Source organism: Rhodanobacter sp. OR92, from assembly GCF_000427545.1.
Classification (GTDB): domain Bacteria; phylum Pseudomonadota; class Gammaproteobacteria; order Xanthomonadales; family Rhodanobacteraceae; genus Rhodanobacter; species Rhodanobacter denitrificans.
In genome coordinates this window covers 204,112-317,543 of sequence record NZ_KE386558.1, presented here as the reverse complement: position 1 = coordinate 317,543, position 113,432 = coordinate 204,112, and the positions used below count along the sequence as shown (strand labels likewise).

At 68.6% G+C, this 113,432-nt stretch carries 95 protein-coding genes, 1 tRNA gene and 2 pseudogenes (2 of these 98 only partly in view); 56 read left to right on the top strand and 42 right to left on the bottom strand.

What is annotated here, in order from left to right; translation table 11 throughout:
• Positions 1-692, bottom strand: partial view of a nucleotidyltransferase family protein gene (locus RHOOR92_RS0117665; RefSeq protein ID WP_007515102.1) — the 5' portion only. The gene continues 529 nt to the left of window position 1, outside the view; the window shows 692 of its 1,221 coding nt (coding positions 1-692); the start codon lies at positions 690-692; the stop codon falls past the left edge of the window.
• Complete coding sequence (locus RHOOR92_RS0117660) at positions 667-2,169, bottom strand: radical SAM protein (RefSeq protein WP_027490845.1); 1,503 nt, start codon at positions 2,167-2,169, stop codon at positions 667-669. The genes RHOOR92_RS0117665 and RHOOR92_RS0117660 overlap by 26 nt, the downstream gene beginning before the upstream one ends.
• Positions 2,170-2,433: 264 nt before the next feature.
• Here RHOOR92_RS0117660 and RHOOR92_RS0117655 point away from each other — a divergent pair, with 264 nt between their 5' ends.
• From RHOOR92_RS0117655 to ligD, 4 genes and pseudogenes are all read left to right on the top strand, one after another.
• Entirely contained in the window at positions 2,434-3,483 is a 1,050-nt protein-coding gene (locus RHOOR92_RS0117655) for a serine kinase (RefSeq protein WP_051281246.1), read from the top strand.
• 122 nt (positions 3,484-3,605) lie between these two features.
• The gene (locus RHOOR92_RS0117650; RefSeq protein ID WP_027490843.1) at positions 3,606-4,217 is read left to right on the top strand and encodes a peroxiredoxin; all 612 of its coding nucleotides are present in this window, start codon (positions 3,606-3,608) and stop codon (positions 4,215-4,217) included.
• 227 nt (positions 4,218-4,444) lie between these two features.
• A complete protein-coding gene (locus tag RHOOR92_RS0117645; RefSeq protein ID WP_027490842.1) occupies positions 4,445-6,211 on the top strand; it encodes an ABC transporter ATP-binding protein in 1,767 nt (588 codons plus the stop codon).
• 267 nt (positions 6,212-6,478) lie between these two features.
• Positions 6,479-7,327, top strand: a pseudogene (ligD, locus tag RHOOR92_RS0117640) (non-homologous end-joining DNA ligase); the annotation flags it as partial.
• A 55-nt stretch (positions 7,328-7,382) separates the two neighbouring features.
• On the opposite strand, the gene RHOOR92_RS0117635 reads toward ligD, so the two are convergent.
• Genes RHOOR92_RS0117635 through fucP form a run of 4 tightly spaced genes read right to left on the bottom strand, consistent with a single transcriptional unit; the run spans position 7,383 to position 12,921 of the window.
• On the bottom strand, positions 7,383-9,353 hold the full coding sequence (locus tag RHOOR92_RS0117635) for a M1 family aminopeptidase (protein WP_027490840.1): 1,971 nt from the start codon (positions 9,351-9,353) through the stop codon (positions 7,383-7,385).
• Positions 9,354-9,378: 25 nt separating this feature from the next.
• On the bottom strand, positions 9,379-10,605 hold the full coding sequence (locus tag RHOOR92_RS0117630; protein ID WP_027490839.1) for an AGE family epimerase/isomerase: 1,227 nt from the start codon (positions 10,603-10,605) through the stop codon (positions 9,379-9,381).
• The gene (locus RHOOR92_RS0117625; RefSeq protein WP_007507376.1) at positions 10,602-11,582 is read right to left on the bottom strand and encodes a carbohydrate kinase; all 981 of its coding nucleotides are present in this window, start codon (positions 11,580-11,582) and stop codon (positions 10,602-10,604) included. The genes RHOOR92_RS0117630 and RHOOR92_RS0117625 overlap by 4 nt, the downstream gene beginning before the upstream one ends.
• 1 nt (position 11,583) lies before the next feature.
• Positions 11,584-12,921 (bottom strand): L-fucose:H+ symporter permease, encoded by a 1,338-nt coding sequence (gene fucP, locus RHOOR92_RS0117620; RefSeq protein WP_027490838.1) that lies wholly within the window; start codon positions 12,919-12,921, stop codon positions 11,584-11,586.
• Positions 12,922-13,102: 181 nt separating this feature from the next.
• On the opposite strand from fucP, the gene RHOOR92_RS0117615 reads away from it, so the two are divergent.
• The 6 genes from RHOOR92_RS0117615 (at position 13,103) to RHOOR92_RS0117590 (ending at position 21,991) form a co-directional block, all read left to right on the top strand.
• Complete coding sequence (locus tag RHOOR92_RS0117615; RefSeq protein ID WP_255326685.1) at positions 13,103-15,406, top strand: GH92 family glycosyl hydrolase; 2,304 nt, start codon at positions 13,103-13,105, stop codon at positions 15,404-15,406.
• A 103-nt stretch (positions 15,407-15,509) separates the two neighbouring features.
• Positions 15,510-17,273 (top strand): ATP-binding protein, encoded by a 1,764-nt coding sequence (locus tag RHOOR92_RS0117610; protein WP_155950269.1) that lies wholly within the window; start codon positions 15,510-15,512, stop codon positions 17,271-17,273.
• Between the two features lie 9 nt (positions 17,274-17,282).
• Complete coding sequence (locus RHOOR92_RS0117605) at positions 17,283-17,729, top strand: response regulator (protein WP_027490835.1); 447 nt, start codon at positions 17,283-17,285, stop codon at positions 17,727-17,729.
• A 97-nt stretch (positions 17,730-17,826) separates the two neighbouring features.
• The gene (locus tag RHOOR92_RS0117600) at positions 17,827-19,362 is read left to right on the top strand and encodes a response regulator (RefSeq protein WP_027490834.1); all 1,536 of its coding nucleotides are present in this window, start codon (positions 17,827-17,829) and stop codon (positions 19,360-19,362) included.
• A 35-nt stretch (positions 19,363-19,397) separates the two neighbouring features.
• The gene (locus RHOOR92_RS0117595) at positions 19,398-20,729 is read left to right on the top strand and encodes an FtsX-like permease family protein (RefSeq protein ID WP_027490833.1); all 1,332 of its coding nucleotides are present in this window, start codon (positions 19,398-19,400) and stop codon (positions 20,727-20,729) included.
• A complete protein-coding gene (locus RHOOR92_RS0117590) occupies positions 20,726-21,991 on the top strand; it encodes an FtsX-like permease family protein (protein WP_027490832.1) in 1,266 nt (421 codons plus the stop codon). Before RHOOR92_RS0117595 ends, RHOOR92_RS0117590 begins: the two co-directional genes overlap by 4 nt.
• 9 nt (positions 21,992-22,000) lie before the next feature.
• Here the strand turns inward: RHOOR92_RS0117590 and RHOOR92_RS0117585 are convergent, their stop codons facing one another.
• The 5 genes from RHOOR92_RS0117585 to pgmB all read right to left on the bottom strand — a co-directional run bounded on the left by RHOOR92_RS0117585 (position 22,001) and on the right by pgmB (position 32,817).
• Complete coding sequence (locus tag RHOOR92_RS0117585; RefSeq protein WP_027490831.1) at positions 22,001-23,389, bottom strand: sigma-54 dependent transcriptional regulator; 1,389 nt, start codon at positions 23,387-23,389, stop codon at positions 22,001-22,003.
• A gap of 169 nt (positions 23,390-23,558) precedes the next feature.
• The gene (locus RHOOR92_RS0117580) at positions 23,559-25,805 is read right to left on the bottom strand and encodes a glycosyl hydrolase family 65 protein (protein WP_027485332.1); all 2,247 of its coding nucleotides are present in this window, start codon (positions 25,803-25,805) and stop codon (positions 23,559-23,561) included.
• 19 nt (positions 25,806-25,824) lie between these two features.
• Positions 25,825-27,093, bottom strand: coding sequence for an MFS transporter (locus RHOOR92_RS0117575; protein ID WP_027485333.1), 1,269 nt, complete (start codon positions 27,091-27,093; stop codon positions 25,825-25,827).
• Positions 27,094-27,191: 98 nt separating this feature from the next.
• A complete protein-coding gene (locus RHOOR92_RS0117570; protein WP_007507353.1) occupies positions 27,192-29,732 on the bottom strand; it encodes a TonB-dependent receptor in 2,541 nt (846 codons plus the stop codon).
• A 76-nt stretch (positions 29,733-29,808) separates the two neighbouring features.
• A complete protein-coding gene (pgmB, locus tag RHOOR92_RS0117565) occupies positions 29,809-32,817 on the bottom strand; it encodes a beta-phosphoglucomutase (protein ID WP_155950268.1) in 3,009 nt (1,002 codons plus the stop codon).
• Positions 32,818-33,141: 324 nt separating this feature from the next.
• Between pgmB and RHOOR92_RS0117560 the strand changes: the two genes are divergently transcribed.
• Positions 33,142-34,146, top strand: a complete 1,005-nt coding sequence (locus tag RHOOR92_RS0117560; RefSeq protein ID WP_007507348.1) for a LacI family DNA-binding transcriptional regulator — start codon at positions 33,142-33,144, stop codon at positions 34,144-34,146.
• 13 nt (positions 34,147-34,159) lie between these two features.
• Here RHOOR92_RS0117560 and RHOOR92_RS0117555 read toward each other — a convergent pair whose 3' ends face one another.
• Positions 34,160-35,812 (bottom strand): HAMP domain-containing sensor histidine kinase, encoded by a 1,653-nt coding sequence (locus RHOOR92_RS0117555; RefSeq protein WP_007507346.1) that lies wholly within the window; start codon positions 35,810-35,812, stop codon positions 34,160-34,162.
• 185 nt (positions 35,813-35,997) lie between these two features.
• Here RHOOR92_RS0117555 and sucC point away from each other — a divergent pair, with 185 nt between their 5' ends.
• The 3 genes from sucC (at position 35,998) to RHOOR92_RS0117540 (ending at position 39,915) form a co-directional block, all read left to right on the top strand.
• A complete protein-coding gene (gene sucC / locus RHOOR92_RS0117550) occupies positions 35,998-37,293 on the top strand; it encodes an ADP-forming succinate--CoA ligase subunit beta (protein ID WP_338110210.1) in 1,296 nt (431 codons plus the stop codon).
• A 14-nt stretch (positions 37,294-37,307) separates the two neighbouring features.
• Positions 37,308-38,180: a succinate--CoA ligase subunit alpha gene (gene sucD, locus RHOOR92_RS0117545; RefSeq protein WP_007507344.1), complete on the top strand. Its 873-nt coding sequence runs from the start codon at positions 37,308-37,310 to the stop codon at positions 38,178-38,180.
• Between the two features lie 76 nt (positions 38,181-38,256).
• The gene (locus RHOOR92_RS0117540; RefSeq protein WP_007507341.1) at positions 38,257-39,915 is read left to right on the top strand and encodes an NAD+ synthase; all 1,659 of its coding nucleotides are present in this window, start codon (positions 38,257-38,259) and stop codon (positions 39,913-39,915) included.
• 196 nt (positions 39,916-40,111) lie between these two features.
• Here the strand turns inward: RHOOR92_RS0117540 and RHOOR92_RS0117535 are convergent, their stop codons facing one another.
• Entirely contained in the window at positions 40,112-40,945 is an 834-nt protein-coding gene (locus tag RHOOR92_RS0117535) for an outer membrane protein assembly factor BamD (RefSeq protein ID WP_037115710.1), read from the bottom strand.
• A 104-nt stretch (positions 40,946-41,049) separates the two neighbouring features.
• Here RHOOR92_RS0117535 and rluD point away from each other — a divergent pair, with 104 nt between their 5' ends.
• The 3 genes from rluD to clpB all read left to right on the top strand — a co-directional run bounded on the left by rluD (position 41,050) and on the right by clpB (position 45,590).
• Positions 41,050-42,024 carry a 23S rRNA pseudouridine(1911/1915/1917) synthase RluD gene (rluD, locus tag RHOOR92_RS0117530; RefSeq protein ID WP_027485338.1) on the top strand — a complete coding sequence of 325 codons (975 nt, stop codon included), beginning with the start codon at positions 41,050-41,052 and terminating at the stop codon, positions 42,022-42,024.
• Between the two features lie 93 nt (positions 42,025-42,117).
• A complete protein-coding gene (pgeF, locus tag RHOOR92_RS0117525; RefSeq protein ID WP_007507335.1) occupies positions 42,118-42,867 on the top strand; it encodes a peptidoglycan editing factor PgeF in 750 nt (249 codons plus the stop codon).
• Between the two features lie 131 nt (positions 42,868-42,998).
• A complete protein-coding gene (gene clpB / locus RHOOR92_RS0117520; RefSeq protein WP_027490830.1) occupies positions 42,999-45,590 on the top strand; it encodes an ATP-dependent chaperone ClpB in 2,592 nt (863 codons plus the stop codon).
• Between the two features lie 87 nt (positions 45,591-45,677).
• On the opposite strand, the gene RHOOR92_RS18915 is transcribed toward clpB, so the two are convergent.
• Positions 45,678-46,163: a CsgG/HfaB family protein gene (locus RHOOR92_RS18915; protein ID WP_231378426.1), complete on the bottom strand. Its 486-nt coding sequence runs from the start codon at positions 46,161-46,163 to the stop codon at positions 45,678-45,680.
• A gap of 340 nt (positions 46,164-46,503) precedes the next feature.
• Complete coding sequence (locus RHOOR92_RS0117510; RefSeq protein WP_015446891.1) at positions 46,504-48,876, bottom strand: TonB-dependent receptor; 2,373 nt, start codon at positions 48,874-48,876, stop codon at positions 46,504-46,506.
• Between the two features lie 291 nt (positions 48,877-49,167).
• Here RHOOR92_RS0117510 and RHOOR92_RS0117505 point away from each other — a divergent pair, with 291 nt between their 5' ends.
• The 19 genes from RHOOR92_RS0117505 (at position 49,168) to RHOOR92_RS0117415 (ending at position 65,072) form a co-directional block, all read left to right on the top strand.
• Entirely contained in the window at positions 49,168-49,464 is a 297-nt protein-coding gene (locus tag RHOOR92_RS0117505; RefSeq protein WP_007507329.1) for a zinc ribbon domain-containing protein, read from the top strand.
• Positions 49,465-49,566: 102 nt separating this feature from the next.
• Entirely contained in the window at positions 49,567-50,199 is a 633-nt protein-coding gene (locus RHOOR92_RS0117500) for a DUF3011 domain-containing protein (protein ID WP_027485340.1), read from the top strand.
• Positions 50,200-50,287: 88 nt separating this feature from the next.
• A complete protein-coding gene (gene aspS / locus RHOOR92_RS0117495) occupies positions 50,288-52,060 on the top strand; it encodes an aspartate--tRNA ligase (RefSeq protein WP_027485341.1) in 1,773 nt (590 codons plus the stop codon).
• A gap of 40 nt (positions 52,061-52,100) precedes the next feature.
• Positions 52,101-52,736: an alpha/beta fold hydrolase gene (locus RHOOR92_RS0117490; protein WP_007507324.1), complete on the top strand. Its 636-nt coding sequence runs from the start codon at positions 52,101-52,103 to the stop codon at positions 52,734-52,736.
• A 98-nt stretch (positions 52,737-52,834) separates the two neighbouring features.
• The gene (locus RHOOR92_RS0117485) at positions 52,835-53,563 is read left to right on the top strand and encodes a YebC/PmpR family DNA-binding transcriptional regulator (RefSeq protein ID WP_007507322.1); all 729 of its coding nucleotides are present in this window, start codon (positions 52,835-52,837) and stop codon (positions 53,561-53,563) included.
• 139 nt (positions 53,564-53,702) lie between these two features.
• Positions 53,703-54,221, top strand: coding sequence for a crossover junction endodeoxyribonuclease RuvC (ruvC, locus tag RHOOR92_RS0117480; protein WP_007507320.1), 519 nt, complete (start codon positions 53,703-53,705; stop codon positions 54,219-54,221).
• Positions 54,218-54,814, top strand: coding sequence for a Holliday junction branch migration protein RuvA (ruvA, locus tag RHOOR92_RS0117475; RefSeq protein ID WP_027485342.1), 597 nt, complete (start codon positions 54,218-54,220; stop codon positions 54,812-54,814). The genes ruvC and ruvA overlap by 4 nt, the downstream gene beginning before the upstream one ends.
• A 2-nt stretch (positions 54,815-54,816) precedes the next feature.
• Complete coding sequence (locus tag RHOOR92_RS0117470) at positions 54,817-56,718, top strand: potassium transporter Kup (protein ID WP_015446897.1); 1,902 nt, start codon at positions 54,817-54,819, stop codon at positions 56,716-56,718.
• 117 nt (positions 56,719-56,835) lie between these two features.
• Entirely contained in the window at positions 56,836-57,885 is a 1,050-nt protein-coding gene (gene ruvB, locus RHOOR92_RS0117465) for a Holliday junction branch migration DNA helicase RuvB (protein WP_007507315.1), read from the top strand.
• A complete protein-coding gene (ybgC, locus tag RHOOR92_RS0117460; RefSeq protein WP_007507313.1) occupies positions 57,878-58,315 on the top strand; it encodes a tol-pal system-associated acyl-CoA thioesterase in 438 nt (145 codons plus the stop codon). Before ruvB ends, ybgC begins: the two co-directional genes overlap by 8 nt.
• 18 nt (positions 58,316-58,333) lie before the next feature.
• A complete protein-coding gene (gene tolQ, locus RHOOR92_RS0117455) occupies positions 58,334-59,020 on the top strand; it encodes a protein TolQ (protein ID WP_007507311.1) in 687 nt (228 codons plus the stop codon).
• A gap of 13 nt (positions 59,021-59,033) precedes the next feature.
• Positions 59,034-59,498, top strand: a complete 465-nt coding sequence (tolR, locus tag RHOOR92_RS0117450) for a protein TolR (RefSeq protein ID WP_015446900.1) — start codon at positions 59,034-59,036, stop codon at positions 59,496-59,498.
• A complete protein-coding gene (locus tag RHOOR92_RS0117445) occupies positions 59,485-60,429 on the top strand; it encodes a cell envelope integrity protein TolA (protein ID WP_015446901.1) in 945 nt (314 codons plus the stop codon). The genes tolR and RHOOR92_RS0117445 overlap by 14 nt, the downstream gene beginning before the upstream one ends.
• An 8-nt stretch (positions 60,430-60,437) precedes the next feature.
• The gene (tolB, locus tag RHOOR92_RS0117440) at positions 60,438-61,757 is read left to right on the top strand and encodes a Tol-Pal system beta propeller repeat protein TolB (protein WP_007507306.1); all 1,320 of its coding nucleotides are present in this window, start codon (positions 60,438-60,440) and stop codon (positions 61,755-61,757) included.
• Between the two features lie 249 nt (positions 61,758-62,006).
• Positions 62,007-62,513 (top strand): peptidoglycan-associated lipoprotein Pal, encoded by a 507-nt coding sequence (gene pal, locus RHOOR92_RS0117435; RefSeq protein WP_007507303.1) that lies wholly within the window; start codon positions 62,007-62,009, stop codon positions 62,511-62,513.
• Positions 62,514-62,554: 41 nt separating this feature from the next.
• Positions 62,555-63,376 carry a tol-pal system protein YbgF gene (gene ybgF, locus RHOOR92_RS0117430; RefSeq protein WP_007507301.1) on the top strand — a complete coding sequence of 274 codons (822 nt, stop codon included), beginning with the start codon at positions 62,555-62,557 and terminating at the stop codon, positions 63,374-63,376.
• Positions 63,377-63,387: 11 nt separating this feature from the next.
• Positions 63,388-64,080 carry a 7-carboxy-7-deazaguanine synthase QueE gene (queE, locus tag RHOOR92_RS0117425; protein ID WP_007507299.1) on the top strand — a complete coding sequence of 231 codons (693 nt, stop codon included), beginning with the start codon at positions 63,388-63,390 and terminating at the stop codon, positions 64,078-64,080.
• 159 nt (positions 64,081-64,239) lie between these two features.
• The gene (gene queC, locus RHOOR92_RS0117420; protein ID WP_015446905.1) at positions 64,240-64,926 is read left to right on the top strand and encodes a 7-cyano-7-deazaguanine synthase QueC; all 687 of its coding nucleotides are present in this window, start codon (positions 64,240-64,242) and stop codon (positions 64,924-64,926) included.
• A 70-nt stretch (positions 64,927-64,996) separates the two neighbouring features.
• A tRNA-Lys gene (locus tag RHOOR92_RS0117415) sits at positions 64,997-65,072 on the top strand.
• A 57-nt stretch (positions 65,073-65,129) separates the two neighbouring features.
• Here RHOOR92_RS0117415 and RHOOR92_RS0117410 read toward each other — a convergent pair.
• The 10 genes from RHOOR92_RS0117410 to RHOOR92_RS0117365 all read right to left on the bottom strand — a co-directional run bounded on the left by RHOOR92_RS0117410 (position 65,130) and on the right by RHOOR92_RS0117365 (position 77,277).
• Positions 65,130-67,028 carry a hybrid sensor histidine kinase/response regulator gene (locus RHOOR92_RS0117410; RefSeq protein ID WP_231378425.1) on the bottom strand — a complete coding sequence of 633 codons (1,899 nt, stop codon included), beginning with the start codon at positions 67,026-67,028 and terminating at the stop codon, positions 65,130-65,132.
• Between the two features lie 344 nt (positions 67,029-67,372).
• Positions 67,373-70,687, bottom strand: a complete 3,315-nt coding sequence (locus tag RHOOR92_RS0117405; protein ID WP_007507293.1) for a PilC/PilY family type IV pilus protein — start codon at positions 70,685-70,687, stop codon at positions 67,373-67,375.
• A gap of 30 nt (positions 70,688-70,717) precedes the next feature.
• On the bottom strand, positions 70,718-71,275 hold the full coding sequence (locus RHOOR92_RS0117400; protein WP_007507291.1) for a pilus assembly PilX N-terminal domain-containing protein: 558 nt from the start codon (positions 71,273-71,275) through the stop codon (positions 70,718-70,720).
• Positions 71,275-72,357: a PilW family protein gene (locus RHOOR92_RS0117395; protein WP_007507289.1), complete on the bottom strand. Its 1,083-nt coding sequence runs from the start codon at positions 72,355-72,357 to the stop codon at positions 71,275-71,277. The genes RHOOR92_RS0117400 and RHOOR92_RS0117395 overlap by 1 nt, the downstream gene beginning before the upstream one ends.
• Before the next feature lie 26 nt (positions 72,358-72,383).
• Positions 72,384-72,935 carry a type IV pilus modification protein PilV gene (gene pilV / locus RHOOR92_RS0117390; RefSeq protein WP_007507288.1) on the bottom strand — a complete coding sequence of 184 codons (552 nt, stop codon included), beginning with the start codon at positions 72,933-72,935 and terminating at the stop codon, positions 72,384-72,386.
• Positions 72,932-73,402, bottom strand: a complete 471-nt coding sequence (locus tag RHOOR92_RS0117385) for a GspH/FimT family pseudopilin (RefSeq protein ID WP_007507286.1) — start codon at positions 73,400-73,402, stop codon at positions 72,932-72,934. Before RHOOR92_RS0117385 ends, pilV begins: the two co-directional genes overlap by 4 nt.
• A gap of 3 nt (positions 73,403-73,405) precedes the next feature.
• Complete coding sequence (locus tag RHOOR92_RS0117380; RefSeq protein ID WP_255325566.1) at positions 73,406-73,825, bottom strand: type IV pilin protein; 420 nt, start codon at positions 73,823-73,825, stop codon at positions 73,406-73,408.
• 367 nt (positions 73,826-74,192) lie between these two features.
• A complete protein-coding gene (locus RHOOR92_RS0117375; protein ID WP_007507283.1) occupies positions 74,193-74,915 on the bottom strand; it encodes a VTT domain-containing protein in 723 nt (240 codons plus the stop codon).
• Positions 74,912-75,472 carry a nucleoside deaminase gene (locus tag RHOOR92_RS0117370; RefSeq protein ID WP_027485347.1) on the bottom strand — a complete coding sequence of 187 codons (561 nt, stop codon included), beginning with the start codon at positions 75,470-75,472 and terminating at the stop codon, positions 74,912-74,914. Before RHOOR92_RS0117370 ends, RHOOR92_RS0117375 begins: the two co-directional genes overlap by 4 nt.
• A 29-nt stretch (positions 75,473-75,501) precedes the next feature.
• Entirely contained in the window at positions 75,502-77,277 is a 1,776-nt protein-coding gene (locus RHOOR92_RS0117365; protein WP_027490827.1) for a glutamine--tRNA ligase/YqeY domain fusion protein, read from the bottom strand.
• A gap of 105 nt (positions 77,278-77,382) precedes the next feature.
• Here RHOOR92_RS0117365 and RHOOR92_RS0117360 point away from each other — a divergent pair, with 105 nt between their 5' ends.
• A complete protein-coding gene (locus RHOOR92_RS0117360; RefSeq protein ID WP_027490826.1) occupies positions 77,383-77,655 on the top strand; it encodes a DUF2007 domain-containing protein in 273 nt (90 codons plus the stop codon).
• Between the two features lie 27 nt (positions 77,656-77,682).
• The gene (locus tag RHOOR92_RS0117355) at positions 77,683-78,201 is read left to right on the top strand and encodes an adenine phosphoribosyltransferase (RefSeq protein WP_027490825.1); all 519 of its coding nucleotides are present in this window, start codon (positions 77,683-77,685) and stop codon (positions 78,199-78,201) included.
• Positions 78,202-78,230: 29 nt separating this feature from the next.
• On the opposite strand, the gene RHOOR92_RS0117350 is transcribed toward RHOOR92_RS0117355, so the two are convergent.
• The 5 genes from RHOOR92_RS0117350 to RHOOR92_RS0117330 form a co-directional block, all read right to left on the bottom strand.
• A complete protein-coding gene (locus RHOOR92_RS0117350; RefSeq protein ID WP_027490824.1) occupies positions 78,231-78,830 on the bottom strand; it encodes a hypothetical protein in 600 nt (199 codons plus the stop codon).
• Between the two features lie 2 nt (positions 78,831-78,832).
• Positions 78,833-79,414 carry a DUF3501 family protein gene (locus RHOOR92_RS0117345; protein WP_027490823.1) on the bottom strand — a complete coding sequence of 194 codons (582 nt, stop codon included), beginning with the start codon at positions 79,412-79,414 and terminating at the stop codon, positions 78,833-78,835.
• A 2-nt stretch (positions 79,415-79,416) separates the two neighbouring features.
• On the bottom strand, positions 79,417-80,760 hold the full coding sequence (locus RHOOR92_RS0117340) for a heterodisulfide reductase-related iron-sulfur binding cluster (RefSeq protein ID WP_027490822.1): 1,344 nt from the start codon (positions 80,758-80,760) through the stop codon (positions 79,417-79,419).
• A 106-nt stretch (positions 80,761-80,866) separates the two neighbouring features.
• Positions 80,867-81,286: a rubrerythrin family protein gene (locus RHOOR92_RS0117335; RefSeq protein WP_007507266.1), complete on the bottom strand. Its 420-nt coding sequence runs from the start codon at positions 81,284-81,286 to the stop codon at positions 80,867-80,869.
• 128 nt (positions 81,287-81,414) lie between these two features.
• On the bottom strand, positions 81,415-82,386 hold the full coding sequence (locus RHOOR92_RS0117330; RefSeq protein WP_027490821.1) for a LysR substrate-binding domain-containing protein: 972 nt from the start codon (positions 82,384-82,386) through the stop codon (positions 81,415-81,417).
• 296 nt (positions 82,387-82,682) lie between these two features.
• Here RHOOR92_RS0117330 and RHOOR92_RS0117325 point away from each other — a divergent pair, with 296 nt between their 5' ends.
• Both RHOOR92_RS0117325 and RHOOR92_RS0117320 read left to right on the top strand, forming a co-directional pair.
• The gene (locus RHOOR92_RS0117325) at positions 82,683-85,385 is read left to right on the top strand and encodes a M1 family metallopeptidase (protein WP_027490820.1); all 2,703 of its coding nucleotides are present in this window, start codon (positions 82,683-82,685) and stop codon (positions 85,383-85,385) included.
• Positions 85,386-85,565: 180 nt separating this feature from the next.
• Entirely contained in the window at positions 85,566-86,651 is a 1,086-nt protein-coding gene (locus RHOOR92_RS0117320; protein ID WP_027485409.1) for a hypothetical protein, read from the top strand.
• A gap of 70 nt (positions 86,652-86,721) precedes the next feature.
• On the opposite strand, the gene phaZ is transcribed toward RHOOR92_RS0117320, so the two are convergent.
• From phaZ to RHOOR92_RS0117305, 3 genes are all read right to left on the bottom strand, one after another.
• Positions 86,722-87,975: a polyhydroxyalkanoate depolymerase gene (phaZ, locus tag RHOOR92_RS0117315; RefSeq protein ID WP_015446921.1), complete on the bottom strand. Its 1,254-nt coding sequence runs from the start codon at positions 87,973-87,975 to the stop codon at positions 86,722-86,724.
• Between the two features lie 89 nt (positions 87,976-88,064).
• Complete coding sequence (locus RHOOR92_RS0117310; protein ID WP_015446922.1) at positions 88,065-88,826, bottom strand: methyltransferase domain-containing protein; 762 nt, start codon at positions 88,824-88,826, stop codon at positions 88,065-88,067.
• 47 nt (positions 88,827-88,873) lie between these two features.
• Entirely contained in the window at positions 88,874-89,377 is a 504-nt protein-coding gene (locus RHOOR92_RS0117305; protein ID WP_015446923.1) for an RDD family protein, read from the bottom strand.
• A 51-nt stretch (positions 89,378-89,428) separates the two neighbouring features.
• Here RHOOR92_RS0117305 and xerD point away from each other — a divergent pair, with 51 nt between their 5' ends.
• Positions 89,429-90,346 carry a site-specific tyrosine recombinase XerD gene (xerD, locus tag RHOOR92_RS0117300; RefSeq protein WP_015446924.1) on the top strand — a complete coding sequence of 306 codons (918 nt, stop codon included), beginning with the start codon at positions 89,429-89,431 and terminating at the stop codon, positions 90,344-90,346.
• Positions 90,347-90,418: 72 nt separating this feature from the next.
• Here the strand turns inward: xerD and RHOOR92_RS0117295 are convergent, their stop codons facing one another.
• Positions 90,419-91,093 (bottom strand): Fe2+-dependent dioxygenase, encoded by a 675-nt coding sequence (locus tag RHOOR92_RS0117295; RefSeq protein WP_007507250.1) that lies wholly within the window; start codon positions 91,091-91,093, stop codon positions 90,419-90,421.
• A gap of 223 nt (positions 91,094-91,316) precedes the next feature.
• On the opposite strand from RHOOR92_RS0117295, the gene RHOOR92_RS0117290 reads away from it, so the two are divergent.
• The 5 genes from RHOOR92_RS0117290 (at position 91,317) to RHOOR92_RS0117270 (ending at position 98,783) form a co-directional block, all read left to right on the top strand.
• Positions 91,317-92,090: a DsbC family protein gene (locus RHOOR92_RS0117290; RefSeq protein ID WP_007507248.1), complete on the top strand. Its 774-nt coding sequence runs from the start codon at positions 91,317-91,319 to the stop codon at positions 92,088-92,090.
• A 101-nt stretch (positions 92,091-92,191) separates the two neighbouring features.
• On the top strand, positions 92,192-96,055 hold the full coding sequence (purL, locus tag RHOOR92_RS0117285; protein ID WP_027490819.1) for a phosphoribosylformylglycinamidine synthase: 3,864 nt from the start codon (positions 92,192-92,194) through the stop codon (positions 96,053-96,055).
• Positions 96,056-96,084: 29 nt separating this feature from the next.
• Positions 96,085-96,831, top strand: a complete 747-nt coding sequence (locus RHOOR92_RS0117280) for a hypothetical protein (RefSeq protein ID WP_015446926.1) — start codon at positions 96,085-96,087, stop codon at positions 96,829-96,831.
• A gap of 82 nt (positions 96,832-96,913) precedes the next feature.
• On the top strand, positions 96,914-97,798 hold the full coding sequence (locus tag RHOOR92_RS0117275; protein ID WP_007507241.1) for a glycosyltransferase family 2 protein: 885 nt from the start codon (positions 96,914-96,916) through the stop codon (positions 97,796-97,798).
• A 91-nt stretch (positions 97,799-97,889) separates the two neighbouring features.
• Positions 97,890-98,783, top strand: coding sequence for a DMT family transporter (locus RHOOR92_RS0117270; RefSeq protein WP_027490818.1), 894 nt, complete (start codon positions 97,890-97,892; stop codon positions 98,781-98,783).
• Here the strand turns inward: RHOOR92_RS0117270 and RHOOR92_RS0117265 are convergent.
• Entirely contained in the window at positions 98,771-99,295 is a 525-nt protein-coding gene (locus tag RHOOR92_RS0117265) for a DUF2127 domain-containing protein (RefSeq protein WP_007507237.1), read from the bottom strand. The genes RHOOR92_RS0117270 and RHOOR92_RS0117265 overlap by 13 nt on opposite strands.
• 241 nt (positions 99,296-99,536) lie before the next feature.
• On the opposite strand from RHOOR92_RS0117265, the gene RHOOR92_RS0117260 reads away from it, so the two are divergent.
• The gene (locus tag RHOOR92_RS0117260) at positions 99,537-100,346 is read left to right on the top strand and encodes a class I SAM-dependent methyltransferase (protein ID WP_027490817.1); all 810 of its coding nucleotides are present in this window, start codon (positions 99,537-99,539) and stop codon (positions 100,344-100,346) included.
• 68 nt (positions 100,347-100,414) lie between these two features.
• On the opposite strand, the gene RHOOR92_RS0117255 is transcribed toward RHOOR92_RS0117260, so the two are convergent.
• From RHOOR92_RS0117255 to RHOOR92_RS0117245, 3 genes are all read right to left on the bottom strand, one after another.
• Positions 100,415-100,609, bottom strand: a complete 195-nt coding sequence (locus tag RHOOR92_RS0117255) for a YbdD/YjiX family protein (protein WP_007507233.1) — start codon at positions 100,607-100,609, stop codon at positions 100,415-100,417.
• Between the two features lie 10 nt (positions 100,610-100,619).
• The gene (locus tag RHOOR92_RS0117250) at positions 100,620-100,793 is read right to left on the bottom strand and encodes a hypothetical protein (protein ID WP_007507232.1); all 174 of its coding nucleotides are present in this window, start codon (positions 100,791-100,793) and stop codon (positions 100,620-100,622) included.
• 98 nt (positions 100,794-100,891) lie between these two features.
• A complete protein-coding gene (locus RHOOR92_RS0117245) occupies positions 100,892-101,122 on the bottom strand; it encodes a hypothetical protein (RefSeq protein ID WP_155950266.1) in 231 nt (76 codons plus the stop codon).
• Between the two features lie 161 nt (positions 101,123-101,283).
• Between RHOOR92_RS0117245 and RHOOR92_RS0117240 the strand changes: the two genes are divergently transcribed.
• Positions 101,284-102,150, top strand: a complete 867-nt coding sequence (locus RHOOR92_RS0117240; RefSeq protein WP_027490815.1) for a nidogen-like domain-containing protein — start codon at positions 101,284-101,286, stop codon at positions 102,148-102,150.
• A 283-nt stretch (positions 102,151-102,433) separates the two neighbouring features.
• Here RHOOR92_RS0117240 and RHOOR92_RS19415 read toward each other — a convergent pair whose 3' ends face one another.
• Positions 102,434-102,628, bottom strand: coding sequence for a YbdD/YjiX family protein (locus RHOOR92_RS19415; protein WP_081660258.1), 195 nt, complete (start codon positions 102,626-102,628; stop codon positions 102,434-102,436).
• A gap of 10 nt (positions 102,629-102,638) precedes the next feature.
• The gene (locus RHOOR92_RS0117235; RefSeq protein ID WP_007507226.1) at positions 102,639-104,714 is read right to left on the bottom strand and encodes a carbon starvation CstA family protein; all 2,076 of its coding nucleotides are present in this window, start codon (positions 104,712-104,714) and stop codon (positions 102,639-102,641) included.
• Between the two features lie 171 nt (positions 104,715-104,885).
• Between RHOOR92_RS0117235 and RHOOR92_RS0117230 the strand changes: the two genes are divergently transcribed.
• From RHOOR92_RS0117230 to RHOOR92_RS0117210, 5 genes and pseudogenes are all read left to right on the top strand, one after another.
• Positions 104,886-105,683: a DUF4197 domain-containing protein gene (locus RHOOR92_RS0117230; RefSeq protein ID WP_007507224.1), complete on the top strand. Its 798-nt coding sequence runs from the start codon at positions 104,886-104,888 to the stop codon at positions 105,681-105,683.
• A gap of 136 nt (positions 105,684-105,819) precedes the next feature.
• Positions 105,820-106,359 carry a peptide deformylase gene (gene def / locus RHOOR92_RS0117225; RefSeq protein ID WP_007507222.1) on the top strand — a complete coding sequence of 180 codons (540 nt, stop codon included), beginning with the start codon at positions 105,820-105,822 and terminating at the stop codon, positions 106,357-106,359.
• Positions 106,251-106,628, top strand: a pseudogene (locus tag RHOOR92_RS18910) (DUF427 domain-containing protein). Before def ends, RHOOR92_RS18910 begins: the two are co-directional and overlap by 109 nt.
• A gap of 75 nt (positions 106,629-106,703) precedes the next feature.
• Positions 106,704-107,897, top strand: coding sequence for an acyltransferase (locus RHOOR92_RS0117215; protein ID WP_027490814.1), 1,194 nt, complete (start codon positions 106,704-106,706; stop codon positions 107,895-107,897).
• A 37-nt stretch (positions 107,898-107,934) separates the two neighbouring features.
• On the top strand, positions 107,935-108,192 hold the full coding sequence (locus tag RHOOR92_RS0117210; protein WP_015446934.1) for a hypothetical protein: 258 nt from the start codon (positions 107,935-107,937) through the stop codon (positions 108,190-108,192).
• Between the two features lie 24 nt (positions 108,193-108,216).
• Here RHOOR92_RS0117210 and pyrF read toward each other — a convergent pair whose 3' ends face one another.
• Together pyrF and ettA are read right to left on the bottom strand one after the other, a co-directional pair.
• Positions 108,217-109,035, bottom strand: coding sequence for an orotidine-5'-phosphate decarboxylase (gene pyrF, locus RHOOR92_RS0117205; protein WP_007507211.1), 819 nt, complete (start codon positions 109,033-109,035; stop codon positions 108,217-108,219).
• Between the two features lie 103 nt (positions 109,036-109,138).
• The gene (gene ettA / locus RHOOR92_RS0117200; protein ID WP_007507209.1) at positions 109,139-110,806 is read right to left on the bottom strand and encodes an energy-dependent translational throttle protein EttA; all 1,668 of its coding nucleotides are present in this window, start codon (positions 110,804-110,806) and stop codon (positions 109,139-109,141) included.
• A gap of 189 nt (positions 110,807-110,995) precedes the next feature.
• Between ettA and glyA the strand changes: the two genes are divergently transcribed.
• The 3 genes in view from glyA to nrdR are tightly spaced (at most 9 nt apart) and all read left to right on the top strand, a layout consistent with a single transcriptional unit that may run on beyond the window.
• Positions 110,996-112,249, top strand: coding sequence for a serine hydroxymethyltransferase (gene glyA / locus RHOOR92_RS0117195; RefSeq protein WP_027490813.1), 1,254 nt, complete (start codon positions 110,996-110,998; stop codon positions 112,247-112,249).
• A 9-nt stretch (positions 112,250-112,258) separates the two neighbouring features.
• Positions 112,259-112,957, top strand: coding sequence for a CTP synthase (locus tag RHOOR92_RS0117190; RefSeq protein WP_027490812.1), 699 nt, complete (start codon positions 112,259-112,261; stop codon positions 112,955-112,957).
• Between the two features lie 2 nt (positions 112,958-112,959).
• Positions 112,960-113,432: the 5' portion of a transcriptional regulator NrdR gene (gene nrdR, locus RHOOR92_RS0117185; RefSeq protein WP_007507202.1), read on the top strand. The gene runs 40 nt beyond the window's last position; only the first 473 of its 513 coding nucleotides appear in the window; its start codon is at positions 112,960-112,962; the stop codon falls past the right edge of the window.

The window sequence follows — 113,432 nt, the reverse complement described above, 5'->3', positions numbered from 1 at the left end:
CACAGGTTGCCGGCGGCATGCAGCAGCAGGTGGTTCATCAGCGCGCCGGGCGACGGGTAGGGGTTCAGTCCGGGCTGCGGCTGCGGCGGACGGATGCGCGCGGTGATGTCCACCGCGGTGACCGGTAGCCGCTCCTGGATGCGCGTGTGCAGCTCGATGTTGACCGGCGTGTCGCGGTGTTCGCCGAGGCCGGCGAAGGGCGCGCCGGCCGCCGGCCTGAACACCCGGTGCTTCCACGCGACGAACGACTCCACGTAGCCCAGTTCCTGCAGCAGCGCGATCGCCGGCGCGGCATCCTCGGCGCGGACCAGCAGGTCGATGTCGGCCATCGGCCGGTCGCCGGGCGCGTAGAGGCCGAGCGCGTGCAAGGCGGAGCCCTTCAGCGCGACGAGGGCGATGCCGCGGGCGCGGGCGCCGGCATCGATGCGCTGCAGCAGCGTGGCGATGCGCCGATGGCGATGCTCGACGTGTGCGCGCTGGTCGGCCAGGAACGATCGCCAGGATGGGTGCTGCCACGCACAGCGTCGGCACAGCAGCGGCGACACCCCGTGCACGGTGGCGGCCACCGCCGCCAGCTGCCATTCGAGCGCGCTCCATGGCGGCGTGGCGCCGCCCGGCCGCGCCAGCTCCGCGGCGAGCGCCTCGGTGGTGCGGCGCAGGCCGGCCCTAACGACTTTGAGCGGCGGCAGCATGAGGGAGCAGCCGGATATCGATTCGCTTCGTCGCCGCCGCATCGTCGCTGCGGTGCGCCCGTTCGGAGGCGACCAGCGCATCCCATTTGGCATCGAGTGCCGCGCCCGCCTGCCGGTGGCGCTGCGGCGGTTCGGCGGCCTTCGATTGCTGCAGCGTGACCTGCTCGTGCAGCAGGTCGCGCACGCAGCGGTAGAAGTCGGAGTCGTAGGCGCCGTGGAACATCATGGCCAGGTCGCCGCTGTCCTGCCAATGGGTCTTGTCGCCGAGCTGGGCCTTGACCTTGTCGTAGAACTTCGTTCCCGGCAGCGGATAGGCGACGCTCACGCCGATGTCGTCGGGCGCGGCCTGCGCCACCAGTTCGCGGGTGGCCAGCAGGTCGTCCAACTGCTCGCCGAGATAGCCGAGCTGGATGAAGAAGCCCACGCGGATGCCGCGCCGGCCCAGCCGCACCCGGGCCGCAATCAGGTCGGCGACCCGGGTGCCCTTGGCCATGCTGTCCAGCACGCGCTGGCTGCCGCTTTCGGCGCCCAGCCAGGCCTCGGCGCAGCCGGCCTGTTCGAGCGCGTCGGTCATGCGCTCGCTCATCAGGTCGGCGCGGGTCTGGATGGTGAACGGCACCGGTCCGCCGGCGCTGCGCAGGCGCGCCCCGAACTGCGCCACCCAGTCGACGTGGAAGCCGAAGATGTCGTCGGCCATCCAGATGTGATCGGGCCCGAACGCCTGTTTCAGGTAGGTCATCTCCGCCGCCACGTCCTCGGCGCTGCGCTGCTTGTAGTGGTTGCCCCAGATCGGCTTGGCGCACCAGTTGCAGCGAAACGGGCAACCCCGCGACGCCGCCATGTTGAGGCTGAAGTAGCCGTGCCGTTCGCGCCACAGGGTCCGGTAGCGCGCGATGTCCACCAGGTCCCAGGCGGGGGGACCGACCAGCCGGGGGTCCGGCGGCATGGCGCCCATGCGTCGCACCTGGGTCTGGCCGTCCACCTGCGTGGCGATGCCGGCGATGCCGTCGAGCCAGTGGCAGGCGGCGATGGCCGGGTCGCGCTCCAGCCGCGCGATCAGTTCCAGCAGCGCCGCAATCCCTTCGCCCAGCAGCACCGCGTCCGCGCCGGCGGCGAGGAAGGCGCCCGGCTGATCCGACGCGTCGGAGCCGGCCACGATCACGCGGGCGCCGCGCGCATGCGCCTGCGCGATCATCCGGCACGCCGCCTCGCGCATGCGACCGAGGCACATCTTGGTCAGGTAGTTGAAATTGTCCTCGTAGAAAACCACGACATCCGGCTGCGCGGCGCGCACGGCTGCTGCGTAGTCCTCGACGCCATCGGCAAGCATCGCGTCGAACAGGGCGACGTCGTGGCCCCGCTGGCGCAGCAGCGCGGCGATCTGGATCGTGGCCAGCGGGGGATAGGGCTTGCCGCGTTCCCATTGCTTGGGGTCGTACCTCAGGAAATAGGAGTGGCCGACCTGAATCTTCAGCATCGCGAAGGGGCCTCGATCTCGCCGCGGGGACGGCAGCGGCGGCGAGGGGAAACCGGCTTCCTCGTCGATGCTGTCGGGACGTGAGTGCCGGCGCGTGGCACTTCGGTTGCCTCGCGGGGCGGGCCGCGCGGGTTGTCGGTGCCGCGGGCGCCGTCGGCGGGGCGCCTGGACAACCTTTTCGCCGTGGCCGCGCACTCAAGGCCAGGCGACGCGCTGCGGATTCGCCGCATCGTGCAACCACCTCTGGGCCGGGCAACTCGATCGGTGACCACGGCATCGACTCCTCGCGGCGACATCCGGGACGCCAGTGCGGATCCTTTCCGCGAGCGATCCGGCTGCCGCCGTGCCCTGAGCCGGCAGATACTCGGCGCGCGCTTCCGTTTCGAAAGCGCGAGCGAGGCGCTGCTGCAGCAGGTCGAGGCCGCTTACGGCGGCCTGCCGCCGCACCAGTTGCCGACGGCGGTGCCGGAGTTCCGCGTCGAGTTGCGCTTGTCGCCGCCGCGGCTGTCGCCGGGCGGGGGCGAACCACCGCCGGTGCAGACGCAGGCGGGAGCCGGCTGGATCTGCGGCGTCATGGACGCGTCGAACTACGTGATGCTGGCGCCCGCGCAGCAGCGGGCCCTGGTGGTGGCCTCCGCCGACATGCTGGAGCGGCCCTACCATCTGCGCTACGAACTCATCGAGTTCGCCGTGTTCACCCTGGCGACGCGCGGGCAGGGCCTGGTTCCGCTGCACGGCGCCTGCGTGGGCCGGCGGGGCAGGGGCGTCCTGCTGCTGGGCGCCAGCGGTTCGGGCAAATCGACGCTGGCCTTGCTCGCGCTGCTGCAAGGCCTGGATTTTCTCGCCGAGGACGCGGTGTTCGTGCAGCCGCACGCCATGCTCGCCACCGGCGTGGCCAACTACCTGCACGTGCAGGCCGACGCGCTGCGCTTCGTTGACGCCGCCGGTGCCCGGCGCTGGATCGGCGAGGCGCCGGTGATCCGCCGCCGCAGCGGGATGGAGAAGTTCGAAGCCGACCTGAGGCGGGGACCCGGCCGGCTCGCCGCGGCGCCATTGGAACTGGTCGGCGCCGTGCTGGTTTCGGCCCGGCCTGCCGATGACTCCGCCGCCTTGCTGAGCGCGGTTAGGGCCGCTGACGTCGCCACGCGACTGTCCGCGGATCAGCCGTACGCGTCCGGCCAGCCCGGCTGGCCCTGCTTCGCACGGCGGATGATGGCGATGGGCGTCCACGAGTTGCGCCGCGGCAAGCATCCGCGGGATGGCGTGGCGGCGTTGCGGGAACTGCTGGGCGACGGGTGCTCGCGCCCGGGGTAACCGCCGGGGCGGCGGCAGCGAAGTAAGCTTGGGTTTTCCCGGGTTCACGTTTCACATCCAACGGGTACGACCGGTCGGGATGGACTCCGGCCGGGCGATGCCCCCTCACGAGGGTCACGGCAATGAAAAAGCGTTTTGCGGGATCGATGGCATTGGGTGCGTTGCTTGCGCTGGCTTCGGCGATGCCGGCTGTCGCCGCGCTCGCGCCCGGCGCCGTGGCGCCGACGTTCACCGCCCGGGCCAGCCAGGCCGGCAAGGAGTTCACCTTCTCGCTGGCCGATGCGCTCAGGAAAGGTCCGGTCGTGGTGTACTTCTACCCGTCGGCGTACACCGGGGGCTGCGACCTCGAAGCGCACACTTTTGCGGTCGAACGGGACAAGTTCGACGCGGCCGGTGCGACCATCATCGGCGTGTCGGCCGACAGCATCGAGCGGCTCGATGCCTTCTCGGCGGATCCGAAGTACTGCGCGGGCAAGTTCCCGGTCGCCTCGGACGCCGAGGTCAAGGTCGCGCTTGCCTATGGCCTGGAGGCGATGGCGGCGCGACCGGGCATGCACGACGTGCGCGGCGTGGCCATCGACCACGCGTTCATCCCCCGCACGACGTTCATCATCGCCGGCGACGGCAGGATCGTCGCCACGCTTTCTTCGGAGACCGACCATCTGCGCCCCGACGAGCACGTGAAACAGTCGCTGGCCATCGTGCAACGGCTGCAGGCCGGCAAGGCACCGTGATCCGGGCAGCGGCGCGCGGGAGCTGAGCGGCGCCCCGGCGGCGCCGGTTTCCGGCTGCCGCCGATCCTGCCGGACGCCGTTCCGGCTGGGCGATGCAACCCCGCGCTCGCCGGATGGCACTTACCGGCATCGCAGTCTGTGCCGTGCGCAGGCGCTGGCGTCGATCGCGACGAAGCGCTGCCGCCACCGCGGCGGATCTTGCCGGCCATCCATCCGGATCAGCAGTGATGCCTGACGAACCATCGCCGGCGCAGGGCCACACGCTCGACCTGCTGCGTTCGCTCGCGCGCACGCTCAGCAGCGGCGACCTGGCGGAAATCGCCGCCTATGTCGCGTTGTCGCTGGCGGCGGCGCTGGTCGGCAGCCTTGCCGCGGTGCTGCTGGTACCGCTGGTCCAGCCCGGGCACACGTTGCAGCTGGCCGGCGGGATGTTCGACGTGGGCGGCGGCGTAGAGATGCGGGCCGCCGTCTTCGTCGCGGCCACCGCGGCCTTCGCCGTGTTGCGCTGGCTGGTGGCATGGCTGGGTGCGCGCCTGACCAGCCGTTACGGCACGACCCGGCGGCGCCTGGTGCATGCGCGGCTGGTCGATGCGCCGCTCGCCTCGCTGGCCGACGCGACCTCGGCGGAGATCGCGAACGTCCTGACCTACAACGTCGAAACCCTCACCCAGGGCTTCGCCGCACTGTTGCAGCTGCTGGTTGCCGGCATCACCACGATCGTCAGCCTGGGCTTCGCGTTCTGGGTGTCGCCGCCGCTGATGCTCACGGCGCCGCTGCTTGCCGGTTTCGCGCTGGTCGCATCGCGCATCTTCGGCCGCGAACAGTCGCAGGTCGGTCGCCGTTATGTCGCCGACATGACGCAGCTGTTCTGGCTCAGCGAGGATTTTCCGCGGCGCCTGCGCCACATCCGTTCGTTCGGGCGGGGGGACGCGGAAAAGGAAAGTTACGGCGCCATTTCCGCGGCGCTGGGCCACGGCTACCGGCGCCAACTGGAGCTGGTGGCGGCCGGGCGGCTGGTGCTCGAACTGCTGGCGGCGGCCGCGATCGCCGCCGTGCTCGTGCTCGCCTATCGCTGGCACGGCGTCGATCAGTCGTCGCTGATCGCGGTGTGCCTGCTGCTCGGGCGCCTGCTGCCGTATCTGGTATCGACCCGGCAGAGCTTCCAGCAACTGCGTTCGGCCGTCCCGGCTTTCGGGCTCTGGCAGCGCTACATGGACCTCGACACGATCCGTTCGCCGGCGACGCCATCGCCCGCCGGGCCGGGGACGGATCGACCGGCGCTGCACATCGAGCGGATCCGGTTGGCGCCGCCGCTGGCCGGTCTCGACGTGCGCCAGGTGAGCCTGCGGCCCGGCGAGCTGACCCTGATCCGCGGCGACTCCGGCATCGGCAAGAGCAGCCTGGTCGACGTGCTGGCCGGCATGGGCGTGCCCGGGGTTTTCGCGGCGCGGGTCGGCGGACACGCCATCGGCTTCGGCGAATACCGGGAACTCGTGCGGCACGGCGCCTATGTCAGCCAGGGCGTGCGCCCCTGGCAGCACTCGGTGCGCGAGTGCCTGCGCTGGGCGGCGCCCGAAGCCGGCGCCGAGCTGATGCAGGCCGCGCTGCAGGACGTCGGCCTCGACAGGCGACTGGCCGGCTCGCTGCAGGGCCTGGACACCGCGCTGCACAGCACGGAGAGCCGGCTCTCCGGCGGCGAGCTGCAGCGGCTGCTGCTGGCCCAGGTGATCCTGCGCCGACCCTTCCTGGCCGTGCTGGACGAAGCGACCAGCGCGCTCGACGCCGCATCCGAGATCGAGGTGCTGGCCGCCATGAAACGCCGGTTGCCGCAGACGATACTCGTCGTGGTATCGCACCGGGCCAGCGTGGCAGCGGTCGCCGACCAGTGCCTGAGCATCGACGGCGACCTCGTGGCGACGATGGCCGCGAAGGTGGATCCGTGCCACGCCGCGGCGCTGAAGCATGGCGGGCGCCCGCACGACGGGGCGCGCTGAGCTTTCGATCCGGTGCGGACGTTCGGGTGCCCCGGGCCGGCCGGCAGCGGCTTCGCGGACGGCGGGATGACGTTCCAGGGCAGGCTGGTCGACGCGCCGGGGTGTCGGCGGAAAGCCGGCCTGTGCCCCATTGGCGCCGCGTGCACACGCGGCGTGCCTACCATCGGCGCCACGCGGTGGCAGGGTGGCAAGGTGAGCGATTCCGACTCGAACCTGGAAACGGCGGCGCGCGGGCGCGTTGGTGCCGTGACCGTGCCGCCGGCGGCGATCAGCCATGCCGCGCGCGTGGTCTACCCGGACCGCGGGATCAGCAAGGGCGAGGTGGCCGCGTACTACGCCGCGGTGGCGCGCTGGATGCTGCCGGAGCTGGCGAACCGGCCGCTGTCGCTGCTGCGCTGCCCGGACGGGGTGGGCAGCGCCTGCTTCTTCCAGAAGCACCACACGCAGGCGCTGGGCCGGCACGTGCAAGTGGTCGCGCTGCGCGAGAAGGGCGGCGGCGTCGACGACTACCTGTACGTGCGCGACCTGGCCGGCCTGCTCGAGCTGGTGCAGATGAACGCGCTGGAGTTCCATCCGTGGGGTGCGCAGGTGGACCGGCCCGATGCGCCGGACCGGCTGGTGTTCGACCTCGATCCGGCGCCGGGCGTGCCGTGGCCGGCGGTGGTGGCGGCGGCGCGCGATATCCGTGCGCGGCTGCACGGGTTCGGCTTGCGGAGTTTCGTGCGCACCAGCGGCGGCAAGGGCCTGCACGTGGTGCTGCCGATCCGGCGCGGGCCGGACTGGGCCGCGGCGAAGCGTTTCTGCGCGGCGTTGGCCCGCGCACTGGTGGCGCGGCGGCCGCAGCAGTACGTCGCCAGCGCGAGCAAGTCGCGGCGGCAGGGCCTGATTTTCATCGACTGGCTGCGCAACACGCGCGGCGCCACCAGCGTGTGCAACTGGTCGCTGCGCGCCCGCGCCGGCGCGCCGGTGGCGATGCCGCTGCGCTGGGAGGAACTGGGGCGGGTGCAGGGCGGGGCAGCGTTCGACCTGCCCAAGGCGCTGAAGGGGGCGGCGGCGTTGCAGCGCGACCCGTGGGAGGGCATCGCCACGTTGCAGCAGGTGTTGCCGGAACTCTGAGCGCAACCCCGCCCGACCCTCCCCTGCGGGCAGGGGAGGGCGCAAGGCCCGGGCTTTATTTCACCCGCAGCGTGTTGTTCGCGCGCTGTGCGTCCGGCAGCGCATGCGCCGGGTCGAGGGTGGCCGTAACCACCTTGCGCGTGCCGGCCACGCGCACCACGTAGCTGCGATGCTGCTGCCAGGTTTCCACCGGCACGCGGATGTCCTGCTTGCTGCCGTCGTCGTAGACCACCTGCAGCATGGCCGGCAGCACCAGCCGGTCGAGGTTGGCCACGGTGACTTCGGCGCCGTGGCTCCAGTTGCCGTCGATCGGCGCCACCTTCTGCACGGCCAGGTCGAGCTGCCAGTTGTGCTCGTACCAGCCGCGCCAGAACCAGCCCAGGTCTTCGCCGGTCTCGCTTTCCATGAAGCGGAAGAAGTCCGACGGGCTGGGGTGCTTGTACGCCCAGGTGGCGATGTAGCGGCGGAACGCGGGGTCGAAGCGCTCCGGCCCGATGATCTGCTCGCGCAGCAGCGCCAGGCCGAACGCGCCCTTGAAGTAGCTGATCGGGTGGCGGTACTTCTCGCTCGTCATGTCGGCGCCGTTGAGCAGGGCGGGCGCGGCGGGATCGGCCAGCACGGCGGCGATCTCGTCGGCCGGCTTGCCGCCGCCGGGCGCGTACTCGCTGTCGCGCTTCGGCGCGTATTCGCCGTGGTTGAAGGCGTCGTCCTCGTAGACGTCGATGAAGGTGTTGAAGCCCTCGTCCATCCACGCGTCGCGGCGCTCGTTGCTGCCCACGATCATCGGGAACCAGATGTGCCCGATCTCGTGCGCGATCACCATGTGCAGGTTCTTGCCCTTGGCCAGCTTGTGGTCGAAGGTGATGCCCGGGTATTCCATGCCGCCGGCGGTGCCGGCCTCGTTGATCGCCACCGGCCACGGGTACGGATACCACTGCTTCGAGAAGTATTCGGTGGACGCCTTGAGGTATTCGGTGGCGCGGCCCCACGCCGCATCGCCGCCGCTCTCGGCCGGATAGACCGACATCGCCAGCGCGGTTTTCCCTTCGGGCAGATTGATCCGCGCGGCGTCCCACACGAATGCCTTCGACGCGCCGAACGCCACGTCGCGGGTGTTGTGCATGCGGAAGTGCCAGCTCAGCGTGCCGCTCTGTTTCGGACGGCTGGACGGCTGGGTGACTTCCTCGGGCGTGCGGATCATCACGGTGGCGTCGCTGTGGCGGGCCCGCTCCAGCCGCTGCCGTTCGGCTTTCGTCAGCACCTCGTCAGGGTTCAGCAGCTCGCCGGAGCCGGCCACGATCATGTCCCACGGCACGGTGACGGCGTAGTCGAAATCGCCGTATTCCAGGTAGAACTCGCTGTTGAGGTAGGGCGCGGTGTCCCACCCGCGCAGGTCGTCGTAGACAGCCATGCGCGGGTACCACTGCGCGATCTCGAAGATCTCGCCGTGCTTGCTGGGGTTGACGTCGGTGCGCCCGCCGAATTCGCCGGGCACGGTGTAGCTCCAGGCGACGTGCAGGCGCAGGCTGCCGCCGTTGCCCTTCAGTGCCGCGGGCAGCTGCACCTGCATGCGCGTGTCGGAAACCAGCCACTGCACCGGCTGCCTGTCCCCGTGCGCGTCTTCCACTTCCACCGACGCGATCTGGTAGCCGTCGGTGAACTCGGTGGGGAACTTGCTGGTGAAGGCGCCGCGGGCGTCGCGGCGGTAGCGGTTCTGGTCCAGCTGCAGCCACAGCAGGTCGAGCGCGTCGGGGCTGTGGTTGGTGTAGCTGATCACCTCGCTGCCGCGCAGCTGCCGCGTGGCCGGGTCGAGCGTGGCCTCGATCCGATAGTCGGCGCGGTTCTGCCAGAACAGCGGGCCGGGCTTGCCGCTGGCCGAGCGGTAGGCGGTGGCCGGCTGCGGGTAGCTGTACGGGGCGAACGCCTGCAGCGGATCGAAGCGCGCGGCCGCGTCGGTGGCGGCGAATGCGGGTGCCGCCAGCAGCATGGCGGCGGTGATGGCGAGGAACAGCGCGGGTTGGTTCATGCGGTGCCTTGGGGAAGGTGGGGGATCACGGCCGGCCGCCGGCACGCAGCAGCGCCAGCACGTCGTGGCAGGCGCCCATGGTGTGGTAGTCGGTCTTGCCGGCCGGGCTTTTCTCGTCGCTGTACTTGCGATTGTCACGGGTGAGGATGCGGTACCAGGCGCCGTGGCGGTGGTCGACCAGATGCTGCCACGCGTAGGCCCACAGTTTCCCGTACCAGTCGTCATAGGCCGGCTCGCCGGTGTGCGCATGCAGCCGCGCGGCGGCGGCCAGCGATTCGGCCTGCACCCAGAAGTACTTGTCGTCGTCGCAGACGCTGCCGTCGGGCGCGAAGCCGTAGCAGAGGCCGCCGTACTCGCCGTCCCAGGCGCGCGCCAGCGCGGTGTCGAACAGCTGCCGCGCGGTGGGCAGCAGCCAGTCCTCGTCATCGCCGCGCGCGCGCAGCAGCGGATCCATGGTCAGCAGCAGCTTCGCCCACTCGGTCTGGTGGCCGCTCTGGAAGCCCCACGGGCGGAACAGGTGTTTGGGGTCGTCGCGATGGTAGTCCCAGTCGATGGCCCAGTCGCGGTCGTAGTGCTCCCACACCAGCCCGCCGGCCAGCGCGGCCTGGCGGCGGGTCATGTGGTCGGCGAGGGTGTAGGCGCGATCGAGATAACGCGGCTCGTGGCTGGCCTGCCAGGCGGCCAGCAGCGCCTCGCACAGGTGCATGTTCGCGTTCTGGCCGCGGTAGTCGCTGAAGTGCCAGTGCGCGTCCGCCTCGTCGCGGTACAGCCCGGCGTCGGCGTCCCAGTAGCGCTGCTCCAGCAGGCTCCAGGTCTCGTCCATCCACGCGGCGGCCTCGGCGATGCCGGCCTTCACCGCGCTGGCGTAGGCCAGCAGCACGAAGGCCACGCCGTAGGCATGGTTGGTGCGGTCTTCCGGCTGCTCGTCGCGGATCGTCCAGGCGTAGCCGCCGGTGTACGGGTCGCGATGCACCTCGCGCAGGTAGCGCAGGCCGTGGCGCGCGGCGTCGAGGTACTCGTCGCGCAGCGCCGTGTCGTCGCCGAATTCGATCGCCGCCATCGCGTAGTTGAAGACGAAGCGGGTGCTGCTGACCAGGTGCCGGTGGTTGCGCTCGTAAATCGTGCCGTCGTCGCGGAAGTAGTGGAAGAAGCCGCCTTCCGGGTCGATCGCACGCGGGTGGTAGAACGCCATGGTCTGCGCGATGTGCGCGCGCAGGAAAGCGGCGGAGCGGAAGTCGGGAGTGGCGTTCATGCCTGGCGTTCCATGAAGGCCAATACCTCTTCGCCGCGCGGCATCGCGACGAACGAGCCCTGGCGGGTGACGGTGAGTGCGCCGCAGGCGGCGGCGAAGCGCAGCATCGCGTGCAGCCGCGGCAGCGCGACGACCAGGCGGTCGAGCCGGTCCGGGGTGGCTTCCAGCTCGGCCAGGCAGCACAGCAGGCCGCCCATGAAGGCATCGCCGGCGGCGGTGGAGTCGACAGTCTCGACCGCGTAGCACGGCAGCTCGCCTTCGGCCTCGGGGTGGAACCAGCGCAGCGGCCGGGCGCCGTCGGTCACCACCACCAGGCGGGTGCGGCCCAGCCACAGCCGGTCCAGCGCGGCCTGTTCGCCGTCGATCGCCAGCCAGGCGAATTCCTCGGCGGAGAGCTTCACCACGTCGGCCAGGTGCAGCGCCGGCCACAGCAGCGGGTGCGGATCGGCATCGGCCGGCCACAGCGCAGGACGCAGGTTGAGATCGAAGCTGACCAGTGCGCCGGCGCCGTGCGCGCGCTGCATGCCTTCGCGGGTGGTCGCGGCCAGCGCCGGATCCGTCATGCTGTTGGAGCAGACGTGGAACACGGCGACGTCGCGGAAGCCGTCGGCGCGGAAGTGCGCCGGGCGGAACAGCAGGTCGGCGGTGTGGTCGCGGTAGAAGCCGAAGCTGCGCTCGCCGCGCGCATCCAGCGTGACGAAGGCCAGCGCGCTGTTCGCCGCCTCGGTGCGCACCACGTCGGCGGTGCCGACGCCGGCCTGCTGCAGGCTGTCGAGCAGGAAGTCGCCGAAGCGGTCGCGCGCGAGCATGCCGGCGAAGCGCGCGTGTCCGCCCAGCCGCGCGGCGGCGACCGCCACGTTGGCCGGCGCGCCGCCGGCGAACGGCACGAAGCGGGCGGCGAAGCCGCGCGGGTCGAGGCCGTCGGCATGCAGGTCGATCAGTGCCTCGCCGAAGCACAGGATGGGCCGCGGCGGCATCTCAATGGGTTCCGCTGGCGTCCGCTGCCGGCAGGCTGCGGATGCGCGAACCGCGCAGGCCGTAGAACACGATGTACAGGTAGCACAGCAGCGGCAGGAAGAACGCGTGCTGCAGGCCGATGTGGTCGGCGAACAGGCCCTGCAGCGGCGGCATGATCGCGCCGCCGACGATGGCCATGATCAGCAGGCTGGACGCCTTGCTGGTCATCGGCCCCAGCCGCTCGATGCCCAGCGCGAAGATGGTCGGGAACATGATCGAGTTGAACAGGCCGATCGCGATGATGCTGTACATCGCCAGCGCGCCGCTGCTGGACATGGTGGTCAGCACCAGCAGCGCGTTGATCGCGGCGAAGGCGGCCAGCAGCTTGCGCGGCGAGAACGCCGCCATCAGCGCCGAACCGGCGAAGCGGCCGACCATCGCGCCGCCCCAATACCAGGACACGTACTTCGCCGCCTGCTGTTCGCTCAGGTGGCCGATCTCCGGCATCGACAGGTAGTTGACCATGAAGCTGCCGATCGACACTTCCGCGCCGACGTAGAAGAAGATGCCGAGTACACCGAACAGCACGTGCGGGTGGCGCAGCACGTCGGCGAAGCCGTGGCGCGCGTGGTCGCCCTTGTCGGTGGCCTCGCTCAGCGCCGGCAGGCGGAACAGCCACACGAACACCGCCAGCAGGAACAGCACCACCGCCAGGCCGATGTACGGCCCCTGCACCGCCTGCGCCTGCTGGGTGTCGTAGAGCAGGCGCTGCGCCGGTTCCAGCGCGGCCAGCTCGGTCGGACTCTTCACCACGTTGGACAGGATCAGCAATCCGCCGAACCACGGCGCCAGGAAGGTGCCGAACGAGTTCAGCGCCTGCGCCAGGGTCAGCCGGCTGGAGCTGGTCTTCTCCGGGCCGAGCAGGGCCACGTAGGGGTTGGCCGCCACCTGCAGCACGGTGATGCCGGTGGCCAGCACGAACAGCGCGCCGAGGAAGGCCGGGTACAGGTGCAGTCCGGCGGCTGGCCAGAAGCCCAGCGCGCCGACGCCGGCAATCGCCAGCCCGGCCACGATGCCCTTCTTGTAGCCCAGCGCGGCGACCAGTCGGCCGGCCGGCAGCGCCATCAGGAAGTACGCGCCGAAGAAGGTGAACTGCACCAGCATCACCTGCGCGTAGTTGAGCTGGAAGATCGACTTCAGGTGCGGGATCAGGATGTCGTTGAGGCAGGTCAGGAAGCCCCACATGAAGAAGATGGTGGTGAGCACGCCCAGCGCCATCGGGTGGCTGGTGTAAGGCTCGTGGCCGGCGTGCTCCGGCGTGGGCGCGGGCGTGGAAGACGGTGCAGCGGCAAAGGCCATGGCGGTATTCCGGTACGGGGTTGGTCGAGGGGTTGGGCGGAATCGGGCGCGGGACACGCCGCGGCGTCAATGTAACCGTTTTCACCGGCATGCCGATCGCGCGCCGCAACATGCCGCGCGGTGCTATTTTCAGCGCCTTGCCCACGGCCGACCGAGGTAGCCCATGTCCCGCACCATCGCGATGATGCTCGCCCTGCTGGGGTTCATGGCCAGTGCGCCGGCGCTGGCCGCGCACGGACATGCGGCCGACGTCGACCCGCGCATCGGTACCGGCGGCGATGGCCATACCTTTCCCGGTGCCACCGTGCCGTTCGGCATGATCCAGCTGTCGCCGGATACCGCGATGCCGGATTTCAGGCACGCCTACAAGTGGGCCGCCGGCTATCAGTACGGCGACAGCAGCATCCTGGGTTTCTCGCATACGCATTTCTCCGGCTCCGGCCATTCGGACCTGGGCGACGTGCTGGTGATGCCGATCGCCGGCGACGTGCGGCTGGAACCGGGTGACCCGGCCCGGCCCGGCAGCGGCTACCGCTCGCGCTTCTCGCACGCCAGCGAGGTGGTGCAGGCCGGCTACTACGCAGTGACGCTGGGCGATTACGGCGTGCGCGCCGAACTCACCGTCGGGCGCCGGGTCGGCTGGCACCGCTACACCTTCCCCGCCGGCAAGCCGGCCCACGTGCTGCTGGACCTGCGCCCGAGCATCTACGACTACCCCGGCAAGGTGCTGTGGGCCAGCCTGCGCGTGCATGCGGACGGTACCGTCAGCGGTTGCCGCAGCACCCGCGGCTGGGCGCCGGGGCGCGAGCTGTGCTTCGCCCTGCGCTTCTCTCAGCCGATGACTTCGCGCGAGCTGTACAACCGCGAGACCGACATCACCTACAAGGGTTTCAAGGGGCCGGGCAACCAGGCCGAGGATCGCGACGCGCAGGGTGGCCGCGCGCTGCTTGGCGTGTTCGATTTCGGCATGCTGAAGCAGCCGCTGGAGGTGAAGGTGGCGATCTCGCCGGTGAGCGAAGCGAACGCGATTGCCAATCTCGACCAGGACGGCGCCGGCTGGGACTTCGACGCCCGTCGCGCCGAGGCGAAGGCGGCCTGGGACCAGGCGCTGGCGGTGGTCGACGTGGACGCGCCGAAGACCGCGAAGACCCAGTTCTACACCGCGCTGTACCACGCCATGCTGTCGCCCACGCTGAGCATGGATGCCAACGGCGACTACCGCGGGCCGGACCACGCGGTGCACCGGGCCGAAGGCTTCGACTTCTACTCCACCTGGTCGCTGTGGGACGTCTACCGCGCGCAGCAGCCGCTGATGGTCCTGCTGCATCCCGAGCGCAGCACCGATTTCATCCGCTCGCTGATCGCCGCGCGCGCGGCCAGCCCGTTCGGCATCCTGCCGGTGTGGGCGTACCAGGGGCTGGAGACCTGGTGCATGATCGGCTACCACGCGGTGCCGGTGATCGCCGACGCCTACGTCAAGGGCGTGCGCGGCTTCGACGCGGGCAAGGCGCTTGAGGCGATGGTGGCCAGCGCCACCTACGCGCCGTACGGCGACCTGGCCGACTACATGAAGCTCGGCTACGTGCCGATCGACAAGGAGCCCGAAGGCGCCTCGAAGACGCTGGAATACGCCTACGACGACTGGTCGCTGGCGCAGATGGCGAAGGGGATGGGGCGCAGCGACGTCGCCGCCGCGTTCGGCAGGCGCGCCGGCAACTGGAAGAACACCTGGGATCCGCAGAGCGGCTTCATGCGCGCACGCCTGAGCGACGGCAAGTTCCGTGAGCCGTTCGACCCCGAGGCCGCCGGTTACGGCAGCGACTACACCGAGGGCAACGCGTGGCAGTATTCCTGGTACGTGCCGCAGGACGTGGCCGGGCTGATCGGCGCGATGGGCGGCGACGCGAAGTTCGTGGCCAGGCTCGATGCGCTGTTCGAGGCGAAGGTCGACCCGTCGCACTTCAAGCATGTCGAGGACATCACCGGCCTGATTGGCTGGTACGCGCACGGCAACGAGCCCAGCCATCACATCGCCTATCTTTACGACTACGCCGGCGCGCCGTGGAAGACGCAAGCCAGGCTGAAGCAGATCATGGACAGCCAGTACGCACCGCGTCCCGACGGCCTGAGCGGCAACGACGACCTCGGCCAGATGTCGGCCTGGTACGTGTTCACCGCGCTCGGCGTCTACCCGGTGACGCCGGGCAGCGACGAGTACGCGATCGGCCGGCCGTTCGTGGCGCGCGCCGCGCTCCACCTTGGCCACGGCCGCACCTTCACGATCAGCGCGTCGCCGCTGGACGATGCGCACCCCTACGTCGGCGCGGTGACCCTGAACGGCCGGCCGCTGCAGCGCAGCTACCTGCGCCACGGCGAGATCGTGGCCGGCGGCGAACTGCATTTCACCATGCAGGCGCAGCCGAACCGGGAGTGGGGCAGCGCGGCGTCGGCCCGGCCGGCGGCGATGAGCCGCTACGGGCGATGAACGGCGCGTCCGGCGACGCGCGGATGAAACATGCCAGAATGCAGCGCGAACCCTCCATCATGGGCCTGCCGATGCGGCGAGTGACATGACAACCCGGGGCATCATGCGCTGGCGTACCGTCGGCCTGTTGCTGGCGATGCTGATCATCGTCGGCCTGCCGTATATCGTCACCCTGCAGGGGGCGCGCGACACCGAGCAGGCCACCGAATGGGTGGTGCGCTCGACTGAGGTGAAGTCGCTGGCCTACCGGATCGCCTACGTCGTGCACGACAGCGAGGCAGCCACCTACCGGCTGCTGGCGGGCGACGTGAACGACGCCACGCGCGCGCGCGCGGCGCGGGTCGGCCAGGAAGTGCCGCCGCTGCTGCGGCAGCTGCGCCGGATGACGCGCGACAACCCCGACCAGCAGGCCCTGATGGGCTCGCTGGCCAGCGGCGTCAACGGCCGCGTCACCCTGATGAAGCAGGCGCTGGAGCGGCTGCGCCAGGGTAACCCGGACGGCGCCCGGCAGTCGCTGCGCGACGCCGACGACCTGTTCGGGATGAATGCGCAGATCGCCAGCATCGTGCAGATCGAGGACGGCCTGCTGCAGCAGCGCCAGGCCGCGGCGGCGCAGCAGTCCCGCAACGGGCGCATCGTGCTCTCGATCACCGCGCTGGCGCAGCTCCTGCTGCTGACCATCATCGTGATCACCTCCGAACGGCAGATCGGCCGACGCCAGCTGGCCGAGACCCGCGAAGGCCGCGCGGTGCTGCGTTCGCAGCTGATCTTCCAGGCGGTGCGCGAGCCGATCGCGCTGTTCGACGAGAACCTGAACAGCCTGCTGGTGAACAACGCCTTCAGCGAGCTGTACGGCATGGACCTGCGGCAGCGCTCGCTGCCGCTGGTGCAGATCGGCGAAGGCGCCTGGAGCGACGGCGTGCTGCTGCAACGCCTGAACGACGTGCTGCTGCGCGATCGCGAACTGTGGGACTACGAAGTGGTCCAGCGCACCGTCGACGGCATCGACCGCCACGTGGTGATCAACGCGCGCCGGCTGCAGCAGCAGGATGGCGGCACGCCGGCACTGCTGCTGACGGTCAGCGACGTCACCACGCGCGCGCTGGCCGAGCAGCAGGTGAACGAGCTCAACCGCCAGCTGGAAGGCAAGGTGGCGCAGATCTCCGACGTCAACCGCGAGCTGGAGGCGTTCAGCTATTCGGTGTCGCACGACCTGCGCGCGCCGCTGCGCCACATCGCCGGCTTCGCGCGCAAGCTGGAGCAGCACCTGGGCGACCGGATCGACGAGAAATCCGCCCATTACATCGAGGTGATCGCCGGTTCGGCGCAGCGCATGGCCGTGCTGATCGACGACCTGCTGGTGTTTTCGCGGCTCGGCCGCGGCGCGCTGCGGCTGCAGGCGGTGGACATGCAGTCGCTGGTCGACGAGGCGCGCGCGCTGGCCGAATCGGGCGTGTCGGGTCGGCGTATCGTGTGGGACGTCGCACCGTTGCCGATGGTGATCGGCGATGAGAACATGCTGCGCACGGTGTGGCAGAACCTGCTTGGCAATGCGGTGAAGTACACCGGGCATTGCGAGGTGGCGCGTATCGCGGTGAGCGTGCGGCAGGGCCGCAACGGCGACTACGAATTCACGGTAAGCGACAACGGCGCGGGGTTCGACATGCAGTATGCGGACAAGCTGTTCGGCGTGTTCCAGCGCCTGCACCGGGCCTCGGAATTCCCGGGCAACGGCATCGGGCTGGCCAACGTGCGACGGATCGTGGCGCGCCACGGCGGCCGCGTCTGGGCCGAGGCCGAACCTGGCCGGGGCGCCCATTTCCATTTCTCGCTGCCGGCCACCGATGCGGCCGGCACACGCACCTGAGAGCGAAGCATGAACAAGAGGGACCTTCGCACCATCCTGCTGGTCGAGGACAGCATGGCCGACGCCGAGATGGCGATGGACGCGCTCGGCGAGGCGAACCTGGCCAACCCGGTGGTGCACGTGGAGGATGGCGTGGAGTGCATGGATTATCTGCACGGTCGCGGCGCGTGGTCCTCGCGCGAGCCGGGCGATCCGGCGGTGGTGCTGCTGGACATCAAGATGCCGCGCATGAGCGGGCTGGACGTGCTGACCGCGATGCGCGGCAACGACAAGTTGCGCCGGATCCCGGTGGTGATCCTGTCCTCCTCGCGCGAGGAGAGCGACCTGGCGCGCAGCTGGGATCTGGGCGCCAACGCCTACGTGATCAAGCCGGTCGACGTGGACCAGTTCTTCGACGCGGTGCGTACGCTGGGGCAGTTCTGGGCGGTGCTGAACCAGGCACCCGAGCCGGAATGAACGAATGGAACGCGGCGGCCGTCCCGAACCTCCGCGGCGGGCGGCGCGAACGCACAGCGCAGCAGGGAACCCTATGCCAAACGGACAAACACGGGCGATGCCGACCATCCGGGTGCTGCAGGTCGAGGACAGCCGGCTCGATGCCGAGCTGGTGCTGACCGAACTCGAGGCCGATCACCTCGCCTGCGAGGTGCGCCTGGTCGACGACGAGCCGGGCTTCCTCGCCGCGCTGGATGACTTCAGGCCGGACATCGTGCTGTCGGACCTCAGCATTCCGGGGTTTTCCGGCCAGCACGCGCTCGAGCTGCTGCGCCAGCGCGACGAGGACCTGCCGTTCATCTTCGTCTCTGCCACGCTGGGCGAGGAGGCGGCGATCGAGGCGCTGCGCAACGGCGCCACCGATTACATCCTGAAGCAGAACCCCGCGCGGCTGGCCAGTGCGGTGCGCCGCGCACTGAGCGAGGCCTCGGCGCGCCGGGCCAGCCGCCGCGCCGAGGCGGAGCTGATCCGCGCGCAGCGCTTCGAGAGCCTGGCGATGCTCGCCGGGGGCCTGAGCCACGACCTGCGCAACCTGCTGCAGCCGCTGCTGCTGGCCGGCGACAGCCTGCAGGATTACCAGAATGACCCGCGCCTGGCGCGGCTGGGCAAGCTGGTGCGCGATTGCGGCAAGCGCGGCCTGGACATGGTGCACTCGATGCTGTCCTTCGCCAGCGGTGCGCGCCGCGCGGAGCAGGTGCGGCTCGGTGCGCTGTTCAGCGCGTTCGACCTGCTGATGCAAGGCAGCGTGCCGCACACGATGACGATGGAGCTGGCGATCGACGATCCGGAGCTATCGTTCGAGGGCAACCACACCGAACTGCAGCAATGCCTGCTGAACCTGTGCCTCAACGCGATCCAGGCGATGCCGGAGGATGGCCACCTGCGCGTGGAGACCGCGCAGACCGCGTTGCCGGCGGACTTCTTCCGGGCGAGAGAGCCGGCGCAGCCGGGCCGCTACCTGCGCATCAGCGTGATCGACGACGGCCCCGGCATGGACCAGTCGGTGCTCGACCACCTGTTCGAACCGTTCTTCACCACCAAGGAAAACGGCACCGGGCTCGGCCTGCTGTCGTGCAAGCGGATCGTCGGCAGCCACGGCGGCGTGATGCGGGTGGACAGCCAGCCGGGCCGCGGCACCCGCTTCGACCTGTATTTTCCGCTGGAGCAGCGCGCCGTCGAGCGCGACCAGGACGACCGCAGCTACCTGGAAGGTGCCGCCGAGCGCGTGCTGGTGGTGGTGGAAGAGGCCGGCCAGCTGTCGCTGCTGACCGATACGCTGGACGCCTGGGGCTACCAGGCCCACGCCAGCCAGAGCGGTACCGCCGCGCTGCAGTGGATCGAGGCCGCCGGCCTGCCCGACCTGGTGGTGCTGGACGCGGACATGAACCTGTTCACCGGCGCGCGCACGCTGGCGGCGCTGATCGAACAGGGCTACGGCAGCGCGGTGATCCTGCTGGCGCGCCCCGGTGCGACACCGGACCTGCACGAGCTGCCGCCGCTGGAGCATCTCTACGTGGTCGACAAGCCGGTGACCACCCAGGTACTGCTGCGCACCTTGCGCAAGGCCAGGCAGGCCGACGGCCGCGGCAGTTGACCGGGTCGTTTCGCGCGGCCGCTCAGGGGGCGACCTTGTTGACGCATTACTTCGATCTGGCCTGGCGCAGTTGCCGGCGCAGCAAGGCGCTGACCGCGCTGGTGGTGCTGCTGATGGGCTGCGGCGTGGCCACCTGCATGGTCTCCTTCGCGGTGTTCCGCGCTGCCGCGGCCGACCCGATCCCGTGGAAATCGCACCAGCTGTTCGTGCCGCAGATCGACAACTTCGGGCCGGCGCACAACTGGAAGGGCGAGCCGCCGATCCTGCTCAGCTATACCGATGCCGTGGCCTTGCTGCACGCGCGGCAGGCGCGTCGGCAGGTGCTGATCTACGGCGGCAAATGGACGGTGCTGCCGGACGACGCACGGCAGCAGCCGTTCCCGCAGGAAGGCGATGCGGTCAGCAGCGATTTCTTCGCGATGTTCGACGCGCGCTTCCGCTACGGCGGCGGCTGGTCGGCCCATGACGACGAGCAGCGCGCGGCGGTGGTCGTCATCAGCAGTGCGCTCAACCTGAAACTGTTCGGCGGTGCCGACAGCGTGGGCCGCGAGATCGAGCTGGACGCGCACGCCTATCGCATCGTCGGCGTGCTGGGCGACTGGGAGCCGCGCCCGCGCTTCTTCGACGTGACGAGCACGTTCGATGCCTTTGGCCATCCGCGGCAGCTCTACTTGCCGTTCAGCCGTGCCATCGACCTGCAGAAAGCCACCGCCGGCCAGTTCTATTGCAGCACGAATACCGTCGATCCCGACCTGCCGAACTGGGACAGCGTGCTGCACAGCGAGTGCGCGTGGATCGCCGCATGGGTGGAACTGCCCACCCATGCCGATGTCGGCCGTTACCGCGACTGGCTGCGCAACTACGCGGCCGAGCAGCAGCGCCTCGGCCGTTTCGGCTGGGCACCGAACGTGCGCCTGTCCGACGTCATGCAGTGGCTGCGCCAGGACAGCTTCAACGTGGTACCGAAGTCGTCGGCGCTGGCGCTGGTGGTCTCGGTGAGTTTCCTGCTGATCTGCCTGGTCAACGTGATCGGCCTGATGCTGGCCCGCTTCATGCGCCGCGCGCCGGAGATCGGCGTGCGCCGCGCACTGGGCGCGTCGCGCGGGGCGATCTGCCGCCAGTTCCTGGTCGAGGCGACGGCGATCGGGCTGGCCGGCGGTGCACTGGGATTGCTGCTGACGGCGCTGGGCATGGCCGGCATCGGCAAGGTGTTCGAGCCGGAGATCGCCAAGCTGGCGCGGCTGGATACGTTGCTGTTGCTGCTGACCGTGCTGGTCGCGGTGGCGACCAGCGTGATCGCCGCGCTGTATCCCACCTGGCGCGCCGCCCAGGTGCAGCCGGCCTGGCAGCTGAAGGTGAACGGATGAACACGGCCATGCAGCTGCGCCCGATCCTCGCCGCGCTGCGCCGGCACAAGATGGCCACGCTGCTGATCGTGCTGCAGATCGCGCTGACCCTGGCGGTGGTCAGCAACGCGTTGTTCATCGTCAAGACGCGAGTGGTGCACCTGTCGCGCCCGAGCGGCACCGACGAGGCGCACCTGTTCGCGATCAGCAACCAGTGGATCGGCCAGCCGGACGTGCCGCACATCCATGCGCAGATGCAGGCCGACCTGGTCACCTTGCGCAAGCTGCCGGGCGTGCGCGACGCGTTTGCCAGCCAGGCCTATCCGATGCAGGAGGGTGGCGGCGGGCTGGTGCGCATCAAGCAGCGGGTCGAGCAGAAGAAGCTGCAGCTGGCGCTGTCCTATTTTGCCGACGAGCACGCGATCGACACGTTCGGCATCGCACTGGTGGCCGGCCGCAACTTCCGCGCCGACGAGATTGGCAGCCTCGGCCCGTACGACAAGCTGGTGCCCGCGGTGATCATCATCACGCGTGACCTGGCCCGCAAGCTTTTTCCGGACGGCGCGGCCGTGGGGCAGCGCGTCTATCTCAGGGACGACGGCCCGAGCACGATCATCGGCGTGGTCGACCGGCTGCAAGGCAGTTACGCCGGCAGCAGCACGCGTTCGATCGACGAAGACACGGTGCTGCTGCCGGCACGTTACGCCAGTGCCGACGACGGGGCGGCCTATGCCGGCGGGGTGGTCTATCTGGTGCGCGCGCAGCCGGGCCGACTGGCCGCGTTGCTGCGCGCGGCGCCGGCGGCGCTGCTGGCGCAGAACCGCATGCGCCTGATCAGCCCGGAAGACGGCGTGGTCACGCTGGTGCAGGCGCGCGAGAAGGCCTATGCCACCGACCGCGGCGTGGCGATCATGATGGGCGCGATGTGCGCCTTGCTGCTGCTGGCGACGGCCGGTGGCATCGTGGGCCTGAGCAGCTTCTGGGTCGGCCAGCGACGGCGGTCGATCGGCGTGCGCCGTGCGCTGGGTGCGACGCGCGGCGACATCCGGCGCTACTTCCAGGCCGAGAACGCGCTGATCGTCGGGACCGGCGTGGTGTTGGGCGTGGCGCTCGGCATCGCCGCGAACCTGTCGCTGATGACGCACTACGCATTGCCGCGCATGCCGTTGCGGGTGCTGGGCGTCGGTGCGCTGCTGCTATGGCTGCTCGGCCAGCTGGCCGTGCTCGGCCCGGCGCGGCGCGCCGCCGCGGTACCGCCGGTGGAGGCGACGCGCTCGGTGTGAGAGGCCGCTTCAGTCGATGCCGAGCTTCTTCAGCTTGTAGCGCAGCGCGCGGAAGGTGATGCCGAGTTTGCGGGCGGCGGCGGTCTTGTTGTAGCGCGATTCTTCCAGCGCCTTGACGATGGCGGTGCGCTCCAGGTTGCTGATGTAGTCGTCGAGGCCGCCGTCCGCGCCGGTGGCGGCCGCGACGGGTGCCGGCGGCTGTCCCGTTGCGGCCGGCTCGTGGCTGATCCGCGCGCTGCGCTGCGGCAGCATCAGGTCGGCCGCCTCGATGGTGCTGCCGTCGCACATCGCCATCGCGCGTTCGAGGATGTTCTCCAGCTCGCGCACGTTGCCGGGGAAGTCGTACGCCTCCAGCGCCTCGCGTGCGGACGGCGACAGCTGGCCCACGCTGTCGCCGCTCTTGCCGGCCAGCGCCTTGAGGATGAATGCGGACAACTGCGGCACGTCGCCGCGGCGTTCGCGCAGCGGCGGCACGCGCAGCTCGATCACGTTGATGCGGTAGAACAGGTCCTGGCGGAACTGGCCCTGTTCGACCAGCTGGCCGAGGTTCTTGTGGGTGGCGGAAAGGATGCGCACGTCGACCGGGATCTCGTCGCGGCCGCCGATCGGGCGCACCGCTTTTTCCTGGATCGCGCGCAGCAGCTTCACCTGCATGTGCAGCGGCAGCTCGGCCACCTCGTCGAGGAACAGCGTGCCGCCCTGGGCGGCCTGGAACAGGCCTTCCTTGTCCACGCTGGCGCCGGTGAAGCTGCCCTTGCGATGGCCGAAGAACTCGCTTTCCATCAGCTCGGACGGGATCGCGCCGCAGTTGACCGGCACGAACGGGCCGCTGGCGCGCGGGCCCTGCTCGTGGATCAGCCGGGCCACCAGTTCCTTGCCCACGCCCGATTCGCCGGCGATGTACACCGGCGCCTGGTTGCGCGCCAGCTTGCCGATGGTGGCGCGCACCTGCTGCATGGCGGTGGAGTCGCCGATCAGGCGGTCGCTGGAGTCGCCGGTCTTCGCCGCGGCGGCGCCGGTGCGCCGTTCCTCGGCGAGGCGCAGCGCGGTGCGTACCAGCCCGCGCAGCATCTGGATGTCGACCGGCTTGGAGACGAAGTCGAACGCGCCGGCCTTCAGCGCGTTCACCGCGGCGTCGACGTTGCCGTAGGCGGTGATCATCGCCACCGGCATGTCGGGATGCTCCGCGGCGATCAGCTCGATGACCTCGTGGCCGCTGCCGTCGGGCAGCCGCATGTCGGTGAAGCAAAGGTCATAACTGCGTTCGGCCAGTGCGCGGCGCGCCTCGGCGACGGTGCCGACGGCGTCGACCTGCAGGTCCATTCGCCCCAGCGTGATGGTCAGCAGTTCGCGGATGTCGCGTTCGTCATCGATGACCAAAACGGTCTGGGGGTTCATGGCACGGCGCGTGGCAAACGATGCGACAGAGAATACCCGGCCCCGCCCCGCGGGGCAAAGACCGCCAGCGTCGCAGGCGGTCCCCGCAACCCGTTGCGACGGCACGCGGCGGCCGCGATCCGCTCGGGCCGGCGCCGCGTCCGCGATGCCGGACGGCGCGACGGCGGTTTCAGCGCGGCTCGCGAAGCAGCCGCGGCTTGCCGTCGACGCCGCGGTCGATGCGGATGTCGTAGTGCCTGCCGCGGAACGCGACGTTCTTCAGGGTCAGCGAGCGCCACGTCGGCGGCAGCACCGGCGCGTACGCCTGGACCAGGCCGTCGTCCTCGATGCGCAGGCCGCTGAGGCCGTAGACGAAGCTCTGCACGAAGCCGGCCGAGCTGGCCAGCAGGTAGCCGGCGTTGTTGGCGACGGTCTCGGTGCGCACGTTGAACGGCGGCTTCAGGAAGCCGACCAGGTTGCGCCGGATCCAGTCGTCGGCGGCCTTGCCGTCGCCCAGCTCGGCGGCGCCGACGGCGAGCATCACCATCATCATCTCGTTCGGGTCGTCGCCGTGCACCTTCAGCTCGTGCAACTGGAATGCGAAGTCGTTGCGGCGCACCTGCGGCGACATCGGCAGGTCCAGGTTCGGGTACATCAGCCAGGCCAGCGACGAACCCATCCAGGTGATCTTGTCGTGCGGCACCGAGGCGTCGAAGTCGAGGTGGCGCTGGTTCTTCTGGTCGAACGGGAGGTACATCTTCGCGGCGATCGCGGCCCACTGCGGATCGGGCGCGGCGCCGACGAGCTTCGCCGCCTTGATCGCGATCTGCAGCGACTTGCGCGCCGCGGCGTTGGTGAACGAGTCGTTCGGCACGTCGTCGTAGGCCTCGTCGGGCGAGGTGACGTGGTGGATCTCGTAGCGGTCCTGCGCCTTGTCGTAGGTGACCCGGCTGACCCAGAACTGCGCGATCTCGCGGATCACCGGCCAGCCATGCCGCTTCAGCCAGGCGTCGTCGCCGGTGGCGAGGTAGTACTGCCACTGCGCGATCGCGATGTCGGCGTTGACGTGGATCTCGCGGAACACCCCGTAGGCGAAGTGCGGCGTGTGGTCGACGCCGGTTTCCGGGTCGGCCTCCCACGGGTACATGGTGCCTTTCACGCCGTACTGCTGGGCCCGCTCGCGCGCGGGCTGCATGGTGCGCGCGCGGAACATCACGATCGGCTTGGCGCGTTCCGGGTGCAGCAGGAGCAGGGCGGGGAACACCCACGAATCGCTGTCCCAGAAGGCGTGGCCGGCGTAGCCCGGGGTCAGCGCGCAGGCGCCCATCGGCCAGGCCGTGCCCACGGTGGAGTTGGACAACAGGTAGTACAGGTCCGAATGCACGGCGCGCTGCACGTCCGGATCGCCGTCGACCACGATGTCGGACTTCCACAGCTCGTGCCAGGCGGCCTGGTGTTCGGCGAGCAGCGCGGCGAAGCCCTTCTGGCGCGCGGCCTTGGCCAGCGCCACATTGTCGCGGGCGTCGCCACCCCAGTTCTGCCGCGACGCGGCGATGTACTTGGTGAAGACGTAGGTCCTGCCCTTCTGCACCCTGGCGGTGAGGTTGAGCGACAGCTTGTACGGGCCTTTTTCCAGCTTCACGCTTTCGATCGCGAGGCCCGGCGGCAGCCCGATCGCGGCCGCCTCGGCCATCGTCAGGCCGTGTTCGGCGCGGCCGTCCAGCCACAGCATCAGTTCCTTGGTGTCGCCGTCGCTGGCCAGCACGCGGGTGTAGCCGGGATACCACACGGCGGCGCGGTCGGGCGTCGGCACCGGCTTGTTGTCCAGCGTCTGGCCGCTGGCGATCACCGCGGCGATCATCTCGTCGCCGCTCATGCTGGCGATCGGGAAGCGCGGCTGGTGTTCGGACCACAGCCGGATCGGAAAGGTCAGCTGCACGCTGCCGTCGAACTGCGGGGTGATGGAGAGCTGCGTCGCGGCCAGGTGAGGCGAAGCCTGGCTGACGAAGGTCGTCACTTTCACGTCGCTCGACTTGTTCGCGTACGCGAAGCGGTAGCTGGTCGACAGCGTGCCGTCGTGCATGTCGAGCGTCTGCGCATAGTCGGCGAAGATCGTCTTGTCGATGCGGGTCGAATTGAGCCAGCCGCCGCCGGGGTTGTAGTCGATCTCGCTCCAGCCGGGGATCGCGGCGGGACGCGCGATGTCGCCGGGCTTGTAGTCCATGAACGCGACCATGTACGCACGGTTGCCCTCGGTGCCGCGCACCGAGGTCATCGTGGAGAAGTAGCCGTTGGCAAGGTAGCTCGGAAAGTAGCTGCCGAAATTTTCCGCCGTGCCGGTGAGCAGGAAGCTGGGGTCGGTGGCGGCATGCGCCGGCACGGCGAGCGCGGCGACGAGCAGCAGCAGGCCGGCGAGGGAGGCGTGGCGTGGTTTCATGATCGCTCCGGGTGGCGGGCTATTTCGCGGCAAGCCGGATCGCCGCCGTGGCGTCGGCGCCGGCGCGGTCGGTCTCGCGCTTGAAGAAGAACAGGGTGAGCAGGATCAGGCTCATCGGCAGCAGCGAGAAATAGAACGCGTGGATGCCGTCGAAGCTGGCGAACACGCGCGCGGTGATGTACGAGCCCAGCGTGCCGCCGAGCGCGGAGAACACCACGATCAGCCCGGTCATCGCCGCGTGCATCGGCTTGGGCAGCGAACTCAGCGCCACCGAATTGATCACCGGGTAGATCGGCGCCATCAGCAGGCCGAGCAGCGGGATCAGGTACGCCGCCCGCGGTGCGTCGAACCAGCCGACGTCCGGCCGCGCCACCACGCCACGCGCCAGCGGCAGCACCACCACGACCAGCACTCCCATGCCGAGCACGCAGGCGTTGAGCAGGGTGTACCAGCGCACCCGCTTGAGCACGACACCGGCCAGGATACGGCCCAGCGCGGTCATGCCGGCGAGGATGCTGGCGAACTGGATGCTCATCGCGTTCGGCAGCTTCAGGATCTCGTTGTTGAAGGTGGGCAGCCAGGTGCCGAAGCTCTGCTCGATCAGCACGTACAGGAAGGCGGAGGCGAGGAACACGTAGACCAGCGGGCGCACGAACAGGCGCAGCATCTCCATGATCGCGTCGCTGAAGGAGTCGTTGTGCCCGTGCGCATGCGCGGCGCTTTCGTCCAGGGCGCTGGTGGCCAGCAGCGCGATGGTCAGCGCGCAGGCGCCGGCGAGCAGCCAGTACACGTTGAACCATGCCGGGTCGCCCGGGTTGGCCGGGTTGATATAGGCGCTGAAGATCCAGTTGCCGGCCAGCACGCCGAGCATGAACAGGCCTTCGATGGTGTTGGTCAGGCGCGAGTGCGCGGTGCGGTCGGCGGTGAGCAGGCCGATCGATGAATACACCGCGACCTTGGCCAGCGCGAATGAAAAACCCACGCAGGCGAACAGCAGCCGCGTGGTAGGGAAACTCGGGTAGAGCGGCATCAGCACGCAGGCGCCGCCGACGATCGCCAGCGCCAGCATCATCGAACGCCGGTAGCCGAACATCGGCAGGAACGAGGCGACCAGGAACGAGGTGAACGCGATGGTGAGGTCCTTGTAGCGTTCCAGCGCGCTGGCTGCGGGCTTGTCGATGCCGAAGGTGACGATCGACTGCAGGATCACCGTGCCGACGCTGTTGAGCAGGATCGCGAAGATCATGTAGATCAGCGCCAGCGCGACGATCATGCGGATTCGGTTCATGGCACCTCCGGCGTTACGGCGTGTGCAGTTTCGCGAAAAACGCGGCCCGGATCGCTCTGAGGTTTCGATCCGGACCGCGCACCCTGCAACAGCACTGCTCAGAACAGGTACTTCACCGTCATGTTGACCTCGCGGCCTTCCAGCGGACGGGCCAGGATCACGCCATCGGTGCCGGAGGCGGAGCCGAAGATGCGCGAGTTGCTCTCGGTCAGGCCCAGTTCGTTGCTCATGTTGGTGCCCTGCAGGCGGATCTGCCAGTTCTGCTGCACGTTGGCGACCACACCGAAGTCCCAGGTGGCGTAGCTGCCCAGCTGCTGCAGGGCGGACTGGTCCTGGGTGTGCGCGCCGACGTGGGTGTAGGTCACGAAGGCGGTGATGTCGCCCCAGTCGAACGGCACGCGGTAGCTCGGCGTGAGCATGTAGCGCACCTTCGGCTGACGCTGCAACTGCTTGCCGTTGATGCCGAGGCACTGGCTGGTGCCGCTGACCAGGTCGGTGTACACGAAGCAGGAGTTGTTGTGCGAGTAGTGGCCGTCCAGGTAGTTGGCGACCACCTGCAGCTTGAAGTTCTCGAACGGCGTGACCGCGCCGGCGAGGTTGACGCCCTTGGAGTCGGAGCCGTACAGCGCCTGCGCGCCGACCGGTACGCCCTGGCCGTTGGTGGGCTGGTAGGTCAGGCCGTTGAACTGGCGGTGGTACACGCTGATGTCGGCGTAGAACAGGTCGGACTGGTACTTGAAGCCGCCCTCGAAGTTCTGCACCTTCTGCAGCGGCGGCGTGTTGCCGGTGGTGTTGCCGCGCAGCGCGTTGTCGAAGTCGCCGAAGTGCGCGCCCTTGTTGGCGCGCACGTAGACGCTCATGTTGTCGGCCAGCTCGTAGTTCACGCCGACGGTCCACGACGGATGGGTCTTGTCGTAGCGGGTCCGCGCGTAGGTGCCGTTGCACACCGGCACGCTGTTGTCGTACAGCGTGTTCAGGTTGCCGTCGAGGTTGACGTTGCTGAGGTTGCACACGTTGTTGGTGGCGTTCTCGTTCTCGACCCGGCCGGACACGTCGATCAGCCACTTGCCGATGCGCCACACGTCGGACAGGTAGAACGCCTTGTTGGTGGCGCTGCCGTGCTGGGCGATGTTGTAGCCGCCGTAGTCGAGGAAGCCCTGGCCGTCGGTGAGGTACTTGGTCTGGCCGTTGTCGACGTAGCTGACCTGGATCGGCTGCGCGTTCGGCGTGTTGGTCATCAGCATCTGGTTGCCCAGCGCCCACTTGTCGTTCATGGTGTAGTGGGTCAGGTAGAGGCCGCCGGTGAGCGTGTTGCCCTCGAACAGTTCCTTGCTCAGGCGGAAATCGTTGCTGACGTTCTTCAGGTGCTTGTGGATGTACCACCAGCCCTGGTGGATCACGCTCTGGTTCGGGTTGACTGCGCCGCCGCCGTCGACGTAGCTGGCGGTGGCCGAGCCGGCGGGCAGGTTGAAGGCGCCCATGCTGGCGGTGTTGGTGTACAGCATGTCGTTCAGGCTGCCGGGGTTGTTGCCCGAGAACAGCGCGTTGGTGTCGGCATCGCCGCCGTCGAACAGGAACTTGTCCGACAGGTTCCAGCCGTCGCCCAGGTCGTAGTCGAAGTTGCCGCCGAAGAAGCTGAACTTGGCGCCACGGCCGTTGGCCAGATTGGCGTCGGTGCCGCCGCCGGGGTAGCCGGGCAGGTGCACATGCTGGATCGCCTTGCTGTAGTAGGTGTCGGTCAGCGGGTCGAAGCCGGGGTAGGCGCTGAACTGGTCGGTGCCGTGCTGGATCAGCGGCACCGGCGTGATGAACTGGTTGCGGTCGTTGAGCTGGCGTGCGTACAGGGTCATCGTGCCGTTGTCGCTGTCGTGGCTCAGCGTGGCGGTGAGCTGGCCGCCCTTGTCCGCGGCGAACTGCGGATCGCGCACGCCGTCGGAAGTGCGCCAGAAGCCGCCGACGCTGCCGTACCAGCTCTCGGCGATCGGGAAGCCGAAGAAGCCGTCGACGCGACGCAGGTTCTCGTTGCCGTAAGTGACGCCGACGCTGCCGCTGGGCACGTCGGTGCCGGTCTTCAGCATGAAGTTCGCGGTGGCGCCGATCTGGCCGTCGCCGAACACCACCGACGGGCCGCCCTGCAGGATCTCCACGCGGTCGACGGTGTCGTCGAGGCGGAAGATCGAGGTGGTCTCGAAGAACGACAGCGTGGGCATGCCGTACAGCGGTGAGCCCATCAGCTGGGTGGAGAAGTAGGGCGCGTCGCCGCCGCCGGGGAAGCCGGCGATCTCGATGTTGGCGCCGGTCTGGCCGCCGGTGGATTCGGGCCACATGCCGGGCGAGATCTTCAGCAGGTCCGCCGTGCTCTTCGGGTTGGCCATCTTGATCTGCTCGGCCGAGGCGGTGGTGACCGAGTAGCTGGTGTCGATCTTCTTCAGGCCGCCGGTGGCGGTGTTGCCGGTCACCACCACCTGTTCGAGGGTCTTGGCCTTGGCGGCTTCGGCTTTCTGCTGGGCCACGCTCTTCTTCGCCGGCGCCTGGGCGGCTTGTGCCGGCGCGGCGTCCTGCGCGATGGCCGCGCCGCAGAGCAGGATGGCGGCGATCGCCACCGGAAGACTCAGTCTGGACAGCTGTTTGTTCTTCATTTCCGTCACTCCCCACCAGTTGGATTGGATTGTTTTGGCCGCGCAACGCAGCGTGCCGGCTGCGCGGAATGGCCGCTCACGCGATGAAACGGCTGATGTCGAACGCGGCAATGTCCGGCAGCAGCACATCCGCCTTGTCCAGCTCCTGCGCGCGGCCGATGCCGACCGCCGTCATGCCCGCCGCGTGCAGGGCGGCGATGCCCGCCGCGGCGTCCTCCACGCCGAGGCATTCCTGCGAACTCAGGCCCAGCCCGCGCGCCGCCGCCAGGAAGATCTCCGGGTCGGGCTTGGAGCGGGCGATGCGACCAGCGTCGACCACGTAGTCGAACAGCGTGGCGATGCCCAGCCGGTCCAGCAGCTGCGGCGCGTTGCGGCTGGCCGAGGCCAGCGCGGTCTTCAGCCCGGCGCGGCGCACGGACTCCACCGCGGCGCGCGCGCCGGGCAGCAGGTCCTGCGGGCCGAGGCGCCCGATCAGTTCGACGTAGTAGCTGTTCTTGCGTGCGGCGAGCGCTTCCTTCTCCGCTTCGCTGTAGGAGCGCGGCGCGCGTTCCAGCAGGATGTCCAGCGAACCGCGGCGGTCCACCCCCTTCATGCGCCCGGCGGTGGCCTCGTCGAGCGGCGCGCCGATCTCGTCGGCCAGCCGCTGCCACGCCGCGCGATGCAGCACGGCGGTGTCGGCGAGCACGCCGTCGAGATCGAACACCACGGCCTTCAACGGCGTCGGCGCGACGACGCCCGCGCAGGACAGGCGCAGCGGCTGGCCGGCATGCAGGCGTTGCGGCAGGCCGTCGTGCAGGAAGGTGAGCGCGTTGCCTTCGGTAAGCGTGTACTGCACGCCGTCGCCGTCGACCTCCACACGCAGGTGCGCGTCGCGCCAGCGCAGGCCGAAGCGGTAACTGCGCCATGCCGCCGGCAGCCGCGGCGCCAGCGCGGGCAGGCCATCGTGCACGCGCAGGCCGCCGTAGCCCCAGGTCAGCGCCAGCCAGCTGCCGGCCATCGCCGCCATGTGCAGGCCGTGCGCCGCGTTGCCGTGCAGGTCGTCCAGGTCGACGCGCAGGGTGTCGCGGAAGTAGCGGAATGCCTTGTCGGCATGGCCCACCTCGGCCGCGATCACCGCGAAGGTGGAGGCGGACAGGGTGGAGTCGTGCACGGTGACGCCTTCGTAGTAGTCGAAGTTGCGCCGCTTGGCGGCCACCTCGACCTGCTCGCCGGCCAGCATCAGCGCCAGCAGCACGTCGGCCTGCTTGCATACCTGGTGGCGATAGATGCCGAGCGGGTGCAGGCGCAGCAGCAGCGGCTGTCGGTCCGGCGTGGCGGCCAGTTCCGCCGGCAGCCGCGGCTTGTCGAGGAAGCCGTCGTCCTGCGGAAAGATGCCCAGCACGGCATCCACCGGCAGATGCATCGCCCGCGCCGCGGCCTGCCACTGCGCCGGCTCGTCGGCCCCGAGGCCGATCCGCGCGGCCAGTGCGGCGTAGTCGGCCGGGTGGCTCAGCGCCATCCATTCGGCGGTGGCGGCGGCATCGCGCAGGTGCCGTTGCGCCATGCGGTTGGTGTAGTGGTTGTTGTCGACCAGGGCGGAGTACTCGTCCGGGCCGGTCACTTCGTGGATGCAGAACGCACCGCCGCGGCGCGGATTGAAGTGGCCGATCTCCAGCCAGATCCGCGCGGTCTCGAAGATCATCTCGGCGCCCCCTTCGAGAAGGAAGGCCTGGTCGCCGCTGGCGTCGACGTAGAGGCGCACCGCCCACGCCACCGCGGCATTGATGTGGTACTGCGCCGAGCCGCCGGGAAAGTAGGCCGAGCATTCGTCGCCGCCGATCGTGCGCCAGGCGTACAGCGCGCCGCGCGGATGGCCGAGTTCGCGTGCGTGCCGGCGTGCGTGGCCCAGCGTGCGGTGGCGCCAGGCCAGCATGGCGCGCGCCAGTTCCGGGGCCAGGGTGACCAGCGCCGGCAGCATGAAGGCTTCGGCGTCCCAGAAGTAGTGGCCTTCGTAGCCCTCGCCGGTGAGTCCCTTGGCGGCGGTGCTGCTGCGGCCGTCGCGGCCGCTGGACTGGAACAGGTGGAACAGGTTGAGGCGCAGCGCCTGTTCGGTCGCCGGGTCGCCCGCGATGGCCAGGTCGGCCTGCGCCCAGAATCCGGCCAGCACCCGCGCCTGCCGTTCGAGCAGCGCCGGGTAGCCGAGTGCGATCGCTGCGGCGAGCGTGGCCTCGGCCCGGGCCGGCAGGGCGCCGGCGGCATCCGTGGCGAACGGCGCGGTGAAGGCGTAGGCGACGTACTTGTCCAGGCCGACCGTCTGGCCCGGCGCCAGCGTGCCGGCATAGGCCTGCATCACCCCGTCCGCGGTCCGGCCGGCATCGCGGAAGACGAGGCCGGCGGCCTGTTCGTGGCGCTGCACGCAGGCCAGCCGGATGCCGCTGTGGGTGGTCTGCTGGCCGACCCAGGCCGAGGCCTTGTTTGCCTGCGCGGCCCAGGTGGTGAGGCCGCCCGCGAGGCGGCTGCCGATGCGCGGGTCATCGCCCTGTCCGACGGCCTCGCGCCCGCAGCCGATCGACGACTCCAGCGTGACCGGGCCGCGGTAGTCGATCGAACGCACGCGGTAGCGGATCGCCAGCAACCCGGCCTCTGCCAGGCTGACGAGGCGTTCGGCCTCGATCTCCAGCGTGGCGCCTTGCGGCGAACGCCAGCGCAGCCGCCGCCGGTAGCAGCCGTGGCGCAGGTCGAGGGTGCGCTCGAACTGCAGCCATTCGCCCTGGTCCAGCCGCACCGGCGTGTCGCCCAGGCGCAGCCGGATGTGCGTGGCGTCGGCGACCGGGATGCGCGTGTCGGTATGGCTGGCGAAGCCGGGAAAGCGCTCGTGGTACTCGATCGGGGTGCGTTCCCATACTCCGGACAGCAGGGTGGCTTGGCTGGCGCTGTCGGCTTCCTCCAGGTTGCCGCGCACGCCGAGCGTGCCGTTGGCGAGGGCGAACAGGCTCTCGTCCCGGGCGAAGCCGGCCGGGTCGGTGCCATGGCGGACCAGCAGCCACGGATCCTCCACGGCCGGCCTCTCGGGCGGCCGGGCATCGACGCTCGCTGCTGCCGTCATCTGGTGTTCCACGATAAATCTCCCCGATTCGCATGGCATGGGCCGTCCCGCACCCGGCTGGCAGGGAGCTTGGCATCAAATGTTATCGGTATCAAGATACCGATAACATTTGATGTGGCAGACTTGTCCGGACCGTTCCGTGGCGAGGGAGAAGGGCATGGGTGCGTGCTTTCCGCTTGCCTCGGCGCGCTGCCGGCGGGCGCGCGGGGCGAGGTTGCATCGGCAAGGCGAATGTCGACACACTGCAGGCGCCGGTGCCGGCCATTGCCGCAGCCCGGCGGCGCCACGGCAGCGGATCGGCCAGACCAACAGGGAATCGGATAGTTGAGCAAGAAGGGCACGCGCAGGCACCTGTCGGGCGGTCCGACCATGGCCGACTTGGCGCAACTGGCCGGGGTATCCAAGATCACCGTCTCGCGGGCGCTGGCCGACAGCCCGCTGGTCAATCCGGAAACCCGCGAGCGGATCCAGGCACTGGCGCGCGAGCGCGGCTACAAGCTCAACATCAGCGCGCGCAACCTGCGCCTGCGCCGCAGCCACACGGTGGCGGTGATCGTGGAGATGAAGCCGTCCACCGACCGCACCATGTTCGACCCGTACCCGCTGGTGCTGCTGGGCGGTATTTCGCAGGAACTGACTGCGGCCGGCTACAGCGTGCTGCTGACCACCCGCCAGGGCGCCAGCGCGGCGGCGGTGCAGGCGGCGGACGGGCTGATCCTGCTGGGCCAGGGCGCGCACCAGGACGCGGTGCGCCGGTTCGACAAGCTGAACCTGCCGATGGTGGTGTGGGGCGCGCAGTCGGCCAGCGATGTGCACGTGGTGGTGGGCAGCGACAACCGCCTCGGCGGCGCGGTGGTGGCGCGGCATTTCATTGCGCTGGGCCGGCGCCGGCCGGTGTTCATCGGCAATCCCAGCCATCCGGAAATCTTCGAGCGCCTGAACGGTTTCATCGACGCGCTGGCGCTGCACGGGATCAAGCCGCTGCTGATGCGGCGCGACGAGTTCACCGTGGACTCCGGCATGGACGCGGTGCGTTCGCTGCATGAGCGCAAGGTCGGCTTCGACGCGATCTTCGCCTGCAACGACCTGCTGGCGATGGGCGCGATCCGCGCCACGCTGGACCTGGGGCGCTCGGTGCCGGCCGATGTCTCGGTGGTCGGCTACGACGACATGCCGCTGGGCGCCAGCTTCCTGCCGCCGCTGAGTTCGGTGCGGCAGGACTGGCAGGAGGGCGGCATGTTGCTGGCGCGCAAGGTGCTGGCGCTGATCGAGGGCGAGCCGGCCAGCTCGGAGACCCTGCCGGTCAGCCTGATCGTGCGCTCGACCTGATCCGCCCGCGCTGCTAGCGCGTGGCGGCGGCCTGGGTGGTTTCGGCAGCGTCGGCCGGACTGCGCGCCGGCGGGGTCAGCACCAGCCGGAAGCAGCTGCCGCCGCCGGCCACGCGCACGTATTCCAGCGCGGCCTGGTTCGCGTCGCTCATCTGCCGGGCCAGGTACAGGCCCAGGCCGGTGCCGTATTCGTGGGTGGTATAGAACGGCTCGAAGATCTGTGCGGCCACCTTCGGCGCGATGCCGGGGCCGCGGTCGATCACTTCCAGGATCGGCACGCCGTGCTCGCCCTGCCGGGTCACCACCATCACCCGCGCCGGCTCGCCGGGCAGGCGACCGTAGCGCAGCGCGTTCTGCACCAGGTTCCACACCACCTGCTGCAGCTGCTGCGGGTCGGCCACCGCCGCCACCGGGGTGCCGCCGTTGGCGATCGCGCGCAGCGAGTCGGCGCCGAGGTCGTTGCCCTGGCAGTATTCCTCGACGAAGGCCTGCGCCCAGTGGCCCAGGTCCAGCGTCTCCGGGCGCGAGCGCTCGCGCCGCGACAGCTGCAGGATGTTCTCGATGATCTCGTTGAGCCGGATGCAGTGGTTGTTGATGATCTCGACCATGCGCTGGTCGGTGGCGTCCATGCTGGTCGACTCGGCGAGCAGTTGCGCCGAGTAGCGGATCGCCGCCAGCGGGTTGCGGATTTCGTGCGCGATCGAGGCCGACAGCCGGCCCAGCGAGGTCAGCGTGAGCTCCTCGGCGCGGCGCGACAGCAGCGAGGTGTCGTCGAGGAAGATCAGCACGTGCGAGTCGTCGTTCGGCGCCAGCCGGGTGAAGCGCGGCACCACCTCGGGCACGCCGTCGGCGAGCTGGGTGGCGGTCTCGTCCAGCTTGCCGGAGGTCATCCAGTGATACAGCCGGCGCGACAGCTCCGGCGCCAGCTGGCCGAGGTCGCGCTGGTCGGCGCCGGGGTTGCCCATCAGCATCCACGCCGACTCGTTGATCTGGTGGATGCGGTTGGCGTCGTCGACCAGCAGCACACCGGTCTTCATGCGGCGGATGATCAGCTCGTTGACCTGGGCCAGGTTGGCCAGGTCGGTGCTGCGCTGCTCGGCCAGCGCCTCGGTGGCGCGCAGCTGCCGGCCCAGCACGTGGCACAGCGTGGTGGTGGCGAAGTAGGCCAGGCCGAACAGTGCCGCCTCGAGCAGGTCGCGGTCGCCGGGGCTGCCGCCGGGGTTGCCGAACAGGGTGTGCCCGAGCATGCCCAGCGTGGCCAGCGCGGCGAAGAAGCTGGACAGCCGCAGCGGCAGGATCAGCGCGCCGGCGCTGAGGTTCACCGCCAGCATCATGGCGATGCCGATGCGCGCGTCGTGCATCGCGGCGATCGTCAGCACGGCGGCGGCGATGTCCACCGCCAGGGTCACCGCCACCATCGTGCGGGCGTACGGCATGCTGCGCCGGTTGAACAGCAGCGCGAGCAGGGCGAACACCAGGTACAGCGTGGTCACGCCGCGGGCGAAGTCGGGCATCGCCAGCTCGGGCCAGCCCAGGCCCGGTGGACTGAACGCCAGGCCGGCGTAGACCAGCGCCTGCACCAGCCGGAACGCGTTGAGGAACGTCAGCTCGTGGCGGATCGTCGCCGTTCCCGCGCGCTGGGCGTTCAGGGGTGCTGTGCTGGACATCGTGCGGCCTGTACGGGAGGGATGTACTGGAAGAATCAGCGCATTTCCTGGGGTCGGGGGTGAGTATAGACGGGCTGCTTGGCGCTGTGAGCGGGGCAGAAATCGCATGGGATCGGCCTGTGCGGGCGTTCCGGGCCGGCGGCCCTTTCCATCGGCGCCCGCTTCCGCGAAAATAGGCGGCCGTATTGCGCGGTTTGCCGGTTCGGTCCGGCAGGCGCACTGCATCCCGGCAGCGCGTCCATCCGCCGTCCGACCTTCCTGACCCACGCTGGTGCGCCGCGTGCGGCCGCCATCGTTTCTCCGTTCGCTCGAGGTATCGAATGAATTTCCACGAATACCAGGCCAAAGAACTGTTCGCGCAGTACGGCATCGCCGTGCCGCCGGGCAAGATCGCCAGTTCCCCCGACGCCGCCGTCGATGCCGCCAAGGCGCTCGGCGGCTCGCAGTGGATGGTCAAGGCGCAGATCCACGCAGGCGGCCGCGGCAAGGCCGGCGGCGTCAAGTTCTGCAGGAGCCTGGACGACGTCCATGCCGCGGCCAAGGGCATGCTCGGCACCCGCATGGCAACCTACCAGTCGGCCGGCCGCGCGCTGCCGGTGAACCTGGTGCTGGTGACCGACGCCACCAACATCGCCAAGGAGCTGTACCTGTCGGTGCTGGTGGACCGCGACTCCAAGGCCGTGTCCTTCATCGCCTCCAAGCACGGCGGCGTGGACATCGAGCAGGTCGCCAAGGACACGCCCGAAGACATCCACACCATCGTGGTCGACTTCGTCGAAGGGCTGCAGCCGTACCAGTGCCGCCAGCTCGGCTTCGCGATGGATCTCAACGCCAAGCAGGTCAACCAGCTGACCAAGATCATGCTGGGCCTGTACAAGCTGTTCAACGAGAAGGACCTGTCGCTGGTCGAGCTGAACCCGCTGGCCATCCTCGAGGACGGCAACCTGGCCGCGCTGGACGGCAAGGTCAACTCCGACGACAACGCCGACTTCCGCCACCCCGAGCTGGTCGCCATGCGCGACCTGACCCAGGAAGACGCCGCCGAGGCGGCCGCGGTGCAGAACAACCTCAACTACGTGACGATGGACGGCTCGATCGGCTGCATGGTCAACGGCGCCGGCCTGGCAATGGCCACCATGGACGTGATCAAGCTGGCGGGCGGCGAGCCGGCCAACTTCCTCGACGTCGGCGGCGGCGCCACCAAGGAGCGCGTGACCGAGGCGTTCAAGCTGATCCTGTCCTCGGACAAGGTACGCTGCATTCTGGTCAACATCTTCGGCGGCATCGTGCGCTGCGACCTGATCGCCGAGGGCATCATCGCCGCGGTGAAGGAAGTGGGCCTGAAGATCCCCGTGGTGGTGCGCCTGCAGGGCACCAATGTCGATCAGGGCCGCGAACTGCTGGCCAACTCCGGCCTGGCGATCACGCCGGCGGACGATCTCAACGACGCGGCGCAGAAAGCCGTGGCAGCCGCGAAGTGAGGAGTTACTAAGTCATGTCAGTTCTCGTCAACAAAAATACCAAGGTGCTGGTGCAGGGCTTCACCGGCCAGCAGGGCACCTTCCACGCACAGCAGTGCCTCGACTACGGCACCCAGGTGGTCGGCGGCGTCACCCCGGGCAAGGGTGGCTCCCAGCACATCGGCCTGCCGGTGTTCAACTCGGTCGACGAAGCGGTGCTGGAAACCGGCGCCGACGCGTCGGTGATCTTCGTGCCGCCGCCGTTCGCGGCCGACTCGATCCTGGAAGCGATCGATGCCGGCATCAAGGTGATCGTGGCGATCACCGAAGGCATCCCGGTGCTGGACATGCTGCGCGTGAAGAACGTGCTGGCGCAGCATCCGGAAACCATCCTGATCGGGCCGAACTGCCCCGGCATCATCACCCCGGGCGAGTGCAAGATCGGCATCCAGCCGGGCCACATCCACATGCCGGGCAAGGTCGGCATCGTGTCGCGTTCGGGCACGCTGACCTATGAAGCGGTGTTCCAGACCACCAACGAGGGCCTGGGCCAGTCCACCTGCATCGGCATCGGCGGCGACCCGATCAACGGCCTGAACTTCATCGACTGCCTGAAGCTGTTCCAGGACGACCCGCAGACCGAAGGCATCATCATGGTCGGCGAGATCGGCGGCAGCGCCGAGGAAGACGCCGCCGAGTTCATCGGCGAGTACGTGACCAAGCCGGTGGTGTCGTTCATCGCCGGCGCCTCGGCCCCGGCCGGCAAGCGCATGGGCCATGCCGGTGCGATCATCTCCGGCGGCAAGGGCACCGCCGCGGCGAAGTTCGCCGCGCTGGAGAAGGCCGGCGTCACCACGGTGAAGTCGCCGGCCGACCTGGGCAAGACGCTGGCGAAGCTGATGAAGTAAGTCGGCGCCGCCGTGCCGTAAAATGCGAAGGCCGCGATACGTCGCGGCCTTCGTCGTTTTCCGGAGCAGGAAGTCCATGGCAAAGCTGCGTGTGGCGCTGGCCCAGTTCGATTTCGCGGTCGGTGCGGTGGCGGCGAATGCCGCGAAGGTGGGCGAGCTGATCGCCCGGGCGCGCGCCGGCGGCGCCGCGCTGGTGGCGTTTCCCGAGCTGACCCTCTCCGGCTATCCGCCGGAGGATCTGCTGCTGCGACCGAGCTTCCTGGCTGCCTGCGCCAGCGAGCTGGCCACGCTGGCGGCGGCGAGCCACGGCGTTGCCGCCCTGGTCGGCCACCCGTACAGCGAGGGCGAGGTGTTCAACGCGGCCAGCCTGCTGCGCGACGGCAAGGTGGACTGCACCGCACACAAGCAGGCGCTGCCGAACTACGGCGTGTTCGACGACAAGCGCTATTTCCGCCCGGGCCACGCCTCGGTCACGACCATGATCGACGGGGTGAGCGTCGGCCTGCTGATCTGCGAGGACGTGTGGCAGCCGGAGCCGGCGGCGCAGGCTGCGGCGGCCGGTGCGGAGCTGCTGGTGGTGATCAACGCTTCACCGTGGGACGAGCGCAAGCAGGCCGAGCGCGAGGCGGTGCTGGCCGCGCGCGCGAGAGAGACCGGTTGCGCGATCGCCTACCTCAACCTGGTCGGCGGCCAGGACGAGGTGGTCTACGACGGCGGCTCGCTGCTGGTGGACGGCGACGGCATGGTCGCCGCGCGCGCGCCGGCCTTCGTCGACGCGCTGCTGTGGGCCGGGTTCGATCCGGCCACGCGCCGCTGGTCGGCGGACGACTGGCCGGTCGCCGCCGACCCATCGCTGGAGGCGACGCTGTACGCCGCCCTGGTGCGCGGCACCCGCGACTACATCGACAAGAACGCCTTCAGTGGCGTGCTGCTGGGCCTGTCTGGTGGCATCGACTCCGCACTGACGCTGGCGCTGGCAGTCGACGCGCTGGGCGCCTCACGCGTCACCGCGGTGATGATGCCCACCCGCTACACCTCGCAGCTGTCGCTGGACGGCGCACGCGCGCAGGCGCAACGGCTGGGCGTGGACTACCACGTGATCGACATCGAGCCGACCTGCCAGTCGTTCGTCGCGGCACTGGCGCCGGCGTTCGCCGGCAAGGCGGCCGACACCACCGAGGAGAACCTGCAGTCGCGCACGCGCGGCGTGATGTTGATGGCGCTCTCCAACAAGCATGGCAAGCTCTTGCTCGCCACCGGCAACAAGAGCGAGATGGCAGTCGGCTACTGCACGCTGTACGGCGACATGTGCGGCGCCTACGCGCCGCTGAAGGACGTCTACAAGACCGTGGTGTACCGGCTGGCGCGCTGGCGGAATGGGGCCGGGAGTGGGGAAAACAACGCGGCGGGACGAGCCATTTCCGATTCCCGGTTGCCCATTCCCCCCGAAGTCATCGACCGCCCGCCCTCGGCCGAGCTGCGCGACAACCAGACCGACCAGGACTCGCTGCCGCCGTACGACGAGCTGGATGCGATCCTCGAACGCTTCATCGAGGGCGAGCAGTCGCAGGCGGAGATCGTGGCGCAGGGCTTCGATGCCGACGTGGTGCGCCGGGTGGTGCGGCTGGTGCTGCTGAACGAGTTCAAGCGGCGGCAGTCGGCGCCGGGCCCGCGCGTGACCACCCGCGCGTTCGGTCGCGAGCGGCGCTATCCGATTACTTCGGGCTGGCATTGACCCTCGAAGCGAAGGGTCGCCGCCATATCGACGAAGCCGAACCCGCACGGCACGGTTGCTCGCTCTCCCTCCGGCGACCGAAGGGAGTCCCCTTGCGGGTGAGAGGCTTGGGGTGAGGGTGCGGGGCTGGCGAGATCCCCATGAAAAAAGCCGGCGCGGACGCCGGCTCTCTTGTGGACGGAGCAGTCGGCAAAGCTCAATGATGCCCCGAGAACGGCACCATCTTGCGCAGCATGGACGGCGCATGCGGCCACTTGGCGTCGCTCAGGTACGGGTGGTTCGGGTAGTTCAGCGCCAGCACCTGGCGGCTCTGGTCGGCCAGGGTCTTCTGGTCCAGCGCCAGGTAGCTGCGGGTGAGGATGGCCAGCGCATCGCCGGTCTGCGATGCCTGCTGGTAATGCTCGATCACGTACTGCGCGCGGTCGGCGGCGGCGACGTAAGCCTTGTTGCGCAGGTAGAACTCGGCCACGTTGATCTCGTGCTCGGCCAGGATGTTGCGCAGGTAGATCATGCGCTGGCGCGCATCGGCGGTATACGCACTGTCCGGGAAGCGCCGCGACAGCTCGGCGAAGTCGTCGAACGACTGCAGGTTGTAGCCCTGATCGCGGCGTGCCTGCGAACCTTCGCGGTTGATGAAGCGCTCGATCACGCCGCTGGTGCGGTCGAAGTTGATCAGGCCGCGCAGGTAGTAGGCATAATCGACGTGCTTGTTGGCCGGGTAGGTCTTGATGAAGCGGTTCACGGTCGACAAGGCATCATCCGGCTGGTTGTCCTTGTATTGCGCGTAGGCCATCTCCAGTTGTGCCTGCTCGTTGTATTCGCCCGACGGGAAGCGCGCGATCAGGCGCTGGTAGGCCTTGGTGGCGGCTGCATAATCGGCGTTCTGCAACGAGGCGTGCGCGTTGTCGTACAGCGCGACCAGCGGCATCGTGTCGATGGTTTCGCGTTTCGACTTGAACATCGAACAGGCGCTCATCGACACGACGAGCATCAGCACCACAAGCACTTTGAGTACAGGCAATTTGGGCATCGGCAGCCAGGGCGGGTCGATCGTTGGGCGCATAAGGAAGGAGTTCGGATGTTTGAGCGAAAAGGCATGATAGCCGAAACCGGCCACAGCCCGTGGAGGCCGGCATGACCACGATCCGGCACGAGGCGGAGGTGCCGCTGGGGGCGGCGGGACGCAGGTTCGACCAGGCGCTGGCCGAGATGTTCCCCGATTATTCGCGTTCGCGGCTCAGCGGTTGGATCAAATCCGGCGCCGTGACCCTGGACGGCGCGCAGGCGCCGCCGCGGCAGCTGCTGCGGGGCGGCGAGCGGGTATGCCTTGAGGTCGAGCTGGAAAACGAGGTGTCCAGCGCGGCGGAGGACATCGCGCTGACCATCGTGCACGAGGACGCGCACCTGCTGGTGCTGGACAAGCCGGCCGGGCTGGTGGTCCATCCCGGCGCCGGCAACCCGGCCGGCACCCTGCTGAACGCGCTGCTGCACCACGACCCGCAGCTGGCCGAACTGCCGCGCGCCGGCATCGTGCACCGGCTGGACAAGGACACCTCCGGCCTGATGGTGGTGGCGCGGACCCTGCCGACGTACACCGCGCTGGTCGACCTGCTGTCGCGCCACGAAGTGGAGCGCCAGTACGAAGCGGTGGTGCTGGGCACGCTGGTGGCCGGCGGCACGGTGGATGCGCCGATCGGGCGCAGCATGGGCGACCGCCTGCGCCAGGCGGTACGCGACGAGGAAGACGGCAAGCGCGCGGTGACCCACTATCGCCTGCGCGAGCGCTTCCGCGCGCACAGCCTGCTGCAATGCCAGCTGGAAACCGGCCGCACCCACCAGATCCGCGTGCACCTGGCGCATATCGGCCATCCACTGATCGGCGACCCGCTGTACGGCGGCGGCCTGAAGCTGCCCAAGGGCGCCAGCGCGGAACTGGCTGCCACCCTGCGCGGTTTCCGCCGGCAGGCGTTGCATGCCGAGAAGCTGTCGTTCATCCACCCGGCCAGCGGCGAGGCGCTGTCGTTCGGCGCGCAGCGGCCGGCCGACCTGCAGGCGCTGATCGAGGCGCTGCGCGCGGACCTGGCCGAGCACGGTTCGGATCACTACTGAGGGCAAGCGCCAAGGAACGCCGCCGGTGCCTGTGCGATGCTTCCCGAATCCCGAATCCCGAATCCCGAATCCCGAATCCCGAATCCCGAGAAAATGACCGAAACCTGGATCTTCCCCGACTGGCCGGCCCCGGCCCGGGTCCACGCGGCGATCACCACGCGACAGGGGCCAGGCATTTCGGCGCCGCCGTTCGACCGTTTCAACCTCGGCCTGCGCAGCGGCGACGACATCGACGCCGTGCAGGCCAACCGCAGCGCGCTGCAGCAGGCACTGCGACTGCCGTCGGCGCCACGCTGGCTGCGTCAGGTGCACGGTACCGGCGTGGCCGAACTGGGGCCGCTGCCCAGCGCGGACGAGCCGCAGGCGGATGCGGTGGTGTCGCACATTCCCGGCACGGTGCTGGCCATCCTCACCGCCGATTGCCTGCCGGTGCTGTTCTGCGCCGACGACGGCAGCGAGATCGGCGTGGCCCACGCGGGCTGGCGCGGGCTGGCCGCCGGCGTACTGGAAGCCACGCTGACCCAGTTGCAAACGCCACCGGCGCGCCTGCTGGCGTGGTTGGGGCCGTGCATCGGCGCAGCCTCGTACGAGGTGGGCGAGGAAGTGCGCGCGGCCTTCACGGCTACCGACGCCGCGGCCGCCGCCCACTTTGCGCCGACGCGTCCCGGCCACTGGCGCTGCGACCTCGCCGCGCTGGCGCGGCGCCGGTTGCAGGCGTCCGGCGTCCGGCATGTCCACGGCGGCGGCTTCGACACGCTGGCCGATCCGCGCTTCTATTCCTACCGCCGCGACGGCGCCCGCAGCGGCCGCTTCGCCAGCCTGGTCTGGCTGGACCACGCCTGATGTTCCGTTGCTGCCCCGACCGGCCCGGCCTTTCACGCCGCTTGCTTGAATCGCCTGCCACAGTCCGCATCTAAGCGGGCAGTGGCGGCATGGCCCGCCAGAACCATTCATCTCTTGCGGGGATCATTGCGATGCGGATGGACAAGCTCACCTCGCGTTTCCAGCAGGCGCTGGCCGACGCACAGTCGCTGGCCGTGGGCCGCGACCACAACATGCTCGAACCGGTGCACGTGATGGCCGCGCTGCTGGCCCAGCAGGGCGGCTCGACCGCGCCGCTGCTGACCCAGGCCCAGGTCAACGTGCCGCTGCTGACCCAGCGTGTCAACGACCTGCTGGAACGGCTGCCGAAGGTCAGCGGGCAGGAAGGCAACATCAACCTGGGCAACGACCTCAATCGCCTGCTCAACCTCACCGACAAGCTGGCGCAGCAGCGCGGCGACCAGTTCATCGCCAGCGAACTGTTCGTGCTGGCGGCGCTGGAGGACAAGGGTGAACTGGGCGCCGCGCTGAAGGCGGCCGGTGCGACCAGAGCGAACCTCGAGGCGGCGATCGAGCAGTTGCGCGGCGGCGAGAAGGTGCAGAGCGAGAACGCCGAGGAGCAGCGCCAGGCGCTGGAGAAGTACTGCATCGACCTCACCGCGCGCGCCGAGTCGGGCAAGCTCGATCCGGTGATCGGCCGCGACGAGGAGATCCGCCGCACCATCCAGGTGCTGCAGCGGCGCACCAAGAACAACCCGGTGCTGATCGGCGAGCCCGGTGTGGGCAAGACCGCCATCGTCGAGGGCCTGGCCCAGCGCATCATCAAGGGCGAGGTGCCCGAGGGCCTGCGCGACCGCCGAGTGCTGGCGCTGGACATGGGCGCGCTGATCGCCGGCGCCAAGTTCCGCGGCGAATTCGAGGAGCGGCTGAAGGCCGTGCTGAGCGACCTGTCCAAGCAGAAAGGCCGGGTGATCCTGTTCATCGACGAGCTGCACACCATGGTCGGTGCCGGCAAGGCCGAGGGCGCGATGGACGCCGGCAACATGCTCAAGCCCGCGCTGGCGCGCGGCGAGTTGCATTGCATCGGCGCCACCACGCTGGACGAATACCGCAAGTACATCGAGAAGGACGCCGCGCTGGAACGGCGCTTCCAGAAGGTCTTCGTGGGCGAGCCGAGTGTCGAGGACACCATCGCGATCCTGCGCGGGTTGAAGGAACGCTACGCGGTGCACCATGGCGTGGAGATCACCGACCCGGCGATCGTCGCCGCGGCCACGCTGTCGCATCGCTACATCGCCGACCGCCAGCTGCCGGACAAGGCGATCGACCTGATGGACGAGGCGGCCAGCCGCATCCGCATGGAAATCGACTCCAAGCCGGAGGAGCTGGACCGGCTGGAGCGCCGGCTGATCCAGCTGAAGATCCAGCGCGAGATGCTGAAGAAGGAGAAGGACAGCGAGTCGAAGCAACGCCTGGCCGATCTGGAAACCGACATCGGCAAGCTCGAGCGCGAGTTCTCCGACTTGAACGAGATCTGGAAGTCCGAGAAGGCCGCGCTGCAGGGCACCACCAAGGTGAAGGAGCAGATCGAGCAGGCGCGGCAGGAACTCGATGCCGCCCAGCGCCGGCAGGACTACGCCAAGATGAGCGAGATCCAGTACGGCAAGCTGCCGGAACTGGAAAAGCAGCTCGCCGCGGCGCAGGCCGCCGAGACGCAGGACTTCAGGCTGGTGCAGACCCGCGTCACCGCCGAGGAGATCGCCGAGGTGGTCAGCCGCTGGACCGGCATCCCGGTCAACAAGATGCTGGAAGGCGAGCGCGACAAGCTGCTGCACATGGAGGACGCGCTGCACCAGCGCGTGGTCGGCCAGGACGAGGCGGTGCACGCGGTGTCCGACGCGATCCGCCGCTCGCGCGCCGGCCTGTCCGACCCGAACCGGCCGAACGGTTCGTTCCTGTTCCTCGGCCCCACCGGCGTGGGCAAGACCGAGCTGTGCAAGGCGCTGGCCGAGTTCATGTTCGACACCACCGACGCGATGGTGCGCATCGACATGAGCGAGTTCATGGAGAAGCACTCCGTCTCGCGCCTGGTGGGCGCGCCTCCCGGCTACGTCGGCTACGAGGAAGGCGGCTATTTGACGGAAGCAGTGCGCCGCCGGCCGTACAGCGTGATCCTGCTCGATGAAGTGGAGAAGGCGCATCCGGACGTGTTCAACATCCTGCTGCAGGTACTCGACGACGGCCGCCTGACCGACGGACAGGGCCGCACCGTGGATTTTCGCAACACCGTCATCGTGATGACCTCGAACCTCGGCTCGCAGATGATCCAGGACGCGGCCGAGGGCAACGGCGACGCCGAAGAGCAGTACACCCAGATGAAGGCGTCCGTGCTAGGCGTGGTGCAGGCGCACTTCCGCCCGGAGTTCATCAACCGGCTCGACGAGATCGTGGTGTTCCGCCCGCTGGACAAGAGCCAGATCCGCGCGATCGCGAAGATCCAGCTGGAATACCTGGAAAAGCGCCTGGCCGAGCGGCAGCTGAAGCTGGACGTCGGCGACGATGCGCTGGCCCTGCTCGGCAACGTCGGCTTCGATCCGGTGTATGGCGCGCGGCCGCTGAAGCGGGCGATCCAGCAGCAGCTGGAGAACCCGCTGGCCAAGCAGATCCTCGAAGGCCGCTTCCAGTCGGGCGACACGGTGCAGGTGGTCGCCGATGGCGGGAAGCTGCTGTTCCGCAAAGTCTGACGCAGGCCCCGGGGACGATGGTCGTCCCCGGGACGCCGTGCGACGGCCGGGGTGGTTCCGGCCTGCCGCACGGATCGCCGCCGATGGTCAGTCGAGGTCGAGCGTGTCCTTGCTGCCCTGGCGGCGGCGCTGTTGCTTCTGCTGGTAGCGGGCTTCGCAGCCGTCGCGCTTGACCATGGTGCAGTCCAGATAATCGGTGGCCTCGATCAGCGCCGCGCGCACCGCCTTGCTGGCCGGGGTCTTCTTGGCATGGGCGAAGTCGCCGCCGACGCCGCTGACGTAGCCGCGCAGGTTGACGCCGCCGTTGGAGCTGCGCCCTTCGACGGTGCGCGAATACACTACTTCCGAGGTCTCCGCGTCGACCACCCGCAGGTCGATCGCGACATAGGCCTTCGACTTGCCGCCGCCCACGCGGAAGCCGGCGATGTTGAGGCCGCCGGTGTTGGAGGTGTCCTCGGTGTACGCCGCGACGCTGCCGGTGACCGGGTACTGCGGGCCGGTGATGTTGCCGGTGTGCGGGCTGCTGCCTGGGCGCATGTGCGAGCAGGCGGGAAGGTCCTGCTCGGCCAGCACGGCGTCGATCTTCTGCCGCTCGTGGTGTCGTTGGTGAAGTCGATCACGGCGACGGTCATGGTCGGCGCCTCGCGCGCCATCGTGACGCCTGCGCTCAGGGTCAGGGCCAGGGCCGCGCCCGGCATGCTTGTACGGTTCACGGGTTTCATGAACTCCCCTCCAGTCGATGACGCACTGCGTTTCCCATTGGTTGTCGATCCACACTCGCCGCTGGCGGCACAAGCCGTCAGCGAAATCCGTCAACGGATGGCGGCAGGGACGACGCAAAAGGCGGTGGGGAGGCCAGCCATGAAAAAGCCCCGGACTGGCCGGGGCTTTGGGTCCAATGGCTTGCGTCGATTTACCAGCGGTACGCCACCTTGCCGTAGACGTAGGCGCCGTTGAAGCCGAACGGCGAACTCGAGCTGTACGGCAGGATGCCCGAGGTGCTGTTGGCGGCGATCACCTTGTCCGGGTATTCGTCGAACACGTTGTCCGCGCCGAGGGTGAAGGTCCACTGGTCCAGCGTGTAGTCGCCGGCCAGGTCCAGCACCCACTTGGCGGCGAAGGTCTGGTCGTTGGCCGCGTTGTTGTTCAACACGGTGAACTTGCCGTAGCGCGACAGCGTGGAGCGCAGGCCCCAGTGGCCGAGCGTCCAGTCGCCGCCGAGGGTGAACTTGTCGCGCGGCGCGCCGACCGTGATGCGGCCTTTCTCGGTGCGCCCCATACGCTGCAGGTTGAGCCCGTTCTGGGCCAGGATCGCCGGGTTCGGCCGGGTGTTGAGGATGTCGGTCTTGTTGTAGTTGTAGCCCAGCGTCAGGTTGAGCCCGCCGCCGGCCAGTTCGGTGCGCCAGCTGCCCACGATGTCGACGCCGCGGGTGCGCGTGTCCACCGCGTTGGTGAAGTAGCGCCCGCCGGTGACGCCGGGGAAGCCGTGCGCGGTGAGGTAGGTGGTAACCGCGCTGCCGGTGAGGTTCTCCGACAGCACGATGCGGTCGCCGATGCGGATCTGGTAGGCGTCGACGGTCAGCGCGGTGCGGTCGGTGGGCTGCAGCACCAGGCCCAGGCTGTAGTTGACCGATTTCTCCGCCTTCAGCGGCTCGGCGCCGAACGCGCGTCCGACCGGGCTGTTCACCGGGAACGTGCGCACCTCGTAAGGCACGCTGCTGATGAACACGGTGGAGGTGGTGGAGTAGTTCTGCTGGGCCAGCGACGGCGCGCGGAAGCCGTTCGAGGCGGTGGCGCGCAGCGCGACCTTGTCGGTGAACGCATAGCGCGCGGAGAGCTTGCCCGAGGTGGTGTTGCCAAAGTCGCTGTATTTCTCGTGGCGTACGGCCAGCGAGCCGCTCAGCTTCTGGGTAAGGTCCGCGTCCAGCTCGCCATACACGGCGTAGCTGTGGCGGCTGTTGGAGTTGGCATCGGACGGACGGAAGCCGGGGAACACCTGCGAACCGCCGCCGAAATACGAGGTGGGGTCGCCGGCGTCGATGGCGTAGTTCTCGTGGCGGTACTCGCCGCCGAACGCCAGGGTCAGCGGGCCGGCCAGGCCGCCCACGTCGAAGTCGCGCGAGAAATCCGCGTTGAGCAGTTTCTCGGTGTTGTTCAACCTGCCGGCGTAGAAGTGGGTGGGGCTGGTCGGGCCGAGCTGGGTGTTGAGGCTGTGGTTGACGTCGAACTGCAGGCTGTTCTTGCCGTAGTTGCCGCTGAGGTCCCAGTGCCAGTAGTTCGCGGTGGTGCCGCGGATGCCGGCGACGAAGGCGCGGTCCTTGGAGGCGGTGGCGATCAGCGGCAGGAAGCCGTCGGGGTAGATCGCGCGGATGTTGCGGCTGTCCAGGCCCGGACGGTAGAAGCCGGCGGATTCCGCGTTGCGATTGTTGGCGTTGGCGAACGCGTAGACGTTGACGTTCGGCGACAAGTCGTACTGGCTGTTGAGGAACACCGACTGGTGGGTGACCTCGGGGTCGCCGAAGCGCTGGTTGACGCGGGCGTAGCTGGGGTCGGCCGGGTTGCGCAGGTCCGGCCCGGCGCGGTCGGTGTAGCCGTCCTTGCCCACCGCGGCGGCCACGCGCAGCCAGCCGTCCTGGCCGAGGTGGAAGCCGATGTCGCCGCTGCCTTCGCGCTGCAGGCCGTCGCCGGCGCTGTACTGGCCCACGCTGGCGGCCACGCTGCCGCCGTCGGCGCCGTCCTTCAGCACGATGTTGACCACGCCGGCGATCGCGTCGGAGCCGTATTGCGCGGCGGCGCCGTCGCGCAGCACCTCGATGCGCTTCACCGCGGTGATCGGGATCGCGTTGAGGTCCACCGGCGAGGAGCCGCGACCCTGGGTGCCGTTGAGGTTGACGATCGCGCCGGTGTGGCGGCGCTTGCCGTTAACCAGCACCAGCACCTGGTCCGGCGACAGGCCGCGCAACTGCGCCGGGCGCGAGCCGTCGGTGCCGTCGGTGAGCGAGGGGCGCGGGAAGTTCAGCGAGGGCAGCAGGCGCGACAGCGCCGTGGCCAGCTCGGTGGTGCCGGTACCCTGCAGGTCGGCGGGGCTCAACACGTCGATCGGCGCCAGCGACTCGCCGGCGGTGCGGTTGGACACGCGCGTGCCGGTGACCACCACGGAATCGAGGTTCTTGGCCTTGGCCGGGGTGGCTTGGCTGGCATCCTGTGCGGCGACATTGCCGGCCAGGGCCAGCAGCACCGCAGCGGGAAGCCACGCCAGGGCGATCGGGTTGGAACGTTTGCTCATGGAAGCTCTCCGGTTCGTGGTTTGCCGCATCGCAGCAAATGCAGACTAGTGGTGCGCCATTGCTCCGTCAATAGACGTATAGACGTCTATCAGTCCAAATGCCGCAACGACCCCTTCGTGTGTGCTGGGGGAACATGAGTCGGCAGGCCGGCCCGGGTTCGTCCCTGATCCGCAGGCTACTACCATGGGCAAGGCGCCCGCCATGCGCCGCCTGCTACATTGAAATCCTGCCGCACACGCCGATAATGGCCTGTTGCCGGCCCCGCGATGGCCGGCGTGCCCGGAGTTCCCATGCCCATCTACGAATTCGAATGCAGCCATTGCGGTCACCGCTTCGACCGCCTGCAGAAGTTGTCCGATACCGACCCCACCGTCTGTCCCGCCTGCGATGCGCCGCACCTGCGGCGGATGGTCAGCGCACCGTCGTTCCGGCTCGCCGGCAGCGGCTGGTACGAGACCGACTTCAAGAAGAGCGGCGAGAAGAAGCACAACCTGGCCGGCGATGCCGGCCAGTCCGGCACCGCGGCGGCTGCCCCCGCGGCTGCCCCGGCGCCGGCCTCCGGCGACTCCGGAAGCAGCGCCAGCTGAACCGCTGGGATGCCCGGCCGGTTGCCGCGTTCGGACGCGGGATATGCTGATTCCGAACGACTCCGGCGCGGTGCCGGGGCGGCATGAACGAGGAGGCGGAGCATGCGGGCAGTCGGCAGGTGGGCGGTCGGGATCATCGTGGCCGGACTGGGGGGCGGCCTGCTGGGAGTGGCCCCGCCGGCGCAGGCGCAGTCGGATGCGCCGGTGCGCTGCGTGAGCAACGACGGCCACTACGCGCGCTGCGCCGTGCCGTGGCGGTACGTCGAGCTGTACAAGCAGGAGTCGAAGGCCGCCTGCCTGCGCGGCGAGAGCTGGGGCATGGACCACGGCACGCTGTGGGTCGATCGCGGCTGCCGCGGCCTGTTCGGTCCGGCCGAGCGCGATGACTACGCCTACGGCAACCGTGATCGCGGCCGTTACGACGGCCGTCCCGGCGATCGCGACGACGACGCCTGGGGCGATCGCCGGGACGAACGTTACGACGACCGCGACGACGACCGGGGCGACTGGCGCCCCGGACCCGGCTGGGATCGCCGGATCAGCCTGCAGTGCGACAGCAACCAGAAGAAATACCAGATGTGCCAGGTCGACGTGGGCCGCCACGGTCGCGTGCGGTTGGGCCGGCAGCTTTCCGACGCGAATTGCGTGGAGGGCTACAGCTGGGGCTGGAACCGCGCCGGAGTGTGGGTGGCGCACGGTTGCCGCGGCCAGTTCCTGGTCGACCGGCGCTGGTAGCGCGGCCCGCCGCGGTGCGCGGCAGTGGTAGACTTTGCGGTCTTTTCCCTTGCCTGAAGTCGCCGCGGCGACGCCGGAGTTCCAACGCATGCGCACGCATTACTGCGGCCTCATCGACGAGGCGCTGATCGGCCAGACCGTCACCCTGTGCGGCTGGGTCAACAAGATCCGCCTGCAGGCGCACGTGGCGTTCGTCGACCTGCGCGACCACGAGGGGCTGGCCCAGGTGGTGATCGATCGCGACAATCCCGCCGCGTTCGCCGTCGCCGGCGAGCTGGGCTACGAGTACTGCGTGCGCGTGACCGGCACGATCCGCCCGCGGGTGTCGGTCAACGACAAGCTGAAGACCGGTACGGTCGAGTTGCTGGCCGACACGGTGGAGGTGCTCAACGCCGCGAAGGACCTGCCGTTCGCGCTGCACGAGAACCCGAACGAGGACCTGCGGATGACCTACCGCTACCTCGACCTGCGCCGCCCCGAGATGCAGGCGATGATGCGCAAGCGCATCAAGCTGGTGCAGGCGCTGCGCCGCTACCTCGACGCGCGCGGATTCCAGGACGTGGAGACGCCGATCCTGACCAAGGCCACGCCGGAGGGCGCGCGCGACTACCTGGTGCCCAGCCGCGTGCATCCGGGCCAGTTCTACGCACTGCCGCAGTCGCCGCAGCTGTTCAAGCAGATCCTGATGGTGGCCGGCTTCGACCGCTACTACCAGATCGCCCGCTGCTTCCGCGACGAGGACCTGCGCGCCGACCGCCAGCCGGAGTTCACCCAGCTCGACCTGGAGTTCGCCTTCGTGGAAGAGAAGGACGTGCAGGACTTCGTGGAGGAACTGATCCGCCACGTTTTCCGCGAAGTGCAGAGCGTCGAGCTGGACGCGGCGTTCCCGCGCATGACCTGGATGGAGGCGATGCGCCGCTTCGGTTCGGACAAGCCGGACCTGCGCATCGCGCTGGAGCTGGTCGACGTGGCCGACGCGGTGAAGCACGTCGAGTTCAAGGTGTTCGCCGAGCCGGCCAACGACCCGGCCGGCCGCGTCGCCGCGCTGCGCGTGCCGGGCGGCAGCACGCTGTCGCGCAAGGACATCGACGGCCTGGCCGAGTACGTCGCGCGTTACGGTGCGAAGGGCCTGGCCTGGCTCAAGGTCGAGGATCTGGCCAAGGGCCGCGACGGGATCAATTCGCCGGTGGCGAAGTTCCTCGACGACGCGGCGCTGAATGGCGTGCTCAAGGCGACCGCTGCGCAGACCGGCGACATCGTGTTCTTCGGCGCCGGTGCGTGGAAGACCGTGTCCGACTTCATGGGCGCGCTGCGGCTGAAGGTCGGCAAGGATCGTGGCCTGGTCGCGGACGGCTGGAAGCCGCTGTGGGTCACCGACTTCCCGATGTTCGAGTACGACGCCGAGGAACAGCGTTTCGTGGCCCTGCATCACCCGTTCACCGCGCCGAAGGTGGATGACGCCGCCCAGCTGCGCGCCGACCCGCACAACGCGGTGAGCCGCGGCTACGACATGGTCTTGAACGGCAACGAGATCGGCGGCGGCTCGATCCGCATCCACCGCCCGGAGATGCAGAGCACGGTGTTCGAGCTGCTTGGCATCGGCGCGGAGGAGGCGGAAATGAAGTTCGGCTTCCTGCTGAAGGCACTGAAATTCGGTGCACCGCCGCATGGCGGCCTGGCCTTCGGCATCGACCGCATCGCCGCCTTGATGGCCGGCACCGAGTCGATCCGCGACGTGATCGCCTTCCCCAAGACCACCAGCGCGCAGGACCTGATGACCGATGCGCCCTCGCCGATCGCCGCGGCGCAGCTGAAGGAGCTGCACGTGCGCGTGGCGACCGACGGCGAGGCTGCCGGCTGAGCCGCCGGCAGTTGCGCTCGCGTCACGGCGGCGGTACGCCATGAGCGATCACGTGATCCTGCTGCACGGTCTGTGGATGCGCGGTTTCGCGCTGTCCATGCTGCACCGCCGGCTGATGGAGGCAGGCTTCCGTGTGCACCGCTTCGATTACCTGAGCGTGGCGGCCACCCAGCAGCGCATCCTGGACCGGTTGCAGGCACGCATGGCCGCGCTGGCCGGGGAGGCCGACGCGGTGCACCTGGTCGGCCACAGTCTGGGCGGCTTGCTGGCCTTGCGCGCCTGTCTCGACGGCACCCCGCCGCCCGGTCGCATCGTCTGCCTGGGCTCGCCGCTGAAGGGCAGCGCCGCGGCGCGCGGTTTCGCCGCCTGGGGCCGCGGCGGCGAGGTGCTGCTGGGGCACAACCGCGAACTGCTGGAACAGGGCTTCGAACGCTGGGACGGGCCGCGCGAGGTCGGCGTGATCGCCGGGCGCCTGCCGCTCGGCCTGGGCGCCATGCTCGGCCACTTCGCCGGCGAGCACGACGGCACGGTGGCAGTGGAGGAAACCCGCCTGGCGGGGGTGACTGCGCACCGCGTGGTCGAAGCAAACCACACCGGCCTGCTGTTCTCGCAGGAGGTGGCGCGACTGGTGGCGGAATTCCTGCGCCACGGCCGGTTTCCGCCCGCCGCGGCCTGAGGCGTCATGCCGCGGTTCGGTGGGGCGGCGTGGCCGGCACGCGGGCCGAATTCAGGTAAAATTGAGCGCTTGTCCACTCGCTTCGTGCAGGAATCGTCATGGGTAGAGGCCCGTCCATCGAAGGTCGCAAGAACGCCGAAGACGCCAGGCGCGCCAAGGTGTTCACCAAGCTGATCCGCGAGATCACCGTCGCCACCCGTTCCGGCGTCGCCGACCCTGGCGGCAACCCGCGCCTGCGTGCGGCAATCGACAAGGCCCTGTCGGCGAACATGACCAAGGACACCATCGAGCGCGCGATCAAGCGTGGCTCCGGCACCGACGGCGGTGCCGACATGCAGGAACTGCGCTACGAAGGCTACGGCCCGGCCGGCATCGCGCTGATCATCGAGTGCTTCACCGACAATCCCACCCGTACCGTGGCCGACGTGCGCTACGCGCTGACCAAGCATGGCGGCAACCTTGGTACCTCCGGTTCGGTGGCGTTCCAGTTCACCCGCTGCGGCGAGCTGGTGTTCGCCACCGGCGACGACGCGGCGGCCGAGGAAAAGGTGCTGGAGGCGGCGCTGGAAGCCGGCGCCGACGACGTGATCAACGAGCACGGCGAAAGCACCGTGCTGTGCACACCGGAGAGCTTCGAGGCGGTGCAGCAGGGCTTGATCGCCGCCGGGCTGAACGCCCAGCACGCCGGCGTGGTGATGCGCCCGAACAACCGCGTCGAGGTGCCGGAGGAGGCGCTGGAGCAGTTGCTCGACCTGCTGGAGAAGCTCGACGCGCTGGACGACGTAAGCGAGGTGTCGCACAACGCCGCCTTGCCGGCGGCCTCGTGACGGGATTCGTGGACCGGGGGGCGAGATTCGGTACGAGCAAAAAGTCGGGCGGTTCGGCGCGACTCCATCCACCAAAGAAGTGAAGGCGCCCGCTGTGGCTTCTCCCGAATCCCGAGTCCAAAATCCCGAATTCCGGCATGTGCGGATCATCGGCATCGACCCCGGCAGCCAGCGCACCGGCGTGGGCATCATCGACGTGGACGATGCCGGCAGGCTCAGCCACGTCTTCCACGGCGCGCTGGCGGTGGCCGGCGAGGCCAGCTTTCCGCTGCGCCTGAAACGCATCTTTGACGAACTGTGTGACATCATCGCGACCCACCAGCCGGCCGAGTGCGGGGTCGAGCGCGTGTTCATGGCGCGCAATCCGGATTCGGCGCTGAAGCTCGGACAGGCGCGCGGCGCCGCGATCTGCGCGGTGGTCAGCCAGGGGATCGTGGTGCACGAATATGCAGCAACCGAAGTGAAGCAGTCCGTGGTCGGCAGCGGTCGCGGCGACAAGACCCAGGTACAGCACATGATCGGCGTGCTGCTCGGCCTCAAGGGACCGCTGCAGGCCGATGCCGCCGATGCGCTGGCGGTGGCGGTGACGCATGCGCACACCCGCGCCAGTCTGGCCCGCGTCGGCATTCCGCGCACGGCCTGGAGGCGGCGCCGGTGATCGGGCGCCTGCGCGGCACCCTGATCGGCAAGCAGCCGCCGTCGCTGCTGGTCGAGGTCGGCGGCGTCGGCTACGAGGTCGAGGCGCCGATGTCGACCATCTACGACCTGCCGGGCCTCGGCAAGGAAGTGGTGCTGCTGATCCACCACGCGGTGAAGGAAGACAGCATCACGCTGTACGGCTTCCTGCACGAAGCCGAACGCACGCTGTTCCGCAACCTGCTGAAGGTCAGCGGGATCGGCGCGAAGATCGCGCTGGCGGTGTTGTCCGGCGTGTCCACCGACCACTTCGCGCGGCTGGTGCAGGCCGGCGACGTGGTCGCGCTGACCAAGATCCCCGGCATCGGCAAGAAGACCGCCGAGCGCATCGTGGTGGAGCTGCGCGATCGCCTCGATGGCATGTCGGGCATTCCCGGCGCCACGCCGCGTGCGGCCGGTGCGCCGCTGGATGCCACCGGCGAAGCGACCGTGGCGCTGCAGCAGCTGGGCTACAAGCCGGTCGAGGTGAGCCGGCTGGTGCAGAAGGTCGCCGCCGAGGGCGACGACGCCGAAGCGATCATCCGCAAGGCGTTGCGCGCGGCGCTCGGGGGCTGATCGTGGGCCGGCAGAACAACCCGATCGAGACTGCGTCGGACGCCCGGCGCCGGTTGCGGACGCTGGCGCTGGGCGCGATCGGCGTGGTGTTCGGCGACATCGGCACCAGCCCGCTGTACACCATGAAGGAAACCCTCGGCACGCACGGCATGACGCCGACCGAGCCGGCGGTGCTGGGCGTGCTTTCGCTGGTGTTCTGGTCGCTGATCATGGTGGTCTCGCTGAAGTACGTCACCTTCGTGATGCGTGCGGACAACAAGGGCGAGGGCGGCATCATGGCGCTGATGGCGCTGGCGCAGCGTTCGATGAGTGGCTCGGCGCGCGCGCGCTGGGTACTGGCCGGCTTCGGCATCTTCGGCGCGGCGCTGTTCTACGGCGACGGCGTGATCACCCCGGCGATCTCGGTGCTCGGCGCGGTCGAGGGCCTGCAAGTCGCTGCGCCCGGCCTGGGCAAGTACGTGGTGTGGATTGCGCTGGCGATCCTGCTCGGCATGTTCGCGGTGCAGCGGCACGGCACGCACAAGGTCGGCAAGGCGTTCGCGCCGGTGATGACGCTGTGGTTCGTGGTGCTGGCGGTGCTCGGCGTGCGCCAGATCATCGCCAACCCGCAGGTGCTGTACGCGATCAATCCGCTGCATGCGGTGCGTTTCTTCCTCAGCCACGGCAATACCTCCTTCATCGCGCTCGGCGGCGTGGTGCTGGCACTGACCGGCGCCGAGGCGCTGTATGCCGACATGGGCCACTTCGGCAAGAAGCCCATCCGGCTGGCCTGGTTCGGCTTCGTGCTGCCGGCGCTGCTGCTCAACTATTTCGGTCAGGGTGCGCTGCTGCTGGCCGATCCGCTGGCGATCTCCAGCCCGTTCTACCTGATGGTGCCCGAGTCGCTGCTGTATCCGATGATCGTGCTGTCGGCGGCGGCGGCGGTGATCGCCTCGCAGGCGGTGATCTCCGGCGCGTTCTCGATGACCCGCGAGGCGATGTCGCTGGGCTATTCGCCGCGGCTGGCGGTGGTGCACACCTCGCGCGAGATGTCCGGGCAAATCTTCGTGCCGTGGGTCAACCGGATGCTGATGGTGCTGGTGATCCTGGCGGTGCTCGGCTTCCGCAGCTCGGACAACCTGGGCGCCGCCTATGGCATCGCGGTGACCGGCACCATGACCATGACCACCTTGCTGGCGCTGGTGGTGGCGCGCAAGCGCTGGCACTGGAGCTGGCTGACGGTGGTGCTGGTCGGCGTGCTGTTCCTGATCATCGACCTGTCGTTCTTCGGCGCGAACCTGCTGAAGGTCGCGCATGGCGGCTGGTTCCCGCTGGTGCTGGGCGTGGTGCTGTTCACGGTGATGACGACCTGGCGCCGCGGCCGCGAGCTGGTGGTGCGCGAGATCAAGCAGGGCGGGCTGGCGCTGGCGCCGTTCATCGAGAACATCGCCGAGCACCCGCCGTTGCGCGTGCCGGGCACGGCGATCTTCCTCACCGCGAACCAGCATGCCGTGCCGCATGCGCTGCTGCACAACCTCAAGCACAACAAGGTGCTGCACGAACGCAACGTGCTGCTGACGGTGGAGACGCTGGAAACGCCGGTGGCCGAGGCCGACGAGCGCATCGCGATCACCCCGATGGCCGGCAACTTCTTCGGGCTGGAGCTGCGCTTCGGCTTCGCCGAGGATCCGAACATCCCGCTGGCGCTGACCCAGTGCACACGCGAGGGACTCGGCTTCGACATGATGGACACCACCTTCTTCCTGTCGCGCGAGACCATCGTGGCCGACGCACGTCGCCCCGGCATGGCGCTGTGGCGCGACAAGCTGTTCGCGTTCCTGTCGCGCAACGCGATGCCGGCCACCGCGTTCTTCCAGATCCCCGGCAACCGGCTGATCGAGCTGGGCGCGCAGGTCGAAATCTGAGCCGACCTTGTAGGAGCCCGCTTGCGGGCGATGCTCTTGCTTCGGAGCCCGCGGCGGAAAGGCATCGCCCGCAAGCGGGCTCCTACAAGTGCGTGGCCGGCCTGCCATAATGCCGGCATGACCGACCACCGCATCATCACCGCCGCCGCCCAGCTCGACGACGAGGCGCTGGAAGCCACCATCCGGCCGAAGCGGCTGGCCGAGTACCTGGGCCAGCAGGCGGTGCGCGAGCAGCTGTCGATCTACATCGAGGCGGCGAAGAAGCGCGGCGGCGCGCTGGACCACGTGCTGGTGTTCGGCCCGCCGGGGCTGGGCAAGACCACGCTCAGCCACGTGATCGCGAACGAGCTGGGGGTCAACCTGCGCTCCACCTCTGGCCCGGTGCTGGAGCGCGCCGGCGACCTGGCCGCGCTGCTGACCAACCTGGAGGCGAACGACGTGCTGTTCGTCGACGAGATCCACCGCCTGTCGCCGATCGTCGAGGAAGTGCTGTACCCGGCGATGGAGGACTTCCAGATCGACATCATGATCGGCGAAGGCCCGGCCGCGCGCTCGATCAAGCTGGACCTGCCGCCGTTCACCCTGATCGGCGCCACCACCCGCGCCGGCATGCTCACCGCGCCGCTGCGCGACCGCTTCGGCATCGTGCAGCGACTGGAGTTCTATACCGCCGACGAGCTCACCGCGATCGTGCGCCGCGCCGCGAAGATCCTCGGCATCGCCTGCGCGCCGGAAGGGGCGCAGGAAATCGCCCGTCGCTCGCGCGGCACCCCGCGCATTGCCAACCGCCTGCTGCGCCGGGTGCGCGACTACGCCGAGGTGCGTGCCGGCGGCGAGATCACCCTGGCGGCGGCGCAAGCCGCGCTGGACATGCTGAAGATCGACCCGCAGGGCTTCGACGAGCTGGACCGGCGCCTGCTTGGCCTGATCATCGAGAACTTCGACGGCGGCCCGGTCGGGGTGGAGTCGCTGGCCGCTGCGCTGAGCGAGGATCGGGGCACGCTGGAGGACGTGGTCGAGCCGTACCTGATCCAGCAGGGCTATCTGATCCGTACCGCCCGTGGCCGCATGGTCAGCGCCAGAGGGTGGCGCCACCTGGGACTGACCCCACCGCCGCGGCAGGCGCCGCCCGCCGACCTGTTCGATGCCGGAACCGACGATGCCTGAATCCGCTCCCGAACCGCCCTTCAGCTGGAACGTACGGGTCTACTGGGAAGACACCGACGCCGGCGGCGTGGTCTACCACGCCGGCTACCTGCGCTTCATGGAGCGCGCCCGCAGCGAGTGGATGCGGGCGCTGGGCGTCGACCAGATGGCCTTCAAGCAGGCCACCGGGCTGGCCTTCATGGTGCGCGACATGCACATCGACTTCCTCAGGCCCGCCCTGCTGGATGATGAACTGTCGGTAACGGTCGAAGTCAAAGAACGGCGCGCAGCCAGTATCCTGTTCGCCCAGACGATCACGAAGAAGGACGGCAGCTGCCTGATCCGCGCCAGCGTGCGGGTGGCCTGCGTCGACCTCCAGCGCATGCGGCCGGCGCCGATTCCGGCCGACCTGATCCCGCAACCCGCACCTCAAGACAACCCAAGCCGATAGGCGGAGAACCTGCAAGCAATGAACGGTGGACTGAATGTTTTCACGCTGATCGCGGATTCGAGCGTGCCGGTAAAACTGGTGCTGCTGATCCTGCTGGTGTTCTCGTTCCTGTCCTGGGTCATCATCATCCGCAAGTACTCGCAGACCAAGGCGGCGATGGAGAATGCCGAGGAATTCGAGGAACGCTTCTGGTCCGGCGGCGATCTGGCCCAGTTGTTCCGCGAGGTCAGCAACCGCCACGGCGGCACCGGCGGCATCGAGAACATCTTCGAGTCGGGCTTCCGCGAATTCGCCCGCCAGCGCCAGCGCAAGACGCACGATACGCGCAGCGCCATCGAGGGCTCCGAGCGCGCCATGCAGGTGGCCGGCACGCGCGAGATCGGCCTGCTCGAGCGCAACCTGGAGTTCCTCGCCAACGTCGGCTCGATCAGCCCGTACGTCGGCCTGTTCGGCACCGTGTGGGGCATCATGGGCGCGTTCCAGGGCCTGGGCGAGATGAAGGACGTGACCATCGCGGTGGTCGCGCCGCACATCTCCGAGGCGCTGATCGCCACCGCGATGGGCCTGTTCGCGGCGATCCCGGCGCAGTGGGCGTACAACCGCTACGCCACCAAGGTCGAGCGCATCGCCTCGCGCTACGACGTGTTCCAGGAAGAGTTCTCCTCGGTACTGCAGCGGCAGATCCAGACCGACGACGTCGCCTGAGCGGAGAGCAGCCATGCGAACCTCCGGGCGCCAGCGGCGCTACAAGCTCAAATCCGAAATCAACGTGGTGCCGTACATCGACGTGATGCTGGTGCTGCTGATCATCTTCATGGTCACCACGCCGATGATGAACTCCAGCGTCGACGTGCAGCTGCCGCAGGCCAACGCCAAGTCGCTGCAGCAGAAGAAAGACCCGGTGCTGGTCTCGGTGCTGCAGGACGGCCAGCTCTACCTGACCCTGAGCGGGGCGAAGAAGGAACTGGTCGATGCCGACACGCTCAAGCTCAAGGTAGGCGCGTTCGTGCGCGAGAACCCCGAGGTCAGCGTGCTGGTCGGCGGCGACGAGCGCGGCAGCTACGGCGGCGTGTTCAAGGTGCTGGCCGATCTGCAGCAGGCCGGGGTGGCCAAGGTCGGCCTGATGGGCCAGCCGGGCGAGACGGCCGGCCAGGGCAAGAGCCCCTCCGATGGACGAAAGTAAGGCGACGCCGAAGGCGGTCGTACTTTCCGCCATCCTGCACATCGGCATCGTGGGGTTCCTGTTCCTCGCGGTGCTGCCGTGCTCGACCTACGAGAACGTGTTCAACGCGCTGCACCTGCCGGCGTGGATGAACCCGATCACCTGTTCGAAGCCGCTGGAACTGCAGGGGCCGATCATCGAGGCCACCCTGATCGGCCCCACCGGTAGCCCGCCGCCGAAGGCGGTCAAGGCCAAGCCGGTGCCCGACTCCACCCCGCCGCCGCCCACCGTGCCGCCGCCGACGCCGCCCAAGATCGAGGCGCCGGAGGTGAAGACGCTGCCGCCGCCGCCCAAGCAGCCCGACCTCAAGGATCAGGAGCGGGTGGTGGAGGAGGCTGCGCTGAAGGCTGAGGAGGCCAAGCAGCTGCAGGAGGAAAAGCAGCGCCAGCGGCAGGCCGAGCTGGATGCGCAGGCGGTCAAGCAGAAGCAGGAAAAGCAGAAGCAGATCGAGGACCTGTTCGCCAAGATGGACGCTGCCGCGCAGCAGACGCGCAAGCTCGACAACAAGGCCAAACAGGCCAAGCAGCAGTTGGAGGATCTGAAGAACGCCCAGGACAATGGTGCCCCGGACCTGCCCAACGCGGCGCAACGCCAGACCGGCAACAACAGCCCGAACAGCAACCTCGCCGACGAATATGCAGCGGCCATTCAGAATGCGGTCACGCCGAACTGGTTAAGGCCGGATAACATACCGGCAGTTCCGTGTCAGGTTCATATCGTGCAGTCGCCCGGCGGTGACGTGATGAGTGCCACCGTCGATTCCAGCTGTCCGTACGACGATGCCGGCCGGCGTTCGGTCGAGAATGCGGTATTGCGCACCAAGACCTTGCCGTACAAGGGTTTCGAAAGCGTGTTCCAGCGCAACCTCACCTTCACCTTCAGGCCGCAATGATCAAGCCCATGCGCAAATTCAGCCCAAGCTTCGCCGCCATCCTGTTGGCCGTGGTGGCGTTGTTCGCCGGCCCGGCCGCCGCCCAGTCGCTGAATGTCGACATCGTCGGCGGCGTCAAGACCGCCACCCCGATCGTGGTGGTGCCGTTCGCCCAGGCCGGCGGCGCACCGCTGTCGACCGACGTCGCCGACGTGATGCGCAACGACTTCAACCGTTCCGGCAAGTTCCGCTCGCTGGCCAAGAGCGACATCGTGGAGTTCCCCTCCAGGGGCCAGGACATCAAGTTCCCGACCTGGCGGTTGCTCAAGCAGGACTATATCGTGGTCGGCAACATCACCGACGCCGGCAACGGCATGGTCCAGGTTGAATACGAGCTGTGGGACGTCAACAAGCAGCAGAGCCTGCTGCACCAGCAGATGCCGCCGACCCCGCTGGGCGACCTGCGGGGGGTGGCGCACCAGATCGCGGACATCATCTACCAGAAGATCACCGGCGTGCGCGGCGCGTTCTGGACCCGCATCGCCTACATCACGGCGGTGGGCCTGGGCAACCACACCACCTATTCGCTGATCGTGGCGGATTCGGACGGCTACAACCCGCAGGTGGTGGCGCGCTCGAAGGAATCGCTGCTGACGCCGGCGTGGTCGCCGGATGGCCGCAAGCTTGCCTACGTCTCGTTCGAGAGCGGCAATTCGTCGATCTACGTGCAGGACATCACCACCGGCTCGCGGCAACTGGTGGAATCCCACCCGCGGGGCATCAACGGTGCGCCGGCGTGGTCGCCGGACGGCAGCAAGCTGGCGGTGGCGCTGTCCTACGTCGGCAACCTGGAGCTGTTCGTGCTGGACGTGGCCAGTCGCCGCGAAACCCGGCTGACCAACAGCCTTTCGATCGACACCGAGCCGGTCTGGGCGCCGGACGGCCAGAGCATCTATTTCACCTCCGACCGTTCCGGCCGGCCGCAGATCTACCAGGTCCCGGCCAGTGGCGGCACGCCGCAGCGGATCAGCTTCCAGGGCCAGAGCAATCTGAATGCCGACGTGAGCTACGACGGCAAGCAGATCGCCATGGTGCAGGGCAACGGGAACGTGTATCGTATTGCCATCATGGATCGCAGCCTGGGTGACCAGGTGCGTTTCCTCTCGCCGGGCCCGATCGACGAGTCCCCGAGTTTTGCTCCGAATGCCAGCATGCTGCTTTACGCCGCTACCGAAGGACGTCGCGGCGTGCTGTATGCCGTATCGGCTGACGGTCTGGTTCGCCAGCGCCTCGTGCTTTCCGATGGCGACGTGCGCGAGCCCGCCTGGGGGCCGTATCGGCAACGTTGATTTTCCAGGCTGCTGCACGCGAGTGCGGCAGCCTGATGCCCAGGGAGTGGGCCCGAACGGCGCCGCGAGGCGCGTTTCGGTTTCCGGCTGTGGCGCTTTGCCGCGTCAAAAGCCAGTCAGGGCGATGGTGCAGTATCACGTACCGTCGATCTTTCAAGTGTCAAAATAACAGCCGGACAACCGGCGTCAGCTGTCCCGTAACCTCAGTCGTCATCGTTTGTCGGAACTCAACCCGTAAGGAACGTCACCATGAATAAGACCGTTCGCGTCGCCCTGGTTGCCCTGCTCTGCGTAGGCGCGGCCGCTTGCTCCAAGAAGCAGGAAGTCAAACCCCAGCCCGCCCCGGAGCAGGCTGCTCCGGCCCAGGCACCCGTCTCCGACGGCAAGTACACCCCCGCCGACCTCGATACCGATGCCTGCCTGCGTCAGCGCGTCGTGTACTTCGACTTCGACAAGACCGAGATCAAGCCGGAGTTCCAGCAGATCATGGCGTGCCACGCCAAGTACCTGCAGGATCGCCCGACCTCGCACATCCGTCTCGAAGGCAACGCCGACGAGCGCGGTTCGCGCGAGTACAACCTCGGCCTCGGCGAGCGCCGCGGCAATGCCGTCTCCGACGCGCTGCAGGCGAACGGCGGCTCGGCCAGCCAGCTGGAAGTGATCAGCTACGGCAAGGAAAAGCCGGTGTGCCGTGAGCACAACGAGGATTGCTGGAGCAAGAACCGCCGCGTCGAGATCGTCTACACGGCGCAGTAATGATGAAGCGACTGGCTAACAGCTTTGCAGCCAGGTGCAGCATGGCGGGCGCGATCGCGTCCGCCATGCTGTTCGCGTTCCCGGCCTTCGCGCAGGACTCGCGGTTGAGCCTCGCCGATCGCGTCGCGCGGCTGGAACAGCAGGCACAGAACAAGGACCAGTCCGGTACCGGCCTGGTCAACCAGATGCAGCAGCTGCAGGCCCAGGTGCAGCAGTTGCAGGGGCAGGTCGAAGAGCTGCAGCACCAGTTGCAGACGCTCGACGACAAGAACAAGGCCCAGTACACCGACCTCGACGCCCGCCTCGGGCGCCTCGAGGGTGGCCGTGCGGGTGCCGCCGCTGCGTCAGGCAGCAACCCGCAGGCGCAGGCCGGCAACCCGGCAGCGGCAGCGAGCGTCGTTGCCGCCGCCAATCCGGCGGCTGGCCGGCCGGCCGCGAATGCGGGCAGCAACACCGCCACCGCCGGCGATCCGGCCGCGGCCCAGACCGCCTACGACGTGGCCTTCAAGGCGATTCGCGCGGGCAATTATGTGGAAGCCTCGCGCGAGTTCCGCAGCTTCATCCAGCAGTATCCGAACCATGCGCTGGCGCCGAACGCCTGGTACTGGCTCGGCGAGTCGTACTACGCCACCACCAACTACCCGGTGGCGCTGGAATCGTTCCAGCAGTTGCTCAGCCAGTTTCCGCAGAGCGACAAGGCACCCGACGCGCTGCTCAAGGTCGGCTACAGCCAGCTGGAACTCAAGCAGACCGCGGCAGCGAAAGCCACGCTGACCCAGGTTGCCAGCAAATACCCGGGCTCCAAGGCGGCCAGCCTGGCCCAGGAACGCCTGCAGCGCCTGCAACTGCAGTCGGGCAACTGAGTAGGTAGCGGATGAGCGGCGATGACGCGCGCAAGGCGTCCGGCACGCCTGCCGCGGCGGTTGCCGAGCGGCTGCGCATCACCGAGATCTTCCATTCGATCCAGGGCGAAGCCGACGCGATCGGCTGGCGCACCGTGTTCGTGCGCCTCACCGGCTGCCCGCTGCGCTGCGTCTGGTGCGATACCGAGTATTCGTTCTACGGCGGCAACTGGCACGCGATCGACGATATCCTCGCCGAGGTCGCCACGCACGGCGCGAAGCACGTCTGCGTGACCGGCGGCGAGCCGCTGGCGCAGAAGCGCTGCCTGATCCTGCTGCGCCGGCTGTGCGATGCGGGCTACGAGGTTTCGCTGGAAACCTCCGGCGCGCTGGACGTTTCTGCGGTCGACCCGCGCGTGCGCAAGGTGATGGATCTCAAGGCGCCCGGCTCCGGCGAAAGCGCGCGCAACCTGTGGTCGAACCTCGACCACCTGTTGCCGCATGACCAGATCAAGATTGTCCTCGCCAGCCGCGCCGACTACGAATGGGCGCGTGCGGTGCTGGCCGAGCATGCGTTGGCGGATCGCTGCATGGTGCTGTTCTCGTCGGTCTGGGGCAAGGTCGAGCCGCGTGAGCTGGCCGAGTGGATCATCGCCGACAAGCTGCCGGTGCGTTTCCAGTTGCAACTGCACAAGCTGCTGTGGAGCGACGCACGAGGGAAATAGGCGAGAAGTGAGTGCAGAGGAATGAGAGGTGAGCGGCAAGCGCGCCGTGCACGCTCACTCCTCACTCCTCTCCACGCACTCCTGTTTTACGCGCCGTGGCCTGTGTCGCTGCATGCGCTTTCCGGCCGGTGACCGGCTGTACCCCAGTGGATGAACCCCATGTCTGAAACACCTCCCCGCAAGGCCGTCGTGCTCGTCTCCGGCGGCATGGATTCGGCCGTTACCATCGCCATCGCGCGAGAGCAGGGTTACCAGGTGCATGCGCTGAGCGTGGCCTACGGCCAGCGCCACAGCTCGGAGCTGGCTGCATCCGACCGCGTGGCGAAGATGCTCGGTGCGATCGAGCACAAGACCGTCGGCATCGACCTGCGCAGTATCGGCGGCTCCGCGCTGACCGCCGACATCGACGTGCCGCTGGATACCGCCGACAGCGACGCCATTCCGGTGACCTACGTGCCGGCGCGCAACACCATCATGCTGTCGATCGCGCTGGGCTGGGCCGAGGTGCTCGGCTCCAGCGACATCTGGTGCGGGGTCAACGCGGTCGACTACTCGGGCTATCCGGATTGCCGCCCCGCTTTCATCGCGGCGTTCGAGCAATTGGCCAATGTCGCCACGAAGGCCGGTGTGGAAGGCGCCGGCATCCGCATCCACGCGCCGCTGATGCGCATGAGCAAGGCCGACATTGCGCGCGAAGGCCAGCGCCTCGGCGTGGACTTCTCCGCCACGGTCAGCTGCTACCAGGCCGACAGTGATGGTCGCGCCTGTGGCCATTGCGATGCCTGCAGGTTGCGCGCGCAGGGCTTCCGCGAGGCGGGGCTGGCCGATCCCACGCGCTACGCCTGAGCGCCGGGCGCGCTTGCTTGTGCCGCTGTCGCCCAGCCCGTAAAATTGACCGCTTGAGTTTTGCCATGACGGGTCGTTAGCTCAGTTGGTAGAGCAGTAGACTTTTAATCTATTGGTCCCGGGTTCGAGTCCCGGACGACCCACCAGTTTTCAGAGCGCCCCAATGGGCGCTTTTTTTTTCCTGCCGGCGGCCGTGTGCGGCTTCAGCCGTCGTCGCGGGCAACGGTCCAGGCCGAGGTCATCGCGCGGCGAAGTTGTTGCGGCGAAACCGGCTTGTACAGCAGCGGGATCTTCGCGGCGATGATTTCGCGCAGGCAGTCGATGCGGGTTTCGCCGGTGACCAGCAGGCGCGCAAACGGCGTGTTGCCATCGCGCCGGTAGTGCTGGTCGAGCGCGGCGAAGACGTCGGGGCCGCGTTCGCCGCCGCGCAGGAGCAGGTCGCAGATCACGATATCGGGCGGCCCCGGCCAGTTTTCGACGGCCTCCAGCGCCTGCAGCCGGTCCTCGGCCACTTCCACCTTGCAACCCCAGCTGCGCAGCAGGAAGCGGATGCCGGACAGGATGGCCGGGTCGTCGTCCACGACCAGCACACGCTTGCCGGCCAGATCGGCGGGTTCGTCGTCGTCGGGCTCCGACAAAGCCGCCCGCGCGCCGGCGCCCGGCAGCAGGAAATGGAACACGCTGCCTCGGCCGAGTCGGGATTTCACCTGAACTTCGGTATCGAGCAGCTCCGCCAGCCGCTGCACCGTCGCCAGCCCCAAGCCCAGGCCCGAACGTGAGCCGTCGTCGAGTCCGGTGTCGGGGTGGTCGTCGATGCGGTAGAACTCGTCGAACACGCTGGGCCGGTGCTCCGGCGCGATGCCGCGGCCGGTGTCCCACACCTCGATGCGCACCCGGCCGTTGCCGGCGCGGCGGGCGCCGACCAGCGTGCCGCCGTGATGCGTGAAGCGCAGGGCGTTGCTGACCAGATTGTTGAGGATGCGGATGAGCATGGTGCGGTCGCTGCGTACCCACAGCCCGGCAGGGTGGGTGGCCAGCTGCAGCCCGCGCTGCTCGGCGACCATGTCGAAATTGCGGCTGACTTCGGCGAAGACCTGGTCGAGCGGAAACTCGCTGACCTCGACTTGCACCGCACCGGTTTCCAGCCGCGACAGATCGAGCAGTTCGCCGAACAGGTGGTCGAGCGATTGCACGCATTCCTGGATGTGCGCGATCCGGTCCAGCCGCTGCGGATCGTGCTCGTCGACCGCCAGCGCGGAGGAGAGCAGGGTAAGCGCGTACAGCGGCTGGCGCAGGTCGTGCGAGGCCGCCGCCAGGAAGCGCGACCTGGCCAGACTGGCCGCTTCCAGCGCGGCATTCTTGCGGGCCAGTTCCTGCGTGGCCTGCTCGATCTGCTGTTCCATGCCGAGTTGTATGTCGTGCAGTGCCGCGGCCGCTTGGTTGAAGCCCTGCTGCAGTTCGCCGATTTCGGTGCGATCGGTCACTGCCACCATCACCTGGCGGCTGCCCTGGCCCAGTTGCCGCACGGCACCGGCCAGGTGGCGCAGCGGCGCGCTGATCCGGCGCGCGGCCTGCCAGCCGATCATGCCGGCAACGAGCAGGCTCAGTGCCAGGGCGATCAGCGCATAGCGCAGGCTGGCGCGTTGCGCGGCGATCGCATCATGCAGGCTCACATCCACCAGCACCGAGCCCAAGGCGTCTTTTTCCGATTGCTCGCGATCGACCACATTGCGCACCACGGTCAGGGTTTCCCGCGGATCGCGGCTGGTATCGGGCTCGTGATGGTCGGCCAGGATCTGGCCGGCATCGCTGCGGATCTGCACGCGCGTCACGTGTGGCAGTTCGCCGACCGAATCGGCGATTCGAGCCAGTTCGCGCAGTTGCTCCGTGCGTAGCGGCTGCAGGCTGATCGAGGCCGCCTGGGTGGCGATGGCCTCGGCGTTGTCGTGCGCGACCTGGCGCAGGTTGGCCAACTGGCGCTGGGTCAACAGGGTCACCAGCAGCGCGGCGGTGACCAGGGCGGGCACCAGCGCCACGAAGGCGAGGCGCTGCGTCAGCGTCGTGCGCTGCCACAGGCGCGCAGGCCAGGACTTGGTCGCCATGTCCATCTGCCCCATACCTCCCGCGCATTGCCCCGCACCAGCACGCCGGGCCAGGTTCAGCCCTTGTCCCATGCATCTGGATGATCTGAGTCTGGCGCAACACTAGCGCGAAATGCGCAGATTGACAGCTGTATCGGGACACGGGGTGGTATGTCTGCTCCCGGCGAGTCGGTACCGGCGGCGACACCCCGCGACGCATGGTCGATCGGGTCGGTGTTCATGGTGGTGTCGGATAGGGTGGCATCGTGGTGCCGGTCGCGAGGGCGACGACCAGCGCGAACGCCCCCTCGCCCGGAGTCGTGGTGCAGGCGCGACGGGATGGTCGCGCCTGCCGGGTCCGGCGACTATCTCAGGCCTTCAGTGAACCAGTAGGTGCGCTTGCGCTTGCCGGTATTGGGCGGAGTGACCTTCTGGGCGCCCAGCGCCGAGCTGTTGTTGCCGCCGCCGGTGCCGGTCTGGTTACCGCCGCCGATGAGCACCGGGGTGTACACGCCGCTGCCGGGATTGACTTCGACCAGGCCGAACACCGGCGAGGGCGGCAGGCCGCCACCGTCGAAGACGATGTAGCCGTTGCTGTTCTGGCCGGCGCCGGTCCGGAAGTCGATCGCGTAGCCGCGTGCGATACCCAGGTTCGGGTAGCACATGCTGGGGTTCAGCTTCGGATCGGCCGGGGTGTTGGTGCCGAAGTAGGTGTAGCCGGCCACGGTCAGCGGCGCGTTCACCGCCTTCTCGCCCGAGTGGGTCAGGGTGACATAGAACCCCGACGTGGTGCTGGTGGAGGAGTAGGGAGGGGTCGTTCCGGCGGCGGCGCCGGTCTCGTTGGTGAGCATGGCTTGGGTGATCGTGGTCCAGCCGGTGGCCACGCTGGTGCCGGTGTTGGTGTCCTTCAGCATGTAGAAGCGGTTGACCACGCAGGAGGATGCGTTGGTCGCCAGAGGATGCTCGCGGTCGCCGCTGGCGGCCACCACCGCGTCGAAGCTGGAGGTCGGCGTGACATCGGGGGGGTAGAAGAACTTGCGCGCGCCGGTGGGGTTGGTGGCGCAGGCGCTGCCGGTGCCGGTGCCGGTGGTGCGCAGGCTGGCAAGCTTGGTCACCTGCCAGTTGGCGGGGGAAGTGTCGTCCACGTCGACGCGCCAGATGTTGCCCCCGAGGTCGCCGGTGTAGAGGCGGTCGGTGTAGCCGTCGCCGTTGCGATCGAGCAGGGTGATGTCGGACGGGATCGCATAGGTCATGCCAGGTACCGCAGCCGTGCAGCCGGATGGGCAGGCGCTCCACACCGTGCTGCCGTTGAACGCATCCAGCACCACGATCGCGCGCCCCATGGTGTCGGCTGTGGCGACCGGATCCGTATCCTCGGCGGTGTCGTAGCCACCGCCCATGACGACCACCGGGATGGGATTGCCGCTGCTGAGGTCAGTGTGGCCCTTGACCAGCGCCAGCTTGGGTTGCGACCAGGTCTGGCCGAGTTCGGGGATGTCGGCGTTGGTCTTGCTCCACAAGAAAATCGGTGGCTGGAGCGGGTCGCTCACGTCGAACGCGTAGATCAGCCGGCCGCCGCGGCGCGCCGTGACGTAGATGTAGGTCTTCGGGCTGGCGGCGTTGCGCAGGTCCTGATAGACCGTGGTGGTGCCGTCGAAGAAGTAGGGCTTGCCGCTGCCGCTGGCGGCGCCCAGCGTAAGCAGCGGGCTGTTGTTGTACAGGCGCTGGAATCTGCTGAAGAAATTGGGGGCGATGAACGACCACAGTTCGCCGCCTGGGCGCACCAGTCGTCCGCTGGTCATCTTGATGACGCCGGGCGCGGTGGCATCCTTGTTGCCGTTGACGGCGTGGAAGAGGCCGTCGTTGGAACCGTAGAACGCCACGATGCCGATGGAGCCGCCGTAGTTGACGACCGCCGGCCGCGAATGCAGCACGTCGCCGTGGACGGACGGCCGAACGGTGACCGGGCTGCCCGGCCCGGCCGGGCTCTCGGCACCGGTACCGGTGTTGTTGTCCGTGCCGCGGATCCAGTTGATCAGGTCGGTGGTGGTGGGGGTCGTGGTCGAGCTGGTGCCGAACAGGCTGTTGCCGGCCAGCGTGGTGGCGTCGAACGTGGGCAGCGTGCCGGAGGTGGGGCAGCCGCCCACGCTGGTGCAGGTGTAGATCACCCGCGTCGACTGGTCGGTGAGGTAGTCCGCGCGGATCATTGCGGCCACGCCGCCCTTGTCGACGACCTCGCCATCCGGGGCATCGAAGGCGCCGCCCGCGCCGGTCGAGTGGTTGACCCAGAAACCATTGGTCGGCCAGTTGGCGACGATGCTGCTGCTATAGCCGCTGGCGGTGATGGTGAACGGGCCGTCGCGCGGGGTACCGGTCTGGTGGTCTGCGGTCCAGAAGCTGAGCGCGGTGGGTGAAATGAAGCCGGTGCCGGCGTTGCTGATCGCCGGGTTGCCCAGCGAGTCGTCCAGCACCACGTCGTTGTTGCTGTCGTAGCCGAGCTGGTACTGCTTGAGGTTGCCCGCCCAGCGCGGCGCGGCGGTGGCATCCGGACGGAACATGCCGACATAAACCTGGTTGAGCGAGGTACCTTGGGCGTTCACGGCGACCGGCAGGCTCACCGAGGCAAATACGCTGTTGGTCGCCTGCACTTCGTTGAGGATCGTGGTCAGTGCCTCGATCAGGCCGCTCACATCACCTGCGCTCACGTAGAAGTACTTGCCGCCGCCATTGGCGGCCATGCTCTTGATCAGGTTGATGTGATCAACGCATTTCTGCTGCGTGGCCTCGCAGCCATTCGAAACGGCAATGGTGTAGGTGATGATGTTCTGCGGGTTGTGCTCGACCGAGGCGGAAATACCGGACAGGTCGGACTGGTACATGAACTTCGCCCATTCGTCGCCCCAGTTCTGCTGGTCACCCGTCGGGTTCAGCGGAATCATCGGCGGCGACATGGGGTTGGTGCTGGCGGGGACGCCCATGGCCGTGGCCAGCGTCGTTTGTGCCGACGTGACGCTGTTGGCGGTCTTGGGGGCATTGCTGCCGCTCACATTGGCCAGGTAGATGATGAAATTCTTCTGGCAGGCGTTGTTGATCGGCGTGGTGTACTTGGTCCCCGACAGACCGGTGGTGCCGGTGAAGAAAGCCCAGGCCTCCTCCATCGATTCGTCGAGATTGTTCGAGTTGGTACTGACGGCCGCCGTACCGGGGCCGGTTCCGCCGCCGGGCGTGCCGGCGATCGCGCTCTGGAAGGTGGCGGCACGGGTGGTGTCCAGCAGGGGCAGGGGGCCGGGCGGCGTCGGCGAGGGGTTCGGATAGAAGAACAACCCGCCATTGGCCCCGTTGAACATCATCAGGCCCATGTTGACCTGGCCGTTCAGCGCGCTGGTCGGAGCCCCGATGGAGCCGATCATGTTGTAAAGCGCGCATGCCTCAAAGTCATGCGCCTTGGGATTGGAGGCGATCCAGGTGGGGCAGTTGCTGCCGGGGGCTATCGTGGTGGCGGAATTGCCGTTCGCCGCGTTGTCCATGACCAGCAGCACGTTCGGCTGCCCGCCATTGATCGCGTTGCCGGTGTACAGGTCGATGTCCTCGCCGCTGGCCATGCCTGGCAGCGTCAGCGCCGCGGCGATCAGGGCGAAGATGCGCAACCGGCGGTTCAGGTTGGAGCGTGCGTGTGACATGGCGGCTACTCCGCGGGGACGGATGCGAGGTTAATAGGGGCAGGGCGTGCCGATCGGCACCTGTACGGAGGCGCCCTGGTGCACGGTGAGCGCGACGGCGGTGTTGCTCGGGTCGGTGACGCTGGACTGGATGTCCCAATCCGTCGCCGAGCACATCGAGGGCGCTGCCGGCGGAGGAGACACCGACGAGGACGGACCGGGCAGGATCAGGTTGCCGTTGGGATTGTTGGGCACCTTGCACACATCGCCCACCGGCAGGGTTGCGTTCGGGATCACCTTGCTGTCCAGGCAGACCGGAGGGGCGACCTGCGCCGTGAAATCCGTGCTGCCGTCGCCGTTGACGTCGACCCGCACGGGGGTGGTGGTGGTGATCGGCAGCCGGATGAACGGCTGGCTCATCACCTGCTCGATGCCCTGTTGTGCCACGGTGCCGGCTTCCAGCCGGTACTGCTGGTTGGCGGCGACCTTGGTGTTGATCATGCTCGAACTGACCATGGAAATGGCGAAGAGCATGAAGATGACCAGGAAGATCAGCGTCATCACCAGGGTGAAGCCGCGTTGTGAGGCGCGGGACGGAGAGGTCTTCATCACTGGTTCTCCCTCAGGCCGCCGGTGTTCCAGATGCGGGCGACGGTACCGTAGATGTGTCGCTTGTAGTGGTCGCCGTACGGGCCGTTCGCCGCGGCGCGGCCCAGGGCGTAGGTGCGGGTGTCGGTCCAGCTGGCGGTGCTGTCGAGGTTGCGCGAAAGCAGGTTGATGCGCACGGCGGCGACGTTGGCCCAGTTGGCGGTGGCCGACGCGGTCCATGCGTAGGAGGCAGCCGTCGCCGCGGTGGCGCAGGCCGCCGGCACGGCGCTGGTGTCGGACGGGTTGTCGGCGTAGCAGTCCGGCGAGCCGTTGTTGTCGAGGTCCATGCCGTAGCTGTAGTGCACGTCCTCAATGCCGGTGACCAGCGAGGAGGTCTGGATCGTGCCGTTCACGAACTCGGCCATCTTCAGCGTCGGCGTGGTGTCGGCGCCGGCGCCGCTGCACACGTCGCAGGTGGCCACGTAGTAGCTGCGCATGACGTACTTGCGCAGCTCGGCAGCGCTGCTGGTGCTGCAGGTGCCGCCGGCAACGGCGGCCTTGTTGTGCAGGGTGAAATCGGCGGCGGTCTTGCTGTAGACCAGCGGCACGCTGTCCGTCTCGCAGCCTGACCGTTGCACGTAGTAATCGGTACCGTTGGCAGCGGCGGTGGTGGTGCCGGCGACGTAGCTGACGGTGAGGACTTCCGCGCCCGTGGCCCTGTTCGGCAAGGTGGTCGCCAGGCATGGGAGCACGGTGGCGGCCAACGCTGGCCCGTACACCGGGAGCGGAACGGTGACGGTCGGCGTGGTGCTGAAACCCATCGAGGCCGGCGCCGCGGCGCAGGGGTCCGGCAGGGCGTAGCTGGAGGTGGCAATCAGCTGGCTGGCGCGCCCGTAGAAGCCGGCCATCTCGATGTCGCGGGTGATGGATTGCAGGGCGAAGCGGCCGTTCTCGACCTGTTCGGAGGTCTTGTTGAACTCCGTCCGGGCCTTGCTGGTGGACACGTACAGCGAACTGAGTCCGGCCAGCAGCGCCAGGCCGATGGCGATGGCGATCATCAACTCGATCAGGGACATGCCCGCCTGCTGGCGGGCATGCGACATGGGCTGGCCGTGGGCGCGAGGAGTCATCATGTCGTCGTGAGGTTGGCGATCTGGATCTGGACGCTGATCACGCGCCGCAGGTTGGTGTTGCCGATCGAGGCCTTCCCGCACGTCAGGACGGGTATGGCGGTGGGCATCAGGCCCTGCCAGGCGACGCTGACGCGATAGATCTGATTGGCGGCGTCGACCTGGTCGATGCAGCCCACGGCGCCGATCATGGCGCCGACCTTGGAGGTGCCGGAAACTTCGCTGGAGCCGAGCAGGGTGTTTTTCCACGCGGCGAGATCGGCGTTGGCGGTGGCGATCTGGGTCGCCGAACCCGTGGCGCAGACCGGCAGCGGGGTGGTGGTCGTGCTGAGGCCGGTGGCGCCGTTCGAATAGCACGCGGCGACCTGCCGGTTGGCGTTGATGCGCGAGGCCATGTCCTGCACCAGGGTCAGTGCCTGCACCCGCTGGTACGACTCCATCTCGCTGCGCGTGGATTTCGCCATCAGGGTGACGGTGCCGAGCAAGGCGATCGCCGCGATGACCAGCGACACCAGCGCCTCGATCAGCATCATGCCGGTCTGGTTCTTCATGGGCAGGTGACCTTGGTGGATTCGACCCGGCCGGTGGCACCCACCGCGACGGTGAGGCAGAGCGGCTGCGAGCCGGCCTTGTTGACGGGTTTGATCGTGAACGTGGCGCCGGTGCCGGTCATCCGGCCGTTGCCGCTGAAGCTGAAGCTCCCGCTGGATGGCGTGATGACGATATTGGCGAGGGCGGGCTGCTTGCGGATGACGTTGGCGGCCGTCTGGCTGACCACCCAGCCCTGGCTCCAGTCGGCCGCGTTGTTGGCCGTCACGTCGACCGTGGCGTTGCGCTTGATCGCCTCGCTGCGCGCCAGCGCCACCGTGGAATTGATGTCCATCGAGGCGTTCTTGACGCTTTGCGATTGCAGGAACGGCCGCATCGAGGGAATGGCGATCATCAGCAGCACGGCGAAGATGGCCAGGGTGACCAGCATCTCGACCAGTGTGAAGCCGCGGCTACGTGATGTGCGCATGGCTCATTTCCAGCAGTTCGTGGCGCCGGTACTGGCGAGCTTGCTGCCGTCGCCTTTGAGCGTGAGCGTGGCGCAGCCCGTGTCGCGAACCTGGCTGTTTTTCGGCGTGGCCGTGATGGTGTAGTCCGGCCCCGTGCCACCCGAGGCGGAAGCCGCGCTAGCCACCATGTCAATTTTGTAGTTGGGGTCCACAGTATTGGGCACGCTGTAGCCGAGCGTCGTCAGGCTGCCGGCGAACTGCCGGGCGTCGACCATGTAGCGTTCCTGCGCGCTGGCGATTTCCTGCATCACGCTCTCGGCCGCCGAGCGGTTGGAGCGCAGGGTGTACTGGAAGTAGCTGGGCACGGCGATCGCGGCGAGGATGGCGATGACCGCCACCGTGATCATCAGCTCGATCAGGGTGAAACCCCGCAAGTGCGGCACGCCCTGCGCTTGACGCGGATAACTGCGCGGCAGTGACGCGAACCGTCGGCCGGTGTGGATCGCAACTGGCATATTTCCCCCCTAGGGTTGCCGGTATTGTTTCAGTTGACCGACAACTCCGTCCGTGTGCTGGGTCACGGGCTGACGCCATGCCTGGTGGCAATAGGGAATGTCGCCCCATCAAAGTCAATTTGCCGATGGGCGCGCGTCCGACGGCGCTGCCGGTCCTGCGCATGAACTTTCGGTCGGGCCCCGAAAGCAGGTCGTCCTTGCCCGGGCAGGGACGTTCGAAGCCGGTGGGGATCGGATGCCCGCGGGCATCCGGGCGCCGGGTTGCATCCCCGGGCCGGGGCCGGTCGCCCTGCGCTCAGCCGGAGCGTCGGGTGCCCTGCCGGCGCCGCCGGGTGAGGCGTTCGACCAGCAACGGCAGCAGGGCGAGCAGGGCGATCGCGCCCAGCGGCAGCAGTACTTCGCGGTGCAGGAACAGGCCGATGCCGAAACTGCCGCCCTGGCTCATGGCCATGGCGTCGCCGAGGCCGGCGCCGATCGAGGTTTCGAAGATCAGCGAGACGGTGCCGCCCAGCCAGCTGGCGCCGAGGAACAGCCACAGTGGGCAGCGCAGCCAGGCCAGGCAGATGGTGACCAGGCCGAACGGCGCCACCGGCACGAAGCGCAGGAACAGGGTGTAGCTCACCGGGTGGCGTTCGAAGCCGTGGTGCAGTTTCGCCACCATGGCCGGCGGCTGCCGGCTGCCGGCGCCGAAGGCGTAGCGGCTGGCCAGGTACAGCACCAGCGAACCCAGGGTCAGGCCGATCGAGGAGCATACGGTGGCGTCGACCACGCCGAAGGCGAAGCCGCCGGCCAGGATCACCACGATGGTGCCGGGGAGGCCGGTGGCCACGGTCAGCGTCAGCAGCCCGATGAAGGCCAGCCGGGTCAGCCACGGGTGGCTGGCGATCTGTGTGTGCAGCTCGGCCTGGTGCGCCACCAGCTGGTGCGGGCTCAGCTGATGCAGCGAGCCGGAGGCGAACAGCACGATGCCGGCCAGCACCAGCAGGACCAGCGGCAGCGCGGCGCGCCAGCGGCTCAATACGGCTGGCCGCTGGCGCCGTAGGCGGCCAGTACCTCGCGCGCCTGCTCGCGCAGGATGTCGCGACGTACCGCGATGCCGCGACGCTGCAGTTCACCGACCCAGTCGGCCGGCAACGGGCCCTCGTCGAACTCGGTGAGTTCCTCGACGTCTTCCGATCGCGCGCCGATCAGCAGCTCGTCGACGCCGGCCCACACGGTGGCGCCGTAGCACTGGCAGCAGGGTTGCGAACTGCTGGCCAGCACGTAATGGCCGCCGTCCTCGTTCATCCGGTGCCGGCTCAGGCGTTGCTGCGCGATCATGATCGTCATCATCTCGGCGTGCGCGACCGAGCAGCTCTGCGGCAGCACGCGGTTGACGCCGACCGCGACCAGCCGGCCGCTGTGGCTGTTGAACACGGCCGCGCCGAACGGGCCGCCGCCGCCGCGATCCACATTGTGCCGCGACAGCTCGATCGCCAGGCCGACGCGCTCCTCGTCGCTGTGGTAGCGCCGGTTGGTGTCGGCGACGTCGCCGATCCACGGCGGCAGGGTGAGATGGATTTGCAGCGGCAGCATGCCTTCGCTCCGTTCGTGGGCCGATCTGCTTACTGGCCGGCGGGCCTGGCCCAGACGTCGCGCAGGGTCACCGTGCGGTTGAATACCGGCGCGTCGGTGCGGTGGTCGACGCGGTCGGCGACGAAGTAGCCGAGCCGCTCGAACTGGAAGCGCTGCTCCGGCTCGACGCCGGCGGCGGCCGGTTCCAGCCACGCCTGCACCACGCGCTTGGCCTCGGGGTTGACGTGGTCGAGCCAGCTCTTGCCGTCCTCCTCGCTGTCCGGCGCGGGCACGCTGAACAGGCGGTCGTACAGGCGCACCTCGGCGGCCACCGCGTGCGTCGCGCTGACCCAGTGGATGGTGCCCTTCACCTTGCGGTCGGCGCCGGGCAGGCCGTGGCGGGTTTCCGGGTCGAGCGTGCAGCGCAGCTCGACCACCTGGCCGTCGGCGTCCTTGACGACCTCGACGCACTTCACGATGCCGACGCCGCGCAGGCGCACTTCGCCCTCCGGCTTCAGCCGGTGGAAGCCCTTCGGCGGCACTTCGGCGAAGTCGTCGCGCTCGATCCACAGCTCGCGGGCGAACGGCACCTCGCGCGTGCCGAAGCTCTCGTCCTTGGGGTGGTTCGGGAAGACCAGCGTTTCCTCGTGGCCTGCCGGCAGGTTGGTGAGCACCAGCTTCAGCGGATCGAGCACGGCCATCCGGCGTGCCGCGGTGGCGTCCAGATCCTCGCGGATGCAGTTTTCCAGCACCGCGTAGTCGATCACGCTGTTCTGCTTGCTGACGCCCACGCGCTCGATCAACAGGCGCAGCCCGGCCGGCGTGAAGCCGCGCCGGCGCAGGCCGCGCAGAGTGTTCATGCGCGGGTCGTCCCAGCCGTCCACATGATGCTCGCCGACCAGTTGCGCCAGCTTGCGCTTGCTGGTGATGCAGTAGGAAAGGTTCAGCCGCGAGAACTCGATCTGGCGCGGCTTGGCCGGCTTCGCCTCCAGGCCTGCGGCGACCACCGACTGCCACAGCTCGGGATGGTTCGGCAGGTCCACCTTGTCCACGCACCAGTCGTACAGCGGGCGGTGATCCTCGAACTCCAGCGTGCACAGCGAGTGAGTGATGCCTTCCATCGCGTCGGACAGCGCGTGCGCAAAGTCGTACATCGGGTAGATCGGCCAGGCATCGCCGGTATTCTGGTGGGTGACTTTGCGGATGCGGTACAGCGCCGGGTCGCGCAGGTTGATGTTGCCCGAGGCCATGTCGATCTTTGCGCGCAGCGTCTTGCTGCCGTCGGCGAACTCGCCCTCGCGCATGCGGCGGAACAGGTCGAGGTTTTCCTCCACGCTGCGCTCGCGGTACGGCGAGTGACGGCCCGGCTCGGTCAGCGTGCCGCGGTAGGCGCGCATCTCCTCGGCGGAAAGGTCGTCGACGTAGGCCAGGCCGTCCTCGACCAGCTTGAGCGCGGCGCGGTAGAACACGTCGAAGTAGTCCGAAGCGTGGCGCAGCTCGTGCCAGTCGTAGCCCAGCCAGCGCACGTCGTCCTTGATGCCCTGCACGAACTCGGGGTCTTCCTTGCCCGGGTTGGTGTCGTCCAGGCGCAGGTTGCACCAGCCGTTGAATTCGCGGGCGATGCCGAAGGAGAGGCAGATCGCCTTGGCGTGGCCGATGTGCAGGTAGCCGTTCGGTTCTGGCGGGAAGCGGGTGTGGATCGTGCTGTGCCTGCCCGCGGCGAGGTCGTCGCGCACGATCTGCCGGATGAAGTCCTGATGGGGAGCCGCCTGCTGCACGGTGGCCGTCGAAGGGGCGGGTGCGTTGGCGGGGTTCTCGGTCGGCATCGGCTCGGGCTCGCAAGCGGTGGCGGAAACAGGCAAGTTTACCTTGTCGCCGCCACCGCCGCCGGGAGTCTTGCCCCGCGCAGCGGGGCGGGTTAGCGTGCGGGCATGCACACCGCCTACCGCGCCGAGAACCTGTTCGATGCCCATCTGGTCAAGGATGCGCTGGAGGCGGCCGGCATCCCGGCATTCATCGCCGGCGAGTACCTCACCGGCGGGGTTGGCCAGTTGCCGGCGATGGATTACATCGCGGTGATGGTGCCCGCATCCAGCTTGGCCGAGGCTGGCCGCATTGTGGCCGAGGTCGAGGCTCGGCTGGTCGAGGCGCGGCAGGCGATCGGCGACGCGCTGCCGGACGATCCGCTGGCCGCGCCCTGCTGAGCCGCGCGCCTTCGCCCTGGGAACCCCATGCAAGACCTTGCCGCACTGATCCGCGCCGTTCCCGATTTTCCCCGCCCCGGCGTGATGTTCCGCGACGTCGCCCCGCTGCTGGCCGATGCCGGCAGCTTCGCCCGCTGCATCGACGCACTGGCTGAGCCGTGGCAGGGCAGCGGCGTGCAGGCGGTGTGCGGCATCGAGGCGCGCGGTTTCATCTTCGGCGCCGCGCTGGCGCAGAAGCTGCACGCCGGCTTCGTGCCGCTGCGCAAACCCGGCAAGCTGCCGCCGCCGGTGGCGAGCGTGGACTACCAGCTGGAATACGGCAGCGACCAGCTGCAGGTGCAACGCGGTGCGTTCCGGCCGGGCGAGCGCGTGCTGCTGGCCGACGACGTGCTGGCCACCGGCGGCACACTGGCGGCGGCTGCGGCGCTGGTCGGTGGCCTCGGCGCCGAGCTGCTCGGCGCCAGCGTGGTGATCGAACTGCCCGTGCTGCAGGGGCGCAGCCGCTGGCCGGCGGGCAAGTCGCTGCACAGCCTGCTGCGTTACTGAGATCTCGAACAGGCTCTGGGCCCGATGGCTCATGGCGCCGCGGCGTCGACCCGTTCGACGTAGACCAGCTCGCACGCGCCCGCGCCGGTGTCGTCGCGGCTCAGCGAGGTGTTCCAGTGCCAGCCGCCGGGACGGCTGGCGTCGACCAGGAAGCCTTCGAGGTGCACCAGCTGGCCGGGGCGCACCTGGTCGAGCTGGCGTTTCACGTCGGGGTCGGCGGGAATCATGTGCATGTTCGCGCTGGAGGTCTCGATCTCGCGGCGCGGGATCGGGAAGGCCTCGACGTGCCAGTAGTAGAAGCGGTCGGACTGGCGGATGTCGATCTTGTCCAGCACCGCACTGTCGGACATGCGGCCCCAGCCGAGCGCGAGATCGAGCGGGACCAGTTCGCCGTCGGTGCTCCGCGCGTAGTCCTTGCGCGACAGCACGCGCGCGGTGATGTCGAAGTGGGCGCGGGTGGTCAGGGTGACGTCGCCACGCTGCAGCTGCGCGCCGTGGTCGAGATCGACCTGCACCGGTACTTCGGCGGCGAGTACGCCGGGTTCGGGCTGCAGCGGAAGATGCTGGCGGTGCCGCAACACGCCCAGCAGCACTAGCAGCAGGAGTGCCGCGACGAGGAGTTTGCGCATGCTCAGGCGAAATCCGCCGCCAGCATGCGGTGCTGCTGCGGGGCCAGCGTCGCCTCGACCGGCAGCGCCTGCAGCGTCGAGGCCAGCGCGACCGGCGCACCGGAGCGCCAGTCCGCGATCATCGCCGCGTCGAGTTCGAAGCGCAGGAAATGCACCGCGGCGGTCTTCTCCTCGTTGCTGCGCTCCATGTCCTCGTCGGCGATGGCGGCGACCGGGGCGTGGCCGTGCACGGTCAGCGCGATCGCGTGCTCGAGGTGGCGCAGGCGCACCAGTTCGCGCTTGCGCTGTTCGGCGTCGGGGTACTCGATGAGCATGGTGGCCTTGAGATTGCTGCCGTCGGGGATCAGCGGATTGTAGGCGTCCAGCTCGTCCTGGATGCCGGCGGCCTCGAAGATGCGCTCGATGCGCAGCATCTCCTGCACCTGGTACTGGATGCTCAGGCGGTCCTCGAAGATCAGCGTGAGGTGCTCGCCGAGGTGCACCGTGCGCTGCTTCTTGTGCGCCATCACGCGGGTGCGGAACTCGCCGCGCTGCTGCGCGTAGGTTTCCAGACCGAGCAGGTCGGCGCGGGTGAGTTTGTCCATGCTCAGATTCCGTAGGCCTTGCGCAGCAGGCTCAACGGATGCTCCGCCGCCGGCTGGTCGCCGAGGCCGTGGGCGATGTGGCCGCCGGCCATCGGGCAGTCGCTGGTGAAGTGGTCGGGGTTGGCTTGCTCGACGCGATTCTCCACCGGTTTGGCCAGCTTGCGCGAGAGCGCGTAGGTCTTGTGCTTGACGCCGTAGGTGCCGTCGTGGCCGGAGCAGCGCTCGATGGTGGTGATCTCGGTGTCCGGCACCAGTTGCAGGATCTCGCGCGTCTTCGGGCCGATCTTCTGCACGCGTTGGTGGCAGGGCACCTGCCAGGCGACCTTGCCCAGCGACGTCTTGAAGTCGGTCTCGAGCAGGCCGGCCTTGTGCCGTTCGGCCAGGTACTCGAACGGGTCGAAGAAGCGTTCGCGTACCAGCGCCACCTCGGCGTCATCGGGGAACATCAGCGGCAGCTCCTGCTTGAACATCAGCACGCAGGACGGGATCGCCGCGGTGAAATCCCAGCCTTCGCGCGCCATCTTCGCCAGCACCGGGATGTTGCGCTGCTTGTACTTCGTCACCGTCTGCAGGTCGCCCAGCTCCAGCTTGGGCATGCCGCAGCAGCTTTCCTGTTCGACCAGCTTGGTCGGGATCGCGTTGTGCGCCAGCACCGCGGCGAGGTCTTCGACCACTGCCGGGTCGGAGTGGTCGCAATAGCAGGTGGCGAACAGCGCGACCTTGCCGCGCGTGCGGCCGGCGGGCACCGCTTCGCCGCTGCCGTCGAGGTCGCGCAGGCGTTTGCGCGCGGTGGGCGAGTGGTACTCGGGCACGCGCGCGTTCGCGTCGACGCCCAGGGTCTTTTCCAGCAGCTGGCGCGCGGCCGGGTTGCGGTTGGCGGCGTTGACCACCTGCACCACCACCGGGATCGAGGCGAGCTTGCCCACGGTGCGCGTGCTGGACAGGATCCTCGACGACAACGGCGCGCCGTCACGCTCGAACGCCACCGCCTTGGCGCGCAGCATCAGGTGCGGGAAATCCACGTTCCACGGGTGCGGCGGCGTATACGGGCACTTGGTCTGGTAGCACAGGTCGCACAGGTAGCACTGCTCGGTGACCTTCGGGTAGTCGGCCTTGTCGACGCCGTCGATCTCCATCGTCGCCGACGCGTCGACCAGGTCGAACAGGGTGGGGAAGGCGTGGCACAGGCTGACGCAGCGGCGACAGCCGTGGCAGATGTTGAACACGCGCTCCATCTCCGCTTCCAGCGCCGTGGCGTCCCAGAAAGCGGGCTCGTGCTGGCCCAGCGGATGGCGTGTGGGTGCGTCGAGGTTGCCTTCGCGCGTTTCGTGGATGGGGTCGGCCATCGTGTTCTCCCCGCGGGCTGGAACAGGTCGGGTCAGGCAGCGTCAACGCCTGCGATCCGTCATCCCGGCTTTCGCCGGGATGACGGCCAGGAGCAGGCGGCCGCGTTCAGGCCATGTCGCCCAGCGCCTTGGTAAAGCGGTTCGCGTGCGAGCGTTCGGCCTTGGCCAGGGTCTCGAACCAGTCGGCGATCTCCTCGAAGCCTTCCTCACGCGCGGCCTTGGCCATGCCCGGGTACATGTCGGTGTATTCGTGGGTCTCGCCGGCGATGGCGCTCTTCAGGTTCAGCTGGGTGCCGCCGAACGGCAGGCCGGTGGCAGGGTCGCCCACCGCCTCGAGGTATTCCAGGTGGCCGTGGGCATGGCCGGTCTCGCCTTCGGCGGTGGAGCGGAACACCGCGGAAATGTCGTTGTAGCCCTCGACGTCGGCCTTGGCGGCGAAGTACAGGTAGCGGCGGTTCGCCATCGACTCGCCGGCGAAGGCGTCTTTCAGGTTCTGCTCGGTCTTGGAGCCTTTCAGGTTGCTCATGACATCACCTCGTGGCGTTGGGCTGGGAGGGGTTGCGCGTGCGGCCTTCATGGTCGTGACCGGCCGAGCCTAGCGCGCGGTGGGTTGCCGGTGAAATTGATTGTCTGGATCGGGCGGATAGCCCGCAGCTATCGGGGCGCGGCCTTGCGCGCGGCGCGCACGGGCTTCGCCGGCGGCGCGGGCGTGGCGGCCGTGTGCGGGTTCAGCAGGTCGGCCGGCAACTGCCGGAATACCGCAGCCAGCCGCTTCAGGAAGTCGGCCATCGCCGAGCTCTTGCGCCAGACCATGGCGACACGCCGGCTTGGCGGATGGCCCTTGAACTCGATCAGGTGCAGGTTGTCCAGCGGTGCCACCGGCGGCTTCACCGCGGTGACCGGCAGCAGGGTGATGCCGACGTTCGCCGCCACCATCTGCCGCAGCGTCTCCAGGCTGGTGGCGCGGAAGCCGCTGCGCTCGACGGCGCCGGCAAGATGGCATACCTCCAGCGCCTGGTCGCGCAGGCAATGGCCGTCTTCCAGCAGCAGCAGGTTCTGGTTGGACAGGTCGGCCAGTTTCAGCTGGCCCTGCCTGTGCGCCAGCGGATGTTCGCCCGATACCGCCAGCAGGAACGGTTCCTCGAACAGGAACTCGCTGTGCAGGCTGTCCTCGTGCAGCGGCAGGGCGAGGATGCCGGCGTCCAGCTTGCCCTCGCGCAGCAGGCGCAGCACCGCCTCGGTCTTTTCCTCGACCAGCAGCAGTTCCAGCCGGGGGAAGGCTTGGCGCACCAGCGGCAGGGCATGCGGCAGCAGGTACGGGCCCAAGGTGGGGAAGATGCCCAGCCGCACCGTGCCCGATTCCGGGTCCAGCGTGCGGCGGGCCACGCTGCGGATCTGCTCGACCCCGTTGAGTACGTCGCGTGCGCGGATGGCGATGTCGCGGCCGACCTCGGTCAGCAGCACCTTGCGCGGGGTGCGTTCGACCAGCGGCACGCCCAGTTCTTCCTCCAGCTTCCTGATCTGGGTGGACAGGGTGGGCTGGCTGACGAAGCAGGCATCCGCGGCGCGGCCGAAGTGCCGGTGTTCGGCCAGGGCCACCAGGTACTGGAGATCGCGCAGGTTCATGGATCGTCCCGGCTTGGCAATAGCCATACGCTATGACAGGGATGGTAACAATCAATTGGAGCAATGCAAGCGGGCGCCTTACGCTGCACCGGCGATCCCCCGCGCGTCGGAGTTCCCTCCCTCTTCCCCCGCGGCGCGCGGGCTTTCCGGCCGGCGATGAAGTTTGCTTCATCGCCGGTTTTTCTTTGGGTGCTGTCGCAGACGGCGCCGGCCGCGCGGCGGGCATGCCTTCTGGCACTGGGTCGGAGGTCATGCCGGCTCTAGCTTGAGGTTTTCCCCACGCCAGAGAAATCCTCATGCGACGACTCGCCCGTCCTCTCCTGCTTACCGCGCTGGCCACCTGCTGCGGCGGCGCGTTCGCCGCCACCGCCGACCAGGCGCCGCAGGGCCGGCTGCCGGGCTGGGCGGTGCCGCAGTCGTACCAGCTCGCGTTCAAGGTCGATCCGGCGCAGCAGGATTTCTCCGGCACCACCACGATCAAGGTCAAGCTGACCCAGGCCTCCGACCACCTGTGGCTGGACGGCGCCGGGCTGAAGGTGTCGAAGGTGATCGTCACCGACGCCGCCGGCAAGGCGCACGCCGGCAAGTACGTGGCGGTGGACCCGAAGGCCGGCGTGGCGCGGGTGGATTTCGGCCGCACGCTGAAGCCGCAGCAGCTGACCGTGAAGGTCGAGTACAGCGCGCCGCTCAACCAGCAGTTGCAGGGCCTGTACAAGGTCACCGCCAAGGGCCAGCCGTACGCGATGACGCAGATGGAGCCGATCAGCGCGCGCTTCGCCTTCCCCGGCTTCGACGAGCCGGGCTTCAAGACGCCGTTCGACATCGCCATCACCGTGCCCGAGCACGAGAACGTGGTGGCGAACACGCAGCAGGTGAAGGAGGCGCCGGCCGGCAGGGGCTGGAAGACGGTGACCTTCGCGCAGACGCTGCCGCTGCCGACCTACCTGGTCGCGTTCGCGGTCGGTCCGTGGGACATCGTCGCCGGCCCGGACATCTCGCCGACCGCGTATCGCGTCAAGCCGCTGCAACTGCGCGGCATCGCAGCCAAGGGCGAGGGCCACCGCATGGAACACGTGCTGGGCGAGACGCCGAGCATCATTCATGCGCTGGAGAACTACTACGGCTTCGGCTATCCGTTCGACAAGCTCGACCTGCTGGCGGCGCCGGACTTCGAGGCTGGCGCGATGGAGAACCCCGGCCTGGTCACGTTCCGCGACTGGCTGCTGCTGCTCGACAAGGATTCGCCGGCGCGCAACGTGCGCGGCTCGTTCAACGTCAACGCGCACGAGCTGGCGCACCAGTGGACCGGCGACACGGTCACCACCGAATGGTGGAACGACATCTGGCTCAACGAGGCGTTCGCCACCTGGATGCAGCAGAAGGTGACCATGCAGGTGCACCCGGAATACCGCGCCGACCTCGACCGCGTGCGCGGCGGCCAGGGCGCGATGAACAACGACAGCCTGGTCAGCGCGCGCAGCATCCGCCAGCCGATCACCGGCAACGGCGACATCATGACCGCGTTCGACGGCATCACCTACCAGAAGGGTGCCAGCGTCATCGGCATGTTCGAGAACTACGTGGGCGAGCCGACCTACCAGAAGGGCATGCGCGCGTACATCCAGAGCCAGAAGTACGGCAACGCCACCGCCGACGACCTGGTCTCGGCGATCGCCACCGCGGCGGACAAGGGCGATGCGTTCAAGCATGCGTTCAAGAGCTTCCTCGACCAGTCCGGCGTGCCGTACGTGGCGACGAAGCTGGAACAGAAAAACGGCCAGACCGTGCTGCAGCTGAGCCAGAGCCGCTACCTGCCGCTCGGCAGCAGCGGCGATCCGCAGCGCATCTGGGGCGTGCCGGTATGCGTCCGCTACGGCACTGCCGCCAGCGGCAAAGATGGAGCACCATCCAGCAAGGTGGCTTGCGAGATGCTCGACAAGGCGACCGGCTCGATGGTGCTGGCCGGCGCCAGCAAGCCGACCTGGATCATGCCGAACGCGAACGCCAGCGGCTATTACCGCTTCAGCCTCGACAAGTCGGAACTGGGCGGGCTGGTCAAGCAGATCGGCAAGCTCAGCGATGCCGAGCAACTCGCCTACGCCGACGCGATCGGCGCCAGCTTCCGTCATGGCGACATCGATGCCGGCGACATGCTGGCTGCATTGCAGCCGTTGGCCGGTTCGAAAATCCGCGAAGTGGCCACCGTGCCGCTGGACCAGGCGGCGCAGCTCTACCATCGCATCGCCGCCAACGATGCGCAGCGCGCCCGTCTGGCCGAGTGGGCAAAGGCGGCCTACCTGCCGCGGCTGGAGCAGCTCGGCTACCAGCGCAAGGCGAACGAGCCGGAAGACGATGCGCTGATGCGCAGCAGCCTGGCCGGCTCGCTGGCGTTCGACTTCAAGCTGCCGCAGGTGCGTGCGGCCCTGCTCAAGCAAGGTGAGGCCGCGCTCAAGCCGGGCGCCGATGGCCGTCTGAACCTGGCTGCCGCCGATCCCGACCTGCTCGGCGATGCGCTGGGCGTGGCGGTGCAGGAACACGGCAAGAGCGTGGTCGATGCGCTGATCGCCGAACTGCCGAAGACCAGCGACGCGGCCCTGCGCAACGGCATCCTCGGTGGCCTGGCCAGCGTGGAAGATCCTGCGCTGGCCGAGCAGGTGCGCAACTTCGCATTGACCAAGCCAGTGAAGGTCGGCGAGATGGGCATGCTGCTGCGCGGCGGTCGCGACACGCTGGCCCAGCGCGATGCGATGTGGACGTGGTTCACTGGACACTACCAGCAGATCCTCGATCGCACCGGCAGCTTCTCCGGCGGCCGCCTGCCGTCGCTGGCGGCCGGCGGTGGCTGCTCCAGCGCCGAGTACGAACGCCTGCAGGCGTTCTTCAAGACCCGCGAAAAGGACGCCGCCGGCATCGGCCGCGGCCTGGCGCAGACCGGCGAGTCGATCCAGCTGTGCGGCGCGCTGAAGGCGAAGCAGGATCCGGCCGCGATCCTGCGCTGAAGCAGCCGCGTCGCCCGGATGAAAAGCCCCGCTGCGGCGGGGCTTTTCGTTGGCCGTCCGCATGCACCACAAGGCGCCGTCCCGTGCAAGCGCAATTTCCGGCCGTGCGTCCGGGTTTTGCCGCAGCGGCTGACGTAGCATGCGGCACGACACACATCACCGGCATCGCATGCAGGGGGCATGATGATCGAGCTGGAAATCCAGGGCCTCGCGGCACGCCGCGAGGGCCTGCTGGTAGAGGTTGGCCGGCTGGTCCTGGCCGGCGGCTTCAGCCTGCAACGGCAACGCCTCGTGCAGGATCACCACGGCATCCTGCTGACCATGGTGGTGCAGGGGCCGTCGCGCAAGCAGCGGGCGCTCGAGGCAGCGCTGGACGCCTGCGAGCGCTTCATCAGCGTGAAGACGTTTCCCTTCGTCGAAGGCGAAACGCGGGCACATTTCGCGGCATCGCGCGAACCGATGGAACCGGCACGCACGGTTCCGCCCGTTGCCCGCCCCCCGGCGACGGCTCCCGCGTCGAAAGGCGCGCCGGTCGCCGCGCCCGCGGTGCCTGCTCCCGCGCCCGCACCGGCTCCCGCTCCCGCTGCCGCCATGGCCCATCGTGCCGGCATGGCGGGTATGGCCGCGGCGCCGGTTGCGATGACCGAGGCGGCCACCCGGCCGCAAACGAGGCCTGCACCGGCTCCGCCGCTCGTACCCGCACCGGCACCCACTCCGGCATCGATCGTGGCGGACGAGTCGGCGTTCGAGTTCATCCTGCCCATGTTGCCGACGTCGGTCCCGCCGCGCGTGGCCGCGACGCCCTTCGTCGAACTGGTGCCGCTGCCGGCTGACGAGGCGGCGGTCGCGCGGGCGCTGCATGAGCTGCCGTCGGAATATCCGCGGATCGTGCCGTGCTTGCTGGCTTTGGCGCAGGCGGTTGCCGACGGCGCGCGCGAATCCTCGCTCATGCTGGCGGGGCAGCGCACGGGCGCGTGGCTGTTCGAGCGCGAGTACGCGCTGGACGTCGGGCGGGACTTGCGCGCGGCCATCGAGCACATCGGCACCCCCGCGCTGCGTGCGCTGGTCGAGGTCGATCAGCAGGGCGACCAGTTGCACATCCACGCCAGCCCGCTATGCACGGAAGGCCACTCCGGCTGCGCCTTCTTCAGCGGCTTTCTGGAGGGGCTGCTCGGGCCGGCGATCGCGCCGGGCAGCTTGTCGATCTTCTCTGTCTGCTGCCGCAGCTATGGCGCGGACGAGTGCGTGCTGGCGATTTCGGATTGAAGGCTGCGCTGACCCACCGGGCGCGGGCGAGCCCCCGCGGGCGCAAAGCTTGCGGGCAACCTGCGGGCGCCTAGCTGGCGGCTTGGTCGAACTTGCGGATGAAGTCGCGTACCTGCGGGTAGACCGTTTCGCGCCAGCGGCGGCCGCTGAAGATGCCGTAGTGGCCGGCGCCTTCGATCACCTTGTGTGCGCGGCGTTTCGCGGGGATGTTGCTGCACAGGTCGTGCGCCGCTTCGGTCTGGCCGAGGCCGGAGATGTCGTCCAGTTCGCCCTCGATGGTGAGCAGGGCGCTGCGCGTGATCGCGGCGGGGTTCACCCGCTCGCCGGCCACGTCCCACAGGCCGCGCGGCAGCAGGAATTGCTGGAACACCTTGTCGATCGTGTCGAGGTAGAACTTGGCCGGCATGTCCAGCACGGCGTTGTACTCGTCGTAGAACTTGCGGTGCGATTCGGCGTCGTCGAGGTCGCCGCGCAACAGGTCCTGGTAGAAATCCCAGTGCGAATTGAGGTGGCGCCCAGGGTTCATCGCGATGAACCCGGCGTGCTGCAGGAAGCCCGGATAGACCTCGCGGCCGTGGCCGGGGTAATTCGGCGGCACGGTGTGGATCACGTTGCCCTTGAACCAGGACAGCGGCTGGTGGGTGGCCAGGTTGTTGACGCTGGTGGGGCTGCAGCGCGGGTCGATCGGGCCGCCCATCATGGTCATGCTGCGCGGGGTGGCCTCGCCGCGTGCGGCCATCAGCGACACCGCCGCCAGCACCGGCACGGTCGGCTGGCAGACCGAGATCACGTGCAGCGTGGACGCGCCGATGTGGCGGATGAACGCCTCGACATAGGCAATGTAGTCGTCCAGTCCGAACGTGCCGGCCGCGGCCGGCACCATGCGCGCGTCGACCCAGTCGGTGACGTAGACCTTGTGGTCGCGCAGCAGCGTGCGCACGGTGTCGCGCAGCAGCGTGGCGTGGTGGCCGGACAGCGGCGCCACCACCAGCACCACCGGATCGTTCTTCATCTTCTCGATGGTGGACGGGTCGTCGCTGAAGCGCTTGAAGCGCTTCAGCTGGCAGAACGGCATGTCCAGCGCGACCCGCTCGATCACCGCGATCTCGTGCTCGTGCGCGGTGGCGGTGTGGATGCCGAAAGCGGGTTTCTCGTAATCCTTGCCGAGGCGATGGACCAACTCGTAGCCGGCGGCCATCCGCTGCGCGCCGGGCATCTGTGCGAACGGGTTGCTGGTGTCGTTGAGCATGCGCGCGCCGGCTTGCGCGAAATGGCTCAGCGGGCCGAGGAACGCGCGTTGCCATTCGTGGATCTGATAGAGCATCGGAGGGGTGGCCGCGAGCGAAAGATGCCATCTTAACGCCGTTTGTCCCGCCCGTGTTGCAATGCCGCAGTCGCAGCTTGCCAGTCCGATCAGTGACTTGGCGCCGAAACCGGCTGGTAACGGCAGCGCAGCAGCAGTTCGTCGACCCCGGCGGTGTCGCCGAGTCGGGCGCGCCATTGCAGCGGCTTCTGGAAGCGCAGGCCAAGCGGCATGAACACCCGGTTGTACCACCACATTGCGCGCTCGCGCCGGTGGGTGAGATACCACTGGCCAAGGCTGAGCAGGCGCGGGGACGTCGGCTGCATGCCGTACACCGCACTGTGTTCGATGCTGAAGCCGTGCCGCGCAAGCAGCGCCACGATCCGCTGCGGTTCGTAGCGGCGGCAGTGGCCGACAAAGTCGTCGAACGCGGTCCAGGCCGCCGGGTGCAGCGGCACCGACAGCAGCACGCTGGCGCCCGGCGCGGCCACGCGGGCCAGTTCGGCCAGCGCGCCGTCGTCGTCGGCGACGTGTTCGAGGATGTCGAGCGCGCAGACCAGGTCGAAGCTGGCGTCGGCGCACGGCAGGGCGCCGATCATGCCGTGTACCGCGTTGGCACCGCTAGCCTGCAGGCGCCGCAGCGCGGCACGGCTGAGGTCGACGAAACAGGTACCGCGCAGCGGCAGCCGCGGGCGCAGGCCCGGCGCCACTTCAAGCCGGCGCGGCGCGGCGTCGGCCAGTTCGTGCAGCAGCGGCCAGGTGTTGAAGCGTTCCGGTGCGATCAGCTGCGCTCCGGCCCACAGCGATTCGTAGAAGCCGCGGTTGGCGCGGATCAGGTCGGCGTTGCTGCGGCTTTCGGCGGGACGCGGCATGGGCATCGGCGGATTGAATCGCGCAGGTGCTGAGCGAAGCCTGAAGCTCAGCCCAGCAGGCGGATCTCGGTGCCGGCGGCAATGTCGTGCAACGCGCGCCGGCGCGGGTCGAACGCGGCCACGGCGAACCAGCTGGCCCACACCAGCAGCCATGTCCACAGCGTCGCGCGCAGTCCGATCACCGGTTCGAGCAGCAGCAGGGCCAGCGGCGCGGCCGCCACCAGCACGCGGATCAGCGCCTGCTGCAGCGTCGGCGTGCCGCCGTCCCCGCGGGTGAGCCGGATGCGCCAGGGCCGCATGCCCAACGTCTGCCCGCCGCGCCGCCACGAGCCGATGAAGTACGCCGCCACCACCGCGCCCTGCAGGGCCTGGTACCACACCGGCACCACCGCCGTCGCGCCGGTGCGGATCAGCTGGCCGCCGGTGGCCAGCTGGCACAGCAGGCCCACCACCATCACGATCGCCAGCACGATCAGCAGGTCGTAGACCAGCGCCAGCAGGCGGCGCCACAGCGGACAGGGAGTGTCGGTAGTGATGAGGTCAGGCGGCATCGTGGGTCGGTCGCTTGCGTAGAGCGCGCGCAATGGCCAGCATGCGGGCGCATGAAGAAGGAAGAGAGCCGCGCCAGTATCGCCGAAGCCGACCAGCGCAGCATCGCCGCGTTCGTGGAGCGGGTGTGGTCGGAGGACGGCCTGGCCGACCGCACGCTGGAGGCCTACCGGCGTGACCTGGCCGCACTGGCCGGCTGGCTCGCCGCACGCGGGCGCGACCTGCGCAGCGCGCGGCGCGAGGACATTTCCGCCTACCACGGCGCGCAGCCGGCAGCGGTGCGCTCGATCGCGCGGCGGCAGTCGGCATTCCGCCGCTACTACGCGTTCCTCGCCCGCAGCGAGCCGGGCTTCGCCGATCCCACCCTGTTGATCGAGCGTCCGAAGCTGCCGCGCAGCCTGCCCAAGGCACTGGCCGAACGCGAGATCGAGGGCCTGCTCGGCGCGCCCGACACCGGCACCACGCTGGGCCTGCGCGATCGCGCGATGCTGGAGCTGATGTACGCCTCCGGCCTGCGCGTGTCCGAGCTGGTGGAGCTGCCGCTGGCCGCGCTGAACCCGCGCCAGGGCGTGCTGCGGGTCACCGGCAAGGGCGGCAAGGACCGGCTGGTGCCGGTCGGCGAGGAAGCGCTGGCGCGCATCGGCACCTATCTGATCGAGGCGCGGCCGGCGCTGGCGAAAGGCCGCCAGCCGCCGGCGCTGTTCCTCAGCCAGCGCGGCGAAGGCATGACCCGGCAGATGTTCTGGACCCTGGTGAAGCGCTACGCGCTGAAGGTCGGCATCAACCCGAAACGCATCTCGCCGCACGTGCTGCGCCACTCCTTCGCCACCCACCTGCTGAACCACGGCGCCGACCTGCGCGCGCTGCAGATGCTGCTCGGCCACAGCTCGCTCAGCACCACGCAGATCTACACCCTGGTGGCGAAGGAAGGCCTGAAGCGGCTGCATGCGCAGCACCATCCGCGGGGGTGATGGAATTCAGCGAATCACGCCATGCCCCTTGATACTGATTGGGCCGGGGAGTGTGGCGGCGCCATCAGCGTCTTACACCTCCGCCCACATCCGCAGCAGGTTCGCGTGCGACTTGCTGATGGCGTCGAAGGTGGCGCTCTTGCCTTCGCGCCCGAAGACCTGCCGCTTGGCGTTGTCCAGGTCCCACAGCAGTTCGCGCCTGGCGGCGTCGCGTACCTGGCTCTGCACCCAGATGATGGCGGCATGGCGCGTGCCCTGGGTGACCGGGGTGACGTGGTGCAGGGAGTTGGCCGGGTAGGCGATGGCGGAGCCGGCATCCAGCTTGAAGCCGTATTCCACGCCGTTGGTATCCACCACCAGGTCGCCGCCGGTGTAGCTCGTGGGGTCGGACAGGAAAACCGTGATCGCCACGTCGGTGCGCACCGCGCCGCCCAGGCCGCCCATCACCGGGGCATCGACGTGCCGGCCGTATTGCATGCCGACGTCGTAGCGGTTGAACAGGACCTGCGTCATCGCGGACGGCAGCATCGACGCCTGCAGCATGGCGTTGCGCAGGAAGGCACTGCGCACGATCTCCCGCAGCCGGGCCTGGCTTTCGGTGTCGATGTCGACCTGCAGGTTTTTCTTGACCTCGCGTGCCGACCAGCCGGCCGTGCTGGCGCCGTCGACGAACGTGGCGCCCTGGAGTTCGCTGCGTATCGTGCCGAGCTCTTCGGCGGTCAGCACGTTGGGGGCGCAAATGATCACGAGGATTCTGCCGGGCGATTCAGGTTGTCGGGAAAGGCCGCGCGCGGCCGGGCTGTTCTGCCGGTCCGTTTCGGGCAGCGGTGCTGCGGAAATCTAGCATCGACCCGGGGCGCCGGTCGCCGGTTTCTGCGGCGTCGTGCACCGAATGGCGTTCAGCTGCCTGTGCGAGAATGCGCCTCTGCCGCCGGTGAACGCGCCGGCCACGGATCGAACGAGGTTGGTGATGTTGAAGAAACTGTTGCTGGCGCTGTGCATCGGCGGGCTTTCCCTGAGTGCGTGTGCCGCCGAAAACGATGCGGCGCCGGTCGCCGGCCCGGCGGTGACGCCGGCGGCGCAGCAGATGGTGCGGCAGGCGATCAAGAGCCTGGCGGCGAACGTCGAGGTCGACTCGATCGAGCCGGCGCCGATGCCGGGCTTCTACCAGGTGATCGCCGCCGGCCAGATGCTCTACGTCAGCACCGACGGCAAGTATGCGATGCACGGCGACGTGCTCGACCTGCAGAGCAAGCGCAACCTCGGCGACGACGCCTGGGCGCGCTTCCGCAAGGCCGAGCTGGCCAAGGTGCCGGCGTCCGAGCGCATCGTGTTCGCGCCGCCGAATCCGAAGTACACGATCAGCGTGTTCACCGACGTCAACTGCGGCTTCTGCCGCGCGCTGCACGAGCACGTGGCCGCGTTCAACAAGGAAGGCATCGCGGTGGAGTACCTGGCGTGGCCGCGCGAAGGCGTGGTGACCACCGCCGGGCGGCCCACGCCGACCTACACCGAGATGGTCTCGGTGTGGTGCGCAAAGGACCGCAAGGCGGCGTTCACCGCCGCGAAGGAAGGCCGTGCGCCGGCGCCGGCGACCTGCACCAACCCGGTCAAGGACCAGTTCAACCTGGGCGTGAAGCTGGGCGTCAACGGCACCCCGGCGATCTACGGCCCGGACGGCCGCGTGCTGGGCGGCTATGTGACTCCGGAACAGCTGCTGCAGGCGCTGAAGCAGGGCGGCTGAGGCCGCCGTGCCCTGCCGCGCAAGGCCGGGGCAGCTGGCTTAATGCCGTATTGCAGCATGGGTTAGAATAGGCGTTTCCCTCGCATAGCGCCGTTCCCCGCATGATCGCACTCGACGGGCAGAGCGCCCTCTCGCCGTTCCGCCTCGAACGCCTCAATGCCCGCCTGGATGCCCTGCATCGCGGCGTGCGCGTGCAGGCGTCGTGGTTCGTCTATTTCGTCGACGCCGCCACGGCGCCGGAGGGCGAGTTGCGCCAGCGGCTGCTGGCCGTGCTGGAGGCGAAGGACGCGCAGCCCGAGCCCGCCACGCTGTGGGTGGTGCCGCGGCTGGGCACGATCTCGCCGTGGTCGAGCAAGGCCACCGACATCCTGCATGGCGCCGGTTTCGACGTGCGCCGCGTGGAACGCGGCCTGGCCTGGCAGGTGGCCGGGTTGCCGGCGGCGGAGGCGCCGGACCATGCGGCGATCATGGCGGTGCTGCATGACGCGATGACGCAGTCGGTGCTGCAGCGGATCGAGGACGCGCAAGGCTTGTTCCTTGGCGGCACGCCCGGCGACCTGGTGCACGTGGCGCTGGGCGCCGAGCCGCAGGCCGCGCTGGCCGCAGCGAACCGGCGGCTGGGCCTGGCGCTGGCCGACGACGAGATCGAGTACCTGGTCGAGCGTTACGCCGAACTCGGCCGCGATCCCACCGACGCCGAGCTGTTCATGTTCGCCCAGGCGAACTCCGAGCATTGCCGGCACAAGGTGTTCAACGCCAGTTGGACGGTCGACGGCACCGAGCAGGACAAGAGCCTGTTCGGCATGATCAAGCACACCCACCAGCGTTCGCCCGCGCATACGCTGTCCGCTTATTCGGACAACGCGGCGGTGATCGAGGGCAGCGCCGGCCGGCGCTTCTTCGCCGACCCGGCCGATGGCGTGTGGCGCGCCCACGAGGAGCGCATCGACTACGCGATCAAGGTGGAGACGCACAACCACCCCACCGCGATCGCGCCGTGGCCCGGTGCGGCCACCGGCGCCGGCGGCGAGATCCGCGACGAGGGCGCGACCGGCCGCGGCGGCAAGCCGAAGGCCGGGCTCACCGGTTTCTCGGTGTCGGACCTGCGCATTCCCGGCCTGCCACGGCCATGGGAAGTGGATCGCCCGCTGCCGCCGCGGATGGCCAGCGCGTTCGAGATCATGCGCGACGGCCCGCTCGGCGCCGCCGCGTTCAACAACGAATTCGGCCGCGCCTGCCTGGGCGGCTATTTCCGCAGCTACGAGCACGAGACCGCCGAACCCGGCCTGCGCCGGGGCTACGACAAGCCGATCATGCTGGCCGGCGGGCTGGCCAACCTGCGCCCCGGCCACGTGCTGAAGCATGCGGTGCAGCCGGGCCACAAGGTGATCGTGCTGGGCGGCCCGGCGATGCTGATCGGGCTGGGCGGCGGCGCCGCCTCGTCGGTGGCCGGCGGCGCGTCGAGCGCGGAGCTGGACTTCGCCTCGGTGCAGCGCGACAACGCCGAGATGGAGCGGCGCTGCCAGGAAGTGATCGACGCCTGCTGGGCGCGCGGCGAGCACAACCCGATCGTCAGCGTGCACGATGTCGGCGCCGGCGGCCTGTCCAACGCCATCCCCGAACTGCTCAACGACGCCGGCGTCGGCGGCGTGATCGACCTGTCGAAGATCCCTTGCGATGACCCGTCGCTGTCGCCGATGCAGGTGTGGAGCAACGAATCGCAGGAACGCTACGTGCTGGCGATTGGCCCGGAAAACCTGGCCGAGTTCGAGGCGATGTGCGTGCGCGAGCGCTGCCCGTATGCGGTAGTCGGCGACGCCACGGCCGAGCGCCAGCTGGTACTGACCGACCCGCGCCGCGGACTGACCGTGATCGACCTGCCGATGGACGTGCTGTTCGGCAAGCCGCCGCGGATGCACCGCGATGCCACGCGGCTCAAGCCGCGCGTCGACCTGGTGCCGGACCTCACCGGCATCGGCATGGACGAGGCGCTGCTGCGCGTGCTGCGGCTGCCTACCGTGGGCAGCAAGAGTTTCCTGATCACCATCGGCGACCGCACCGTCGGCGGCCTGAACGCGCGCGACCCGATGGTCGGCCCGTGGCAGGTGCCGGTGGCCGATTGCGCGGTGACCCTTGCCGATTTCGACGGTTATGCCGGCGAGGCGATGGCGATGGCCGAGCGCGCGCCGGTGGCGCTGCTCTCCAGCGCCGACGCGGCGCGACTGACGGTGGGCGAGGCGATCACCAACCTGGCCGCCGCACCGATCGCCAGTCTCGGCGAGATCCGCCTGTCGGCGAACTGGATGGCCGCGGTCAACCACCCGGGCGAGGACGCCGCGCTGTTCGATGCGGTCAAGGCGATCGGCATGGAATTGTGCCCGGAGTTGGCGATCTCGATCCCGGTCGGCAAGGACTCGCTGTCGATGCAGACGGTGTGGCAGGACGGCGGCACCGCGCAGCGCACGGTGTCGCCGGTGTCGCTGGTGGTCACCGGTTTCGCCCGGGTCACTGACGCGCGCCGCACGCTCACCCCGCAGCTCAGGCTCGATCGCGGCGCCACCGCGTTGTGGCTGATCGACCTGGGAGCAGGGCGCGACCGCCTCGGCGGCTCGGCGCTGACCCAGGTGTTCAACCGCGGCGGCGGCGTGCCGCCGAACCTGGACGACGCGAAACGGCTGAAGGCGCTGTTCGAGCTGATCCAGGAGGCGAACGCGAGCGGCCTGCTGCTGGCCTACCACGACCGCTCCGACGGTGGCGTCATCACCACCTTGCTGGAGATGGCGTTCGCCGGCCACTGCGGCCTGGAGATCCATCTGGACGGCTGGGCCGAGGCCACCTTGCGCGCGCTGTTCAACGAGGAACTCGGCGCGGTGGTGCAGGTGGCCGAGGCGAATCGCGAGGCGTTCGAAGCGCTGCTGATCAGGCATGAGCTGGCCGGCATCAGCCACCGCATCGGCCGGCCGAAGGAGAAGCTGGGGATCAAGCTGTTCCTCGGCGGCGAGACCCTGTTCAAGTGGCACTGGAGCACGCTGTTCAAGGCGTGGAACGAGACCAGCCACGCGATGCAGCGCCTGCGCGACAACCCGCTCAGCGCCGACGCGGAGTCGCAGTGGCGGCTCGACGACGCCGATCCGGGCATCACGCCGAAGCTCAGCTTCGACCCGGTGCAGGACGTCGCCGCGCCGTTCATCGGCACGGGCCCGCGCCCGCGCGTCGCGATCCTGCGCGAGCAGGGCGTCAACGGCCAGGTCGAGATGGCGGCCGCGTTCAGCCGCGCCGGCTTCGAGGCGGTGGACGTGCACCTGTCCGATCTGGCCAGCGGCCGCGTGAAGCTGGCCGATTTCCGCGGCTTCGCCGCCTGCGGCGGTTTCTCCTACGGCGACGTGCTCGGCGCCGGCCGCGGCTGGGCCACCTCGATCCTGTACAACGACTACCTGCGCGCCGAGTTCAGCGCGTTCTTCGCCGACCCGACGAAATTTGCGCTCGGCGTATGCAACGGCTGCCAGATGCTGGCGCAGCTGAAGGAGATCATCCCCGGCGCGCAGCACTGGCCGAAGTTCCTGCGCAACGCGTCCGAACAGTACGAGGCGCGCCTGGCCACGCTGGAGATCCTCGACACGCCGAGCCTGTTCTTCAAGGGCATGGCCGGCTCGCGGATTCCGGTGGCGGTGGCGCACGGCGAGGGCCGGGTCAGTTTCCCGCACGCGTGCAGCCCGTCGAAGTCGAATGGCGCGGTGCGCTTCGTCGACAACCGCGGCAAGCCGACCGAGAACTTCCCGCTCAACACCAACGGCTCGCCCGGCGGCCTGGCCGGCTTCACCGCCGCCGACGGCCGCGTGACGATCATGATGCCGCACCCCGAGCGCGTGTTCCGCAGCGTGCAGCTGAGCTGGCATCCGGAACAGTGGGGCGAGGATTCACCATGGATGCGCATGTTCCGCAACGCCCGCGTGTGGTGCGGCTGAGCGCCCACCGCTGCGCAAGGCGCTGAGCGATGGCCCGGCGCCGCTGGCCGGCGTGGCGTGGCGTGCTGGCGCGTTCGGCCTGGCTGGCCCTGCTGGCGTTGCTGCCATGGTGGCTCGGCCTGCCGCTGCTGCTGGCGCTGACGGCCGTGGTGACCCTGCTGCAGCACCGGTTGGCCGACGAGCATATCGCGTTGATCCGGTGCGCCTTGCGTTGGGGCCTGCCCGGCGTGCTGTTCGCGCTGCAACGGGCGCTGGGCGGCGACGCGTTCGCCTGGGGCGCGGCCTTGCTGGGTGCGCTGGCCGGCTACACGCTGCTGGCCGGCCTGGACGCGTGGCTCGACCGCGGGCAGCACCGCGTGCCGGCGGCGGCGCCTTCCGCCGAGTGGCCCGAACTGGCGATGGCACCGATCGGCCCGGCGGCGGAGATCATCGAGCTGCAACCGCCGGCCTGGCAGGTCGCCGCGGATGGCCTGCTCGATCCGCTGGGCGGTCGCGTGGCTTACCGCGATGGCGCCTACCTGTTCGAGAGCGGCGGGTGCATCGACGGCGCCGGCGCGCCGGCGGCCTTCAGTCCCGGTGGCCGCTGGTTTGCCGCGCACCTGCGCAACGGCCGCGGTGTGCTGCTGTGGGATCGGCTGCGCGGGCGGCAGCACCGCCTGCGCGGCTGGCGCCTGGGTGGCTGGTATCGCGGGCAGCCGTGGCTGGTCCGCCGCGACGACGACATGCCGCTGGCGCTGTCGGCGGTGCTCGGCGACGACGATGTGGAGGAAGCGTGAAGCTGCGGGCCACGAATCCCGTGCGGCGCTGTCGCGGACGGTTCTCCCTTCGCGCGTCTCCGCGCATACTTGCCCCGTGAGCATGCCCGCTTCCCATCGATCACCGTTCGCGCTGGCGCTCAGCGTGATCGTGGTATCCGCCGACAGCGGCCCGAGCCTGCGCGAATGCGTGCGCAGCGTGCTGGCCAGCACGCTGCCGCTGGAGCTGATTCTGGTCGACAACGATTCGCACGACGGCGTGCCCGAGGCGATCGAGCGCGCGCATGCGCACGACACCCGCTTCCAGGTGATCTACAACTACCGCAACCTGGGCTTCGGCCCGGCGGCGAACCTCGCCGCGAAACAGGCGCACGGCCAGGCGCTGCTGATCCTCAACCCCGACTGCCTGCTGCCGCAGGACGACCTGCAGCGCTTGCTGGACCTGCTTTCCGGGCAGCCCAGGGCGGGCCTGATCGGCGCGGTGGTGTGCGATGCCGACGGCCGGCCCGATCCGGCGTCGTGGCGTCGCGATCCCCTGCTGCAGCGTGCGCTCAACAGCCTGCTCGGCCGTGCCGGCGAAAAGGTCAACATCGAGCGGGAGATTCCGGCCGAGGTGATCGAGGCCGAGGCGATATCGGGTGCGGTGATGCTGATGCCGCGCGCGATGTTCCAGCGCCTCGGCGGTTTCGACGAGGATTATTTCCTGCATTGCGAGGATCTGGACCTGTGCCGCCGCGTGCGCAATCTCGGCTACCAGGTGCTGCTGGCCGGCGATGTGCGCGTCCTGCACGGAAAGGGCAGCTCCAGCCGGCACCGGCCGGTGTTCGTCAGCCGCCACAAGCACCGCGGCATGTGGCGCTGGTTCCGCAAGCACGACCCGGCCGCAAGCAATCCGCTGACCGCCGGCGTGGTGTGGCTGGGCATCTGGGGGCATTTCTTGTTGCGGATCCCCGGCCAGTTGCTGCGGCGGAAAGCGGGGAGCGAGTGAAGGGAAGCAGGAAAATCGAGCAGGCAAAACCGCCTCGTAGCGTCGCAGCCTGCCTCTCGCTCCGCATTCCTCTCCGCCCACTTCCCGCCCCATGAACGCACGCACCACCTCCATCGTCGCCACCCTAGGCCTGCTGGCGATGACCGCGGTATGGGGCTCCACCTTCGTGCTGATCAAGGGCGTGGTGGGGCGCATGCCGGTGGCTGACTTCCTGGCCGTGCGCTTCGTGATCGCCGCGGCGGCGATGCTGGCGCTGTTCGCGCGACCGGTGTGGCGGCTTGGCCGGCGGCAAGTGCTGCACGGCCTGGTGCTGGGTACGATCTACGGTATCGGCCAGTTGCTGCAGACCTGGGGGTTGTCGCTGATCGCGCCCAGCGTCAGCGGTTTCGCCACCGGCATGTACGTGGTGTTCACGCCGATCCTGGCGCTGCTGCTGCTCGGCCAGCGCATGGCCGGCATGGTGTGGCTGGCGGTGGGGCTGTCCACCGTCGGGTTGGCGCTGCTCTCGCTCAACGGCGTCTCGGTCGACTTCGGCGTGTGGCTCACGCTCGCCTCGGCCGCGCTGTACGCGCTGCACATCGTGTTGCTCGGGCAGTGGTCGCGGCAGGGCGAGGCGTTCGGCCTGTCGGCGGTGCAGATGGTGGCGATCGCTGCGGTCTGCCTGCTCGCCATCGTGCCGCACGCGCCGGTGCTGCCGCCGGACCGCAGCGCCTGGTTCGCGGTGCTGTACATGGCGCTGATTGCCGGCGCCGGCGCGATGCTGATGCAGACCTGGGCGCAGTCGCACCTGCCGGCCACCCGTGCGGCGATCGTGATGACCACCGAGCCGGTGTTCGCCGCCGCGTTCGCGGTACTGCTGGGCAGCGACGTGCTGAGCTGGCGCATGCTGCTCGGCGGCGGGCTGATCCTGGCGGCGATGTACCTGGTGGAATTGATGCCGCGGCGCGGCGCGCTACCCGCCGAGGCGGCGCATCACGAGGTGTGATGCCTCAGCGCCTGTCGCGTCGCCCGCGTCTGCAGCGCGACGCGCACTAGGTACACCACGATCGCCACGTTGCCGGCCAGCGCAACCAGCTTCAGCCAGCCGAAGTGGTGCAGCGTCTCGTACAGTTCCAGCGGGATCAGCGAGCCGGTGGCGATCACGGTGAACCACTCGGCCCAGTACTTGCCCAGCCACAGGCCGGTGCCCTCGATGCCGAACAGCACGGCGTAGCCCAACGCTACTATGCCGACCGCCACGAACCGGCTCGGCCCGAAATCCTGCAGCAGGCCGACCAGCTTCCAGCGCAGGCTGTTGCTGTCGGCCAGCGAGAGGTGTTCCAGCCAGTGCACCAGATGCTCGAAGTTCTGCTGGCGGTCGAGGTGGAATGCCGCCATCGCCACCAGCACCAGACAGACGGTCTTGACGATCTCGTAGACCGCGATGACGCGCAGGCCGGCATGCGGCGGGCCAGCCGTGATCGCCGCGGGAGCGTCGGTGGATTCGGGAATGGACATCGGGTGGCGGCCGAAGGAACAGCCCGTATTGTCGCCGATCCGGCACCGACTGGCCCGGGTGGAATGGCATGGCCGTGCAGCGTCCTGGCCTGCAGCCGGCGCGAACCCGCTTCTTCCACGCGCCATGCCGCCTCGAGCTGCCACACTAGAGGCCTCGGCTGGGCGTGCCGGATTCCCGAGGCAGGATCCGGTGGCGAGCCTGCCGCCCCACGTGACCACTTCCCTGTTTCGGAGACCCGCCATGTCCGATCGTGTCGAGCACTCCACCAGCGTCGCCGCGGCTTCGGGCGACGCCGAGCCGCATGGCCCGTCGACCGTCGGCCTGCACGACGCGAAGCTCGGCGGCTGGTATCGCGAGGACAGCGGCGAGCTGTTCCGCGGCATGCCGATCGGTGGCGACGACGTGGTGGTGGACGTCGGCTGCGGCGCCGGCGTCAACAGCGTGTTCTGCGCGCGCCACGGCGCCCGCGTCTACGCCATCGACCGCGAGCCGCAGGTGATCCGCGAGGTGCGCGCGCGGCTGAGCGTCGAAGGCAGCGGCACGCACACGGCGCTGGTCAGCGACGCGAACCCCTTGCCGCTGGACGAGGGCATGGCTACGCGGGTGATCTGCACCGAGGTGTTGCAGCACGTCGATGACCCGCGCCAAATGCTGGCCGAGCTGGTGCGGGTCGGTGCGTCCGGCGCCCTCTACCTGCTCAGCGTGCCTGGCGCGCTGCAGGAAGGACTGCAGGAAAAGGTGCTGCCGCCGGCGTACCGCGAGCAACCCGGTGGCGCGCTGCGGGTGGTCGGTCGCGACGAGTTTGCGCAATGGGTCGGCGAGGCCGGCCTGGTGCTGGTGGAGCAGACCCAGCACGGCTTCTTCTGGTCGATCTGGTGGGCGTTGTTCTGGGGCTGCCAGGTGGAACTGTATGACCCCGCCCATCTGGTGCTCGATCACTGGACCGCCGCCTGGCAGGCGCTGCTGGACATGCCGCAGGGGCGCCGGCTCAAGCAGCAGCTGGACGAGTTCATGCCGATCAGTCAGATCATCGTGGCACGCAAGCCCTGAGCAGTGTTTGGGTGGAGTGTGGTCCCGCGCTCTCGCCACGGTCCTGAAGGACAATGGCCTTCGGGCATTCAGCAGCAGCGCCCGCCGCCGCCCTTGTAGCGGGCTTCCTGCCGCTCGCGGAAGAACTCGCCGTAGCTGGGCACCTTGCGCGCCGGATGATGCTCGCGCAGGTGCTTCACGTAGACGTCGTAGTCGGGCACCCCGCAACACAGGCGGGCGGTTTGCGCCGCCCACTTGCGTACGGCCTGCAGGGTTGCGTTCATCGCGTCGTCCTCAGCCCGCCACGCTGCTCAGCGCCACGTACGGTTCTTCGTGCGCGGTGGGGTGGTTGATCTGCCAGGCATTGATCAGCGCGCGCAGGCAGAACAGCACCATCGTCACGACCAGCAGCATGAACAGGCCGGTCATCACCATGTCCACGTAGTTGTTGGTGACGATCCGCTGCATCTCCGCCGCCGACTTGGCCGGCGCCAGCAGCTGGTCCGGCCGCAGAGCTTTGCCTATCCGTCGGTGAGCGTGCACACGATCAACCAGATCGCCGGGATTCACGACATCGGCATATAGCGCTCGCGTTCCGGTTTCACCACCACCACGGTGGCCAGCGTCTTGGTGACCTCGTTGCCGCTGTTGCTCTGCCACTCCCTTTTTTGACGCTCGGGCAGGGGTGGTGAGTTGCCGAGAGCAATGGCCGGACTGACTGGCACCAGCGATGTCTCGGAGTCGGGAACCATCGATCCTGGGGATTTTGCCGAAGGGTTGGCCGCGGCGCGGAGCACGGGGCAAGTTCACGGGAATCTAGTTTTAGCGCCGGAGAACTTTACACAATTGACGCGGTGCACGGGGCTCGTGAAAGTTAAAACTCAATGGAATTAATTTGTTATATCGATGGCATGGTTCTGGCTGGTGGATAGAGAAATCCACCAAGGAGAACGCCTACATGTTCACCAAGTTTCTTTCAAAAACCAGCTGGCTGATGCTGGCCACGATTGCCTATGCAATCGTTGTTGCGCCTGCCGCGAGGGCCGGTACCGTGGCGTCCGGGTTCAACGCAAACACGTTTCCCGCCAACGACGACGGTGCTTCGGGGCTGGTCACCCTGCCGTTCACTGCCAACTACTTCGGCACCAACTACACGGGTCTGTACGTGAGTAACAACGGCTACATCACGTTCAACTTCCCCCAAGGCACCTTCACGCCCTCCGGCCTCGGCAGCGGTTATAGCGGCCAGCCGATCATTGCCCCGTTCTTCGCCGACGTCGACACGCGTGGTGCCGGCAGTGGTCTGACCAGTTGGGGCAACGGCACCTATGCCGGGCGTACCGCTTTTGGCGCCACTTGGCCGGGCGTCGGATATTACGGTGCGCACACGGACAAGCTGAACACGTTCCAGTTGATCATGGTCGATCGGTCCGATGTCGCCGCTGGAGACTTCGACTTCTACTTCAACTACGACCAGATCCAGTGGGAAACCGGAGACGCCAGTGGCGGCTCGAACGGGCTTGGCGGTACCTCGGCGGCAGCGGGCTATAACGCTGGCCAGCCGGGCAATCCTGCGGGGACCTACGCCCAGCTTGCCGGTTCGCTCACCAACGGCGCCTTGCTCGACGGCGGGCCGGACTCGCTGGTCGCCGGTACCAACGACGGCGTGCCGGGACAGTTCCTGTTCCAGGTCCGAAATGGCACCATCACGCCACCCGTCACGTCGGTGCCAGAACCGTCCTCCCTGGCGATGTTGATGATGGGCCTGCTTGGTCTGCTCGGCTTGGAGTCCTTGCATCGTCGGCGCCACGAGTTCCGCGGCTGAGTTCCACATTGCTCTGATACCGGCGGTCGTGTCGACGTCAGCTCGTTTGACGTCGGCGCGGCCGTTGGTGCCTTCCGGTTTTTGCGGATCGGCCTTTCCGCCGGTAGCCGCTGACGGTTTTGAACGTTGCGTGCGTGGTCGGGACCAAGCCTGTGCGCAGCTGAGGCTCGTCGGCTTCAAGCCAAGCCCGCAGCCAAGCGCTGACTCCATCGCGACCACCCTCAGGGCTGCTCCTCGTCGCGACGGTAGATCGACTCCCAACTAATCTGCAACACCGCAGCATTCAGCAACACCGCCCCCCACCCCCTTTGTAGCGGGCCTCCTGCCGTTCTCTAAAGAACGCCTCGTAGCTTGGCACCTTGCGCTCGGGATGATGTTCGCGCAGGTGCTGCACGTAGACGTCGTAGTCGGGCACGCCGCAGCACAGGCGGGCGGTTTGCACCGCCCACTTGCGTATGGAACGGAAGCTCGCATTCATCGCGTCGTCCTCAGCCGGCCACGCCGGCCAGCGCCACGTACGGTTCCTCGTGCGCGGTCGGGTGATTGGTCTGCCAGCCCCGGATCGCGGCGCGCAGGCAGAAGATCACCATGACCACGACCAGCGCCATGAACAGGCCGGTCATCACCATGTCCACGTAGTTGTTGGTGACGATCTGCTGCATCGCGGCCTGGGTCTTGGCCGGCGCCAGCAACTGGCCCTGCTGCATCGCGGCCGCGTACTTGTTGGCGGCGGCGGTGAAGCTGATCGGGCCGACCAGCTTCTCGTAGCCGGCGGTGAGCGTGCACACAATCAGCCACAGCGCGGGGATGCCCGGCACCCACACGTAGCGCTCGCGCTTGAGTTTCACCACCACCACGGTGGCCAGCATCAGCGCGATCGCGGCCAGCATCTGGTTGGCGATACCGAACAGCGGCCACAGGGTGTTGATGCCGCCCAGCGGGTCGACCGCGCCCTGGTACAGGAAGTAGCCCCACAGCGCCACGCAGACCGCGGTGGCCAGCAGGTTGCCGGTCCACGACTCGGTGGCCTGCAGCGGCTTGTACACCAGGCCAGCGATCTCCTGGATCATGAAGCGGCCCACGCGGGTGCCGGCGTCGACCGTAGTGAGGATGAACAGCGCTTCGAACAGGATCGCGTAGTGGTACCAGAACGCCATCATGCCGCCGCCGGGCAGGATGTTGTGCAGCAGTTGGGCCATGCCTACCGCCAGCGTCGGCGCGCCGCCGGCGCGGCCGAGGATGCTGCCCTCGCCGATGTCCTTCGCGGTCCGCAGCAGTTCGTCCGGGGTTACCACGAAGCCCCACTGGCTGATCGTGGTGGCGGCCTGCTCGACGGTGGTGCCGACGATCGCGCCCGGCGAATTCATCGCGAAGTAGACGCCCGGGTGCAGCGAGGCGGCGGCGACCAGCGCCATGATCGCCACGAACGCCTCCATCAGCATGCCGCCGTAGCCGACCATGCGCGCCTGGCCTTCATTGGCGAGCAGCTTGGGCGTGGTGCCCGAGGCGATGATCGAATGCCAGCCGGAGACCGCGCCGCAGGCGATGGTGATGAACAGGAACGGGAACAGGTTGCCGGCGAACACCGGCCCGGTACCGTCGATGAACTTGGTCACCGCCGGCAATTGCAAGGTCGGCGCAGCCAAGAAGATCGCCAGCGCCAGCAGCGCGATGGTGCCGATCTTGAGGAAGGTGGAAAGGTAATCGCGCGGCGCCAGCAGCAGCCACACCGGCAGCACCGAGGCGCAGAAGCCGTAGGCGATCAGCAGCCAGGCCAGCGCCTTGGCGTCGAAGTCGAACAGCGGCGCCAGCGTGGCCGAGTCGGCCACGTACTTGCCGAACCAGATCGAGGCCAGCAGCAGCAGCAGGCCAATGATCGACACTTCGAGGATGCGGCCCGGGCGGAACCAGCGCATGTAGGCGCCCATCAGGAACGCGATCGGGATCGTGGCGGCCACGGTGAAGGTGCCCCACGGGCTGTGCGTGAGCGCCTTGACCACCACCAGCGCCAGCACCGCCAGCACGATCATCATCAACACCAGCACGCCGATCATCGCCACGATGCCGGGCAATGGCCCCAGTTCCTCGCGCAGCATGTGCCCGAGCGAGCGGGCATCGCGGCGCAGCGACAGGCCGAGGATCATGAAATCCTGCACCGCGCCGGCGAACACCACGCCGAACAGGATCCACAGTGTGCCGGGCAGGTAGCCCATCTGCGCGGCCAGCACCGGGCCAACCAGCGGACCGGCACCGGCGATCGCGGCGAAGTGGTGGCCGAACACCACCCACTTGTCGGTGGGCACGTAGTCGAGGCCATCGTTGCGCAGCACCGAGGGCGGCGCGCGGCTGGGGTCCAGCTGCAGCACCGAGTGTTCGACGAACTTGCCGTAGAAGCGGTAGCCGATCACGAAGATGGCGATCGACGCGGCGACCAGCCAGATCGCGTTGATCGGCTCGCCGCGGCGCAGGGCGACCACGCCCAGGCAGAACGCGCCGACGATGGCGATGGCGACCCACAGGATCTTGCTGGCCGGGCTGGGCTTGGGCATGACGGCGGCTTGCATGGGCGGCTCTCCTGGGCGATGCCGCAAGATTCGTCCCGTCGGCGGCGGCGGTCAATCCCAAAACCGGCCAACCGGTATTAGCCTTTGGTCGAATAACCAAGTCCGCTTCGTCACGCCGCGAAGAGGCGGCAGCGCTACACTGGCCGCCTTGCCGACCACAAGGAATTCGTCATGCGCATCGCGGTTCGCTACGGTTTGCTGAGCCTCGCCCTCACGGTCGCCGCGCTGCCGCTGACGGCCGCCGGCTCGGGCCAGTTCAAGGATCTGCTGAACAAGGTCAAACAGTCGACGCATGCGTCCAATTCGCAGCTCGGCAGCAATTTGCCGACCAGCGACATCGCCGCCGGACTCAAGGAGGCGCTGGCCAAGGGCACCACCAACGCGATCAACAGCCTCGGCCGCGACGGCGGCTTCTGGAACAACGCCAAGGTGCGCATTCCGCTGCCGGGCAAGCTCGAGCAGGCGGGCAAGCTGGCGCGCCAGCTGGGGCAGGGTGCCAAGGTCGACGCGTTCGAGCTGAGCATGAACCGGGCGGCGGAGAAGGCGGTGCCGCAGGTGGCCGAGATCTTCGGCGATGCGATCCGCAAGATGACCCTGGAAGACGCGCGCGGCATCCTCGCCGGCGGCGATCACGCGGCCACCGATTTCTTCCGCCGCGTGGCCGGCGATGCGCTGACCGCGCGCATCCATCCGATCGTGGCCAAGGCCACCGACAGCGTCGGCGTCACCCAGAAGTACAAGGCGTTCACCGCCGGCGGCATGGGCGGCGAACTGGGCAACGCGCTGGGCGCGCTCGGCGGCAAGTCGGGCAAATCGAACAAGGGCGCCAGCCCGCTGGACCTGGACGACTACGTGACGACGAAGACCCTGGACGGCCTGTTCATCACCATCGGCGAGCAGGAGCAGTCGATCCGCCACAACCCGGGCGCCCGCACCACCGACCTGCTGAAGAAAGTGTTCGGCGGTTGAACCCGCTTGCGGGTTCAACCAATCCGCACGAGGCTTTGCCCGGCGCTTTGCCGTTGAGGCACCGGGGAGCACCGCTTGCATTGGGACTGCATCGACCACAGTTCGACAGGCAACAGCGTTCCGCCACGAGGCCTGCATGATCCGTGAAATCCTGAAAATGGGTGATCCACGCCTGCTGCGCATCGCGCCGCTGGTGCCCGCCGCGATGCTGGGCAGCGCGGAACTCGATGCGCTGATCGCCGACATGTTCGAGACCATGCAGGCCGCCGATGGGGTCGGCCTGGCCGCACCGCAGATCGGTGTCGACCTGCAGCTGGTGATCTTCGGCTTCGAGCATTCCGAGCGCTATCCCGATGCGCCCGAGGTGCCACGCACGATCCTGCTCAACCCGGTGATCACGCCGCTCTCGCAGGACATGGAGGAGGGCTGGGAAGGCTGCCTGTCCGTGCCCGGCCTGCGCGGCGCGGTGAACCGCTACACGCTGATCCGCTACGAAGGCATCGACCCGCAGGGCGCACGCATCGATCGTCGTGCAGAAGGCTTCCACGCCCGCGTGGTGCAGCACGAGTGCGACCACCTGATCGGCCGGCTGTACCCGTCGCGTATCACCGATTTCAGCAAGTTCGGCTATACCGAGGTGCTGTTTCCGGGGCAAGAATTGGCAGACGATTGGTGAAGGCCATCTGGAACGACACCGTGCCCGCCGAAAGCGACGATACCGTTCTCGTCGAAGGCAACCACCATTTCCCGGCCGCATCGTTGCGGCGCGGGCACTTTCGCGAAAGCGAACATCACAGCGTGTGTCCGTGAAAGGGTGTGGCCAGCTACTACGACGTGATCGTCGGCGACGTGGTGAACGCACAGGCGGCCAGGTACTACCCGCAGCCCAGGCGCGCCGCCGCACGGATCGCCGGTCGCGTCGCCTTCTGGAAGGCGTCGATGTGATCGCCTGAGCCGGCCGTTGCTGGTGGCGCGGCGCTCGTCGATGATGCGACACATTGTTCCAGTGCGACCTCATCCATGCAGACCGTACCAGCCACTTCCGCGAACGCCGTGCCGGCGATAGGCACCCGCAATCCCGGCATCGATCTGTTGCGCGGCTTGGCGATCGTGCTGGTGGTGTTCAACCATCTCGGCCTGCGCATTCCGCTGAAAAAGACCGCATTGACCGACGTGCTGCCGGCGTGGCTGCTGAGCCGGCTGAACTACAACGGCTACGAGGCCGTGTTCGTGTTCTTCGTGATCTCGGGATTCCTGATCTCGGGCAACGCGCTGCGCCGCTGGGGGAGTCTGGAAAAGATCGACCTGCGCGCATTCTATGCGCGGCGTTTCGCCCGCATCGTGCCGTGCCTGCTGGCGCTGGTGGCGGTGCTGAGCGTGCTGCACCTGGCCGGCGTGCGCGATTACACGATCATCCACGCCAACCAGTCGCTGCCGCGTGCGATCTTCGCGGCGCTCGGTCTGCACCTGAACTGGTACGAGGGACAGACAGGCTACCTGCCGGGCAACTGGGACGTGCTGTGGTCGCTGTCGATCGAGGAAGTGTTCTACCTCGGCTTTCCGCTGGTGTGTCTGCTCACGCGGCGACGTAGGGTGCTGGTGCCGTGGCTGGCCCTGCTTGCGCTATCGATGCCGTGGACGCATGCCGCCTTGCGCGGCAACGAGATCTGGCAAGAGAAGGCCTATCTGCCCGGCATGTCGGCGATTGCGATCGGTGTGCTGGGTGCGCTGCTGGCCGATGCCTGGCGACCGCCACGGCGTACCGTCGTGATGCTGGGCTGGTTCGGCGCGACGGGGCTGGGTGCGGTGCTGCTGGACGGGGGCGCGCTGTGGCACTGGCTGCGCGACGGCTACATGCTGGTGCTCACATTGTCGTCGCTGTGCCTGGTGCTGTGCTGCCGCTGGCGCACCGACGGCGGCGCGGCACTGTCCTTGCCCGGTTTCGGTTGGCTGCGCAGTTGGGGCCGCCTGAGCTACGAGATCTACCTGACCCACATGTTCGCGGTGTTTGCGGTGGTGCGCGCGTACCGCGCCTGGGGCGGTGACCCGGCCCACGGCTGGTTGTGGTACCTGCCGGCACTGGGCTTGTGCTGGCTGCTGGGTGCGGTGGTGGAGCGTTGGCTGTCCACGCCGTACGAGCGCTGGCTGCGGCGATGTCTGTGGAAACCGGCCGGCGCCGCACGGCCAACAACCGCTGAACTCCCTGTAGCGTAAGCTGCGTGAGGACGGATATCCGCCCGGGAGAAGTTCGGTGAAGAAAGAAGATGAAACGCACATGCAGATCGTCTCGGCGGACATCAGCTCGGAGGCGCTGACCGGCATGGTGATCTTCCGGCCGCATTGCATGTCCCGTGCGGGCCGCAAGGTGGATGAGGCCGGCAAGAGCGGCCACTGGTATGCCTTGCGCCCTGCCGAGGTGCGCAGCTTTGCGCGTGCGCTGCTGGATGCGGCCGATACGCTGGACCTGAAGACGAAGGCGCTGCAGGCGGCGAAGACGGCGACGGGTTGACCGTGGCGCCGGAGCGCGACGCGCTCAGGCCTGCCGGCAGCGATTGATGGTGTCGCGCAATTCGCTGGCAGCGGCGCGCGCGGCCGCGGCGAAACCCTCGCCGTGGCCGGCATAGAGGATCGCGCGCGACGAGCTGATCAGCAGGCCCGTGCCATCGGCATTGCGACCGTGGCGCAGCACCGCCTCTACATCGCCGCCCTGGGCGCCGATGCCGGGCACCAGCAGCGGCATCTCGCCGACCACCGCGCGCACCTTGCCCAGTTCCTGCGGCCAGGTGGCGCCGGTGACCAGCGCGCAGTTGCCGTGGCCGTTCCACTCGCGTGCGACCGTCTCGGCCACGCGCAGGTACAGCGGCTGGCCGCCGCAATCCAGCGCCTGGAAATCCGCGCCGCCGGGGTTGGAGGTGCGGCAGAGCAGGATCACGCCCTTGTCGGCGCGGTCGAGGAACGGCTGGATCGAGTCGCGTCCGAGGTACGGGTTCAGCGTCACCGCGTCGGCCTGGTAGCGCTCGAACGCCTCGCGGGCGTAGTGCTGCGCCGTGCTGCCGATGTCGCCGCGCTTGGCGTCGAGGATCACCGGCACGCCGGGATGTTCCGCGTGGATGTGCGCGATCAGCCGTTCCAGCGTGTCCTCGGCGCGCAGCGCGGCGAAGTGCGCGATCTGCGGCTTGAACGCGCAGACCAGGTCGGCGGTGGCGTCGACGATGGCGCGGCAGAAATCGAACACCGCGTCGGGCGCATCACGCAGCTGCGCGGGAAATTTCGCCGGTTCCGGATCGAGGCCGACGCAGACCAGCGAGTGGTTGCGGGTCCAGGCCTGCTGCAGGGATTGCATGAAGTGCATCGTGGTCCCCGATTGAGGAGTGAGCGAAGAGGAGTGAGAAAGGAGAGTGGGTGTGAGCTCGTGCTTTCTCTCACTCCTCACATCTCTTCACTCACTCCCGCCTTCAGGCCAGCTTCTTGTATTTCACCCGATGCGGTCGCGCCCCTTCCTCGCCGAGGCGGCGCTTCTTGTCGGCCTCGTACTCGTTGTAGTTGCCGGGGAAGAACTCCACGTGCGAGTCGCCCTCGAACGCGATGATGTGGGTGGCGATGCGGTCGAGGAACCAGCGGTCATGCGAGATCACGATCGCCGAGCCGGGGAACTCCAGCAGGGCATCTTCCAGCGCGCGCAGGGTTTCCACGTCCAGGTCGTTCGACGGCTCGTCGAGCAGCAGCACGTTGCCGCCCTGCAGCAGGGTCTTGGCCATGTGCAGGCGGCCGCGCTCGCCGCCGGACAGGCTGCCGACGATCTTCTGCTGGTCGGTGCCCTTGAAGTTGAAGCGGCCGATGTAGGCGCGCGACTGGATCTCGAAGTTGCCGATGGTGAGGATGTCCGAACCGCCGGAGACCTCCTGCCACACGTTGTTCTTCGGGTCGAGCGCGTCGCGCGACTGGTCGACGTAGGCGAGCTTGGTGGTGTGGCCCAGCTTCACCTCGCCGGAGTCCGGCGTCTCCTTGCCCATGATCATCTTCATCAGGGTGGACTTGCCGGCGCCGTTCGGGCCGATCACGCCGATGATCGCGCCCGGCGGCACCTTGAACGACAGGTCCTCGATCAGCACGCGGTCGCCGAACGACTTGGTCACGTGCTTGAACTCGATCACCTCCTGGCCCAGGCGCTCGCCCGGCGGAATGAAGATCTCGTTGGTCTCGTTGCGGCGCTGGTAGTCGACCGAGTTCAGCTCCTCGAAGCGGGCCAGGCGGGCCTTGCCCTTGGACTGGCGGCCCTTGGCGGCCGAGCGTACCCACTCCAGCTCCTTCGCGATGGCCTTCTGGCGCGACTTCTCCTGGTTCGCTTCCTGCTTCAGGCGGGCGTCCTTCTGCTCCAGCCATTCGGTGTAGTTGCCCTTCCACGGAATGCCGCGGCCGCGGTCGAGTTCGAGGATCCACTCGGCGGCGTTGTCGAGGAAGTAGCGGTCATGGGTGACCGCCACCACGGTGCCGGGATAGTCGTGCAGGAATTTTTCCAGCCAGTCCACCGACTCGGCGTCCAGATGGTTGGTGGGCTCGTCCAGCAGCAGCATGTCCGGCTTGGACAGCAGCAGGCGGCACAGCGCCACGCGGCGCTTCTCGCCACCGGACAGCGGGCCGATCTTCGCGTCCCACGGCGGCAGGCGCAGCGCGTCGGCGGCGACTTCCAGCTGACGCTCCAGCGCATGCGCGTCGTTCGCGGCGAGCAGGTTTTCCAGCTTCTCCTGCTCCTTGGCCAGTGCGTCGAAGTCGGCGCCTTCCTCGGCATAGGCGGCGTAGACCTCCTCCAGCCGCTTCTGCGCGTCGAGGATTTCGGCCACGCCTTCCTCGACCACTTCGCGCACGGTCTTTTCCGGATCCAGGTTAGGCTCCTGCGCCAGGTAGCCGATCTTGGTGCCCGGCTGCGCACGCGCCTCGCCCTGGAAGTCGGTGTCCACGCCGGCCATGATCTTCAGCACGGTGGACTTGCCCGCACCGTTGACGCCGAGCAGGCCGATCTTGGCGCCGGGGAAGAAGCTGAGCGAGATGTCCTTGATGATCTGGCGCTTCGGCGGGACGATCTTGCTGACCCCGTTCATGGTGTAGATGTACTGCGAGCTCATGCAACCTCCGAAGGCGTGCGCCGCGCCGCCTGCACGGCCGGCACGGAAAGGGAATTCGTCAAACCGCACATTATAGCGGCTTGTGGGGGCGTGCTGATGCCGCCGGGTGGATCCGCCCGGCGGTGGCCGCAAACACCAGGCAGCGCTACACTTTCCGGCTAATCCCGCTTGCCAACTGCCGAGGCCAGAATGTTCCCCAAGGACTGCACGATTGCCGGTTACGACGACGAACTGGCCCAGGCCATCGCTGACGAAGGCCGGCGTCAGGAAGACCACGTCGAGCTGATCGCCTCGGAGAACTACGCCAGCCCGCGGGTGATGGAAGCGCAGGGCTCCAAGCTCACCAACAAGTACGCCGAGGGCTACCCGGGCAAGCGCTACTACGGCGGCTGCGAATACGTGGACGTCGCCGAGACGCTGGCGATCGAGCGGCTGAAGCAGCTGTTCGACTGCGACTACGCCAACGTGCAGCCGCACTCCGGCTCGCAGGCGAACCAGGCCGTGTACCTGGCCCTGCTGCAGCCGGGCGACACCATCCTGGGCATGTCGCTCGCCCATGGCGGCCATCTCACCCACGGCGCCAAGGTCAACATCAGCGGCAAGCTGTTCAACGCGGTGCAGTACGGCGTCGACGGGAACGGCCTGATCGACTACGACGAAGTGCAACGCCTGGCCACCGAGCACCGGCCGAAGATGCTGGTCGGCGGCTTCAGCGCCTACTCGCAGGTGGTCGACTGGGCGCGCATGCGCCGGATCGCCGATTCGGTCGGCGCGCTGTTCTTCGTCGACATGGCCCACGTCGCCGGCCTGGTCGCCGCCGGCGTGTACCCCAGCCCGCTGCCGCACGCGCACGTGGTCACCTCGACCACCCACAAGACGCTGCGCGGCCCGCGCGGCGGCATCATCGTGGCGAAGGGGGCGGGCGAGGAGATCGAGAAGAAGCTGCAGTCGATCGTGTTCCCCGGTATCCAGGGTGGCCCGCTGATGCACGTGATCGCGGCCAAGGCGGTGGCGTTCAAGGAAGCGCTGGAGCCCGCGTTCACCACCTACCAGACCCAGGTGGTGAAGAACGCCAAGGCGATGGCGAAGACCTTCATCGCGCGCGGCTACAAGATCGTCTCCGGCGGCACCGAAAACCACCTGATGCTGGTCGACCTGATCGGTCGCGAGGTCACCGGCAAGGCCGCCGAGGAAGCGCTGGGCAAGGCGCACGTCACGGTCAACAAGAACGCCGTGCCGAACGACCCGCGCAAGCCGTTCGTCACCTCCGGCCTGCGCGTCGGCACCCCGGCCGTCACCACCCGCGGCTACCTGGAAGCGGACGTGACCGAACTGGCGAACTGGATCTGCGACGTGCTGGACGCGCCAGCCGACGAGGCGGTGATCGCCCGCGTGCGCGGGAACGTCACGGCGCAGTGCCAGAAGTTCCCGGTCTACGGCTGAGCCACCGGCATGCACGCCCTGCAGGTCGGGCTGATCGGCGATCACAACGATGAGGTGGTCGCCCATCGTGCCATTCCCGTGGCGTTGGACATGGCGGCCGCTGCCTGCGGCGTGACGGTCGAGCCGATCTGGATACCGACCGACCAGGTCGGCGACGGCGCCGCGCTGGCGGAGTTCGACGGACTCTGGTGCGTTCCGGCCAGTCCGTATCGCAGTGCAGAGGGCGCGCTCGCCGCGATCCGCGTGGCGCGCGAGCGGCACGTCCCGTTCCTGGGCACCTGCGGCGGCTTCCAGCATGCCGTGATCGAATATGCGCGCAACGTGCTTGGCTGGGCCGACGCCGAGCATGCCGAGACGGCACCGCAAGCCCGCCGCCAGGTGATCGTGCCGCTGCTGTGCACGCTGGTCGAGGTGACCGATGCCGTACGTCTGGTCGAGGGCTCCCGGCTGGCGCTGGCCTATGGTGCGAAGGCGATCGCCGAGGGCTATCACTGCAGCTACGGCTTGAGTCCCGATTTCCGGGAGGCGCTTGCGGATGGTCCGCTGCGAATCTGTGCCGTGGACGCCGCCGGCGAGGTTCGAGGCATCGAACTGGAGGACCACCCGTTTTTTGTCGCCACCCTGTTCCAGCATGAGCGGGGCGCCCTGCAGGGACGGGTGCCGCCGGCGGTGCGTGCTTTCGTGCAGGTGATGGCCGACACTTACTGACCATGCATTGCCCCTTCTGCCAGCACGAAGACACCCGCGTGATCGACTCGCGGCTGACCGAGGACGGCAGCAGCGTGCGTCGTCGGCGCGAGTGCGAGCAGTGCGGCGAGCGCTTCAACACGTTCGAGACGGCCGAGCTGAAACTGCCGGCGATCGTGAAGAGTGGCGAGCGGCGCGAGATGTTCGACGAGCGCAAGCTCAGGGTGAGTTTCGAGCGCGCACTGCAGAAGCGCCCGGTGGCCAGCGATGCGGTGGACGCCGCGGTGCGCGCCATCGTCAACGACCTGCGCCGCAGCAGCGAGCGCGAGGTGCCGTCGCGCCAGGTCGGCGAGCTGGTGATGCGCGAGCTGAAGAAGCTCGACCAGGTCGCCTACGTGCGCTTCGCCTCGGTCTACCGCAAGTTCGAGGACGTGCACGCCTTCCGCGAGGAGATCGAGAAGCTGGAGCGCGACCTGCCGGGGCTGGCCGACCTGCA

Bases quoted from the DNA above. Each gene is read 5' to 3' on its own strand.
- RHOOR92_RS0117660 (WP_027490845.1), bottom strand. From the start codon at position 2,169: ATGCTGAAGATTCAGGTCGGCCACTCCTATTTCCTGAGGTACGACCCC.
- RHOOR92_RS0117650 (WP_027490843.1), top strand. From the start codon at position 3,606: ATGAAAAAGCGTTTTGCGGGATCGATGGCATTGGGTGCGTTGCTTGCG.
- RHOOR92_RS0117645 (WP_027490842.1), top strand. From the start codon at position 4,445: ATGCCTGACGAACCATCGCCGGCGCAGGGCCACACGCTCGACCTGCTG.
- RHOOR92_RS0117635 (WP_027490840.1), bottom strand. From the start codon at position 9,353: ATGAACCAACCCGCGCTGTTCCTCGCCATCACCGCCGCCATGCTGCTG.
- RHOOR92_RS0117630 (WP_027490839.1), bottom strand. From the start codon at position 10,605: ATGAACGCCACTCCCGACTTCCGCTCCGCCGCTTTCCTGCGCGCGCAC.
- RHOOR92_RS0117625 (WP_007507376.1), bottom strand. From the start codon at position 11,582: ATGCCGCCGCGGCCCATCCTGTGCTTCGGCGAGGCACTGATCGACCTG.
- fucP (WP_027490838.1), bottom strand. From the start codon at position 12,921: ATGGCCTTTGCCGCTGCACCGTCTTCCACGCCCGCGCCCACGCCGGAG.
- RHOOR92_RS0117615 (WP_255326685.1), top strand. From the start codon at position 13,103: ATGATGCTCGCCCTGCTGGGGTTCATGGCCAGTGCGCCGGCGCTGGCC.
- RHOOR92_RS0117610 (WP_155950269.1), top strand. From the start codon at position 15,510: ATGCGCTGGCGTACCGTCGGCCTGTTGCTGGCGATGCTGATCATCGTC.
- RHOOR92_RS0117605 (WP_027490835.1), top strand. From the start codon at position 17,283: ATGAACAAGAGGGACCTTCGCACCATCCTGCTGGTCGAGGACAGCATG.
- RHOOR92_RS0117600 (WP_027490834.1), top strand. From the start codon at position 17,827: ATGCCGACCATCCGGGTGCTGCAGGTCGAGGACAGCCGGCTCGATGCC.
- RHOOR92_RS0117590 (WP_027490832.1), top strand. From the start codon at position 20,726: ATGAACACGGCCATGCAGCTGCGCCCGATCCTCGCCGCGCTGCGCCGG.
- RHOOR92_RS0117585 (WP_027490831.1), bottom strand. From the start codon at position 23,389: ATGAACCCCCAGACCGTTTTGGTCATCGATGACGAACGCGACATCCGC.
- RHOOR92_RS0117580 (WP_027485332.1), bottom strand. From the start codon at position 25,805: ATGAAACCACGCCACGCCTCCCTCGCCGGCCTGCTGCTGCTCGTCGCC.
- RHOOR92_RS0117575 (WP_027485333.1), bottom strand. From the start codon at position 27,093: ATGAACCGAATCCGCATGATCGTCGCGCTGGCGCTGATCTACATGATC.
- RHOOR92_RS0117570 (WP_007507353.1), bottom strand. From the start codon at position 29,732: ATGAAGAACAAACAGCTGTCCAGACTGAGTCTTCCGGTGGCGATCGCC.
- pgmB (WP_155950268.1), bottom strand. From the start codon at position 32,817: ATGACGGCAGCAGCGAGCGTCGATGCCCGGCCGCCCGAGAGGCCGGCC.
- RHOOR92_RS0117555 (WP_007507346.1), bottom strand. From the start codon at position 35,812: ATGTCCAGCACAGCACCCCTGAACGCCCAGCGCGCGGGAACGGCGACG.
- sucD (WP_007507344.1), top strand. From the start codon at position 37,308: ATGTCAGTTCTCGTCAACAAAAATACCAAGGTGCTGGTGCAGGGCTTC.
- RHOOR92_RS0117540 (WP_007507341.1), top strand. From the start codon at position 38,257: ATGGCAAAGCTGCGTGTGGCGCTGGCCCAGTTCGATTTCGCGGTCGGT.
- RHOOR92_RS0117535 (WP_037115710.1), bottom strand. From the start codon at position 40,945: ATGCCCAAATTGCCTGTACTCAAAGTGCTTGTGGTGCTGATGCTCGTC.
- rluD (WP_027485338.1), top strand. From the start codon at position 41,050: ATGACCACGATCCGGCACGAGGCGGAGGTGCCGCTGGGGGCGGCGGGA.
- pgeF (WP_007507335.1), top strand. From the start codon at position 42,118: ATGACCGAAACCTGGATCTTCCCCGACTGGCCGGCCCCGGCCCGGGTC.
- clpB (WP_027490830.1), top strand. From the start codon at position 42,999: ATGCGGATGGACAAGCTCACCTCGCGTTTCCAGCAGGCGCTGGCCGAC.
- RHOOR92_RS0117510 (WP_015446891.1), bottom strand. From the start codon at position 48,876: ATGAGCAAACGTTCCAACCCGATCGCCCTGGCGTGGCTTCCCGCTGCG.
- RHOOR92_RS0117505 (WP_007507329.1), top strand. From the start codon at position 49,168: ATGCCCATCTACGAATTCGAATGCAGCCATTGCGGTCACCGCTTCGAC.
- RHOOR92_RS0117500 (WP_027485340.1), top strand. From the start codon at position 49,567: ATGCGGGCAGTCGGCAGGTGGGCGGTCGGGATCATCGTGGCCGGACTG.
- aspS (WP_027485341.1), top strand. From the start codon at position 50,288: ATGCGCACGCATTACTGCGGCCTCATCGACGAGGCGCTGATCGGCCAG.
- RHOOR92_RS0117490 (WP_007507324.1), top strand. From the start codon at position 52,101: ATGAGCGATCACGTGATCCTGCTGCACGGTCTGTGGATGCGCGGTTTC.
- RHOOR92_RS0117485 (WP_007507322.1), top strand. From the start codon at position 52,835: ATGGGTAGAGGCCCGTCCATCGAAGGTCGCAAGAACGCCGAAGACGCC.
- ruvB (WP_007507315.1), top strand. From the start codon at position 56,836: ATGACCGACCACCGCATCATCACCGCCGCCGCCCAGCTCGACGACGAG.
- ybgC (WP_007507313.1), top strand. From the start codon at position 57,878: ATGCCTGAATCCGCTCCCGAACCGCCCTTCAGCTGGAACGTACGGGTC.
- tolQ (WP_007507311.1), top strand. From the start codon at position 58,334: ATGAACGGTGGACTGAATGTTTTCACGCTGATCGCGGATTCGAGCGTG.
- tolR (WP_015446900.1), top strand. From the start codon at position 59,034: ATGCGAACCTCCGGGCGCCAGCGGCGCTACAAGCTCAAATCCGAAATC.
- RHOOR92_RS0117445 (WP_015446901.1), top strand. From the start codon at position 59,485: ATGGACGAAAGTAAGGCGACGCCGAAGGCGGTCGTACTTTCCGCCATC.
- tolB (WP_007507306.1), top strand. From the start codon at position 60,438: ATGCGCAAATTCAGCCCAAGCTTCGCCGCCATCCTGTTGGCCGTGGTG.
- pal (WP_007507303.1), top strand. From the start codon at position 62,007: ATGAATAAGACCGTTCGCGTCGCCCTGGTTGCCCTGCTCTGCGTAGGC.
- ybgF (WP_007507301.1), top strand. From the start codon at position 62,555: ATGGCGGGCGCGATCGCGTCCGCCATGCTGTTCGCGTTCCCGGCCTTC.
- queE (WP_007507299.1), top strand. From the start codon at position 63,388: ATGAGCGGCGATGACGCGCGCAAGGCGTCCGGCACGCCTGCCGCGGCG.
- queC (WP_015446905.1), top strand. From the start codon at position 64,240: ATGTCTGAAACACCTCCCCGCAAGGCCGTCGTGCTCGTCTCCGGCGGC.
- RHOOR92_RS0117410 (WP_231378425.1), bottom strand. From the start codon at position 67,028: ATGGCGACCAAGTCCTGGCCTGCGCGCCTGTGGCAGCGCACGACGCTG.
- RHOOR92_RS0117405 (WP_007507293.1), bottom strand. From the start codon at position 70,687: ATGTCACACGCACGCTCCAACCTGAACCGCCGGTTGCGCATCTTCGCC.
- RHOOR92_RS0117400 (WP_007507291.1), bottom strand. From the start codon at position 71,275: ATGAAGACCTCTCCGTCCCGCGCCTCACAACGCGGCTTCACCCTGGTG.
- RHOOR92_RS0117395 (WP_007507289.1), bottom strand. From the start codon at position 72,357: ATGTCGCATGCCCGCCAGCAGGCGGGCATGTCCCTGATCGAGTTGATG.
- pilV (WP_007507288.1), bottom strand. From the start codon at position 72,935: ATGAAGAACCAGACCGGCATGATGCTGATCGAGGCGCTGGTGTCGCTG.
- RHOOR92_RS0117385 (WP_007507286.1), bottom strand. From the start codon at position 73,402: ATGCGCACATCACGTAGCCGCGGCTTCACACTGGTCGAGATGCTGGTC.
- RHOOR92_RS0117370 (WP_027485347.1), bottom strand. From the start codon at position 75,472: ATGCTGCCGCTGCAAATCCATCTCACCCTGCCGCCGTGGATCGGCGAC.
- RHOOR92_RS0117365 (WP_027490827.1), bottom strand. From the start codon at position 77,277: ATGCCGACCGAGAACCCCGCCAACGCACCCGCCCCTTCGACGGCCACC.
- RHOOR92_RS0117360 (WP_027490826.1), top strand. From the start codon at position 77,383: ATGCACACCGCCTACCGCGCCGAGAACCTGTTCGATGCCCATCTGGTC.
- RHOOR92_RS0117355 (WP_027490825.1), top strand. From the start codon at position 77,683: ATGCAAGACCTTGCCGCACTGATCCGCGCCGTTCCCGATTTTCCCCGC.
- RHOOR92_RS0117350 (WP_027490824.1), bottom strand. From the start codon at position 78,830: ATGCGCAAACTCCTCGTCGCGGCACTCCTGCTGCTAGTGCTGCTGGGC.
- RHOOR92_RS0117345 (WP_027490823.1), bottom strand. From the start codon at position 79,414: ATGGACAAACTCACCCGCGCCGACCTGCTCGGTCTGGAAACCTACGCG.
- RHOOR92_RS0117340 (WP_027490822.1), bottom strand. From the start codon at position 80,760: ATGGCCGACCCCATCCACGAAACGCGCGAAGGCAACCTCGACGCACCC.
- RHOOR92_RS0117335 (WP_007507266.1), bottom strand. From the start codon at position 81,286: ATGAGCAACCTGAAAGGCTCCAAGACCGAGCAGAACCTGAAAGACGCC.
- RHOOR92_RS0117330 (WP_027490821.1), bottom strand. From the start codon at position 82,386: ATGAACCTGCGCGATCTCCAGTACCTGGTGGCCCTGGCCGAACACCGG.
- RHOOR92_RS0117325 (WP_027490820.1), top strand. From the start codon at position 82,683: ATGCGACGACTCGCCCGTCCTCTCCTGCTTACCGCGCTGGCCACCTGC.
- RHOOR92_RS0117320 (WP_027485409.1), top strand. From the start codon at position 85,566: ATGATGATCGAGCTGGAAATCCAGGGCCTCGCGGCACGCCGCGAGGGC.
- phaZ (WP_015446921.1), bottom strand. From the start codon at position 87,975: ATGCTCTATCAGATCCACGAATGGCAACGCGCGTTCCTCGGCCCGCTG.
- RHOOR92_RS0117310 (WP_015446922.1), bottom strand. From the start codon at position 88,826: ATGCCGCGTCCCGCCGAAAGCCGCAGCAACGCCGACCTGATCCGCGCC.
- RHOOR92_RS0117305 (WP_015446923.1), bottom strand. From the start codon at position 89,377: ATGCCGCCTGACCTCATCACTACCGACACTCCCTGTCCGCTGTGGCGC.
- xerD (WP_015446924.1), top strand. From the start codon at position 89,429: ATGAAGAAGGAAGAGAGCCGCGCCAGTATCGCCGAAGCCGACCAGCGC.
- RHOOR92_RS0117290 (WP_007507248.1), top strand. From the start codon at position 91,317: ATGTTGAAGAAACTGTTGCTGGCGCTGTGCATCGGCGGGCTTTCCCTG.
- purL (WP_027490819.1), top strand. From the start codon at position 92,192: ATGATCGCACTCGACGGGCAGAGCGCCCTCTCGCCGTTCCGCCTCGAA.
- RHOOR92_RS0117280 (WP_015446926.1), top strand. From the start codon at position 96,085: ATGGCCCGGCGCCGCTGGCCGGCGTGGCGTGGCGTGCTGGCGCGTTCG.
- RHOOR92_RS0117275 (WP_007507241.1), top strand. From the start codon at position 96,914: ATGCCCGCTTCCCATCGATCACCGTTCGCGCTGGCGCTCAGCGTGATC.
- RHOOR92_RS0117270 (WP_027490818.1), top strand. From the start codon at position 97,890: ATGAACGCACGCACCACCTCCATCGTCGCCACCCTAGGCCTGCTGGCG.
- RHOOR92_RS0117265 (WP_007507237.1), bottom strand. From the start codon at position 99,295: ATGTCCATTCCCGAATCCACCGACGCTCCCGCGGCGATCACGGCTGGC.
- RHOOR92_RS0117260 (WP_027490817.1), top strand. From the start codon at position 99,537: ATGTCCGATCGTGTCGAGCACTCCACCAGCGTCGCCGCGGCTTCGGGC.
- RHOOR92_RS0117255 (WP_007507233.1), bottom strand. From the start codon at position 100,609: ATGAACGCAACCCTGCAGGCCGTACGCAAGTGGGCGGCGCAAACCGCC.
- RHOOR92_RS0117250 (WP_007507232.1), bottom strand. From the start codon at position 100,793: ATGCAGCGGATCGTCACCAACAACTACGTGGACATGGTGATGACCGGC.
- RHOOR92_RS0117240 (WP_027490815.1), top strand. From the start codon at position 101,284: ATGTTCACCAAGTTTCTTTCAAAAACCAGCTGGCTGATGCTGGCCACG.
- RHOOR92_RS19415 (WP_081660258.1), bottom strand. From the start codon at position 102,628: ATGAATGCGAGCTTCCGTTCCATACGCAAGTGGGCGGTGCAAACCGCC.
- RHOOR92_RS0117235 (WP_007507226.1), bottom strand. From the start codon at position 104,714: ATGCAAGCCGCCGTCATGCCCAAGCCCAGCCCGGCCAGCAAGATCCTG.
- RHOOR92_RS0117230 (WP_007507224.1), top strand. From the start codon at position 104,886: ATGCGCATCGCGGTTCGCTACGGTTTGCTGAGCCTCGCCCTCACGGTC.
- def (WP_007507222.1), top strand. From the start codon at position 105,820: ATGATCCGTGAAATCCTGAAAATGGGTGATCCACGCCTGCTGCGCATC.
- RHOOR92_RS0117215 (WP_027490814.1), top strand. From the start codon at position 106,704: ATGCAGACCGTACCAGCCACTTCCGCGAACGCCGTGCCGGCGATAGGC.
- pyrF (WP_007507211.1), bottom strand. From the start codon at position 109,035: ATGCACTTCATGCAATCCCTGCAGCAGGCCTGGACCCGCAACCACTCG.
- ettA (WP_007507209.1), bottom strand. From the start codon at position 110,806: ATGAGCTCGCAGTACATCTACACCATGAACGGGGTCAGCAAGATCGTC.
- glyA (WP_027490813.1), top strand. From the start codon at position 110,996: ATGTTCCCCAAGGACTGCACGATTGCCGGTTACGACGACGAACTGGCC.
- RHOOR92_RS0117190 (WP_027490812.1), top strand. From the start codon at position 112,259: ATGCACGCCCTGCAGGTCGGGCTGATCGGCGATCACAACGATGAGGTG.